Origin of the sequence: Paenibacillus physcomitrellae (assembly GCF_002240225.1) — a bacterium.
GTDB lineage: Bacteria > Bacillota > Bacilli > Paenibacillales > Paenibacillaceae > Fontibacillus > Fontibacillus physcomitrellae.
Genome location: NZ_CP022584.1, coordinates 1,960,828 through 2,076,170, shown reverse-complemented (window position 1 = coordinate 2,076,170; position 115,343 = coordinate 1,960,828). Strand labels below are relative to the sequence as shown.

The following is a 115,343-nucleotide window of genomic DNA, read 5'->3' as shown; positions in this document are numbered from 1 at the left end:
GCCGGCGGTGACAGTCTACTATTCGTGGATGGGGATATGCAGGTGCCGGCCGAAGAGCTCGCGGCTTTTCTCTATGAGCAGGAAAGCGGAACCGATGTGGTTCTGAATGATATTTCGGCATTCGTGCCTCCATTTGGCCGGCAGGATGAAGTAACCCGCTGCAAATTGTTCCTGAATCAGGCGCTGGGACGCCCGGATTTGGGGAGCAGCTCACTGACGGCAGTGCCTCATGTCTTGTCCCGCCGGGCTTTAGAGGTGGTCGGTACGGCAGCGCTGGCCGTTCCGCCCAAGGCGCAGACGATAGCCATTCTGGAAGGGCTGGCCGTTTCTGCCCCCTGCACGGCGGATGTTATCCAGCGCAACCGGCTTCGCCAGGGCAATCTGGGAACGGGCAATAAAGTGGCCCAGCTAATTGTCGGCGATCATGCCGAAGCGCTGCACGAAGCCGTAAAACGGCTCGGGCCGAGACTGCACTGGCAAAGTGTTTCCCGGCCGGAGCTGGCGAAAGCGAGGAACGGATGATGGGCAAGGAAGACTTAACCAGCATAATCATACCGACTTACAACGCTTTGGGTCTCGTATCCCGCTGCGTGGATTCCATCCGGAAATATACCCGGGTCCCTTATGAAATTATTATCGTCGATAACGGGTCCACGGACGGGACAGCGGAATACTGCGTCCAGCAAGCCTTGCGGTTTGTTTCGCTGCCGGCGAACAGCGGTTTTCCGGCGGCCTGCAACAAAGGGCTGGCCGTCTCGTCAGGGGAGCAGCTGATGCTGCTTAATAACGACTGTATGGCTGCCCCCGGCTGGCTGCCGCAAATGCTGTCGGCCCTGTACAGCAGTCCGGATATTGGCATCGTTGGCCCTGTGACGAACTATGCCAGCGGAAGACAAAGGATTGATGCCGGTCCGGGAGGTCCGGAGGAGCTTCTGGCTTATGCGGCTGGCCATAATCGTCCGGATGCGTCCAAATGGCGGGAGGTCAAGCGGCTGGTCGGATTTTGTTTCCTGTTCAAGCGTTCGCTGTATGAACGGATTGGCCCGCTTGACGAAGGGTTCTCTCCCGGGCATTACGAGGATGACGATTACTGCTACCGGGCCATTCGTAAAGGGTACCGGCTGCTGATCTGCGGGGATACCTTTGTGTATCACCAGGGAAGCGCCAGCTTTACTTCGCAGCATCCGGAAGGGTGGCAGGACCTCATTCAACGGAACCGCCAGCGGTTTATCGAGAAGTGGGGATGCGACCCACTGTCGTTTATGTGAGTCTTTTTTATAGAGAGCTTTATTCAGATCAAGAGGAGGAGTGGCCATGAAAGGCGTCATCTTGGCGGGAGGCACAGGAACAAGGCTGTACCCGTTAACCCGGCTGATCAACAAACACCTGCTTCCGGTCGGAGAATCGCCCATGATTTGTTACGGAATCGACAAGCTCAAGCAGGCGGGAATTACCGATATTCTGCTGATTATAGGCAAACAATCGGCCGGCCTGTATACCGATTTTCTCGGCAGCGGCCAGGAGATGGGGGTCAACCTTACCTACAAAATTCAGGAGCAGGCCGGAGGGATCGCCGAAGCGCTTGGTCTTGCCCGGGGATTTATTCCTGCCGGGGGCCGGTTTGTAGTGCTGCTGGGCGACAATCTGTTTATGGATGATCTGCAGCCTTTTGTTGAGAAATTCAAGCAGCAGTCTTACGGAAGCGCGCGTGTGCTGCTCAAACCGGTTAAGGATTCGCGCCGTTATGGCGTGCCTGTGTTTGATGAGAATAACCGCAGGCTGATTGCGCGGATTGAAGAGAAACCGGAGCACCCGAAATCAAATTACAGTGTAACCGGTATTTATATGTACGATGACCAGGTGTTTGAACGGATAGCATCTACGAGGCCTTCGGCGCGCGGTGAGCTGGAAATTACCGATGTGAACAATCTGTATGCCCGGGAAGGCAAGCTTGAATATGATGTACTGCGGAAATGGTGGACAGATGCCGGAACGTTTGAATCTTTACAGGAAGCGGCCCGGAAGATGGGGAAAGCAGGCCGGTAATCTGCCAATCAGGTTTAAGGGAGGGGGAGCGGACCATGAAAAGGAAACAACCGCCGTTACATGCTGCCGTGAACTTTCATTCCTCTGGAAGCAGATCAACCCTTCCCGGGGAAAAAAATACGCCTGCCGCTTCCGTCAGCGCCGCTGCTCACCAGCGGTCCCGCCGGCAGGGGGGCAAGCTGGGCGCTTTGAGCACGAAAGCCGGGAGAAGGCGGAGCCGGCGGCATCGCAGGTCCCGGCGGGGAACAACAGCGCTGCGGATTAAGCGGAGAAGGGGAGCCCGGAGAACGTCCTTAAGAATATATAAACGAATAGACAAACGGACGGGGGCTAAATCCCTCATCCAACAGCCGGATCTTTTGCAGCCGTTCGATGCTGAAGAGGCAGCAGCTGCACAGCAGACACCGCAGGACAAACCGGCTGCTGAGCAGCAAACGGAACAAATGGCCGGCGAAGCCGAATTGGAGGAACGGTACCAGGCAGGTTTGAGAGAAGGATATTTTGAAGGAGGGGAAGGTGAAGTTGCACGGCTCCTCCCTCCCAACACAATCCTGCAGGGTTATACGGCAAGGGATATCATAGCCGCGGGTCTTTCCCAGCTGCCCCGGGAGGCATTTATTCCGCTGCTTCCGGCAGAAGGAGTGACGGAGATGTTCCGGGAATCTTTGACCACCGGCCGTTCCTTATCTTTGGTGAGGCTTGGAGACGGGGAATTGCTGACGCTGGCGCATGATACGGTGCTGCCGGTGGAAGAAGCGCGGCGAAGGGGGCCTTTCCTGCCTTATGCAGGGGTAGAACTGCCGGACCCCGGCGTCCGGGAGAAGCTGGCACAAGCTCTCTTTAAGGCCGATATTATCGGGGTTCCTCAGTCGCGGCATCCTTCCTTTCAGGGCCTGCTGTTCCCCGTATTGTCCCATTATGGACTTGATCCTGCGAAGCTCCGGCTGACTTTGTCGACGGTTAACTACGCCATGGTGGAGCGAGGCCTGCTCCTTCCCTTGCTGCAGGGGCGGAAAGTGCTGGTTGTCGGCAATAAATCGCCCGGACTGGCAGAGGTGCTGGCGAGGTCTGGTGTTGAGATCGGAGGCATAATTCCATCTGTACAAGGAGCGCATGATGCCGAAAATGCTGTTGCGGCTGCCGCCGGCCATTCCTTTGACCTGGCTTTGGTTTCCGCCGGGATTGCAGCGGTCCTCATTTGCAGCGAGATAGCTTCCCGGCTTGGGAAGCCGGCAATTGATTTTGGCCATCTGGCCAACAAATTGGAAAGCGGCGAGATGACGCTCCGCTGAAGGGCGGAATGAAAGGAAGAGGGTGAAGATCACGAAACCGAAGCAAAGGCAGCAGCGGCAGATCGGTGCCAGGACAAAGAAAAACGGAAGAGCAGCCCTGGGAAGAGCGGTCAGGAGAATGAAGGGAAACGGGAAGAAACGAACGGTTTCCCGGCTGAATCCGGCGCCGGCGCCAAACCCCCTGATTTTTGAAGAAGGCTGGAAGGCGGGTTACGAGAGGGGACGGCAGGCCGGGTATGATGATTTTGAGCAGGTGTTTGAAGGCACAAGCATCATCATCCCTACGTTTAACCAGAAGGAGATGCTGCTGCAGTGTCTGGACCGTATTGAGGCATTCACTCCGCAGCCGTACGAGGTGATTGTAGTAGATGACGCTTCAGCGGACGGTACAGCCGAAGCGCTTCGGCCGTACCGGAAGGTGCGGGTGGCTGTCCATGACGGCAACAAAGGGTTTGCCGGCTCGATCAACACCGGATTAATGCTGGCCAAGGGACGTACGGTGCTACTGCTGAACAACGATGTGTTTGTTACGGAACGCTGGCTGGCCAATATGCTGGACTGTCTGGAGTCCTCGCCGGACATCGGAGCTGTGGGACCGGTCACCAACTATATCGGCGGAGAGCAGCAGATCGATGTTCCCTATCAGGACCTGCAGGATTTAGACCGGTTTGCCGAAGCACGTAATCAGACGGATCGCAGCAAGTGGAGGGAAACGGAACGGCTGGTCGGCTTCTGCCTGCTGATGAAACGGGAGACCGCCCATCAGACCGGTTATCTGGACGAAGGCTACCGGCTTGGCAATTATGAGGATGATGACTGGATCATCCGGCTCAGGCTGCAAGGACTTAAGCTGATGATTGCAGGTGATGCTTTTGTTCATCACTTCGGCAGCGTCACTATGAAAAGTCTGGATACCCGCGAATATCTGGAGACGAACGAGCAGAATCGGCAGCTGTTCAACCGGAAGTGGGGCAGCATTCATGAATATTTGGCACGCGATTCAAGCCGCCGGTCCCAGGCTGGTCTTCAAGGGTGCAGTTCCTATGAAGGAATTCCCGCCAAGGTGGTGGCGGAAAGCGGCACAGGACACCTGTATTGGCTTCAGGACGGCATGAAATTCCGGATCAGCGCTGGAGGTGCTTATGATGGTCTGGCTTATAGCGGTCCTAAGGTCAGAGTATCTCAGCGGGATTTACGAAATCTGCCTTATGCCGGGGAATGGACGCTGGAGCAGGCTGAAGCGGTCATGTCAGAGCTAGCCGTCCCGCCAGATCCTCAAGTCGATCAGGTCGCTCAAGCCGCGCCCCTGTCCTCGACGCCGGAGACAGCCGTTTCAATCCCATACAAAGAAGGAGCTGTCATCGAACTTCCCGAAGGCGGATTGTTCCAGATTGACCGGGGTACGGCCCGGCCGATCCTGACCCGGTATACGGTAGAGATTTGGGGACTTGAACGCAGAATCGTCCGCGGATCGGCCGAACAGCTGGCTGCTTATCCTGAAGGAGCCCTTGTTCTCCCGCCTGTAATTCTGCTGTCAGACGAGTTATAAAATTATCCCCTGGACGAAGAGTCATAGCGGAACGTACATTGTGGCCCCGGCATATGCTGAAATCAGTAGGACGCCGGGGCGTTTTGGTTTATAGCGCCGGGCGTCCGGGGCAAATGGAGGGGCTAACAACGTGGATCAAAAGATTACCGATATTCTGATGCACATGGCGCATTCACACCAACAGCTTGCCCGTATCATCGATGCCGAACGCCATATTACGGTCAGGATGGCACAGATCGTGCATGCGCTGCCGGACGAAGAGCCGGATTTTGAAGGTGTTGAGGGAATGCTGGAAAGTACGTCTTCCGTAAACAAAAGCATTATCGCTTATTTGAACTCCATTGCGGACCTGGAGGAAGCCATTGCCGAGAACCTTACGCAGGTAATGACAGAGCTTAAAGGTTCGGAAGAGGAGTAGAAGCCGGATCTCGGAGGTGAGAAAGTGAGCAGGGAGCACGCTTATATCAACATATTGGATGCCGCAGCCAAAATTCAATGGAACGTAGCCATGATGCTTGAGGCAAAAGCCCTTGAAGCGGAGAAGACGAGGAACTGGACGCTCAACCATTTGCATGCAGGCAGCTTCAGCGATCATGAGAGCCAGCTGGGTCAGCCGCTGGGCGTCCATGAGCAGATGGTGGAGCTCATCGAAGGATTAACCAAGCTTGAGAACGGATTGTGCAGCAACCTTCGGGCGGTGCTGGCCACTTCCGGCGGAGCTGGAGATTCGGGCGGATTCGGAGACATGCTTGGAGGTTTGGGAGGCCTGGGCGGATTAGGATTTGGAGATGAGGAAAAATGATGCTCTTGAACCGTCCGCCGACGGAACAAGAGGCCAAGCTTCAATTAATTATGTCTATTTCCAGAAGCCAAAATGCAGTGGCGCGTATTCTGGACAGCTTGGCCGACGTTTCGTCCTATTCCGAAGAAACCGCTGAGCTGCTTGCTCATGAGGTCCACCGGATGACCCGGTACCAGCAAGCGATGGCCGCATTGCTTACAGGGGTTAAGCTGAACCGGCAGTATACCGGTGTTCCGGCGAAGCCCTGGATTAACGCTGAGTCAGCTACGTCTATTGAACAGGGAATGAAGGAGGAAGATTAACCTATGGCTTTAAAGAAAACAAATAAACCGGTTAAACTGCGCAAAAGAAGAAGCAGCGGCAAAATACGCAAGCGCAGACTGACCAAACGGACTGGACGGAGTACGGTCTGGCTTCGCAAGAAGAAGCTGGGTAAAGGGAAGACGGTCCGCAGAAAGCTTCGCAGAAGAAGAGGAAGCCTGCACCGGGGAAGAAAGGCCGTTGTTCAGCCGCTGGTGCAGCAACCAGCAGAGCATTCCATCGATACGAATGCTTTATATCAGGAGGGCTACAACGAAACCTATCAGGAAGGCTTCAACACAGGTTTTGCCCAAGGATTCGAAGACGGCCATAAGCTGGCCTATCAGGAGCAGGAGAATAAAGCGTAGGAAACGCGGGACTTTCTTAGTTTCGCAGGAAAACCTATTCAGCGGCCTTGATTCCCTAAATATAGGGATCAAGGCCGCCAGATTTGGCTGGATTAGGTTCACGGCTTATACATACGTTTCGTACAAGCTCCGGACGGTCAGCTGCTCCTTGAAAGCCTCCAGGCTTAAGGCCTCCGACAAGCTGTCTTTAAAGACTGTAACCGACTTCGGCTTGGAAGCGGACAAGTCAAAAAGGTTGTCGCTCCACCGTGCGTCCGCCGCCCGCAGGTCCAGCGACACAAATTTGGCGAAGGCCCGGCTGCGCAGCACGATCACGAAACGATCGTTCGCTTCTGTTACTTCTGCTTGGAGCTGCGGATCCAAATAGTCGAAATGTTTGGATTTCACGAACAGCACAGTACCGCTGCTGACCGGATGTCCTGCTGCGGCAAATTCGAATTCCAGGTAGCTCTGCCGGAGCTTCTGCTTGCTGTCCAGCTCCTTGCTGAACTCAAGGCTGGCTGCCTCCTTGGAAGAAAGGGCTTCCACCAACACTTCCGTTTCGCCGCTGCGGATCACTTCGGACCGGTGGTTCATCAGGCGCCAGGACAAACGCCCGCTGACCGGGTGAAGCGTCTCGTTGGTCACGTGCAGCGAAGCGGTTGTTCCCTCTTCGCACGCCGAAGCGAGCACCGGAGCGAAAAACCGTTTGGCCGCATGATGGGTGGCTTTCCATCTGCCGAAGTAGTCCAGGCTGGACCAGGAGGCTCCCGGCCAGATGTCGTTCAGCTGCCAGTAGATAGCCCCCATGCACCGGCCGCGGTTGCGCCGCCAATGCTCGACTCCGACGCGCATGCCTTCCGCCTGGATCAGCTGCGAAACATACAGGAGCGAGTCAAAGTCTTTCGGATATTTAAAGTATTCGCTGATATAATAAAGGATTTTTTCATTGCCCGTGCCGTTCTTCTGGTGAGCCTCCATGACATAGGAGAAAATGTTCCGGTCTTCAGGCAGGGTGAACGTCTCTACCGTTTTCAGCGAAGGAAACGACTGCAGCCCGAATTCGGACATGAACCTCGGAAACAGCGTGCGGAATTCCGTAATCGGCTTCCGGCCATGCCACACGTCCCAATAGTGCATATCGCCTAGGCTTTCCTTGTTCGGGTCGTCCAGGCCGCCGGCCGAGGAAGGCGAAGAACGCCAGTAGAAGGTGTTCGGATCAAGCGATTGGTTCAGCTCGGGCATAAATTGCTCGAATTGAAGCAGATAATCGTCCCGCAGCTTCTCCCCGAACCGTTCCGTCCAGCCCCAATATGCCCACGCATATTCAAGCTCGTTGTTGCCGCTCCAGATGCCAAGGGAGGCGTGATGGCGGAGCCTTTTGACGTTGTCGATCGTCTCCTGCCGGATGTTCTCTTTAAAGGCTTCGTTAAAATCGTAAGCGCCGCAGGCATACAGATGATCCTGCCAGACGATCAGCCCGTATTCGTCGCACAAATCGTAGAAGCGGTCGTCCGGATAAAAGCCGCCGCCCCAGATGCGGATGCAGTTGTAGTTGGCTTCCACGCAGCTCTGCAGCAGGTTCTTAGACCGCCCGAAGCTTAGTCTTCCAAAAACGTTGTCCTCCGGAATGTAGTTGGCCCCCATGGCAAAGATGCTTTTGCCGTTGACTTCAAATTCGAACGATTCGCCCCATTGGTCTTCTTCCTGACGGATCGTCAGCGTCCGCAGGCCGATGCGGATCGTTTTGTCGTCGATGACCCGGTCTCCGTTCAGCACCTGTACGGTCAGTCCATACAGCGGCTGGCTGCCGTAATTGTGCGGCCACCACAGCTCAGGATGGTCAACGCCGATCGTCTGCAGGACGCTGTAACCGTCCAGGGTTGCTTCATGTTCCCATGTTTCGCCGTCCGGAGCCTTCAACACGATGCGTACCCGCAGGCCGGCTTCTCTCCACTGGCGGACGTCCGTCCGGATCTCCAGGCTGACATGATCATCAGTATGGTGCTGCGTAACGAGTACGTCCTCGATCCGCCCGAAGTCGTAGCCGCGCAGGTCGATGTCCCGCCAGATGCCCGAATCAGGCAGCTGCGGACCCCAGTCCCAGCCGAACATGCTGTGGGCCTTCCGTAAATGGGAGATGCCCGGTACCGCATCGGCGCAGCTGCACAGGTACATCTCCTTGTCCCGTTCCAGAACATAGCGGGTCGGCGAATTGAGCAGGACGTGGATGTGATTTTCCCCGGGCTTCAGGACCTGTTTAACATCCGGTTCATAAGTACGGTGCATGTTATCGGCCTCAAGAACGAGGTTGCCGTTGATCCTGATTTCGCAGAGCGTGTCCAGGCCTTCGCAGCGGAGCAGGACAACGTCGTGGTCAAGCGCCCCTTGTTCCACAAGAAAGGTTCTTTCGTATTCGTAATCAAATTTCGTCTGCTCCAGAATGTCGTATTCATTGTCGCGGAAGAAAGGGTCCTCCATTTTGCCTGCCTCAAGCAAATCCTGAAAAACAGATCCCGGTACGACGGCGCTGTTCCACTCCGTTTCGTCGGTCCGCTTCATTTTCCAAACCCCATTAAGTGTTAGCAAACGCATCTGATCTCCTCCTGATATCGGCTGTTCATTTTTGTACTGTATTTGTATCTCAGGCTTCGCAATGATTAATCCTAACCGCCAAGAACAGCTAGATCATAGCATTCCGGCTGCGGGTCGTCTTGTATTGCTTGCGTAAATTTTTGTTCTATATTATCATTTGCCTGACTTGAACTTGATCGGAAAGAGGAGGGGGGAAGATGCAGATTCCCGTTCTGCGCGCCGCCGCGCTGATCGACGCCCAGGTGCAGTCGAACTATCATATCGTCCATTCGATTCAGCATGCCTATCCGCTGCACAGCCATGATTTTTACGAGCTGTTCCTGGTTACCTCCGGCAGGTGCATCCACCGGATCAACGGGGAAGAGCAGCCTTTGGAGACGGGGGCGATGGCGTTCGTCCGGCCCGGCGATACCCACGGCTACGATTATTGGGGACACGAGGACTGCCGGTTTATGAACGTCAATTATTATCCGGAAATCGTGGAGAACGCGTTTGCTTATTTCGGCAACCCGGGTTTTGCCCAGAAGCTGAAAGAAGGGCGGAAATCGCCTGTAGTCCGGCTTGTGTCTTCCGATCTGGAGGCCATAAGCCGCAAAGGAAGACAGATGCACCTGTATACGACGACGGACAAACCCAAAGCGCGGATGGCGGCCCGCAGCCTGCTGACCGAGGCACTCGCGTACTTTTATTACGATTACCGGGATGAAAACGGCAGAACGCTGCCGGAGTGGCTCGACCTGCTGCTCATCGAAATGCAGAAGAAAGAAAACTTCACCGCAGGGCTGGAAAGGCTGAACGAGCTGGCGGACCGAAGCGTCAGCCATCTCAACCGCATTTTTAAACAATACCTGCAGACCACCCCCACGGCTTACATCAATCAGCTCCGGCTCAGTTATGCCAGAAATTTGCTGCTGACTACCCGGCTTTCTATCCTGGAAGTCTCGCTGGAGGCCGGTTTTGATAACCTAAGCCATTTCTACCATCTGTTCAAAAAATGCTTCGGCCTGTCGCCGGGAAAAATCCGCAGCGGATGACAAGCTAGTAGACGAGCCACTATGCCAGCCACTGGACAAGCTCCCAGGGCGAAGACCCAACCGTTACGAAAGAAATCCAATCATCGTTAAATAGTAAAACGCTTACATTTTAACTACACTGGAAAATGATTTCAAATCTTAAGCGGGAGGGATAGCCAGTATGAACAAAAGGATTCGCCGATTGCTGCTTGCCACGGTCGGAGCCGTGCTGCTGACCGGCGGTTTTATGCCAGGAGACAGGAGTGTATTAGCCGCCGAGCCGGTGCCGGTAACCGTCATCCAAACGGGGGACATCGTTACGGCCGATAACGGCCTGTTGACCGTGACGTACGATTTGTCCGACGGGAAAGGGGATCTGAAAGCCGGGGATACGACGATTATGTCGGATTTTTACTCGGATTACAGGCTGGCGGGCAGCACAAGCCGCATCAGTTCATTTGACGAGGGCACGCGAACAGCGGCCTGGACTTCGATCGGCAGCGATGGCTATGGATCCAACGGGAAAAAGCTGACGATTACGAACGCCCTTGCATCCGGTTCGACCCTCGTTTTAAACCTTTCACTCTATGAGAATTTGCCTTATATGCTCGCGGACATGAAGGTCGTAAGCGGCACAAGCCAGAGCCTCGACTTGATGGAGCCGGTTGCGGCGCTTAACCTCGATATCGGAGCAGGCGCGGACAAGCGGATTTACACGACGCCTTACACGAATAACTTCGATTTCGGCGTTGCTCCTGTAAACGACTTCGGCAGCAGCCAGAACGGTTACGAACGTCTGCCCGGCTCCTCGGAGGAATGGACCGCTTTTAACGGAACGAGTTATTGGGTCACTTCCGTCTTTGACAACTGGAGCAAACACGGCTTTGTAGCCGGGGCGGCAACCACGTTTAAATGGAAAAGCATGCAGCATTTAGGGCAGGCGGAAACGATGAACGGTCCGCTGACCGGCTTCTCCGTCTACAACTCGGGCGGAAAGCAGAGCGGGACGGAGGTGTCGTCCGATTCCTTTTTCCTCGGTTATTTTGACGATTACCGTACGGGCCTTGAGACCTTCGGGAAGGCCTATACCGTAGCGGAGCCGACGCTGGACTGGTCGGGGGATGTGCCGACGGGTTTCAACACCTGGTATGCCTACTACGACTATTCGTCGGCCGACTCCATGTATGCGATGACGGACTATTTTGCCGATCATTTGAAATCGCGTGGTTATGAATACATGAACCTGGACTGCTGCTATCGCGGGGTCCAAGGGCAGGACATTGACCCGAGCCTGAAGCAGTTCGTCGATTATGTGCACGGGAAAGGCATGAAAGCCGGGACCTATTCCGCGCCGTTTGCGATCTGGGACGACTTGAATTCGACTGTGCCGGGGACGTCTTATACCTTTAGGGACATTGCGCTCAAGGACGAAAGCGGCCAGCCGATCAAATCCTATATCAATACTTATATCGTTGATGCGACGCATCCCGGGGGCCAGGCTTACCTGCACTGGGTGATCCACAGATACCACGTAACGCCGGGTTTCGATTATGCCAAACTCGATTTTATTGATTTAGGCATGACTGACGGAGCGTTTTATGACTCGTCCAAAAACGGGATGCAGGCGTACCGGATTGGCATGGGCATTATCCGCGACGAGCTGGAGAGCGCTCCGCACCCGGTCTTTATCGACGAATCGATTGCCCCGCTGATGCCATCGGGCTACGCGCACGGCAGAAGATCCGGCGTTGATACGACGATCGGACTGGAATCTTACCCGGGAATCGAACGGCAGGCGCTGAATACCGCCGCTTCCTGGTGGACCAACGGAACGCTGTATGACTACAATGATCCGGATATGCTGTTCCCGCAAAATGTCATTAACGGGTTTGACAGCATGACCCTGAACGAAGCGAAACTTCTAGCGACGACGGTCGTAATGGGCGGTGGCCATCTGCTCCTTGGTGATAACGTTCCGTTCATTTCGGAGGACCGGATGAAGATGATCGTCCAGAATCCGGATCTTCTTGCGCTGGCCAAGAAAGGTCTGGCGGCGAAGCCGGTGCAGATGACGAACTTTTATCATCATCTGGAGCATGCTCCGGCCGTGATTTATTTGACGGATGCAAACGGCGACCGCTATGTCGGCCTGTCCAACTGGGATATGAACCATCCGGCTGAAGTCTCGTTCTCATCCGCGGATATCGGGCTTGATCCTGACGCGGCTTACACCATGACCGAGCTGTACAGCCATACGAAGCTTGGTACGCTCTCCGGCAGCTATTCGCACACGTTACAGCCCGGAGAATCGATGATCGTCAAGGTATCGGCAGAGGAATCGGCGCTGCCGCAGCCGCCTGTAAATTTGGCACTGGGCAAAGAAGCGGTCGCCTCTTCAACCTGGTCCGCAGAAGCCGGTTTTGACGCTTCGAAGGTAACGGACGGCGATGTCGCCACCCGCTGGAGCGCGGAAGGGGGCACAGCTGACAACCAATGGATCGAAGTCAACTTTGGCGAAAGCACGGAGTTGAACCGGGTCGTGGTCAGCGAATACGGTTCCGGCAGCCAAAGTTTCCAGATTGAAACCTATGCGCTGCAATATTGGGACGGCTCTGCCTACAAGGATCTAAAAAAGGAATATACGCTCGGCGACAACCGCGTGTTCGATTTCCCTGCGGTATCCACGTCGAAGCTGCGGCTGTATGTGGAGAAAGCCCGGTTTATCCCTTCGATTGCAGAGATCGCGGCTTATGACGTGCCGGACAATACTGGTTTTGTCATCGACCAGGACAACAGCGGCGCGCCTTCATGGACCTATTCGGACATCCGCGACGTCGTGCAGCGGATGCAGACCTTTACGCTGACGCAGCCGGAGCTGCCAAGGCTGGACGTTTACCTGTATGAAAGTTACGCGAGTAAAGTGCCGGAGGATACGCTTTATGTGGATGTTGTGGAACTCGATTCAAACGGAAATCCGGTGAAAAAGCTGTTCAGTTCTGCGCTGAATCCGAACAATATTCCGGGAGCGCCTGCGCCATATGCGGTATATCCGCGTTTGACGGGACTGGATACAAACAAACAGTATGGCTTCATTTTGCGCTCTCCCGGCACGCTGGAGGACGGTTCAACGACCAACAAGTACGGTTTTGCCTACAGCGATGACAATACGTACGCCGGAGGTTATGAGCGGCTGTCCACGGACGGCGGGCTCACCTGGTCCACGGAAAGCGGAGGAAACCGCGATCTGAGATTTACGGTGTACAAATAAATGATCAGCAGGAAATGTGAAGACGGCGGCCGGGTTTCCGGCCTTCCGTCTTCCCTATTTCCGGGCTGTCTTGTTATCCTGTCCGGTCTTTCCGCCAAAAGGACCGCGAGTGCCAACCATCGCGATAATAATCCAACCGTTGTTATATGGTAGCGGTTACAAGCCCGCCGTTATAATTAGGCCACGGAGGTGATTCCATGCTAGCAAAAGTGGTCAAATATCGGTGGCAGTATCTCATGATTGCGCCGGCCGTCGTCCTTCTTTTCTTATTCAGCTACATCCCGATGGCCGGCATACAAGTAGCGTTCAAAGATTTCCACATCGGACTTACGATTTGGAACAGCCCCTGGGTCGGGCTTGAAAATTTCTCCTTTCTGCAGGATGACCAGTTCTGGGTCGTGGTCAGAAACACGCTCTGGATCGCGCTGCTGAAATTCATTTTCGGCTTTCCGGCGCCGATTCTGCTGGCTCTGCTGATTAACGAAGTGCGGCACACCGGATTTAAACGGTTCGTTCAGTCCGTCAGTTATCTGCCGCATTTCTTCTCCTGGATCGTTGTAGCGTACATTTTGCAGTCGATGCTGACGCTGGACGGGGGACTTGTAAACCAGTTCATCACAAATCTTGGTGGACAGCCGATCTTTTTCCTCGGATCGACGGAATGGTTCCGGCCGATGATTGTGGTCAGCGGCTTGTGGAAGGAGATCGGGTGGAACACGATTCTGTATCTGGCGGCCATCACATCCATTGACCCGCAGCTTTACGAAGCGGCGCGGGTGGAAGGCGCCGGCCGGCTGGCGCAGATGCGGCATATTACGTTTCCGGGCATCCTGCCGACCGTTTCGATCGTACTCATCCTGAGCATGCCAAGCCTGATCGCCGTCGGGATGGACCAGATTTATCCGCTGATGAATCCGGCGAACCAGCCGGTTGCGGACGTGCTGGACACGTATATTTTGCGCAACGGCCTGCAGCAGGGCTACTTTGGAACGGCAACTGCGATCGGCCTGCTTTCTTCGGCAATCAGCCTGCTTCTCGTGTTGTTTACGAACCGCATTTCCAGAAAGCTGAACGGAGAGGGGCTCTGGTAAAAGATGAAACTATCAGCGAGTGAACGTACCGGCCAGATCCTAATCATTGTGCTCCTCAGTTTGCTGTGCGTCTCGGTTCTGTATCCCTTTCTCTATATGCTTGCGATCTCCCTGAACGTAGGAAGCGACGCCGCTAACGGCGGCGTGTACTTATGGCCGCGCAAGTTTACGTTGTACAACTTTCAGGTTGTGCTCGGCAATGCGGTGATCCGGCATGCTTATCTCATTACGATCCTGCGTACGATTATCGGCACAATTGCCGGGCTGCTCGTCACCCTGCTTGCCGCGTTTGGACTTTCGTACCGCGGACTGCCGCTGCGGGGAACGCTGCTGGGCTATGTGCTCATCACCATGCTGTTCAGCGGGGGACTTATTCCGTTCTACATTCAGTTATATAATTTGTCGCTGGTCAACTCATTTTGGGTGTACATCATTCCGAGCGCCTTTTCGGCCTGGAATATGTTCGTCATGCTGAAGTTTATCCAGGGCATTCCCGATGCGCTGATTGAATCGGCTGAACTGGATGGCGCCGGTCCGCTGCGGGTACTGGGTTCCATCGTGGTGCCGCTTTCCCAGCCGATGCTGGCCGCCTTGGGCCTGTTTGTCGCCGTCATGCATTGGAACGACTGGTTTGCCGGGGCTTTCTTCGTTTCGGACCAAAATCTCATTCCGGTTCAGACCTTCCTTCAGCATCTGTTGTCCGCTCAGGACGTCTCGACGGTGCTCGGCTCCAATAACAATATCGAGGCCTTGGCCAGAGGCAGCATGCTGGAGAACATCACTCTCATGTCGATCAAGATGGCGACGGTGATGATCAGCGCCATTCCGATTTTGTGCGTCTATCCTTTTCTGCAGAGATACTTCGTCAAAGGCGTGCTGATCGGTTCGGTGAAAGGGTAAGCCGTTTCATTCTACCTTCCGCTAGTTATCTGGCAACACGGAAACACCAAATAGATTAAGAGGAACAGAAAGGGGTTAACCGCGTATGAAATGGCTTGGCAAAAAATCCAGGATCGCCGGCGCGTTTTCGCTAGCCTTGCTTATCCTGGTCATGACAGCCTGTTCGGGCGGCCAGTCGGCCTCCAACACAGGCACAGAGGCAGGCAGCTCCGGTGACGGAGGCGACTCGAAAGCCTTCAAGCTGTGGCTGGGCTGGAACATTACGGTCAACAACGACAGCATGGTGCAGACGTATTGGCGGGAGCACGAGCCGGGCATTGACGTGAAGCTGGAAGCGACGCAGGGCGATGCCTTGACCGCGCTCAACCTGAAGCTGAACGCTGGCGGCTTTGATGACGCGGCCGTGTTCGGCCGCAGCGAAACGATCGATTCGGCTATGGTGCGTTCGGGCAGCGTGCTGCCGCTAGAGCAATATTTCGATATGCCCGATAAATATCCCGGACTCGCTTCCATTCCGAAAGTTTACCTGGATGCCATGAAAGATGCGGATGGACATATCTGGTCGATCCCGACCTGGTTTGATCAGAATCCGGATGATCCTTGGCCGGGCTGGGCTTCGCTTGGATGGTTCATCCGCAAGGATGTGCTGGATCAAACAGGAATGACCAAAGACGACCTCAAGACGATCGAAGGCGTGGAAAAATATCTGAAGGCGGCTTCCCAGCTGACCGACGCCTCGGGCAAAAAGCTCATCCCGCTCAGCTTCCTGTCGGACGCGGGCGACGAAAGCGTCATTTTGAGCACGTTCGGCGTATCCACGGCTACCGCCGGGGGCGTTATCCCGGTGGAGAAGCAGGGCGACGGCTACCAATTTATTTATGACGATCCGCAATATAAAGAAGCGTACAAATGGATGAACAAAATGTACCGCGAAGGACTCATCGACCATGAAGCGATTACGGACAAAAAGGAACGCTACAAGGAAAAAAACAAAACCGGCCGCACGGCCATGAACGCAGGCGGATTTTTTAACATGGACGCTTCCCTGTGGGAAGTCTTGGACGGACCTACGGAGCCGGCCTGGTATTATGAGACCATTCCTTATCCGAAGGTGGAGGGCGTGGACCAGATCGGCGCCAACCAGATCGTCAATCCTTACCCGGCGGATGATGTTTACATCAGCAAAAACACCAAAAATCTGAACGCGATCCTCACGTTCCTGGATTACATGCTGCAGCCGAAGCCGGAACAGCAGCAGGTGGCGGACAGCGGTCCTGCCGGCGTGTTCTGGGACTGGGTCGACAAGCCGCTTGGCACCTGGCAGTATACGGACGCCAAATTCCAGGAGCTTCATGATTCGGGCGACGCTGCGAAAAAGGCGAGCACGACACCTGAGCTTTATGCGCTCTCCTCTTACAGCAATGCCTGGTATCCTTGGTGGAATTACGCTGTCACCGAGCCGAAGGGCCGTCAGAAGACGATCGATTTCTCCGAGGAAATCGGCAAGATGGGCGGTATCCGGGTGGCCGAGCCGGCCGATATGGTCAAAGCCAAACCGGGCGGCTTGTGGGAAAAATATTTGCCCGAGCTTGAAAATGTTCGCGTAGAATACAAAGCAAAGCTGATGATGGCGGATAGCGACGAGAAGTTTGAGTCGGCATGGAAAGACTTTCAAGCCGCGCTTGAGAAACGTGCCCATTGGAGCGAGCTTAAGGCCGAATGGAACGAAACGTTCCAGGAGGAGAGCAAGTCCTAATTTATTTTCGGTAACAAGGTTCCGGGGGAGCTGCCTGTAATGGGCGGCTTCCCTTTGCGGCTGAATGCGGCCATGCGGCCTGAATGCCGCTTCCGGCATGAAACGAAACGGCGGGTAGACCCCAACTACTGTACCGGCGAGGGGAGATGGCGGCCTTGAGATTGTGGCTGGAGAAAATGATCATAAAACTGATGCACCGGATGAACCTGCAGAGCAAAATCCTGGCTATGTATGTCCTAATTCTGCTGCTGCCTACCCTGCTGCTCGGCGGCGTGGCCGTTTATCTCGTCATTCGCAGCTTCACACAGAATTATTTGGTGACGGCCGACGAAATGGTGCGGCAGACGGCGCAAATTGTTGATTTCAGCAAACAAAGCTACGATCTGCTGGCAGTAAGGACGGCGACGGACGGCGAATTGATCTCACGGCTTGGCCGTGAATATACGGACATGCCTGAAATTGTGGACACGGTGAATTATGTTGACCGGACGTTCCTCATTACGAGCAAATATTTGCCGGGCATTGCCGATTTCCGGATCTATCACAACAATGACACGCTGGTTCAGGACGGCCAGCTGCTGTGGCGTCCCGAAGACCGGACGCTTGCGGGCATGAACGAAAGCTCCTGGTACGAGGAGGGGACGAAGTCATCCGCTCCGATCCGCTGGAGCAATGCGCCCGGCAATCTGAAGCAGAACGTCATTACGCGAAAAATCATCGGACCCGGCGGCAATCTCCTCGGCCTGGTCTATATTCTGCTCAATTACGATGCCGTGTTCGGCGAACTGCTCGACAGGCCGTTTAAGGGAACCGGCAGCTTGTATATCGTGGATGATTCCGATCATATTTTGGCCGCGTCAGATCCGAAGAGCATCGGCCTCCGCATCCAATTGAAGGACTGGCCGAATCCCGGAGAAGAAGAGCAAGGGCGGCAAGGAGGGCAGGGCGGACAAGACGGGAAGATACTCGACCTGAGCCGCAGCAAGGATTTGCAGATCGTCAAACCGCTGTCCTCCGGCTGGCACGTCGTTGCTTTAATCCATATGAAATATATGGATGGGCAATCCAGGACCATTCTGCTGCTCATCGTAGGCATCACCGTCCTATTCCTGCTGCTGTCCATCTCCCTTATGATGACGATTGTAAATAATATCGTGCGGCGCATCCGCAAGCTCGGCACGCGGATGAGCGACGTTTCCCGCGGAGAATTTCAGGTGAAGATCCGCCATCAGGACAAAGATGAGCTCGGCGATCTCGAAAGCGTCTTCAACTCGATGTCCGAACGGCTTGGCAAGCTGGTAGAGGACATCCGGCAGGCGGGACTGGCCGAGAAGGAGCAGGCCTTCAGGGCGCTTCAGGCCCAGATCAATCCGCATTTTATCTACAATTCCCTCGGCCTGCTGCGCTGGCGTGCGCTGGATGTGAAAGACCACGAGCAGATCCGGATCATCGATGCTCTGACGACCTTCTACCGGCTTACCCTGAACAACCGGATCAGTGTGATCAGCATCCGAGATGAGCTGGAGCATGTCAAAGCGTATTTGGACATCTGCCAGTTCCGTTACCCGAACCGTGTGCGGATCGAATGGGAAATCGACGAATCCGCGCTGGACTGCTATACGGTGAAGACGGTGCTTCAGCCGATCGTTGAAAATTGCTACCAGCACGGAGCCATTATCCGGACACCTGATGCGCTCATCCTAATCTCCGTCATCAGGGAGGCGGACCGGATTCTCATGTCGGTTTACGACAACGGCCAGGGAATTCCGGAAGAGACGCTGCAGGCGCTGCGCCGCGGCGAGCGTGCCGGCCAGGGCAACGGCTTTGGAATAGGCAATATCCGGGAGAGACTGGCGCTTTATTTCGGCAGCGAAGCAACGTTAGCGATCGACAGCGAAGCGGGTAGCTGGACACAGTTCACGCTCATATTTCCGGTAGCGGTTTCTCCGCCGGCAAGCAGGGAGGTCATATGAATGCTCAAAGTGCTCATTGTTGATGACGAACCATTTAATCTGTATGGACTGGTCAGCAATATCGATTGGCAGGAACTCGGCTATGAGGCTCCCGTTACCAGTGAATCCGGGGAAGAGGCGATGGAACTGCTGAAAGAGACAGCCTTTGACGTGCTGATCTCCGACGTTTCCATGCCCGGGATGAACGGGATTGAGCTTGTGGCCGGAGCCAGGAAGCTGTATCCGCACCTTCAGGTTCTGATGATCAGCGGCTACAACGAATTCGAATTTGTCCAGGATGCCATTCATGTCGGCGCTCAGGCCTACGTACTGAAACCGCTGAAGCTGGAGGAGGTAACTGGCAGACTGAAAACTTTTCAATCCACGCTGGAGAAAATGCGGCGAGTCGTCGAACAGACAAACGAACTGGAGAAGAAAGTGTCCGGCAGCATGAGGCTGATTAAGGAACGTTTCGTGCTGGACCTGATCACGCAAGGCGCGCAGGAAACCGTATTTTCCTGGGAAGGCCTGCTGGACGTCCCTGAGCTCACTGAAGGGTTCCAATTGATCGTGTTTTCGCTGGATGCCTATTTATCCTCCGGCAAGACAGCCAAAGACCGGATGCTGATCGGGACCGGCTTCAAGCAAGCGGTGGAGATCAGCCTGAACGATGTGGAAGCCATTTACCTGGCCCATGTCACTCCGGACGAATATGTGGCCCTGCACCTGAATCCGGCCCCGCAGGACCGGGTATATGTGGAGAAGCAGTTGCCGTTCGTTCAGAGTCTGATGGAAGAGCAGTATGGCGCTTCTGTTACCGTGGGGTGCAGCCGCACGGGGAGCTCCTGGGAGGAAGTGGATTTATGCTACAGGGAGATCAAATTTGCGATGGCCGAAGCGCGCCTGATCGCGGACGGCCAGATCGTCCGGTACGAGGGCGGCAACCCGAAAGAATTCAAGGACTACCGGCTGCGCGAGGAATTAATGCCGAACCTGCTGAAGCTGATGGAGCAGGGAGAAACCTCCGCCGTCGCCGTCTATTTGAACCGGGTGCTGGATGTTCTGCTGCTTCGGGAAGCGGCGTCGTTTTCTTACGTGCAGGCTTTCGGCATGAGCTTTCTCAGCGAGCTGATCCGGAAGCTGAAGCGGCAGGAAGAGCCAGGCGGGGAGACCAATATGGTCATGTGGAGAAGGATGCTGGACTGCGGCAGTGCCGAGCAGATTATCGGCTTAATCACCGAATACGTGGATGGCTACATGCAGGTCGAGAAGAAGCGGCACCACCAGCAGCATCATCAGCAGCACAATCTCATTCGCCGGATTGCGGCCTTCATTGAAGAGCAGCTGCAGGAGAACTGGACGGTCAAGCAGCTTGCGGAGCAGTTCAGCCTGAATGCCAGCTATTTGAGCGTGTTGTTCAAACGCGAGATGGGCAAAACGATCTCCGAATTTATACAGGAAACCCGGATTCAGCGGGCTCGCAAATTATTGCAGGACCCGAATATTAAAGTGTACGAGGTTGCGGAACAGGTCGGCCTGCAGACGACAGCTTATTTTACGTACCTGTTCAAGAAAACGGTCGGCCGTACCCCTCAGGAATACCGGGACTATCATTATGATGCAAATGACGGCTGACAAACTGCTCTAGTTTTTTCATTGATTACGCAAATAGATTCATGTAGGGAATTTTGTTTGCCGGTTAAGCCAATCCGCTGCTGCGGGTTGGCTTATTTTGCGTGGAATAGCGAACGCGCAAGTATACCATTCGGGAAGAGCTGTGCGGCCGCGGAGGACGAGCAGGGCATCAGCCAATTTATAACTGCACAGGTTAGCCGTCCATGCCTGGAGTTTAGCCCTCCGCATATAGTTATAAGGACTTAATGAACACCCATAGATAAGGATGTGTGCCGTGAACAAATCTAATCAGCAAGCCCAAGAGAACGCGTTCCGGCAAGGCAGGATGGAGGGCTACAGGCTTGGAGGCTGCCGTGCAGTCATGGAGAGGACGACACCTTCAGGGCCGGCGGGAAGTCCCTTGCGCATTATGTATGTGCCTCAGGGGTTTGCGTCCATCGACCATGGATTAACGGAAGCCCTGAAGCAAAGCGCCGCAGAATTCATTGTGGCGGGACCGGCTGAAATGCTGGACACCGCACAAAGCTGGAGACCTGATCTGGTGCTGGTACTGAATGCTCTGCATGTCTTCCCCCCGGAGCATGCCGCCCACGTCGATCAGCTCCGGTCCTGGGGAATCCGAACGGCCGTGTGGTTCGTGGACGATCCTTATTTCACCGAATTCACCCTGGATCTTGCCCGGCACTTTGATTATGTCTTTACTCATGAAAAATCTTGTGTGCCCTATTATGAGGCCGGAGGCTGCAAAGAGGTGCATTATTTACCGCTGGCCGCGGATCTTGAGCTGTTCGCCCCGGTTGAAACTCCCCGTTCCTACCAGTCGGATGTTTGTTTTATAGGCAATGGCTTCTGGAACCGGGTGGCTTTAATGGATGAGCTAGCCCCTTATCTGTCTACCAAAAAGGTGGTTGTGGTCGGCTCCTTTTGGGACCGTTTGAGCCATTATGATCTGCTTCGGCCTTTCATCAGGGACGGCTGGGCAAATCCGACTGAAACCCGGTTCTATTATAACGGTGCCAAAGTAGTCATTAATCTCCATCGCCCTGCAGAGTACGGGATGGATAATCACAACACCGCGGGGCTTCCAGGGCATTCTATCAACCCCAGAACCTATGAAATTGCCGCCTGCGGAACCCTGCAGCTGACGGATATTCGCGAGGATCTGCATGAGTACTACCGTCCCGGTTATGACATCGAAACTTATGGCTCGGCCGGGGAGCTGCGTGACAAAATCGAATATTACCTGAGTCATGAGGCAGAGCGGGCACAAATCGCCTGGAGATCTCTTTGGACGACCAGACAACGTCATTCCTATAAGGATCGAATTGCTCTTCTGCTGTCTTACATTCAGTAACACACGCAAATTTCAAATAAGGAGTGGAACATATGGTGAAAGTTCAACGCTTGAAAAGCAGAGCAAGGAAAAAAAGTGTACCGGTTTACTCCTCCCACGCCGCTGAGACCGCCAAACACGAAGGAAGAAGCGCCGGTTTGCGGGCGGGGTTTGAGGAGGGATATCTGCGCGGGCGCATGGATGTTATTGCAAGCCAGCCCCAGACCGTATTTCCGCTGCGCAATATCCATGTGATGTATGTCAGCTCAGGCAAAGGGTTCCCGTATTCGCCGTTTGATGAAGGGATGGTCGAAACGCTGCGTTCACTGGCTGCCTCGGTTACCCCGGCGATGCCAAACCAGCCGGTAGCCCAGCTTGCGGCCGAACACCATCCTGATCTGGTTATGGTGTTCGACGGGCTGGAAATGCCTACCGACCAAATTGATGCGATCCGGGCCATGGGAATTCCTACAGCGGTATGGCTGACAGACGATCCTTATTATACCGATATGACGTCCCAGCTGACTTTGCATTATGACTATGTGTTTACCCTTGAGCTGAACTGTGTGGAATATTACCGGCAGCTGGGCTGTCCCAATGTTTATTATCTCCCGTTCGGGGTCTATCCGGGACATTTCCGTCCGCTGCGCGACCGGGCACCGGAACCCCGCACCGTCAGTTTTGTCGGCAGCGCCTATTGGAATCGGGTGCATTTCTTTCAACCTATCATCGATGATCTGATGAAACGGGGAATGCGGATCAATGGGATCTGGTGGGACCGTCTGGTAGAGGCTGGTTCTTACGCGGACCGGATTGAACAAGGAACCTGGCTTGGGCCTCAAGATACCGCAGTCGTATACAGCAGCAGCAAAATCTCGCTTAATATGCACCGTTCTTATGACGACGACAGCGTAAACAACAATACTTTGAAAATAACTGCTGTCTCCCCGAATCCCCGGACCTTTGAAATTGCGGCCAGCGGATCTCTGCAGCTTGTAGATGCCCGTAACGATCTGGCCCGCTTCTATACGCCGGGAGTGGAAATCGACACCTACGCCTCACAGGATGAACTTCTTTCCAAAATCGACTTTTATTTAACACACGAGGCAGAGCGCCGCGAAATGGTTCTGCGTGCGCTGGAACGCACCATGCGGGAGCATACGTACAGCCATCGTCTGAATGAGCTCTTAACGCATATCTTCGGCTAACAGATTTTATGCAGGAAGGAGGTGAATCGTTTCTTCCTTATTGTATGCGGAAGAACGAAACTTATGGCCAATCAAGCGAAGCTGCTGCTATTCTCACATGTCAGCAATACTGAAAGCATTACCGGGGCGGAGAAGATGCTGCTGCATCTGGCCCTGAAATTATCGGCCTATTTCCAGTGTGTGTTGGTTGCTCCGCAGGCGGGAGAATTGACACGTCGGGCTGCCCAATACGGTATCCGTACGATTCCATGCCGCTACCCGCTTGTTTATGAGATGTATATCCCTGGTCCAAATCTGCCGCAGGTAGTAGAGAACCTGACGGAAACGGCTGAATTTCAGCATTTGACAGCGCTCATCCAGGCTGAACAGGCCGATGTGATCCTGACCAATACCTGCGTGAATGTGCTTCCTGCCGTTGCTGCTTCCCGGCTTGGAATTCCGGTCGTCTGGAATATAACGGAAGCCATTGTTCACACCGCTTACTTCGGCCATGCGCTGCAGCTCATCGACAGCCTGAGTGATCGGGTGATGGCGATTTCCGGAACGGTCATGTCCCGGCTCCAGGGAGGGATTCCCGAAGAGAAGCTTGGTCTCATCTATCCTTCCTGGGAATGGTCCGACTATCATCCGGGCCGCTGGGGCCGTCTGCGGGCAGACAAACGGTCGGAGCTGGGAGTAGGTCCCGGACACCGGCTGATCGGCTTCATCTCCTCTTTTCTGACCGAAGAGAAGGGGTTTGGACATTTCATTGATACCGCGCTTGAACTGTGTAAGGAGCGCTCCGACCTGCGTTTCCTGGTCATCGGACAGCGGAACGACAGAAGCTTCTACAAAAGCTGTCTCGATAAGCTGAACGAAACCAAATATTTTGCCAGATTCAACTTTATCCCTTATGAAAAATCCGTCGAGGCCGCCTATTGCGCCATGGATATTCTCGTGATCCCGAGCCTCATGCCGGAAGGCTTTGGCCTAACGGCGCTTGAAGGCATGATCCACGGAAAGCTGACTGCCGCTTATGAAGCAGGGGGACTCGGGGAAGTGCTGGGCGCCTGCGGCTTTGGCTCCTATTTGTCAGAGATGGGGAACAGGGAGCAGCTGACCGTCCAAGTCAAAGCGCTGCTAGAGCTTCCGGAGGAAGCGGCGTCTTCGTTATCGGCCGCTGCGAGGGAGCAGGCCGAGATTCATTTTGGACCTGCCGCCTTCTCCGAACGGCTTCGTTCCGAGGTTCTGGCCTGGGCGGTACGGCGTCCGGACCGCCTGTATGTAAATGAAGCGGATGAGGGGCGTATCTGGTCTTCCATAGGCGGCCCGGGGACGATGGATACAGCCGCCGCTTACGCCGAAGAACCTGCTCCAGCCGCTTCATCGCCGATCCAGGGCCGCAAACGCCGCCGCTTACGCCGTTTGCGCTTCAAACATGGAAGCGCAAAGGCAAAGCGCAGAAGCCGAAATGGCGGCGGAAGCAAGAGAAGCGGCGCGGTAAGAAGGCGGCTATCCGGACGCGTTACCGCATCCCGCCGCAAGAAGCGCGGAGGGCCGAAGAGATCCGGTGCTGCCAGAAAGAAGCGCGGAGCCATCGGCGCAAGGCGCCGGACCAAGCGTTGAGGCGGCAGGCAACACCAACCCGAAGGAGTTGACATAATGAAAATCATGACGATCCTGGGGACACGTCCTGAAATTATCCGGCTCAGTTTAATTATCCCCCTTCTGGACCGCTTTGCAGATCAGCATATTCTTGTTCATACCGGCCAGAACTTTACGGCTTCACTAAGCGGCGTTTTCTTCTCCGAGCTGGGTCTGCGTGCTCCCGATTATGTGCTTCAGGACCGGCAGGCCTCGCTTGGAGAGCAGCTTGCGGCCATGTTCGCAGGGATGGAGGACATTCTGAATAACGAACGCCCCGACAAGGTCCTGCTGCTCGGGGATACCAATAGCGCACTTTGTGCGGTGTTGGCGGAACGGATGGGGATTCCGGTCATTCACATGGAAGCGGGGAACCGCTGCTTTGACCTTGACGTTCCCGAAGAGAAGAACCGCAAAGTCATCGACGCGATTTCCAGTATCAACATGCCCTATACCGAACAAAGCAAACAGCATTTAATCCGGGAAGGCGTGCCGGGGCCCCGGATTGTGCTCACAGGCAATCCGATTTATGAGGTCATGAAGCATTTTGAACCTCAAGTGGAGGCCAGCGATGTTCTGGGCCGGCTCGGTCTTGCGCCCGGAGAATATTTCCTGGTTACGACTCACCGCGCCGAGAATGTGGACCGTCCCGAGCATCTGCTGGAAATTATGAAAGGCCTGAACGCCGTAGCTGAAGAATATGGGCTTCCTTTAATTTGCAGCCTGCATCCGCGCACCAAATCGAAGATGGGGAAGGATTTCAACCTCGCCATGCATAAGCTTGTGCAATTTCATGAGCCCTTTGGCTTCTTTGACTTCGTGAAGCTGGAACGCCATGCCAAATGCGCATTGACGGACAGCGGGACGGTGCAGGAGGAATGCTGCATCATGCATGTTCCAACCGTAACCCTGCGCAAGACGACGGAGCGTCCGGAGACGGTGGACTGCGGAAGCAATATCGTTTCGGGGCTGGACGCCCAAGCCATCGCCAAGGCGGTACGGATCATGACGGCAAGCGATACGGACTGGGAAGTTCCCGGCGGCTATTTGACCGAGCATGTATCGCAGAAGGTAGTCAAATTTTTGCTTGGAGGGAAAATGCATGTTTAATAATCAGGTTATTTTGGTGACAGGCGGTACCGGATCCTGGGGGTATGAGCTGATCAAGCAGCTGCTGCCGCAAAATCCGAAGGAAATCATTATTTATTCCCGCAGCGAGTCGACGCAGGTGGCCATGAGCCGCGCGTTTGAGGATCACAGATTAACCTTTAGAATCGGCGATATCCGGGACAGGGAAGCTTTGACGGCTGCCTGCAAAAATGTCGATTATGTGTTTCACTTAGCTGCGCTGAAGCATGTGCCGGTTTGTGAAGACCAGCCTTATGAGGCGCTGAAAACCAACGTGGTTGGCACACAGAACGTAATTGAAGCTGCGGTTGAGAATCATGTCAAGAAGGTCATTTATATATCGACCGACAAAGCGGCGAATCCATCGAATTTCTACGGCATGACCAAAGCCATCGGCGAAAAGCTGATTGTATACGCTAATCTCTTGCCTTCAGATACACAGTTCGTCTGTGTACGCGGCGGAAATGTGCTGGGCACAAACGGCAGCGTGGTCCATCTGTTTATGAATCAAATCAAAAACAAAGGCCAGGTTCGCATTACGGATATGAATATGACACGTTTCTTCCTCACTCTTCCGGATGCGATCAAGCTGCTGTTTAAAGCTTCGGTGGAAAGCGTTGGCGGGGAAATCTTCGTCATGACTATGCCGACCTGCCGCATTGTGGATCTTGCGGAAGTGCTGATTGAAGCCTCCGGACGCGACAACGTGGAAATCATCGAAACAGGAACCCGCCCGGGCGAGAAAATCCACGAAATTCTGATGAGCGATTTCGAAAGTCTGTCAACGGTCGTTTATGATAACGAATATTTGGTCATTTTGCCTACCTTGGACATTCCAAACCTGAAAGACCGTTATAAATCCTACCCGCTTGTTTCCTTCAGCAGCTTCAGCTCGGATAAAAATCTGATGGATAAAAAGGAGATCAAGGAGATCCTCGTTCGAGGGGGGTTCCTTGAATGAAGCTTTTAATTTTTGGCGGGAACGGAATGGCCGGGCATATACTTGTGCAATATTTCCGGGAGTCCGCTTCCCATCACGTTTTCTATACGACACGTGATGCAGCCGATAACGGCGGGATTCTGCTGGATGTCCAGGACCCCGGGAAGGTGGAACAGGCGGTCGCGCTTGTTCGTCCCGATGTCATCATCAACGCGGTTGGCGTGCTGAACCAGTTTGCCGAACGCGATGTAATCGGAGCTTATGAAATCAACGGTTTGCTGCCGCATCGCCTTCAGCGGGCGGCGGACCGTTACGGGGCTAGATTGATTCATATCAGCACCGACTGTGTGTTTCTCGGCGACCGCGGTTCCTATACCGAACACGATCAGCCCGACGGGGTTTCGAAATATGCGCTGACCAAAGCGCTGGGCGAGGTTAAGGAAGGGCGGCATTTGACCATTCGTACTTCCATCATAGGACCTGAAATCCGGAGGGATGGAATCGGTCTGATGGAATGGTTTCTGGGGCAGACCGGGGAAGTTCACGGCTATCAAAAGGTGCTCTGGAACGGCGTTACGACGCTTCAGCTGGCGAAGGTGATCGAGGAGGTGCTCGATCAGCCGTTGTCCGGACTGATTCACCTGGCGCATCCGGAGAAGGTCAGCAAACATGACCTGCTGAAGCTGATGCAGAAGGTCTGGAACAAACAGGACGTGAACATTTTACCGGAGGATGCAACCGTACTTGATCGTACGCTTGTTTCTACCCGCAGTGACGTGGCTTTCGATCTGCCTGATTACGAGGCGATGTTGTCCGAATTGGCAGAGTGGATGAAGCAGCATGGCTAAAGAAACGATTCTGATTACCGGGGCGGCCGGCTTTACCGGCCGTCATGCCTGCCGGCATTTCGCCGGGCAGGGGTATGAGGTGGTTGGGGCGGTCCGGAGTCTGGAAGGGCTTGAGGCTGTACCCGGCGTCAAATATGTGGTCTGCGATCTGAAGGATTATGAATCCGTACGGAAGCTCGTTGATAAGGCGCAGGCGGATCATGTGCTGCATCTGGGCGGGAAGAACGCCGTCAAGCAGTCATGGGAGCAGCCTATCGACTATATGGAAACCAATGTGATGGGCGTATTCTATCTGCTGGAGGCGCTGCGCAAGAGCGGGAAACAAAGCCGAGTGGTCGTAGCCCATTCCCGTCTCCGGTTTCAACTGACCGATCATCCGGTTCCGAACCACCCTTATGGGCTGAGCAAGTCGCTTGGCGGCATGGCGGCTTTATGCTGGGGGCAGCTGTTCGGGCAGGAGGTCATTATCGGTGAACCGGCAAATCTGGTCGGCCCCGGCCCTTCAACGGGCATTTGCGCTCTGCTTGCCAAACACATTGCGGCTGAAGAGCAGACCTACACCGGCCGCCCGTTCCGCTTGTCCTCGGGCCTTGAACGCCGTGATTTTCTGGATATAAGGGACGCGGTTCTGGCCTATGAGCTTCTGCTCAAGGTTGGGCGAAGCCGCGTAATTTATCCGATTTGCTCAGGCAGGGAACGCACATTGCGGGAAACCGCGGACAGCTTCAGCCGCCTGGCCCGAGTTCCTGTAACGATAGAAGAAGGGGATGCCTCTCCGGTTCCTTCGTCAGAGGAGATGCAGGGGCCTGAGGAGCTCATCAAGCTGGGATTTAAGCCAACCGTATCCTGGGAGAAGTCGGTTCAAGATATTGTTGCTTACTGGCGCAGCGGGCTGCGTTAAGCCCAAAAGGCGAAAGGGGGAGGAAAGCTTGAACCTGTATAAGGAAGTTTACAACGCCAATTTCATTTCGCTGCTCCGGCAGCAGTTCCGTTATTGCGGATCCGTGCTGGATGTTGGCTGCGGATTGGGCCTCCTGTGGGACCATTATGACTGTAATATCATTGTGGCTATGGATATTCATCGTCCTTATCTGGAGAATCTGCGCAAAACCTCGGCTTTTGTGCTGCCGATTGTGGCGGATGCCCGTCAAATCGGTTCGCTGCTGATGCCGCGGTCCGTCGATGCTGTCGCGCTGATTGATTCGCTTGAGCATCTTTCCAAGGGGGATGCGCGGAAAGTGCTGAGTGCCGCCGAGAAAATTGCCCGGCAGCGGGTGGTTATTTTTACGCCGAGAGGATTCTTTCCACAGGAAAGTCTGGATAACTACGGGCTGAAGGGCGAGAAGTTCCAAACTCATCAAAGCGGCTGGGAGCCGGAAGAGTTCATGCAGCGCGGATACAGGGTGATCGTGCTTAAAGGTTTTCATAACGCCCAAAATGCTTCCTTCCGTGCGGCTTTCGGCGAGAATGCACCTCCGGTGGATGCGATTCTTGCGTACAAAATCATTAAAGATAAATGAGGATAGCGTTAACCGATCAGGAGGAGGGGGCTTAAGATGCGTTTTACTTTTCCCGTATTGACTTTATGCCAGGGAGGGGCGCAGCGGATGCTTGCCGAACTGACGAACTGGCTGTCGGCAAGAGGCCACGAGGTTACCCTCGTCATGCCGGCTCAGGGTGTGGTTGAATACGCCATATCGTCCAGGGTGCACCGGGTGGAGCAAAGTGTGCTGAAGGCTGAAGATTTTCCAAATGCGGATGTGATCGTATCCAATTTCTACACAACCGTATATCCGGCGGCCGAAGCCAGCACCCAGGGCAAAGGGGTTCATGTCCGGTTAGCCTTATGTTACGAGCCTGTTTTTCTAAGCGACAACTTTGCCTCTTTTCCTACCTATTCTATGACGGAGCATCTGCTCGTTTTGTCGCGCTGGGAGCAGCAGCTGATTCAAATCATTCATGGGATCGGCGGCATGATTGTGCCTGTGGGCGTCAGCAGCTTTTTCCATAATATGAATTTCCGGAATCAGCTTGCTCCGGGTCTTCGTATTACGGCTGTTGTCCGCAGTGTAACCCCAAGCTTCTCCTGGCACAGGGATCAGGAATATTTGCTGTATGAGCTGGCAAGAGTTAAACATCAGTACCCGGACGTGGATATTAACCTTATCTGCCCGCCGGCGGAATATGAAGGGTCACCGGAGCTGCAGCAGCTTGGAGCAAACGGTTTGTTCCGGATCGTTACGCCGGCGGATGATACGGAACTGAGATATCTGTACAACATGACGGATATCTTTGTCAGTTCAAGCGTTTATGATGCGGGCGGCCTGCCGGGGCTGGAAGCGATGCGCTGTGGTGCGTCTTTGGTCACCTTATATTCAGGCGGGAATGCCGATTATTGCCGTCCCGAGGTCAATTGCCTGATGTCTTACCGCTATGAGAATCGGCTCGGTGAAGACATTTCCCGCCTGATTGTAGATCCTGTGCTTCGTTCACAGCTTGCCGCTACAGGCCAAGCCGATTCATATCATTTCACCTGGGACAAAAGCGCCGCCGATTTTGAACATGCGGTACAGGTGCTGTTGACCCGAACAAGCTGAAGAAGAGGTGGTTCGGGTGGCGCGATTTCAGACGCTCATTATGAGTGAGATGGCTCCGTTTGCGAGACCGATTCATTTGATCGACGTAGCTGTAGCCAACAATGGAGTGGAGCCTTTTGACGCTTGTATATTGGGGTTAGTGAACGGGAATACCGTATTTCAGTTTGTGTCCCAAGTAGCTCCCTGCCACGAGCGGGGTTCCGTGATGCATATCCGGAATATGGGGATTTATGAGCCGATGCTGCTGGTCATCACGACAAGCATTCATCTGCAGCGCCACGCTTCGATCCGCATTGTATTCCGGGACGCTTCCGGAGAAATCATGGGCATGTGGAGCGAACTGAATGTCGAGTGGACGGCTTCTTGATGACGGCATTTTCATATAAAGAAGAAAAAGCATCCCGCTTAGCGGGGTGCTTTTTTGCTTAGCTTAGCGGGATGCTTTTATATAGTTTGCATAGAACAAAAAGGTATTCCTTTCCTTCCTTAACTCCCCAAAGCATAAAGCGTTTGGATCAAAGAAGTGGCATAGGCGTCCGGTGACAATTGGGTTTGCAGATGCCGGTATGCGGCTTCGGTCATCTGCTGGCGAAGCGCTGTATCCTCCATTAGACGAAGAGCTTTCCTGATGGCGGAAGCTATGTCTCCCAGCGGATAGAAGGTGCCGGTAACGTCCGGCACAATAAAAGCCCGCACCCCGTCGGAATCTGTACTCAGCACAGGACAGCGGCAGGCCATGGCCTCTCCGACCGCATAGCCGAAGCCTTCCATTTTGGAGGTGGAAATCACCATGCCGCCTGAGGCTCTGATCAACGAGTAATGATAAGGCATCTGATCATTTGGCACACTGTGCAAGGTATGGAGATTTCCGGTCAGGTTCAGCTGCTCAATCAGCCCGTAGAAGGCATTGCGCTCTTCAGGAGCGGCCAGCGTCTCATCCGTGTACATCCGGATCTGCAAGCCAGGTTTAACCTGCAGCAGTCCGTAGCAGATAAACATAAACTCCGACCAGTTTTTATTGGGTTCCAATCTGCCAATCCAGGCTACGATCGGATTCTTCGGAGCCGGTACATCCAGCTTGGGGAAACGGCTGAGATCAATCATATTCGGAATGACATATCTCGGCACATCCGGGCAGAGAAGATCAAACAACTCGGTCAGATGAGCGGTAGGCGGCATCAGAATGCCATTAGTGAAATGCTTGACGAAAGGCTCCGATTCCAGAACGGTCAAATAGGCATCCTTCCACATACCGAAGCCCTGGGCTTCAAACAGGATAGGTTTGGTAAACCCGGCTTGGCGTAGACGGTAAGCCATCGTGAAATCGGAGGTCACGATGGCGGCATCATACTGCTGCTGTTGGACGATGGCCCTTAGATCCGCATCCGAGTTCGTGATGAACACCGGAATGTCGGAAATATTTTGCAGACCCGTTCCGGCCTGATTATACAGCAGATGGGCTTCAACACCGTGCTGGCGCAGAACTCTGCTGCGCATCCGGTTCAGCGTTTCCACCCCGCCGCTTGGAATAAAGAACGTAAATAAAATTTTCAACGGCCCATTCACCTCTAACCTTGGAATTTGACGGTCAACAAGCTTCTATAAGGTACGTCAAGGCGTCTGCCAAGGTGTGGTCAAGTGCCGGGCAAATGCTAAATTCTTTCTGGATACTACATCTTTATAAAGGTCATTCTATAGCTGTCACTCATTATGCTTAATGGAAGGGGAATGACCATTTATGCGAGCTTCAAAAACTTTGGGTTTGTCTTTGTCAGCAGCTCTTGTAGTCGGTATGCTTGGCCTGACCGGCTGCGGTCAAAACAATAAGGTTGGTACGCAAGGAGTGAAAAATCAAACCGCTCATCGTTTGAATATCAATTCTAACGATCAGGGCCGGGATAACTTGCGGAACATGAAGTACAGCCAAGTGCTGAGTAAAAAGGTTATGGAGATTGGCAGTGTTCGTACTGCCCATGTCATGACTTCCGGCAATGAAGCCTTTGTTGCTGTTAACTTAAACGGCACCAATCCTTCTTTGGGCGGTACTCGTGCTTCCGGCAACGGAACAGGGTCAATGAATGACCTGAGTGTGCCTAACGGAACCCTCGGTACACGGGGACCGGGCGCTCTGGGCACCGGCAACGTCACGGGCCGTACCTCAACGCTTGGACGTTCGATGGGACAAGGAGTTAACCCAGGCGGAAGCGACTACCGTCCAAATGGCGTCGCGGGTGCTGCTCGCGGACTCGACTTCACCAGTAACTTAAGCGGCGGTACCAATCCGGCAGGCAGATATAATCCGAATCCCGGAACGATCTATGACGGTTCCAGACTGGGCGGGGGATTAGGGGCACAGGCTGATAACATGCCTCATGGCGCAGGTGCTGGAAGAGGGTACACTACTTATGGTACGAATAACGGCACGAATAATAACGCCAGCACAATTCCAGCCGACGTCCGCAGCCAAATTGAACGTACAATTAAACGTTCAGCCCCGCAGATCCAGCAGGTTTATATCTCGGACAATGCCGATTTCGTAAACCAGCTTGGCAGCTTCAACACGGGCGGTGGAACAACATTGGGCAACAATCCGTTAACGAACGGTGCCCGTAACGTAACCAACGATTTGGCAGGCATGATCGACAACCTGTTCCCTGAACGTTTAAGAAATATGGGACGTACGAATACAGGCAATACGGGTATCTTTAATACGAACCCAACGAATAACAACAACAACCGGTTTGATATGAATCCGAACCGTTAATCTTAGCATGACAAAAAAAGAGCATTCCATTCGCGCCAAGCGTAGGAATGCTCTTTTCTTGTTAAATCAGCCTTATCTAATGCAGGATTAAGCGATTAAGCTTCGTGTTGAAGACCTTTTACCCAAACGGTCTGCAGCTCTAATTGTTCATCGACAAGCAGCAGATCAGCCTGTTTGCCGGTTTCGATCGAGCCGGTCCGGTCAGCGATCCGGATCAGTTTAGCAGGATTGCCGCTGGCTGCTTCCGAAGCGCGTTCGATGCTTAGGCCTACTTCCTGAACCAGGAACCGGAATCCGCGGATCATGGTCAGCGTACTGCCAGCCAAGGTGCCCACGCTGTCCTTCAGCGTACATACGCCGTCTTTCATCACGACAGGAAGATCACCGATCATATAATCGCCGTTTCCAAGCCCGGCAGCCGACATGGCATCCGTGATCAGAACCAGATTATGGTTATTCTTGACGGTTGCCAATACGGAAATGACCGCCGGATGAACATGGATGCCATCGGCAATGATTTCGGCGCTCATTTGCGGCGAGCTTAGAAGAGCACCTGCTGTCCCCGGCTTGCGGTGATGCATTGGCGTCATGGCGTTAAAGGTATGCACGGCATGATGAAGCCCGGCATCCACTGCCGTCATGATTTCCTCATAGGTTGCATCGGTATGACCTGCGGCAGCAACAATGCCCTGCTTGCGGAGATAAGCAATCAGTTCCAAAGCTCCATTGCGCTCCGGAGCGAAGGTAACCTGCTTGATGAGCCCCGGATAACGGGTTTCCCATTCTTCGATCCAGGCCCGGTTCGGATTAACGATATGCTCCGGATTTTGCGCTCCTGGCCATTTCGGGCTGATGAACGGCCCTTCCAGATGCACGCCTTCCAATTGGGCATAAGGCATCTCACCCGATTTAAAGGTATGGACTTCCTCTAACACCTGATTCAGCACATCCCGCGGGGCGGTCATGGTCGTGGCCAGCATGGCCGTTGTTCCCTGAGAGCAGTGGAAACGGGTAATAGCCTCGATTCCCTGCTGGTCAGCTCCGGTAAAGTCATGATGGACTCCGCCGTGCACGTGAACATCAATAAAGCCCGGAAGCACATATTTGCCGTCCGCATCTATAATTTCTGGATAGGAAGCAAGCGTGTGTTTGACTGCAGATGCAGAGCCGACAAAAGTGATTACGCCGTTCTCAACGGCTACGGATCCGTCTTCAATAATCCCGGTTGGGGTAACAATCTTACCGTTAGTAATGACAAAGGAACGGTTCATCAAAGCAGACGCCCCGCTTCCTGATCGACCAGCACGATGACGTTGGGATGTGTCTGCAGCAGCGAAGCCGGACAATGTGTCGTAACAGGACCATTAAGAGCGCGGGAGATAACTTCGGCTTTCTCGGCGCCTCTGACGAGCAGTAAAATCTGCTTGGCGTGCAGAATCGAAGCGATGCCCATCGTAATGGCCTGGGTCGGAACCTCGTCGATAGAGGAGAAGAACCGGGCATTGGCTTGGCGCGTGCTTTCATCCAGCGTGACGACATGAGTGAAGCCATGCAGCTCACTGGCAGGTTCATTAAAGCCGATATGGCCGTTTAACCCTACGCCGAGAATTTGCAGATCCAGCCGTCCGGCCTGCTGCAGAAGCTCCGTATATTCAGCAGCCGCTTTCTCGGGATCAGGCGAAGAGCCCATAGGCACATGAGTATTTTCCGGAAGAATGTCTACGAGATTAAACAGCTTCTCATTCATGAACCGGCGGTAGCTTTCCGGATGATCGGACGGCAAACCCACGTATTCGTCCAGATTGTAGCTCTGGGCTTGGGCAAAGCTTACAGAACCTTCTTTATAGAGCTCAACAAGGCGACCGTACACGCCCACAGGCGAGCTGCCTGTAGCTAAACCAAGCAGGGCTTTGGGATTGCTTTGCAGAAGGCTGGCAACAATACCTGCCCCGATGTCGTTAAATTGCTCTTCGTTTTGCGCTTTGATAATGTTTGGCATCACTGAATTCCTCCAAAAATGATTTTAGCGGTAACTTCGGACATTATGATAAGAATGCTCCAGCTTGGGAACGTAATCCTCAAACCGGGAACTGACCATCCCCATAAACAGGATGTCTATAATATGAAGCTGGGCAATACGCGAAGCCATATCGCCGCGGCGCATGCCCTCCTCAAGGGAGGAAGAGAACAGCGGAATATCGGCCAGAGAGGCTAGAGAGCTGCTGCCATAATGAGTCAGGCAGATCGCTGTAGCCCCGCTGTCTTTGGCGCATTTGAGTGCCGCAATGGTTTCCGGCGTTTCTCCCGAATAGGAGACAGCTACAGCCACATCGCCTTTATTCAAAGTAGTAGCTGCTGTGATCTGCATGTGCGAGTCCGCAAAGGCTGTACAGTTCTTGCCGATCCTCACCAGCTTCTGATAGAAATCCTGGGCGACGATGGATGATGTAGCCACCCCGTAAAGGTCGATTCGTCCGGCTCCGCACAGAGCCTCAACGGCCTGCTGGATCTGCTGGATATCAAGCAGCCGGGTCGTATCGGCGATCGAGGCTAAATGGTTGGCCTCCATGGCTGAAGCGATGGTTCGCAGGTCATTGCCGGCAATCACATCCTGATAGGCGTTTTGTGCCGGTTTCTGAGCGAGCTCGCCGGCCAGCTTCATTTTGAAATCGGGATAACCTTTAAAATGAAAAGCTTTGCAGAAGCGGGTAACCGTCGAAGGACTAACGCCGCACTGATCGGCCAGCTCCGTGATACCCAAATGGACAACGGAGGCCGGTGAAGCCAGAATATATTCGCCAATCCGGCGCTCCTGCTGGGAAAGCTGCGGCAGATGCTCCTGCACCGCATGCAGGATAGGAGTAGAAACCGTCGAAATATCGTTCACCTTCCCGTTTTTACATTCAGAAAATAATTTTCTATTTAATTTAATATATGATGAAAATAATTTTCAAGATTATCTTAGTGCATTTTCATCAGCGATGCAACCCTTTGCTTGTAGTTTTGCCCGCCGAATAGGGGAGTTCATACAGGCCGATACTAACAGAAGCATTGAGATATCGCATTAGTTAGGTTAAATTTATAATATAGCTTGCTTTGGCTACAGGCAGTAGAGAGGGGGCAGACCGTGGAGGTAGAATTGGATCATTATATCGAACGGCTGCAAAAAGGCTGGACCAAAACGTTTAAGCAAATAGAAAATGATATTATGCGCCATAAAGAGCTTGGGCTTACCGGCCCGCAGTTCCACATGCTTATTTACATTTACCGTAAAGGGCCGTGCAAGGTCAGCGACCTGGCGGATGCTCTTGAGGTCAAGCCGAGTGCTATTACCGTAATGCTCGACCGGCTTGTCCAGAATGGATTTGTTGAGCGGCGTCATGACAAGGAAGACCGGAGAGCCGTATTGGTTTCCTTGACGGAATGCGGGAATCAGGCGATGGAAGAAGGGCGGAAGAAGTCGATCCGAATCGTCAAATGGTATTTGGAGAAACTGGAGTTATCCGAAGTGGAGAGCCTGGTTAACATCGTCGAGAAATTATCGGTAATGGACAAACCACCTTGGCTGAAAAAATAATCGTCCCCCCTCTTGTTCAGCGCCCGATAAGCCGGTAAACGGCTTTCGGTGCAGAGCGGAGGGGATTTTTTTCTCACAACAAAAAAAGGAAGGAGCGTATCTGCGCTCTCTTCCTTTTTTTTGTTGTTATTATTGCACGTTCTAAATGGCTGGAGCCTGATGTCCGCTGTCCGGCTTTTGTCCATGCGGCCGCCGTGTAAAGGAATAAACAATCCAGGCGACCAGCAGCACCTGTGGAATAATGGTCTCCCAGGTCGGGTAAACGCCCAGCCAGCCAACGGTCGGAAGTCCGCTTTCGCTGTGTGCGGGCAGCTTGCCGGCAATTTGCAGGGCGTGAAGGCTTTCGCCAAGAAAACGAACCACCAAATAATAGATCAATACGGTAGCCGTCAGGAAAAATGGCCGGATCGGCAGCCTGCTGCTGAACCGGATGATGCAGTAGCCCAATACGACCAGTGCGGCCAAAGCGCCGGCGATGCCCAGAACCAGCTCGGCCGGCGAGATGGAAGGAGCCATTCCGATATAAAATATCGTCGTCTCAGCTCCTTCGCGCAAGATCGCCAATCCGGAAAGCGTAAACAGCGACCACAAGCTGCCGCGGGCAATAGCCCCGCCAACCTGCTTGGAGATGTACGCATTCCATGCCTTCGTGCTGGATTTGCCGTGGAGCCAGGCGCCAATCGTCAGCATCATGACTACTGCGAACAGGCCTGTAAGGCCTTCCGTCAGCTCCCGTGTGCTTCCTGAGGCGGCTTGGGAGACGGCGAAGGTGAGCAGTACGGCCAGAAGACCGCTGAGCACGAGGCCGGTTACCGCTCCGGACCATATGAACTTGCGGGCCGGGCGGTTGTTCGCCCGCTTGGCGAAGGCCAGCAGGGCCGCTACAACCAGAATGGCCTCCAGTCCTTCGCGGAGCATAACAAGCGCAGCGTCCCAGGCGCTGTAAGAAGTCACCTTAGAGATCGGTTCAAGCTCGTCAAGCATTTGTCCGATCACCGTTTGGGCTTTATCCGTGGCCGGAGGATTAGAAGCCAGGTAACCGAGGGCTTCCGTCATCCGGTTTTCCGTATTCTGATAAGCCGAAGGAGAAGAGATCGAGACCGCGCCTTCCACGGAAGGCCACATTTCAACAAACTGTTCCAGTTTGTCTTGGGCACCGGCCGCATCAGCGTAATCAATCTGCGCCGAGGCGTTATGCAGCAAGGTGACGGCGTCTGCCAGAGAAGCGCTTCCGGCGGCCGGAGCTTCCTCTTGTACCCCGTCCAGCTTGCCGTCCAAATAATCCTGAAGCATGGCATTCATCTCGGCCAGCTCGGCGGCAGCCTGGTCCGTTTTGGCGGGTTCAGCCTGCAGCGCAACCCGGACCAGACTCATCTTTGTCTCCAGCTTGCTGTACAAGCTGAAATGAGCCTGGCGGATCGGGTTCTCAAGTTTGGTCCATCCATCGGTGACCGCTTTGTAATCCCGCTTGGCCGACTCCAGATCGGACTGTTCGAGATCGCTGGCGACTTTGCCGCTTAGAGTCAGCAGGTCTCCGGCAGATTGTTTGCCGGCATCCGCGGCCGAAGCCGCAGCTGCTTCTCCCTGGGCTGCTCCACTCCCGCTGGCCGTATCCAGATAAGCATTGACGTCCTTCGCGAGAACGGACAAGGCTTGGGAAGCGCCGTCTTTATCCCGGGAATTGACCGCTTTCTCCGCAGCTTCAGCCTCCGAGGTGATCCGGCTGTTGAAATCATCCGGTACGGACAGGGTCTGCCACGCGGAACGGAACTGGGAAAGCTCTTTGGAAGCTTCCGGCCATTCTTCGCTCCCCGCTGCAACAAGCGCACCGCCGACGAGCGGAAGCAGGGTATCCAGCACAGCCTGGTCGTTTGGATCTGAAGCATATGCAGGGATTTCGGCCCCTGTGAGCCAGAGCGGAGCAAGAAGCAACGCTGCTGCCAGCAGAAGGCCTATGAACGGCTTAAGAATCGATCTTTTAGATCTTTTATAGCTTTTACAGGTTACGTTATCTATTTGATGCTTAATAAAAGCCTGTCTCGATGGGTTGTACCGCACAGCTCTGCCAGGTTCCGAGCGATCCGCTGCACAGTCCTGTGTCTGTTCGTTCATATGAATCCTTCTTTCTGCCTGGAATTCGTTATCTAAAAGAGCTGGTCCCCGATATATCCGCCTTCGGTTGCACCCGGGAAGCAGGCAAAGCTGGCGCTGCCGATATGGGAGATATATTCGTTTAGCTTATCACTGGCTGCTAGTCTTTCCTGCATCGCGACAAACTGCTTTCTAATATCCCGTTGGAAGCAGATAAAGAATAAACCCGCATCCAGCTGGCCCGTTTTCAGATCCAAACCGCTGGAGTACGAATAGGCCCGGCGCAGCAGCTTGGTTTTGCCATCCATATGGGCAAGGCGGGAATGGGCATTCACGGGAATAGCCGGATTCCCCGATGCGTCTTTAGCGCTGAAATCGAGCGGATCAAATTCGTTATGAGCCCCAAGCGGAGCACCGCTGTCGCGGTAGCGCCCAAAGGTCTGCTGCTGGTCATCCAGGGTGGATCGATCCCAAACCTCAAGACGCATGCGGATGCGTCTCACAACCATGTAGCTTCCCTGGGCCATCCATGGAGCGCCGTCTTCCGGCTGAACCCAAACGACCTGCTTCATCTGCTCTTCGTCATTGACATCGGGATTCCCGGTTCCGTCTTTGAAACCCATCAGATTTCGTGGAGTGCCTGAAGACGGTTCAGCGGCCGTTGTCCGCTGGAAGCCTTCCTGCGTCCAGCGTAGCACGGCCGTACCTCTGGCAATTCGGGCCAGGTTGCGTACGGCATGGAAAGCGACCTGCAGATCATCGGCGCATACCTGAACGCCAACATCCCCGCCGCACCATTCAGACTGCAGGGCATCGCCCCGGAACTTTGGCAGATCCGGGAAGGCTGCCGGGCGTTTGCCGGCCAGACCAAACCGGCTGTCAAAGAAGGAAGGGCCTACGCCGAAGGTAATCGTTGTTTTGGAAGGAATCAACCCGGCCGCTTCCCCGGTGTCGGCTGGCGGCAAATTAGGATTGGTGTTGGCGGGCTCGTCGCCGAGCATCAGGCCTTGCGTCATGCTGGCTGCCGCCGTGGTCCATTTCTTGAACAAAGCCCTCACTTCGTCCAGTTGGGTTGAAGTCAGGTCAAAGGAAGCAAAACACATGAAGTTTTGCGAAGGGGTAATAATGCCTGCCTGATGTTTCCCGTAAAAGGGATAAACCGTCCGGTCGGACCTGCCGGCATTCAATACTTTTTTGCGGCGCGCAATGGCCTGCGTACTGGAAAACAAAGCTCCGGCCGCTCCGCCGCCCAGCAGGAGGCCAAGGCCGCCTACGCCAGCCATTTTCAAAATATCCCGGCGGCTTACAGGTTTATTCAGCAGAGAACCGGGCGTCTTGTCAGACGTCCCGGTTTCATTATGACTTATAGTGTTTTCAGATAACTTCTTCTTCATTAGATTACACTCCCAGTAAAGTACCCATTTGAGACAGCGGTTCTGCGAGCGCGTCCAGGTTCTGACTTAATTTGCGGACTTCGTCTTCCTTAAGCACGTCATAAGAGACATACCCGCCGTCTTTGGCATAGGCGTTTAATTCATCCTGCAATACTTTAAAGCTGTCAGCGATCTTCTGGTTCAGCTCGGCGTCTTTGTCGGCCAGGCTTGGTTTTAGCAGCTCATAAATTTTTTGAGCGCCTTCAACGTTTGCCGCGAAATCATACAGATCCGTACGCGAGTAGCGGTCCTCTTCGCCCGTCACCTTGGAGGTGGACACCTCATTCAGAAGTTCGACGGCTCCCGTAACGAGCAGGGAAGGATCAATCTCTACGGTTTCGACTTTAGCCCGAAGCAGTTTGGTGTCGCTTAGCAGACGGTCAGCAAACTCTTTGGTGCCATCCGTCGATTTGTCTTCCCACAGCGCTTTCTCCAGCCGGTGGAAGCCGCGCCATTCAGCAGGCTCTACATCTCCGTCCCGTGCGTCGATGTTTGGATCCAGATCTCCTAAAGCTTCGGCAATCGGTTCGATTCTCTCGTAATGCATTCTGGCTGGTGCATACAGCTGTTTGGCTTCTTCAAGTTTCCCACTGTTGATCGCGTCGACAAATGAGCCGGTATCTTTCACCAGGGCGTCCGTTTCCTGAATGACGTAAGCTCTGTAGCTGTCGATGGCTGCGGTCAAGTCGACGGCAGAGGCATCGGAAGGGGAAGTAGTTGCTGAGTTTGCGGCAGAAGTGTCTGCTGCCGAGTTAGCGGCATTAGTGGAATTAGCGGCAGCTGGCGTGCTGCCAGCTGCATTATTAGTGTTACTTGAGCAGCCTGCAGTCACCAGAACAGCTGCTAAAGCGGTAAAAGCTAAGGCATAACGTATGTTCATAATCGAGCTCCTTTATATGTAAGTTTATTTGATAATGATTATCAATTGCAATGTGATAAATCTATCATAGTCAGACCTCTTTATTCCGTCAATCCCTAACTTTAGTAAAACAAGGAAATCGAAATTCTTTTAGAAAGAAGGAGAATCGGTCTTTTTGTCAGAAGAGAGTCTGTGTTATTTTTCCATCCGGTGTATAATGGCTGCTGCCTCTCCGGATAATGTAAAAATGAGCAGTAGAAGAAAGGAGAAATTCACTTTGAGTAAACCATCTGAAAGTAATCCTTTGTATGGCAAGGAAATCATCGTTCCTGAAAATCCGGTGTCGCGTTTTCTGTTCTCCAGCACACGTTCCGCCTGGATTTGGCTGATTATCCGTTTATACGTCGGTTATGAATGGCTGTCGGCGGGCTGGGAGAAAGTGAATTCGGATGCCTGGGTCGGCTCCAAGGCCGGAACCGGGTTATCGGGTTTTCTGCAGGGGGCGCTCACCAAAGCAGAGGCCGGCGGGGAACATGCCGACGTAACCGGATGGTACGCTTCCTTTCTGAGGGAGTTTGTTCTGCCGAACGCCAAAGTTTTTTCCTATCTGGTTGCATTCGGTGAAGTGCTTGTCGGGATCGGATTGATTGTAGGTTTATTAACCGGGATTGCAGCATTTTTTGGAGGAGTAATGAATGTCAGCTATTTGTTCGCCGGTACGCTCAGCACCAATCCGATTTTGTTTGTGCTGGCGACCTGGCTCGTAATGGCCTGGAAGGTGGCGGGCTGGTACGGGCTTGACCGCTGGGCGCTGCCGAAGCTGGGAACACCTTGGCGCAGGAGGCTGACGGACCGGGATTAATAAGAGGCACCAGCCTTTATTTGTATAGGCTTTGAAGCCAAATTTCTTATGCCCCGCATTGCGGGGCTTTTTTTTGCTTCAAGGAGGTGCAGAAGCGAGAGGCGAAGCCGTTTGAGCCGGTGTGACTTTTTTTACAAATTCGCGGCTTTCTCTTACTATAACTATATAAAGGGTAAATCTCATCCAAGAGGACGGGGAGGAACGGATAATGGGGCAATATATCATGGCTCTGGATCAAGGCACGACCAGCTCGCGGGCTATTTTATTCGACAAGGAAGGACGGATGGTGCATTCGGCGCAGCACGAGTTCCCGCAATATTTTCCAAAGCCGGGTTGGGTGGAGCAAAATGCCAATGAAATCTGGGGTTCCATTCTGGCGGTGATTGCCTCCTGCTTGTCGGAGTCGGGCGTGAAGGCTGCGGACGTCAGCGGCATCGGGATCACCAACCAGCGGGAAACCGCTATCGTCTGGGATAAAAATACGGGCATCCCCGTTTACAACGCCATCGTCTGGCAGTCCCGGCAAACGTCGGAGATTTGCGAGGATTTGAAACGGCGGGGGCTGCAGGAGCTTTTTCATCAAAAAACAGGCCTGCTTATCGATCCTTATTTCTCCGGCACCAAAGTGAAATGGATTCTGGATCACGTAGACGGCGCAAGAGAGCGGGCGGAACGCGGGGAGCTGCTGTTCGGCACCGTCGATTCCTGGCTGATCTGGAAGCTGTCGGGCGGTCTTGCTCATGTGACCGACTACTCGAACGCTTCGCGCACGCTGATGTACAACATTCACGAGCTGGGCTGGGATGAGGAGCTGCTCGAAATTTTGAACATTCCGAAAGCGATGCTGCCGGAGGTCCGCTCGTCCTCCGAGATTTATGCCCACACGGTGGAATATCATTTCTTCGGCGCCAGGGTGCCGATCGCGGGGGCGGCGGGAGACCAGCAGGCGGCTTTGTTCGGGCAAACCTGCTTTGAAGAAGGTATGGTCAAAACGACCTACGGCACGGGCTGTTTTATGCTGATGAACACCGGCAGCAGGCCCGTGGACTCGGAACACGGCCTCATTACCTCTATTGCCTGGGGAATAAACGGCAAAGTGGAATATGCGCTGGAGGGCAGCATTTTTGTAGCGGGTTCTGCGGTGCAGTGGCTGCGCGACGGGCTGCGGATGATCAAATCGGCGAAGGACAGCGAAACGTATGCGCAGAGAGTTGCCTCTACGGAAGGCGTGTACGTGGTGCCGGCTTTTGTTGGACTGGGCAGCCCTTATTGGGACAGCGACGTCCGGGGCGCCGTGTTTGGTTTGACGCGCGGCACCAGCAAGGAGCATTTCATCCGTGCGACGCTGGAGTCGCTTGTGTACCAAACGAAAGACATCCTGCAAGCGATGGAGCAGGATTCAGGCATCGCGGTGCCGACGCTGCGCGCCGACGGCGGGGCGGTGGCCAACCGCTTCCTGATGGAGTTCCTCAGCGGGCTGCTGGATGTGCCGGTCGAAGTGCCGGAAATCAGCGAAACGACGGCGCTTGGCGCGGCGTATCTCGCCGGCCTGGCCGTCGGTTTCTGGAGCGGCCGCGAGGAAATCTGCAGCAAATCGAAGCTGGCGCAGCGATATGAACCGGCAATGCCGCAGGAGGAGTGGGAAGCGTTGTACAGCGGCTGGAAAAAAGCCGTTCAGGCGGCGATGGCGTTTAAATAAAGCTGAACTCCCCGGCATTGTATAAGTGCCGGGGGAGTAAGCCCATTTTTAACTCGCCATCGCACCAATAAGTGGACCCTCTCATAAAATGTGTTGACTGTATCCCTTAACCTTGTTAGACAACAAAACCCGGGCAAGGAGGGGTGACACATTTTGAAGGGCAGCGATCGCAACAGCAAATTTTTGCTTACTCATCGGGAGCGGGAAGTATTTGAACTGCTTGTGCAGGACAAAACGACTCGGGACATTGCAGAACAACTGTTTATAAGTGAAAAAACCGTCCGAAACCACATCTCGAATGTCATGCAAAAACTTAACGTCAAGGGCCGCGCGCAAGCGGTAGTCGAGCTGATCAAGCTTGGGGAACTTAAGATATAGTCGCTTCATTCAAAGTCCCCGAAAATGCAAATAGCCTTTCCGGCTTCCCTTATGGGAAGCGGGGAGGCTTTTTTGTTGGAAGGGGCAAAACCTCTCTCCATCCCGCTTTAGGGGAGGAAAGGTCCGCGTCTTGTTGACTATGGTTTGCTTTTCAGCCTATTCCATAAACTCTGGATTCTTCCGGATCAATCCTCGTTGGAAGCCAAAGGCAGTTTGTTTTTGACCATCGCCTCGAAGCCGGAATGGGCGAGGTGCGGATATTTCAGGCAATGTTTATGATAGCTGGCGACGATTTTGCGGTGAAGCGCATGCTCCTCAGGAAAACCCAGCTCGTCCTTCACCACCTGCTCGACGCCTTTCTGGCGGAGAAGAGCCTGCAGCTGTACCGCTTCCGGATCTTTGGAGGAATCAAACAACAGGGCGGCTGCTATGGCCGACACCAGATGCTCCGTTTTAAGCCCGGCCTCGTTCGCCCTTCGGGCGGGAGAAATGAGGCGGTCTTCAGGGGAAAGCTTGCGCAGCGGAGAACGGGCAACGCGGAGAATTTGATCGTTAAAATGCGGATTGGCGAAACGCTCCAGCATTTGCTCGATATAAAGCTCATGTTTGAAGGCATCAAAGCCGTGTTCGGCAACCAGCATCCGGCCGGTTTCCAGCATGGCTCCTTTAACCTTGGAACGGATACCCGGGTCGCGCATGGCATCATGAATGGTGCCGTACCCTTCCAAATAACCGTAATAAGCCGCGCAGCAGTGGCCGGTATTTACCGTAAACAGTTTGCGTTCTACATAGGGATGAAGCGAATCGGCAAATTTAGCGCCCTGAATAGGGGGGAGCTCGCCAATTAGCTGGCTGCGGTCGATCACCCATTCGCAGAAAGGCTCCACCATGACCCGCAGGGGATCCCTGTGCTTCTGAACCGGTACGATGCGGTCGACAACCGTGTTGGGAAAAGCGACCCGCGTCTCCGCCAGTTCGGCTTCGGACGGCCTTAAATGCTGCCCCACCCATTTCTTCAGGAGGCTGCTGGCTCCGATGCCGTTTTCACAGGCCATCACATGCAGCGGTCCGGCTTGGGGAAATTTCTTCAGTCTCAGACTGATGCCTTTGGCAATCGCCTCTGATATATCTTTTAAAGCACTCACACCCACGGCGGTCGTCACGATGTCGGCTTCTGCAATGGAGGCGGCAACGGCATGATCTTCGCCCAAGCTGAGCGCGGTCACATTATGAACGAGGAAGGAATCCCGGTCTTCGTTGGCGAGCACTACCGGATACTGCCGGCGTCTCTTTAGCTCCTCGACCTTCTTCATGTTCCTTGCGATAAAACAAACCTCATAACCGGATTGGGACAACACAGGGCCGATAAATCCTCTTCCGATGTTGCCAGCGCCAAAATGTACAGCTTTCATAGAGTTGTTCCTCCTTATTCAGTCAGGTTGTGCTGACGTGATCAGGACCAGGACAAGCGGAAGAAAGCGGTAGGGGCAAAATCAAAATAACAGGAAATCGTTCTCCCATGCCCTGGTTTCCGTTGACCACGTGGATAGCGGGTAACGCTTTGCGGCAGGGGGCGGCGACAGATCTACTAAACTTCAAAAATAATGGTCAGGCTTCAAGAAAAAGCTTGCGGGATACGACATGGTCAAAATCGAGGTCACTTAAACGACTGGTTTGGTGATGCGGAGTTTGAAATTCAAGAAACCGGGTGATTTCGTTGGGAATCACAACGCAGTGCAGCCCGGCGGCCGCGGCAGCCTTTGAGCCGTTAGGCGAATCCTCGATCGCAACGGTCTCTTCGGGTTTCAGGTTCAGGCATTGCAGCGCCTGGTGGTACAGCTCGGGGTCCGGTTTTACTTTCGCTACATCGTCCGAGGTTTTGATGCATTCAAAATAATCGGTGATGCCAAGCTGGTCCAAATGTTTCTCGACCCACTCCCGGGAGGAGCTGGAGGCTACGCCTAGCTTCAGTTTGGCTTCTTTGGCGGCGTCCAGGTATTGCTGAATGCCCGGCCGGATCGCTTCCAGCTCCATCAGCTCGCCGTGGCGGCGGTGAATGGACTGCCGGAATGCTTCTTTGTCGAGCGGCAGGTTTAAATCGGTCATCAGATATTCGTAAGGATTAAAGCCGTTCAGATCCGTTCCGATACAGGTGGAGTACTGCTCAAGCGTCAGCTCAACCCCATGTTCGGCATAAGCGTCTCTAAACGCATAATACCAGGCTGTTTCTGTGTCAATAATCGTGCCGTCAAAATCAAAGATGAATCCTTTGATCAAAACTCATCATCCCCTTTGTTAGTAGATTGGTGAGGTTTCATCCTGCAGCCGGTCCGAAATTTGCATGTTCCATTTGGAATAAAAAGTAATTTCCGGCTTCTTGTTAACTACCCTATCATGGGAAAAAGTGAAGCGTCAAGGTGATGGAACGCCATTCCCACAGATGTTTGCGCTTACAAGAAGCTCCGATTAACCGTTTACAAACCGAGTTGTTTTTACCCTATGAGGACGCTTTAATGACGGCTAATTATCCGGCCAGGAAGCCGCTCAACACCAGCAGTATCAATGGTTTGGCGCTATGGTCGATTTAAAGCTTGCCATGAAGGGCGGACATGCCCGCATTCGGGGAGGGAAAAAGCAAGAAATAAAAAAGACTGATAAAATTTTGCAATGGGCTAATTTAGAGGGGGGGGTGTGGGATATATATCCATTTATAGATCGTTTATCAAGCTGAAATCAAAGAACAACCGCCCTTCCTCTCTGGAGTTCAGAGAGAAACGGGCGGTTGTTGTCAGGAAATCTTACAGAGATCTCAGGTATTCGACAATGGTCAGGAGACCTTTATCGAAGTTCTCCAGATTAAAATGCTCATTAGGCGCATGCAGGTTTTCGTCAGGCAGACCGAAGCCCATCAGCACGGCCGGAGCTGTCAGCACGCGGGACAAGGTTTCGACGATCGGAATCGAGCCGCCGTCTTTCGTGAAGAGGGCGCGGGTTCCGTACACTTTTTCATAAGCGTCAGCGGCTTTCTGCAGCATCGGCTGCGAAGGGTCGATGTTGAAAGCAAAAGCCTTCTCGCCCGGATAGAACGTCAGCACGGCGCCGGTAGGCACGTTAGCCTTCAGATGGCGTTCGATTTTCTCCAAAATGTCATGCGGATTCTGGTTGGCTACCAGGCGGCAGGTGATTTTGGCATGCGCTTCTTTAGGGATAACCGTCTTGGAGCCTTCGCCCTGGAAGCCGCCGTACAGGCCGTTAATCTCCAGGGTAGGACGAGCGCCAACGCGCTCTACAAACGTATAACCCGGTTCGCCGAACAGGGAAGTCAGGCCGAGATCTTGTCTCAGCTTCTCCTCATTAAACTGCTGTTTCTCGAACTCGGCATGCATTTCAGGAGACAATGGGGCAACATCGTCATAGAAACCTTCAACGGCCACACGTCCGTCTGCGTCATGAAGCGAGTTCAGCAGGGTCACGATGGAATGCAGAGCATTTGGCACGCCGCCGCCAAAGGAGCCGGAATGAAGATCAGTGTTCGCCGTGTTGATCGTCAGCTCCAGAGAGCACAAACCGCGCAGGCCTGTGGAGATGGCCGGTTTGCCTTTTTCGATCAGGGAAGTGTCGGAGATCAGCACCGCGTCAGCTGCAAGCTTGTCCTTGTTCTGCTCCAGGTAAATCGGCAGATTCGGGCTGGACACCTCTTCTTCGCCTTCAATGCAGAATTTGATATTGACCGGAAGCTCTTTCTCTTCGGCAAGAATGGCTTCAACGGCTTTAATATGTAGAAATACTTGGCCTTTGTCGTCCGTTGCGCCGCGCGCGTAAAGCTTTCCGTCCCGGACATCCGGCTCGAACGGAGGCGTCTGCCACAGGTTCAGCGGATCGACAGGCTGCACGTCATAGTGGCCGTACACAAGAATCGTCGGTTTGCCCGGCGCGTGCAGATGGTCGGCGTACACGATCGGATGGCCTTTCGTTTCGTTGATGGAGACATTTTCAAGACCGGCGCGTTTCAAGGTATCGGCGAGCCACTGGGCCGCACGGTTCACGTCGGGTTTATGCTGCGAAATAGCGGAGATACTCGGAATGGAGAGCCATTCCTTGAGTTCATTTAAATGTTGTTCTCTGCGGTTTTCAAAATAAGTTTGGTAGCTCATTTGATTATTTAATCCTCCCTGACATCAATCTATGGTCTATTGTACTACGTTTTGGTTGACAGCGGAAATGGAGTCCGCGCACGTTTGTCCATTGGATAAACATGGATGAATCTTGTTTTTTTGGCTAACCTTAATATAACCTTAAAAAGATGAAGAATAATTTTTAGTAAACGTTAAGGTTTTTACATCAAATTTCTGGTATCTTAATAAAAGCTTAGAAATTCAGAAGGGAGTCACGTATTAATGACTGAAGAGAAAAAAGATTTGCAGGGAGTAGACCCTAACGCTTCCGAGCCTGTAAAAGAAGAGCAGGTGCACGAGGCTGAAGCTGAACATAAAGAAGCAGCGGACGCGGTCGGACAAGCTCCTGAAGAAGTTCAAGAGCAAGAAGTACGCGCTGAAGACAAAAGTGGCGAAGAAGGCCCGCTGGTGACCGGTCTTGACGCGAACAGTGAGGCTTTGGCCGTTATGCAAGCCGAAGACGCTTCCGAAGCAGCTCCTGCGAATGAAGAACCGCCGGTGAAACGCGGAAACAGCGGCTTGTGGATGGGAATTTCGCTCATTCTGGCCGTTCTGCTTGTCATTTCTTTGTTCACAAGTCCGTTTGCTCAGAAGGATTCCGAGAAAGCCGTGGCTACTGTCAACGACGCCAAGATTACAAAAGGCCAATTGTACGATGCTTTGGTTAAAGCCGGCGGTGAACAAACACTCAGCGGAATGATCGACGACGAGCTGATCCGTCAGGAAGCCGTTAAAGCTAACGTTGAGGTTACTGACGCCGACATTAAGAAAGAAAGAGATTTCTACATCACGCAGTTCGGTTCCGAAGATGCACTGAACCAGCTGCTTGCCCAATATGGCATGACCGCTGATGATTTCCAGAATCAGCTTAAGAAAGAAGCTCAAATCCGCAAGCTGCTTGAACCTAAAGTAACGGTAACGGATGATCAGATTAAGTCTTACTTTGATCAGAACAAAGCCCAATTCGATACGCCTGCTCAGGTACAAGCCTCCCAAATCGTAGTGGCGACTGAAAAAGAAGCCAACGATATTATTTCCCAGCTGAAAGGCGGCTCTGACTTTGCCGCTTTGGCTAAAGAGAAATCTACGGATACAGCTACCAAAGACAACGGCGGCGACCTTGGTTTCTTTGCGAAGGATTCGGGAACGGTAGATCCGGCGATTGAAACAGCTGCTTTCTCCCTCAAGAAAGGGGACATCAGCAGCGCGGTTAAAACGTCCGACGGCCAATTTGCAGTAGTTAAAGCTACGGATACTAAGGCTGCACACAGCGCTACCCTGGACGAGAAGAAAGGCGAGATCAAAGACCTGCTGGTTACCCAACAGGTGTCCACGATGTCGACTTCTTGGCTGGATGATTTGAGATCCAAATCTACGATTAATAATTCGCTGGACAGCAGCGCGGCTTCCGCTGAAACAGCTGGCGAAGACGGAGCGACAACAAACGAATAATCTCTTTGCAAGAGCTAAAGCTAACAAGCAGCAGATCCGGGGGTAGTCCCGGCTGCTGCTTGTTTGCATGTTAGGCAGGAAGATTCCTGTTTAAGTTAATAGGGTATATGAAATGGAAGCAAAGGGTTATAAAATAAAGGGAACCGGAGAACAAGAAGGAGTCGGTATGATGGCGGAATGGTACGAGCACAGCTTTGGCGAAGATTACTTGCTTGTTTATAAACACCGGGATGAGCAGGGGGCGAGGCAGGAAGTCCGGCAGATGATCGAGTGGCTGGGCCTTGAACCTGGAGCAAAAATGCTGGATTTATGCTGCGGAACCGGAAGGCACTCGCTGGCGCTTCAGCAGTCCGGTTATCACATGACCGGGGTTGATTTGTCGGAGATGCTGCTGCGTGAGGCGATCAAACAGGATCCGGACGGTCTCATTACCTGGCTGAAAGCCGATATGCGAAGTCTCCCGCTTGCCGACGGGCAGTTTGATGCGGTAATCAATCTGTTCACCTCCTTTGGCTATTTTATTCAGGATTCAGAGCACCTTAAAGTGCTGGAGGAAATACGGAGAGTATTGAAACCGTCTGGACGGTTTGTAATCGACTTCCTGAATGCCGAATATACGATACGCCATTTGGTCCCGCAGTCCGAGCGGATTGATGATGGACAACTAATTAAAGAAACCCGCTGGATGGAGAACGGCTTTGTGAAGAAGAAGATCGAAATCATCAATGCCGAAGGCGACCCGGGCGAGACAAGACAATATGAGGAACGTATAAAGCTTTATTCTCGGGACCAGTTCGAGTGGATGCTGGGAGAGGCTGGTCTGAAGATTGAGGCGGTTCACGGGAGTTACAGCGATAAAGATCCGTATGATCAATATAAATCCAAACGTATGATTATGGTGGGGAGAAGGATGTAAGATGGCTGAGAAGCTTGAGATGACAGGAAATCCGGAAGGGCCCGGGAGCAAAGAATGGCTGGACGGAAGATTGGTTCAGCTTCCGATCTCGATGGCGCCCCCGCTGAGGTTCGTTAACAGCTATCTGCTGCGTGAGCCGAAATCCGGCGGGGTGACGATTATTGACCCGGGTCCGCGCTCGGACATAACGAAGCAAGAATGGAAGAGGATACGGGAGAGATTCGGGATTGGCCCGCAGCAGGTCAAACAAATTATCGTTACCCATCATCATCCTGATCATTTCGGTATGGCTGGCTGGCTTCAGCAGCAATTTGGTGCACCCGTGCTGATGTCAGAGGAAGCTCACCGTGAAGCACTCCGGATGTGGCAGCCGGACAGGTCCATGAACCGAGCCCTGCCGGAGCTGTTCCGGCAGCATGGTTTTCCAGAGCCGCTTGTCCGGCAGCTGCCGGAGCATTTGGAGAGCTTCTACCAGCAGGTTGAGCCGATGCCGGAAGTGACCTATATCGATGAAAGCCGGCAGCTTGAAATGGGAGGCTGGCTCTGGCAGCCTGTTTTGACCGGCGGGCATGCAACCGGCCATTTATCCTTTTATCAGGCCGAAGAACGTATGATGCTCTGCGGGGATGCCGTACTGCCGCAAATCTCGCCTAATATCAGCTTCTATCCTGGGGGAGATGAGCAGCCGCTTCAGACCTTCATGGACGGCTTGCGGAAGCTGGGACAATTTGAGGTAAATACCGCTTTTCCGGGGCATCGTCATCCGTTTGATTCCTTTCATTCAAGAGTGCAGCAGCTGCTTGATCATCATGAGGAACGTTTGGCCAAGGTGGCCGGTCTGCTGAAGCAGGAAGGAACCCAAACCGGCTTCAAGATCTGCGAAGCCCTCTTCGGGATGAGGCCCGGCATTCATCAGATGCGTTTCGCCATGTCGGAAACGTTGGCGCATCTGGCTCTTCTGGTGCACAGAAATGAGGCGGAAATGGAACTGGGGGAACGTGGACTTTATCAGTTCAGCAGCCGTAAGGCAGCCCGAATTTATTGAATTCTAAGCTAAAAAGAAGCTGTCCAAGACAAGATCGGAAGATCCGTCCTGGACAGCTTTATCTTTTTACAGAGAGGTTCCTTTCTCAGCCAGTGTATCCACAGAATCCTCACCGCTGGCTTGTTCGCGTTCAGCCTGCTTGCGATGAGCAATCCGGCTGCTTGCTGCGGCCGCTACGGCTCCTACGATGTCATCCAGGTAAGTGTTGACCGGCCCGAGGCTTTTGTCGTTGAGACGCTCCAGCACACCGGGTTTGAGTTTGTCCACATAACCATAGTTTGTGAATCCAATGCTTCCATACACGTTGACAATCGAAAAGGCAAGAATTTCATCTACCCCGTATAAGCTTTCATCGTATTTGATCATATCCTGCAATTCGGGAATGAGCAGGTCCTGCTCGCATAGAATATCCAGTTGAATCCCGGTAAGCACCGCGTTCTGCACTTCCCGTTTGGACAAGACCCGTTCCACGTTATGCAGGCACTCTTCCATAGTGAGGTTCGGGTAATATTTCTTCTGCAGCAGCAAGACCAGCTCAGCGATTTCCTCGAGCTTCACGCCGCGTTTCTCCAGCCAGTATTTCGTGGCCTCTGCGACCTTCTTACTATTCAGGGCATAAGGAATTTTGGGTTCTTCCATTTCTAGTTCACCTCATTCTCAGCATCTTTAATAAGTTGTCCAAATCTGCAAAAAATATAGTTATTTTTCAAAAGAAGGCTCGTATACATAGTAGTACAAACCAGCCCAATAAACGTAGGGAGGACCCCATTCATGAAACGTATGAAACACTGGAAAAAGACTGCCGCCGCCGGCGCGGTTGCGCTGCCGCTTATTTTATCAGGCTGCTCCTTGATCGGAGCCGGCCCTTCCGGCACGATCGACGCGCCTCCAGCCAATGTAGAAGCTCAAATGCTGAGCGGCGAAACGCCGACTGCAGCAGAAGTGCAGCATGATCCGGCAGCTTTGACAACGGTCTATCTGGACAATGGACAAGGGCTGCTAGCCCCGGTGTCACTGCCAATTGACGGAGACGGAGGCACTGCAGACAGCGTGCAAAATACGGATGGTACAGCTTCAACAGGTGCAGCTTCAACCCATTCAGAGGCTCAGCAAACCTCTGCGGCCGATCCGCTTGAAGAGGAAAGCGCTGCGGACAATACCGCCAACCCTTCAAGCTTGTCTGAAGCGGACGAGCAGGACCTGGCAGCCGCTGCCGATGATTCGGCAAACGCGGAAGATTCAGCAGATGAAGGCGGACAGCAAGCCCATAACACTTCGGCGGAAGTCCAGGATTCGTCGAAGGCCGCAGACGAACAGGGACAGGCGGCCAGCGGAGAAGTCACTAACGACAAACTGGTCAAGAGCCTTGAAACCCTGGTGAAGAACGGCCCTTATCAAAGCGAGCTCCCATTAGGATTTAACGGCATTCTGCCGGAAGGCACCGAAGTCAAAAGTGTAACGGTCAAAGCCGATCAGAAGCTGGCCGTCGTTGAGTTTTCCAAAAACTTCGAAGGCTACGACAAAGCGGATGAACGAAAAGTTATGGAGGCCGTGACCTGGACGCTTACCGAGCAGCCCGGCATAGACTCCGTCGAGGTATGGGTGGACGGGCAGCGTTTAAACGAAATGCCGGTTGACCATACGCCAATTCCATACCCGTTAAGCCGCGCCGTAGGCATCAATTTGGAATTAAACGGGGGAGCAAGCGTTTCTCAAACGACACCTGTGACGGTTTATTTCACCGCTACCTCGGAAGACGGGTCCTCTTATTTTGTACCCGTAACCCGCTTTGTTCCAAACAGCGATGATCCGCTGAAGGCAGCGCTTGGCCAATTGATTGACGGTCCGCAGCAAGGGGACGGGCTTGAGCAGGTGCTCACCGAAACGGCTTCCCTGAAGTCGGTGGATACTTCCAAGGACGATGTGGTGAACGTCGCACTGAATGATGACATGTTCGAAAGCGGCGAGCGGATTCCGTCGCAAATGCTGGAGGCGGTTGTACTCACCGTTACAGAGAACGCCAAAGGAAGCAAGGTCAATATTACGTTTAACGACAGCAAAAATGTGGTGGACACCGAAAATAAAACCTACAGCAGCCCGGTTACCCGGCCGGAAAAAATCAACGATTTGTCCGTATAAACAGGGATGTTCCCGGACAAAAACGGATAAACTGACTTAGGCTGGAAACTCCTGTACCGGATCTCAAGCACACATCCGGGATGGACCAAAACATCAGAGACCAGGCGGTCTCTTTTTTTTGCCTATGGCTTTTGCGGGGCAAGGACTGCGAAGGCAGGGTGCTTTTGCCGGGTGACTTTGGTAGAATAAGGGGAGCAAGGCCCCCGCATAATGGGGAATTTAAGGAGGACAACAGGAACATGAGACTGGATGGCCGTGCTCAGGATGAGCGTAGAGCAATGACACTTACGGTAAATACGAATAAATATGCGGAAGGATCCGTCTTCATTGAAGTAGGCGATACAAAGGTGATTTGTACAGCAACGGTGGAAGAACGGGTTCCTCCTTTTATGAAGGGACAAGGCAAAGGCTGGGTAACAGCCGAATATTCGATGCTGCCCCGCGCGACCCATACCCGCAATCAGCGCGAAGCCAGCCGAGGCAAATTGACGGGCCGTACAATGGAAATCCAGCGCCTGATCGGCCGGGCGCTTCGTTCGGTTGTTAATCTGGAGGCACTTGGCGAACGTTCCGTGCTGATCGATTGTGACGTTATTCAAGCCGACGGCGGTACGCGGACAAGCTCGATTACGGGTGCTTTCGTGGCGATGACGATGGCGATTCACAAGCTGGCGGTGAAACATAATCTGCCTGTATTTCCGGTAACGGATTATCTGGCTTCCGTCAGCGTTGGTGTGATCGGGGAACAGCTGCTGCTGGATTTGAATTATGAAGAGGATTCCAAAGCGAAAGTCGATATGAACGTTGTTATGACAGGGCAGGGCAAATTTGTAGAGGTCCAGGGAACAGGCGAAGAGAATCCATTCTCCCGGGACGAATTAAATGGCTTGCTCGCTTTGGCGGAGAAAGGCATCAGCGAAATGATTACTCAGCAGCGTGAGGCGCTGGGGGCCATAGCTGACAAAATTGGAGGCGGAGCGCAGGCATGACGGAGCAGAATGCGATCATCGTATCCACGCGCAACAAAGGGAAAGTCCGTGAGTTCGCTCACGCGCTGGCTTTTCTGGGAAAGCCGGTTCAAAGCATGTATGACTTTCCGGACGTGCCGGAGGTCGTGGAAGATGGCCAGACCTTTGCGGAAAATGCACGCAAGAAAGCCAAAGAGGTCGGTGACCGGCTGGGCCTGCCGGTTCTAGCTGACGACTCCGGCTTGTGCGTAGACCGACTAGACGGCAGACCCGGCGTGTATTCCGCCCGTTTTGCCGGTGAAGGCGCGACTGACGAAATGAACAACGAAAAATTACTGGCCGAGCTTGCCGAACTGAGCTTGGGCGAAGATACGGAGCAGCCGCTGCTCAGCCCGGCCCGATTCGTCTGCAGCCTGGCTTATTATGATCCGGCAACAGGAAGTTTTGTGGAGGCGGACGGCGAGGTGGAGGGCTGGATTACGTCCGAGCCGTCCGGCAGCGGTGGATTCGGTTATGATCCGCTGTTCTATCTGCCTGAATACGAGAAGACAATGGCTGAGCTCAGCCTGGAAGAGAAGCAGGCGATCAGCCACCGGGGCCGTGCGCTGCACAAGCTTACGGAGCTGCTGGAGAAGCAGTCGAAACCGCTGTAACGGAGGGCTTTTTTCCCCGTCTCTATCCGCTGGCCGGGAATCAGGATTCACCAGTGTTGGCCTTACTATATAGGTCGTTCCATTAGGCAGGATTTAATTTATAGAACAAAGCAAAGGCATCCCTGGGCGGGATGCCTTTTTTGCATGCTGGTTTGTTAGTATTTGATTACTTCAGCCGGGTTCGATTAGTAGTTCGATTATCGGTTCGATTATCGAATAGATACGTTATAATCCTTCAGCCAGCGGTTTACCTGGGTGATATAGGCAAACAGCTGCGGACCGGACATCAATTGGCTGAACCAAGGCAGATGTGAGGTTGGATCGGTTGTTGCCGCGATTTCGCGCAGCTTCTTGCTGTCGATCAGCGGGAGAATCGGGGATGAAGGATCATCCAGCACCGTGAGCATCTGATTGCGGACGGCGTCCAAATAAGCCGGATTATGTGTTTTTGGATACGGGCTTTTCTTGCGGTACAACACGTCGTCCGGCAGCAGCCCTTCAAGGGCTTTGCGCAGGATACCTTTTTCCCGGTCGCCGGTCATTTTGATGTGCCAGGGGATGTTGAACACATATTCGACCAGCCGGTGATCGCAATACGGCACGCGTACTTCGAGTCCCGCCCCCATGCTCATGCGGTCTTTGCGGTCCAGCAGGGTAGGCATGAAACGGGTGATGTTCAGGTAGGAGAGTACACGCATTTTGGCGTCGTTGTCGTCTTCGCCTTCCAGTGCGGGAACCTCGGCCAGCGCTTCCTGATAACGTCTTTCGACATAATCCAGCGGCTGAATGTGTTCTCTCAGCTCCGGCGACAGCAGCCCGGCACGGAAGGCGCTGGATACGGACCATGGGAAGGTGCCGGAATCGCGTAATTCTGGACGGTGGAACCAAGGGTAGCCGCCGAAGATTTCATCCGCCGCTTCGCCGGACAGGGCGACGGTGGCTTCTTTTTTAATTTCATGACAGAACAGCAGCAGGGAAGAATCCACATCGACCATCCCCGGCATATCCCGGGTTCTTGTAGCATCATCCAAGGCTTCCACCAGAGAATCCGTGTCGATCAGTATATAGTGATGTTCGGTTTGCAGCTCGTCGACCATCCGTTTAATCCACGGGCCATCGGCTCCCGGCTGGAAAACATGCTCTTTAAAATGTTTGTCGTTGCCCACATAGTCTACGGAGAAGGTGTGGACCTGACCTTGGCCGGTTTGTTTGTAGTAGTTGACGGCCAGCGCGGTAAGGGCGCTGGAATCCAGTCCGCCGGACAGCAGCGTGCACAGGGGCACATCGGAGATCAATTGACGCTCAACCGTATCCGTCAGCAGGGCGCGGAGTTTCTCGGCCGTCTGCTCGACATTGTCCCCATGAGCCACGCTTTGGAGCTGCCAATAAGGATAAATCCGCAGCCCGGACTGGCTGTAAATCATCGCATGCCCCGGGCGCAGCTCTTTCAGCTCTTTGTAGACGCCATGGCCAGGTGTACGAGCCGGTCCAATCGCAAAAATTTCGGCCAGCCCTTCCGCGTCCACAGACGCTTCGACTCCCGGGTGTTTAAGAATCGCCTTCGGCTCCGAGCCGAAGACCAGCAGTCCGTCCTGTTCACTGTAGAACAAGGGTTTAACCCCTAGACGGTCTCTTGCGAAAAAAACATGCTGCTTCACGCTGTCCCACACCGCAAACGCAAAAATGCCGTTGAGCCGGTCCACACAGCCCGGACCCCATTCGGCATAGGAGTGAAGGAGAACTTCCGTGTCGCACGTCGTACGGAAATGATGGCCTCTTTGCTGGAGCTCGCTTTTTAATTCGAGTGCGTTATAGATTTCTCCGTTGTATACGATAGTGAACACAGTGTCTTCATCCACAAAAGTCATCGGCTGGGCGCCGTTCTCGGGATCCATGACGCTCAGGCGGCGATGTCCGAAGGCGCAGGGATTGGAAATCCAAGTTCCGTGACCGTCCGGCCCCCGTCTGGACAGGGTTTCAGTCATATTCACCAGAAGCTCGGAATCCTGCGTCAGGTCCCGGCCCCATTCAATAAATCCTGTAATTCCACACATGGTTAATGTTCATCCTCTCTTTCAGCCACTCCCTGGTGCGTAGTGATGTCGCCCAAAGTAATAACACATTATGCCGAACAAGGGCATAAAATGTCTGTCCTTTATGGAAACTACATGAGGATGCGTTTGCAATTGAAACCAGGAAAGGGGAAGACAGCATGTACAAAATCACCAACGCGGAGTTCCGCCGGATGACCGATTATAACGGCCAGCGCTGTGCGGAAATTGAGGTCAGCTCCGGCAAAGCGGGCGAGCATGACCTGCTCGTTTATGTAGCCAAGACACCTCAGGGGGCTTACGACATCGTCCACATGTACAGTACCGACATCGATCCGGAAATCGACTGGTACAACAACAATCTGCATAACTCGTACGAAGAAATTTCCGAAGAGGAATTCGGCGGCCATCTGTCATCGATAACACAAACAACCGAACTTCATCGTATGCAGTTTAAGAATACGTTGTTCGGAATGAAGCGAATCGCGGCCAAACTGCAAGAGAACCTGTAAGGAAGGAGAGCCTGTAAATGAAGGAGTACCTCTAAAAATTTATCGTAGCTGTACTCTGAACGAAGCCTGCCGCAGAAATATGACTTCTGGAGATTGTCACCGTTCCCGTGCGCAGCACCGCGTTTGGCGGCTGCTGCCTCACGGGTCTATCATCAAAAACACTTGAAATAAATCCAGATTCCCGTATAATAATATACGTTGTCCTTACATATGTCCCAGTAGCTCAGCTGGATAGAGCAACGGCCTTCTAAGCCGTCGGTCAGGGGTTCGAATCCCTTCTGGGACGTCTTCAAAAGCTCTCCTTCGGGAGAGCTTTTTTGCGTCTTGGGATGAGAACCCCTGGGGGTTCGTCGAAGCGAGGGCCCCGTGAGGGGGGCCAAATTTCCATTTGAAAAGAGGTTGCCGCCCTGCTGACGGAGCAGTAAAATAAGTCAGTAATGTTCAGGGGCCTTTGGCTGCCCGATCCTGTCTGGGAAGGTTCTGATTGTAAATGATTAAATGGGCATCACTTCGTCTCAAAGAGCAGCAGCGCTGGCTGCCGCTGGCTCTAATGCTTGTTTTTCCGCTGCTGGGGTATTTGTATCATTTTGTGGATCATCCCACAAAACATGTGTATTCTCTGGTTACTGATTTTGACCGTGCGACACCGTTTATCAAGTATTTTTCGGTACCCTACGGGGTCTGGATTTTTTACATTTACGCTTGTCTGGTCTATTTCTTTTTCAGGGACAGAAAGGCCTATTACCAGTCTATCGTGCTTTATACGGTTTGCGCGCTGACCTGCTACGCGATCTACAGCGTGTTCCAGACGACGGTCCCCCGCCCGCTTGTGAGCGGGAGCGACGTTTTTTCCCGCCTGGTCACTTTTATTTACGACCGGGATCAGCCGTTTAACTGTTTTCCGAGTATTCATTGTTTTTCAAGTTATATGGTTCTGCGGATGATGTTTACCAGTCCTGCGCGCGGCCTGATGAACAGGCTCCTGATCGGGGGAATGTCGGTCACCATTATTTGTTCGACCCTGTTTATGAAGCAGCATGTTATATTAGATGCTCTTTCGGCTTTTGCTCTGGTTGAGCTTTATCGTTTGATTCTCTTCAAGGTTCCGGCCCGTCATGCCGAGCAGGCGGCCTTACGCCGCCGGCAGATGGAGGCATGAGGCAAAATTGTCGTCCGGAAACAGCCAAAAACCGAACTAAATAGAGGTGCCAAGGCACCACAAGGCATCACCAGACGAAGCAGAGGCCTGCTCCGTCTTTTTTTATGCGCCTCTACATCTCCCGAAAGTTAAACATTCAGCAAACCTTCAGTTTCATTTCAGGAACCATTAATTTCGGCTTTGTAGAATAAAGGAACACAATACATACATTTCTGTATAGGGAGAGATGAGGGGCGCCGATGAAAAAAAAGGGATGGATTTGGACAGGGGTTGCGGTTGTGGTGCTGGCATGCGCCGTTTTTGTGTTTCTGCAGTTTTATCCGGGGAAACAAGTTCAGGTACAAGCCGCACCGCAGAGCACGACCACCGTTAAGAAAGGGGACATTACGGTCAGCGTTTCGGGCTCAGGTTCCGTCATAGCCACGGGGCAGGAAAGCGTGCGTCCGAAAGACGAAGGCAAGGTGGACAAGGTGCTGGTCAAGGTCGGCGACGTAGTCAAAAAAGGCCAGCAGCTGTTGACCTACGAGGCAGACGATATTTCCGACCAGGTCAAGCAGGCCGAATCCAACATCAAGCTGCAGCAATCGGATTTGGAGGATCTGCAGGAACAGTTTAAAGAAAAAGTCCAATCCGGGGCGACCGACGACGAATTAAATGAAGTGAAAAAGTCGATCGAAAAGCAGGAGCTGGATATCAGCAGCGCCCAGGATGACCTGGCGAAAATGCAGGAGGACGCGGCTGCTCCGGAGCCGCTGCTCGCGCCGATCGACGGGACCATCACGACGGTGAGCATTACCGACGGTGAGCAGGCCAAAGACGGCACGGAGCTTTTTGTCATTACGGACTATCAGAAGCTCAGCGTCAAGGTCAGTGTGGACGAACTGGACATTCCGCAGGTTAAAACAGGGATGGCCGCCAAAATCACGCTGGACGCACTGCCGGATCAGACGTTCGACGGTGAAGTGAGCGAGATTGCGAATGAAGGCTCATCCTCTAACGGGGTTTCTTTATTCGATGTTACGATCGCTTTGAAAAAAGCGGACGGAGCCCGCGTAGGCATGTCGGCGGAAGCCTCGATCATCATCCAGGAGAAAAAAGATGTCCTTACGCTTCCTATCGAAGCGGTACAGCAAAGAGGGGACAGATACATGGTTATTCTACCTTCAGGTTCGGCGGAAGCCTCTGCAGGCGGCGAAAGCGGCTCCGGCAGAGAAGGTGCAGGATTCTCTGCCGGAGCGTCAGGACAAGGTGAAGGCGCTTCGGCCGGCGGCACCCGTTCATTCCGGAATGGACAAACGTCCGGTGAACAAGCTTCCGGCGGGCAAACCTCCGGCGGACAAACGGCAGCAGGGGGGAACGGCACAGGAACGGTTACAGATACAGGCACGGCAGGTGCTGGAACAACAAGCGCGGGTACCTCATCCAGCGGCATTGCTTCCGGAACGGAAGGCCGTACCAGAGGTTTCGGAAACGGCGCAGCCGGCGGCGGCAGTACGGCCAACGGAAACAGCACGACAAGCGGAAACAGCAGCTCGGCTAACGCCAGCACCAACGGCGCAGCCGGTGGCACCGGGGCTTCGAACCGGACCGGAGAGGCAAGCGGGGTCCAAATGAAAGAGATCCAGGTTGGCATTCACGATGAAAACACTATTGAAATCGTCAGCGGCTTAAACGAAGGCGATAAAGTAGTGGTTCCTACGGTTAGAGCGTCCACGACTTCCTCGGCAAACGCGCAGGCTCAAGGGAATTTTACAGGCGGCTTTGGCGGAGCAGGAGGTTTAGGCGGTTTAGGGGGCGGAGGCTTCACCGGAGGAGGCGGCTTCAGCAGAGGCAGCGGCACCCGCTCCGGAGGAGGCGGCGTTAGCGGCGGAGGTGGCCGTTAATGAATCAGACAGCCGCTCAAGATAAGGAACACCCGCTGATTGAAGTGGTCGGCTTGGGTCACAGCTATGTGATGGCCGATCAAAAGATGACCGTTCTTGACGATATTAACTTCAAGATCGAATACGGCGAATTCGTTGCCATTATCGGGCCGTCGGGCTCAGGCAAGTCAACCCTTATGAACATGCTCGGATGTCTGGATATCGCTAAAGAGGGCACTTATCTGCTGGACGGACAGGATGTCAAGAAGCTGTCCGACAACCGGCTGGCCAAAATCCGCAATGAAAAAATCGGATTTATCTTTCAGCAGTTCAACCTGCTGCCGAAGCTTTCGGCGCTGGAAAACGTCGAGCTCCCGCTGGTCTACCGGGGCATGCCGCATAAGGAGCGGCGCAGAAATGCCGAGGAATCGCTCGCCAAGGTCGGACTTGGCGAGCGGATGCACCACCGTCCATCCGAGCTGTCCGGCGGCCAGCAGCAGCGGGTGGCGATCGCCAGGGCGATTGCCGGCAACCCGCCCGTGCTGCTCGCGGATGAACCAACCGGCGCCCTGGACAGCAAGACGGGCGTCGAGGTTATGGACAAAATGAAAGAGCTGAACGCGCTGGGACATACGATCATTCTGATCACGCATGACTTGTCCATTGCCGAGCAGGCGAAACGGGTCATCCGTATTCAGGACGGCAAAATCGTCGAAGATCGGGGGAATCCGGCATGATGTTTTTTCAAAGCTTCAAGATGGCCTGGAAAGGCATATCCGGCAGTAAAATCCGGTCGTTCCTGACGATGCTGGGCATCATCATCGGGGTATCCTCCGTTATCGCGCTTGTATCGGTCGGCAAAGGCACAACCTCCCAGATTACCTCGCAGCTCGAAGGTCTGGGGACGGACCTGCTGACGGTGAGCATCACGGGCCGGGGCAACACGACTTACCTGACCTACGATGAAGCCGAAGCCTTGGGCGATCTGAACGGAGTAAAAAATGTCTCCCCGGTCATCAACGGCTCCATGACGGCCAAACACGGCACCGAAAACACGTCGGTTTCCGTGGAAGGCATCACGCCGGCCTATGAAGACGTTCAGGATTTTCACGTCCAGTCCGGACGGTACATCCTTGACATCGACAACGGTTACCGGATGAAGGTGGCGTTGATCGGGACGGACACGGCCAGCGAATTGTACGGGACGGAGGACCCTCTCGGACAAACTATCCTGCTGAACGGTTCGCCTTTTAAAATCGTGGGTCTGCTGGAGTCCAAAGGCACAAGCCTGACGTCCTCCAACAATGACAAAATCCTGATTCCGATCAAAACGGCGGAACGGGTGATGCAAAGCAAAGGGGTGCGCTCCATCACGGTTCAGGCACAAAGCGCCGAGCAGGTCGCAAACGTTAAATCGCGGATTGAAGCCGTGCTCGATAAAAAGTTTGAAAATGCGACCAATTCCTATACCGTCTTCAATTCGCAGGATGCGATCGACACGTTGAATTCCACGACGCAAACGCTCTCGATCGCCTTGGGCGGCATCGCCGGAATCTCCCTGTTCGTCGGGGGCATCGGCATCATGAACATCATGCTGGTCTCCGTCAGTGAAAGAACCCGGGAAATCGGCATCCGGAAAGCGATCGGAGCGAAGAAACGGAATATTTTGCTCCAGTTCATGATCGAATCAACGATGTTAAGCGGCATGGGTGGAATCATCGGGGTCGGACTGGGCTATGGGGCAAGCGCGCTGGTCGGCCACTACACATCTATGAACACGTCCGTATCCTTGGACATTGTAATTCTCTCTTTCGGTTTTTCCTTGTTTATCGGGGTGGTATTCGGCGTTATCCCGGCCAATAAAGCAGCCAAATTGCGGCCGATCTATGCGCTGCGAACCGATTGATGTATTTATGCAGAAGCAGACGGAAAACAACAGAATGAACGACGACAAGCGCCGGGGATTCCCCGGTGCTTTTTCTTATGACAATCAATCCGAAAATTCCCGGGATCATGACAAAAATTTTATCCCTTATATGGATATTATTGGTATAGTTGAAAGGGATATTGCTGCTGAAACTATGTAATCGACTTCGGGGGGGACGAAGATGAATCGATCGTGGAATGATAGAAAGAGCTTATGGCATAACGGGAATTTCCGGTGGCTTTGGCTGGGGCAAACGATCTCGACAATGGGCTCACAAGTCACTTTCGTGGCCGTGCCTTTAATTGCGGTAACGCTCCTTCATGCAGATCCGATACAGATGGGACTGCTGACAGCGGCTTCTACCGCGCCCTATTTTCTCATTGGTTTATTTGCGGGAGTTTGGGTGGACCGGGTTAACCGTCTTCCGATTCTGAAGCATGCCAACCTCATCAGCGGGCTCTTGCTTTGCTTGATTCCTCTTCTTCATGCCCTGGACTGGCTTACGATCGAATCCCTTTATATCCTTGCTTTCTTGACGGCGGCCTGTTCGATGGTTTTTCAATTTGCTTACCAGGCCTTTCTGCCTTCGATTGTAAGCAAAGAAGAACTGACGGAGGGCAACAGCAAGCTGGAGGCCACCCGGGCAGCGGCACAATTTGCCGGTCCCAGCGCGGCAGGAGGTCTGATCCAGGCTTTAACCGCCCCGTTTGCCATCTGGGTTGATGTGGCGACTTATTTCTTGTCGATCTGGATGTTCGGCCGGATAAAAACGGTAGAGACCATGCCGGCCGCTCCCCGTAAAAGTATCTTCCTTCAAATCAAAAGCGGATTTTCTTTGATTGTTTCGAACTCTTTTCTCAGAACTATTGCTTATTCAACGGCGCTGCTTAATTTCTCACGCTGCTCGTTTGATGCGGTGTACATGCTGTTTCTTGTACATAAGCTGTCCTTAAATGCCAGCCATATCGGCCTGATCTACGGGATTGGAAGTCTGGGCGCTTTGTTTGGAGCCATGGCAGCAAGCCGGATGGCCGCAAAAGTGGGAATCGGTTTAGCCATTATCGGTTCTTCGGTACTCATAGGAGTCGGCTATTTGCTTGTATCGGCGGCTTCCGGTAATCTGCTGCTGATTCTCCCCCTGCTTATCCTGGCCCAAATGTGCTCCTCCATGGGAAATACCGTATATTATATTACCCAAGTGAGTCTGAGACAGGCGGTAACACCAAATGATAAGATGGGCAGAGTAAATTCTGCCCAAACCTTTATCAGCAGAGGCGCTGTCCCGCTTGGCGCTTTGCTCGGCGGGCTGCTTGGCACCTGGGCCGGATTGCGGGGCACTCTGGTGCTGGCCGGATGTATGTCTTTGATGACCTTGTTCCTGCTAATATTCTCCCCCGTACGGAAGGTCCGGCAAATAACCAATCTGGAAGAGCCGGAGGCAAGCCGGATTGCTTAAGACAAAGTAGAAGAGGCCGTCCCTGCCGGGCGGCCTCTTTGCTGTTACCTTTATCAGAGATAGAAATCGAAGAAATGGGCCAGTTTTCAGTCCGAGCCGGAGACCTGGACGTTAGCGGCAGCATGGGATTCCAACGTCTCCTTACGTCCGCGGCGAAGAATAAAGCCAAGCACAGCTCCGCCGATCGCCACAAAAGCCATTAGCTTAAATGTATCGTCAAAACCAAACGTCATAGCGCCGGCTGCAGCCTGCTTAACCGCTTCCGGGGACGCCGCTGCGTTTGCCGAGGCTCCGGCTTGCTCTGCTGCGGCCTTCAGCTCGTTGACATGTTTTGTTGTGTTGGAGGTCAGAATCGTGACCAGCGCTGCAACGGCCATGGAATTGACTACCTGCTGCATGGCGTTGGTTAGTGAAGTGACCCGTCCGACCAGCTTTTGCGGCGCTTTATTCAGCAAATGGGTGTTCATCGGCATCGACATCATGCCGACGCCGGCGCCGCACATAATCAGCGGCAGGATCAGATCTTTGCCTTCAGTGGTCAAATCGACCTGCGAATACTGGAACAAAGCCCCCGAGACGAGACTCAGCCCGATTACAACCAGCCAGCGCACGCCGATTCGGTCGAACAGGAAGCCGGCAATCGGCATCATTAAACCGGAAGCAATCGCCTGCGGCAGCAGGATTAAGCCGGTATCAAACGCCTCAAAGCCGCGGGCCTGCTGCAGAAACTGCGGAAGCAGGAACAAGGCTCCATAAAGCGCGAACTGGGCGACCCACTGCACAACAATGCCTACGCTGAAATCGACCGACCGGAAGATGCGCAGCTCCATCAGCGGGGATTTCGCGCGCAGTTCGTTAATAACAAACGCGATTAATGCAAGAGCGCCAACGGTCAGGCCGATCACGGTTTTGTTTGAAGTCCAGCTGTCTGCTCCCTGATTGATTCCGTAAGAGAGGGAAGCGAAAGCCAGCGGCCCTAATACTATGCCAAGTTTATCAAATCCGGGGACATTGCTGCGATCCACCCAGGGCAGCTTCTTGATGCCGACCAGCAGACAAATAATGCCTACCGGGATATTGATCAGGAAAATCCAGCGCCACGAATGGTATTCCACCAGCCAGCCGGAAAGCACGGGACCGATCGCCGGCGCAAACAGAACCGGAATTCCCATAATGCCCATAACAATGCCGACCTTCTCGCGGGGGGCGAGCCGGTATACGTAAGCCATGGCTACCGGCAGTACGCAGCCGCCTCCAAGACCCTGAATAACCCGAAAAACAATCAGTAGTTCCGCATTTTGCGGAGTGGCGCATAAAATAGATCCCACGGTAAACAGGATGACAGCCGTCATAAACACTGTTTTGGCGCCAAAACGGTCGGACAGCCAGCCTGACAGCGGGATCACGGAAGCCTGAGCCAGCATATATCCGGTTACGACCCACTGCAGGGTGGGAAGCGTGGCATCAAAGTCCTTAACCAGAGTCGACAAAGCTACGTTCATGGCTGTGCCGTCAAGGACGACCATAAATACGCCGGCAATAATGGCAATCAGGGGGACCAGAATGCTTCTGAGCCTGAAATCTGCGGCCGGGTTTACAGATTGCTCCATATTCTCCTACTCCTTTGTTCCGGATCTGGATAGGTTCATCGACGAGTCCGTCCGGTTCTTTTTGTGATAATTTATCCTTCGCTAAATGCGGCCTATCTTCGTTGAGTGTACGAGGGCCGACGTTTGGCTTATAATAAGTTTACGGACAAATGTCCGAAACTGCATTTTATAGTTTACGGACATTTGTCCGTAATGTCAAACTCCATTTGCCAAGGGAGCGTAATGAATGAGAGGGCTTAATGCCGGTAACAAGAACAAGAAGAAAATGTCCAAAGGTCCTGAAGCCTTATCTTCCAAAGGAGTCGCCCAGGTTGAAGATGAATACAAGAAACGGATTCTGGGTGTTGTTAAAGACATGCTGCATAAAGGAACCTTCGAGGAAGCGACCATGTCGCAAATCGCCAAACTGGCGGATATCGGACAAGGCTCTTTATACCGGCGATATGCCAACAAAGGAGAGATCAGCTCGGAGCTGCTCCGCAGAAGCAGCGAAGCGCTGCTGGCCCGGCTGGAGGAGGGGCCGTCCAAGGAGGAGCTGGCCAGGTCTAAGGGCGGACAGGTCCCCGTGGATTCCGTGGATTCGGCTGGTCTGCTTGCCGATTATCCCAGCGTTTATCGTTTGAAATGGACGCTGGAGAACATCGTCAATTTCATTGATGAGCAGACGGAGCTTTTGTACGTCATCAAAGCGGAATTTATGGGCAAACATCAATTGACCCAGTTTGAACATCCTTTTTTCGAACGGCTGAATGTCTTGATTACGGCTTTATTAACGGAGGCTGCCCGGCGCGGGGAGATGAAGGCTGTAAGTCCTTCCTTAGCGGCCAATGCAATCATTGCGGTTGTCAGTCCGGATGTCTATATGTATCAGCGCAAACATTATGCCACAACGAAAGAGGAGTTCTGTGAAGGCGTGTTCCGCCTATTTAAATCCGGGTTGATTGAATAGCAAGCGCCCAAAAGCGAACCAGAGGAAGCCACTTCATCCGAGATGGAGTGGTTTTTTGTCTTGTTTTTGAGTGCTGCTTCATCACCAAATAACTCATCAACAAATTGGGTAAAGTATACATGACAACAGGATTGAACATGAAGGGAGACGGATTTTTTTGAAAAAGTGGAATCTGGTTGCAGCCATCCTTGTTATCGTACTGATGATTGCCGGCTGCGGAAACAACAACAATAATGCCGAACCTTCCCCAAGTCCGGGGAATGCGCAGGGAACTGCGCCGGAGGTCTCTCCCGGCACGGGGAACGGCGGGGCAGGAGCCTTAGGTGCAGTCCAAAAGCGGGGTTCGCTCCTGATCGGGACAGAGGGGACTTATGCGCCTTTTTCCTTTCACGATGCCAGCGGCGCACTGACCGGGTTTGATGTGGATATCGCCAGGGAGATCGCCAAACGAATCGGCGTGAAAGCGGAGTTTGTTGAAACCCAATGGGACGGCATGATTGCCGGTCTGGACGCGAAGAGGTTCGATGCGGTGTTTAACGAGGTGTCCATCAACGATGAGCGTAAGGCGAAATATGACTTTTCAAGCCCTTACATTGCCTCCAAAGCCGTGTTGATCGTCCGCAAAGACAATACGGATATTAAGAGTTTTGCCGATCTCAAGGGGAAAAAGGCCGGTCAGACGTTGACCAGCAATCTCGGGAAGATTGCCAAAGAGAATGGCGCCGAGATCGTAGATATCGACGGCTTCAATCAGGCCATTGATCTGCTCAATTCCAAGCGGATTGACGCCACGATCAATGACAACCTGTCTTATCTGGATCTCAAGAAGCAGAAACCCGACATTCCGCTAAAAGTCGTGGATGAAGAGGCAAATGCCTCGCAAAGCGCCGGCCTCTTCCGCAAAGGAGAAACGGATCTGGTCGACGCCGTCAATCAAGCCCTTGCTGATATGCAGAAGGACGGGACTTACCTCAGCATCTCCAAAAAATATTTTGGCGAGGATGTTTCGAAATAAGGCCAAAGCCCAAAGGATGGTTTGACCTATGGATGACCGTAAAATTCAGATCTTCATCGATTCGCTGCTGCCCCTGCTGAAAGCAGGGGTAGCTTTCACAATTCCGCTGACCTTGATTTCGTTTGCGCTTGGACTTATTTTGGCGATTCTGACGGCTTTGGCGAGACTTTCTACGATTGGTGTGCTCAGGAAGCTCGCCCGTTTTTATGTATGGATTATTCGGGGTACACCGCTGCTGCTGCAGCTGTTTATTATTTTCTATGGCCTGCCGTCTGTAGGCATAACGCTCGATCCTTTTCCCGCGGCAGTGATCGGCTTCACCCTTAGTGTCGGCGCATATGGATCGGAGATCGTCCGGGCCGCCATTCTGTCGATTCCGAAAGGCCAGTGGGAGGCCGCGGATTCGCTTGGCATGACCAGAGCCCAGGCTTTGCGCCGGATTATTTTGCCTCAGGCTGCCAGAGTTTCAGTACCGCCGCTGGCAAACTCTTTTATCAGTCTGGTCAAGGATACTTCACTGGCTGGAACCATTACTTACGTAGAACTGTTCAAGAAGTCCCAGCAGATTACGGCTACCACTTATGAGCCTTTGCTGATCTATGCCGAAGCCGGACTAATCTATCTTCTCTTCTGTACGGTGCTGTCGGTGCTGCAAAATAATCTGGAGAGACGGCTTGCCCGTTATTCGGCGCGATAGGAGGGAATCCGGATGATCCAAATTCAAAATTTGCATAAATCGTTTGGCGACCTCGAGGTGCTGAAAGGTATTGATCTTACGCTGAACCAAGGCAAGGTGCTGGTCATCATCGGACCGTCAGGCTCGGGAAAAACAACCCTTCTGCGCTGCCTGAATCTGCTCGAAATGCCGGATGAGGGACGTCTTGCCGTAGGCGACATTACGCTTGATTTCCGGGCCGGTGCCAGACCGAAGTCCAAAGAGGTGCTGGCGCTGCGGAAGCGGACCGGAATGGTATTTCAGTCGTATAATTTGTTTCCGCATATGACGGCGCTGGAGAATGTGATGGAGGCCCAAGTGACGGTGCAGAGAAGAAGCAGGGAGGAAGCCAGAAGGCGGGCACTTGAGCTGCTGGGCAAGGTGGGACTCGCCGAGAAGGCGGATAACTATCCGCATCAGCTTTCCGGAGGCCAGCAGCAGCGCGTCGGAATTGCCAGGGCGATGGCTGTGGATCCCGAAGTGCTGCTGTTCGACGAGCCTACTTCGGCACTGGACCCCGAGCTGGTAGGCGAGGTGCTTAAAGTGATGAAGCAGCTTGCGGCCGAAGGCATGACGATGGCTGTGGTGACTCATGAGATGAAGTTTGCGGCCGATGTCGCGGATCAGGTTATTTTGATCGACCAAGGCAAAATCATCGAGCAAGGTTCCCCGGCCGAAGTGCTGCAGAACCCGTCGAGTCCTCGGGCGGCCGCTTTCCTGAATGTACTTACTCAAAGGGATATTTAGAGGCATGTTCGCCTGGAAACAAAAAAAAGGCTGTTGGATGGTTGACTGGAATCAACCGGCTCCAACGGCCTTTTTCTTAGCCCATGCCGTTTAAAATCAGCTTGATGACCTCATCCGTGGCAGCCTGCTCATCCCAGGGACGATCAGGGAAGAGCAGGAATTTCTCCGCGAACAGGCCCATAATAGTCGAAGCCATAAAACGCAAGGCTGTTTCAGGCGCGATTTCTTTGCTGAGCTGGCCTTTGTCCTGATAATAAACTATGATTTCGCGGATTCGTGAGCCGACAGGACCTCCAACCTGCTCCAGAAAAGCCTTCTTCAAATCCGGTTGAAACGGAATCTCCTGAATGAGAATTTTAATGACTTTCATATGCTTACGAGCAAAGCTGAGCCGGTTCTCGATCACGGCCCTGAGAAAGTCTTCGAAGGTTTCGTGTTGCATGTTAAGCACGGATTGAAAGTTACGGATAATGAAAGGAGCGACAAGGCGGCTCATGAGCGGAGAAACGATTGAGAGCAGCAGATCCTTTTTGGTTTTGTAGTGTCTGAAAATCGTGCCTTCGGCAACGCCTGCCCGCTGGGCGATTTCGCTTGTCGAAGCGGCGGCGTACCCTTTTTCGGAAAATATGTCTACGGCTGATTGAACGATTTGCAGCTGTTTGGCGGTCATTTTACGCTCGTCATCTATCGCTGACAACTCTTCCAGCCACTGTTCAATCTCCCGGTCCTGCTGACGGTCCATTTGAAAGTCTCCTTTCTGTACACACACCCCTTCATTTTAGCATATAGACTCAGATTTTGCGGTGTTTGCGAAGCGCCGCTATATTGAGCAGCGTAAAGAGTACACAAAAGCCGATGAGGACGCAGAGGTCCATGGCAATCCCGTTCCAGCCCTGTCCACGAATCATGACGTTGGTCATGGCTTGCGAGCCGTAATACAAAGGCATGATGAAACGTAAAGCAGCCAGCCAGTCGGGCAGCGTATCCAGATTAAACAATCCTGAAAGGAACAGCTGCGGCACGATAATTAACGGAATGAATTGAATCATCTGCAGTTCGTTGCTGGCGTAAGCGGACAGCAGAATACCCAAGGAAAGGGCGGTCATGGACAGCAGCAGGGTGATCAGCAGCACGAGGCCGAACGATCCTGCCATTTCAATGCCCAGCACCTTGATGCTGTACCAGGTGATGAGCAGTGCCTGGACCAGCGTAAACAAGCCAAAGCCGCCCAGGTAACCCACCACGATTTCCGAGCGCCGGATCGGAGAGGCAAGCAGCCTTTCCAGCGTGCCGGAGGTCCGTTCCCGCAGGAAAGCTACTCCAGCAATCAGGAACACAAAGAAAAAGATAAAAAAACCGATCAGCACAGGACCAATATGGTCGATCGTGCTCATATCCTCAGAGCCGTTCAGATAAGAAATTTCGGGCGAGAAAGGAAGATCCCCGGTCACATTAGAGGAAGGAGGCTGTGCAGGCAACTGTGCGGCTGTCACCTTTTGAATAACGGTCATGACTGCCCGGCTTTCGGTCGGGTCACTGCCTTCAAGCCGGACGACCGGTCTGTTGGTTTGAAAAGAAATCCAGGCGTCGATTTTGTGGTCTTCCAGCGCCTGCTCTGCCAAATCGTTTGAAGGATATTGAACGACTTCGGCATTTTGATTTTCGAGCTGGGCAGCCAAATCTGCTGCAGCTGCGGAGCTAGAGCTGGTTATGCCGATGCGCGGCACGTAAGCTGAACCGTTAAATACGAGATTCATCAAAGTGAGCACGAGAAGAGGAGCGATAAACATCAGAGCTACCGTTCGCTTATCCCGTCTAAACTGCCTCAGCGTGCGGAGGATGACGGCTCGGATTCTCATGAGTTGCCACCTCCCAATTGGATGAATGCGTCTTCGATTTGATCTGATCCTGTCTGCTCGAGCAGCGCTTCAGGAGAACCTTCGGCTAAAATGTGTCCGTCCCGGATCATGGCGAGACGATCACATTTATCGGCTTCATCCATGACATGAGTCGTCAGGACAACCGTAGTTCCCTTACCGGTCAAAGTCTTCAGCTCCGCCCAGATCGAGCGGCGAAGCACGGGATCAATTCCGACCGTAGGTTCATCCAGCAGCAGCACCGGCGGTTCGTGCAGCAGGGCAATTGCGAGGGATAATCTCCGTTTCATGCCTCCGGAATACTGCCAGGCTTTTTTGCTTAAATGCTCGCTTAGTCCAACCAGCTCTGCCGTTTCTGCGATCCGGTCGCGGCCTCGTCTGCCTTTGAGTCCGTACAGCGCAGCGAAGAACTCCATGTTCTCGCGGGCGGTCAGCTCGTTATACAGAGCATCGGATTGAGCCATATAGCCGATCTGCTGGAGCATGGAGCGATTGGGAAGAAGCGTGCCAAGCAGCCTGATTTCCCCGGTTGTCGGGACGTCAATGCCGGCTAATAGTTTGACGAGTGTTGTTTTTCCGGAGCCTGAAGGACCCAGCAATCCAAAAATCTCAGCCGGCTTAATAGCAAGGCGAATATCGTTTAAAATCGTTTTGTCTGCAAAACTTTTGCTTACCTGATGGGCGGAGAGGACGGGGGCGGTGGAGCTTTCCAAAAGAATCACATCCTGTCTCAAAGTGAGTGATTACTCACTTTTGTTATTTGCGTTTATTGTAATCCTTGGAGACTGGAATGTAAATCCTCTTTTTGGACTTGCGCGGCGCTTTTTTAGATGTTCCCGAACAACAACAAAAAAGACCGGCGCATCCGCACCGGTCTCTGAATCACATTACTTTTATTTTACGTTCCGCGGCAAGTCCCCGCAGCTGAATGTTGATTTGTTCTTTCTCGTTATCCGTGAGCAGGAGATGAACCCCATAATCATATTCCGTATCATCCATAATTCGCTGCCAGCGAACATGACCGGGAAAGATAAAATTTTCTTCGTTCAAGCGAAGGTGAATTCGGCATTCAATGAAATGCTCGGAGGCTTTTAAATCCAGGAAAGAACGGATTCTGCAGCCGTTTTTGCTGATGTCGATCAGTTTGGCGGGAACCAGCTTCCCTGAGAACGACATCCGGTTGACGGTAGTCAACTCCAGTTGGCATTCTACCGGCTCTTTCATCGAATAACGAAAGGGTTCTTTTCTACGTGTAATCATCAAGCAAACCTCCGGCAAAAGACATTTGCTCAATTATACCTAGAATCTGGCGATGAGAAAACAAAATATTACAAATATCGATCTTTTACTGCCCGGAGGCCTGCTTCGCATGCCGGTACAGTTCTTCATAATAACCACGCTGAGTCAGCAGTTGGTCGTGGGTGCCTTGTTCGACAGCCCGGCCGTTCTTCATTACAATGATCCGGTCGGCATGCATGACGGTAGACAGGCGGTGAGCAATCACGATAGTAGTTCGCCCTTTGGACACACTCTGCAGAGCATCCTGAACGAGCTGTTCGGTTTGGGAATCCAGATTGGCGGTTGCTTCATCCAGAATCAGAATTTTGGGCTTGAATACCACGATGCGGGCAAAAGAAATCAGCTGCCGTTCTCCGGCTGACAGTCCGCTTCCCCTTTCGGTCAGCGGTGTTTCATAACCGCCGGGCATCCGCATAATCATGTCGTGAGCGCCGACGAACTGACAGGCCTCGACGACTTTTTCCCGGGAAATATCCTCTTGAAACAGCCGTACATTGTCGAGAATGCTGCCTGAGAACAGATAGGGCTCCTGCTGAATCAAACCAACAATCCGGTGAACCTGGCTTTGCGGCAGCCGGCGAATATCTACACCGTCAATTTCGATGCTACCGGCGTTGACGTCGTAGAAACGGTTGAGCAGGCTGATGAGCGTGCTTTTGCCTGCGCCGGTGGTTCCCACAACCCCGATCATTTCTCCGGCTCTAATATGCAAATCCAGATCTGGAATGACCGGCTGGGCGCTGGTGTAACCAAAGGAAATATGATTGAAATCAATTCTGCCCTTGACCTGCTCGACCGGAAGCCTGATCGCTTTATCCGGGGCAGGCTCTTTTACGGCAGGCCGCGTACTGAAGATGCTCCAGATCCGGTCCATGGATACCATGGTGGATTGGAAGGTGTTCCACTGCATCGTAATCTGGTTGATCGGCGCAAAGAACTGGCGGATGTAGCTGGTGAACGCATACAGGACGCCGACCTCAATCTGCTTGTGAAAAACAGCCATGCCGCCCAGCCAAACGACCAGAACCAGCGCGGCATTCCCGAGAAAATCAAACGTTCTGTTGAACAGCACGTTGGCACGGACCTCACGCATATTGCCTTCCCAATAGCTTTGATTATGTTCGGTAAACCGCCGCGTCTGTTCTTCTTCCTGGCGAAACGCCTGAATAAGTCCCATACCGGACAGGTTTTCGGCAATAAAGCCGATCAGCCGGGACAGCCGGCTGCGGGTCGTCTGGTAAGCTTCACGAAGATAACGCCGGAACAGGAAGGCGACCAGTCCGATTACCGGCAAAGCAATCAGGCAATACCAGGCTAAAGTAACGTCAAGCTGGAACATGAACACGATGATCAGGATGAGCGTCATCCCGTCACGAATCAGGCTGAGCAGTACCTGCGTGAAGAATTGGCTGATCGTCTCCGTATCGCTGGATACGTTCGTAACGAGACTGCCGCGGTGCACTTTATCGAAATAGGACATGGACAGCTTGGAAATATGTCCGAACAAATCGTTGCGGATTTTAGCGACGATGCTTTGTCCGGCGTACTGCAGCAAATTGTTTTGCAGATAAGTGAAGATAAAGCTGATGATAGAAATGCCGAGATAAACAGCGGCAATGATGGCAATCAGGCCGAAATCTTTTTTGCCTATGGCCAGATGATCATCGATTACAATTTTAACGAGATAAGGCTGAAGCAAATCAGCCGAAATACCGAGCAGGGCACATACAAACACTCCGACAAATGCCAGCTTATGAGGTTTGGCATAGGCGAACACGGCCTTGAAGGCTTCCAAGGAACCTTTCTTCTCCGGTTTTGGTTTGCTTTGATCTCCCTTTAAAGCAGAAGCGGCCGAATTAGGCATGCTGTAATCCCTCCTGTTGGATCCGGTATAAAGAAGCGTACAATCCGTTCGGATCATGCAGAAGCTGTTCATGGGTACCCCGCTGGGCAATTCTGCCCTGATCCAGAACGATAATTTCATCGGCATGCTGCACGCTGCTGATCCGGTGAGCGATAATTAATGTCGTTTTACCGGTGCGTTCACGAACAAGATTATCCAGGATCCCCGATTCGGTCACAGCATCAACCGCGCTCATGCTGTCATCGAGAATCAGCAGCTCGGGTTTCTTCATCAGACCGCGTGCCAGACTGGCCCTCTGCCGCTGACCGCCGGATAAAGTTACGCCGCGTTCGCCAAGACGGGTCTGAAAGCCTTCAGGGAAAGAATTAACGCTTTCAAGCAGCAAAGCCTGACTCGCTGCGATCTGCACCTGATCCATACCGGCGGAGCGGTCGCTGAAGGCAATGTTATCGGCTATATCGGTGCTGAACAGGAAGCCGTCCTGCGGCACATAACCGATCTTTCGGCGTAAGGACTCAAGCGTCACATCCGTGATGTCCTGATGATTCACCCGAATGGTGCCGGCAGGCGGTTCGTAGATACGGAGCAGCAGCTTGGCAAGCGTCGTTTTGCCGCTGCCTGTCCGCCCAATCAAACCTACGGTGTGGCCTTGTGGAATTTTGAAGCTGATATCTTTCAGGGAATATTCTTCGGATCCCGGATAAGAGAACGTCAGATGATCGAACTCTATGCTGCCTACATGGCGGAGAGGCCGGGCATTCTCATGATCCCTGACGCTCGGAACTTCGGCCAGCAGCCGGTTTACCCGGTCCAGCGACGCCCCGGAGCGCTGCATCATATTAATGACATTCCCGATGGTCTGCAGAGGCCCGGTGAGCATCCGCAGATAGAAAGTCAGCGCAACAAAGCTGCCCAGCGTCATCTTCTCATGCAGCGTCATATATCCTCCGAGCAGCAGGGAGACAACCAGTGAAAGCGCGCCCAGAAAAGGAAGCACGGCTTGGAATAGCGAGGAAAGACGGACCAGGTAAAGCTGGGCCGCTTTGACCTGTTCAACCGAAGTTCCAAACCGGTCCTGCGCAGTAGGCTCAATCGCGAAGGTTTTGGTTACACGAATGCCGCCGATCTGTTCATCCGCCGATTCGGTCATGGAGGCAAGATTCTCCTGAACCGACATCGATCTCTGCCGGATTCGGGGGCCGAAATATGTAACCAGAAATGGAATGGCTACCAGCGGGCAGACACTGATCAGCATCAGGGTCAATGGGATTCCCGAGAACAGCATCATAACAATACAGGAAATCACCATAAATACAGCGTTGGTTGTTTGGGTGACGCCGAAAGAGATGGCTTCACGAACAGAGGTGACATCATTCATTACATAGCTGAGCAGTTTACCGGTTCCTTGCTTTGAGAAGAAATCTTCTGCCAGGCGGGAGAACTGAGCAAAAATCCGTCCGCGAGTCAGAAACTCAAAACGGCGTCCCAGCTTCATAATCGTAAATTGACCCAGGCCAAAGCAAAGGCCGTAGCTTACCGCAATGGCCAGCAGAACCAGGCTGTACCGGACAATTCCGTTTTGGCCAAGTTCCCCGGCTTTCAGTCCGTCTGTAACTTCTCCAAGCACCTTTGGCAGCAAAGCCAAAATTCCGTTCGAGACAATGATCAAAACGACGGCTAACAAATACAGTTTCTTGTTGGTGCGCAAATAATCCGTGAGCAATCGAAAACTTTTCAACTGGGCAGGTCCTCCTTCTGACTGTTTCTTGTTGATTCCTAACATAAAACCAAAACGATAAATATCAAAACGATAAACACTAAACACATCTATATAAAATATAACATAATTAAAAAATTTAGTTCTCACAAAAGCCTAAAGTTGTTAAAATATCGGATTCAGATTATTTTGAGAATTAGATCACCTCGAATGATAAATTGGCTCACATAGGTATTGTCAAAAAGGTTTGGATGAGGTAATGTTTTGAATTAACCACCTATCTTTTTCCACTTGATTATATTTAATCCTCAAATAGTTTATATTCCCACTTCTCAAGTCAGTCCATCCCATTTCAGTCTTACAGCAAAACCATTCCTAACATTCAGTCTACGCATTCAGCCTTCTATTTTGACTATGCCTTTTTCTTTCTTTGGTTTCCTAATTCTTGCCTGAAATGATGTCGATCAATCCGGCACAACCGATTAATTCGAGAGAAGGGGACCCCGATGAATGAACCGGTGCTAGAAATTAAGGAATTGCGAACTCATTTTTTGACCTCTAAGGGAGAAGTGCCTGCGGTCGACGGAGTAAGCCTGGTTGTGCGCAGAGGCGAAGTGCTCGGCGTTGTGGGCGAATCCGGCTGCGGCAAAAGCGTCACCTCGTTATCCGTGCTTAAACTGATTCCCAAACCGCCCGGCAAAATTGTGAATGGCTCGATTCTCTTCCAAGGCAAAGATTTGGTGCCTTTGTCCGAACGGGAAATGCGGAAAATACGCGGAGACCGGATCTCCATGATTTTTCAGGAGCCCATGTCTTCTCTAAATCCGCTATTTACCATCGGTCAACAGCTTGTGGAGTCCGTCAAAATCCATTTGGGCTTAAGCCGCAAGGAAGCCCGCCGGCATGCTACAGGCATGTTGGCCAAAGTCGGCATCCCACGACCCGAGTCGGTGATTGATGAATATCCGCACCAGTTATCCGGCGGAATGCGGCAGCGTGTAATGATCGCAATGGCGATCTCCTGCAATCCGGAGCTGCTGATTGCAGATGAGCCGACGACAGCGCTCGATGTTACAATTCAAGCCCAGATTCTGGATCTGCTCAGGCAGCTGAATGAAGAGAACGGGACAGCGATGATGATGATCACCCATGATCTTGGCGTCGTAGCTGAAATTTGTACCCGGGTTGTTGTCATGTACGCAGGGAAAATCGTGGAGGAGGCAGACACGGAGCAGTTGTTTGAGAACCCGCTGCATCCTTACACGCAGGGGCTTATTCAATCTATGCCTTTAATGAATGAGGATAAAGAACGGCTGTATTCCATTCCCGGACAAGTTCCTGCCCTGAGCCTTAATATGAAGGGCTGCCGGTTTGCTGACCGCTGCAGCCAGGTGATGCCGATCTGTCGGGAGCGGCTCCCCGAGCTTGAAGACAAGGGTTCGGGACAGCACTGCCGCTGCTGGCTGTATCCGGCCGTAAAGGAGGACGCTGTATGAATCGACCAAACCCGGAAGATATGCTGCTCGAAGTGAACGGTCTCAAGAAATATTATCCTGTCGCAAAGGGTTTCTTTCATCGCTCTAATTCTTATGTTAAAGCCGTAGACGACGTCAGCTTTGCCATTAGGCGGGGCGAGACGTTCGGGCTGGTAGGGGAAAGCGGCTGCGGTAAATCAACGACGGGCAGAAGCCTGCTGAGATTGATTGAGCCTACCGGCGGAAAAATCGTCTTCGACGGGCTGGAGCTTACCTCGCTTGCCCCCGGGCAAATGCGGAAAAGCCGGAAAGACATGCAGATGGTCTTTCAGGACCCTTTCTCGTCTCTGGATCCCCGCCAGAATATCAAACGCATCCTGGAAGAGCCGCTTAAGGTTCATGGGATCGGCAGCAGCGGCGAACGAAAGGAGCGGGTGGAGAAGCTGATGAATATCGTCGGTATGCCGACCGGGCATCTTCAGCGGTATCCCCATCAATTCTCCGGGGGGCAGCGTCAGCGAATAGGCATTGCCCGGGCGCTGGCCGTGCAGCCAAAGCTGATCGTTGCCGATGAGCCGGTTTCGGCGCTTGACGTATCCATCCAGTCCCAGGTCATTAATCTGCTTCAGGATTTGCAGCAGGAGTTTGGATTGACCTATTTGTTTATTGCCCATGACTTGAGCGTGGTGAAGCATATCTGTGACAGAGTGGCGGTGATGTACCTGGGCCGAATCGTGGAGATTGCGGACAAACGGGAGCTTTATAACGATCCCCGGCATCCGTACACCCAGGCACTGTTGTCTTCTGTCCCCCAACCGGACCCCAAAGCCAAGCGGCAGCGGATCATCCTGAAGGGTGAGGTGCCGAGTCCGGCCAATGCTCCGCAGGGCTGCGCTTTTCATACTCGTTGTCCTCATGCCATGGAAATCTGCCGTCAGCAGCGGCCTTTGCTTGCAGATACCGGCGGAGGGCACCAAACCGCCTGTTTCCTGTACAGCGATTCGGCAACCAGTGTGGGCTAACGTCTCGTTAAGGAAAACTTTTCATCGACATCATGGAGAAGCAGACGCGGCACTGAATACGTTTAAGGCGGGCATAAGCCTGTTTTAATAATTTAACCATGGGAAGAGAAAGGGGTTTTTGAATGAGCAAAGGTACAGGTAAACTGCTTTCTTTAGTGCTGGGGATGACCTTGCTGCTGAGTGCTTGTGGAGGGGGCAATTCCAACAACGCAAGTGGAGGATCCAACGGTTCCGGAGCAAGTGATCAGCCGTCTTCATCGGAGGCTGCGCCTTCCGCATCTGCTCAGGATACGCTGATAGTGGGCCGCGGCGGTGACTCGGTTTCGCTTGACGGGTCGATCGTGACGGACGGTGAATCGCTCAAAATCGTGCATCAGGTGTTTGATTCCCTGCTTGAGTATAAAGAAGGAACGACGGAAGTCGAACCGGCCCTGGCAGAGAAATGGGAGATTTCCGTTGACGGGCTTACGTATACATTTACGCTGCGGCAAGGGGTGAAATTCCATGACGGTACGGACTTCAACGCTGACGCCGTTGTGTTCAACTTCAAACGCTGGAGCGACCCGAACAGCGAATACAAGTTTGAAGGGGATTCATTCGATTATTACGATTCCATGTTTGGTCCGGACGGCTCCCGCGTCATCAAGGACGTGACCGCCAAAGACGACCATACCGTCGTGTTTACGCTGAACCAGCCGCAGGCCCCATTCCTGCAAAATCTGGCGATGACCTGCTTTGGCATTGCCAGCCCGGCGGCCATCAAAGAGAAAAAGGAAAACTTCAAAAACGAACCCGTGGGCACAGGCCCGTTTGTCTTCAAGGAATGGAAACGCAACGATTCCATTACGCTGGAGAAGAACCCGAACTACTGGAAAGAAGGACTTCCCAAGCTGAATAAAGTCATTGTTCGTTCCATCCCGGATAACTCCGCACGTTTCAACGCTCTGCAGAACGGCGAAATCGACCTGATGGAAGACGTGAATCCGGACGACCTGACGCTGCTTGAAGCCAACACCTCCCTGCAAAAAATCGAACGACCGCCATTTAACGTGGCTTACATCGGTTTCAACACCAAGAAAAAACCGTTTGACGATCCTAAAGTGCGCGTCGCTTTGAACTATGCGGTGAACAAGCAGGGCTTGATTGATGCGTTTTTTGCCGGCCAGGCTGAACCGGCGGTCAATCCGATGCCGCCGACTTTATGGGGCTACAATGACCAAATTCAGGATTATACGTACGACCTTGATAAAGCAAAACAGCTGCTTGCTGATGCCGGTTATCCGGACGGTCTGCCTGGAGAATACACCTTTTACGCGATGCCGGTATCCAGACCTTACATGCCCGACGGTAAAAAAGTAGCGGAAGCGATTCAGGCCGATTTCGCCAAAATTGGCGTTAAGGTGAACATCGAATCTCCAGAATGGGCGACTTACCTGGACGATACGAAAGCAGGGGAAAAAGACGATTTGTATATGCTTGGCTGGACGGGCGACAACGGTGATCCGGACAACTTTATCTACACCTTGCTCGATAAAGACGCCATTCCGGGCAACAACCGTGGTTTCTATGTAAATGAAGACCTGCACAAAATTCTGATTGAAGCGCAGAAGGAGACGGATCAGAACAAACGCTCCGACCTGTACAAACAGGCGCAAGCGATGATTCATGACGATGCGCCGTGGATTCCGCTTGTCTACACTACGCCAATTCTGGCTGCCAAGGCCAATCTGAAGGGATTTGTGCCGAATCCGACAGGAACCGAATACTACAGCAGTGTTTATTTCGAATAGTCAGGCCGAAGTAGGCAGACGGATAACTTCTTGCATTCCTGCGGCCCGTTAACCCGGGCCGTTCTACTCTCTGATCCGGCAGGTGAAAAGCATGAACTCGTATGTGGTCAAACGTCTGCTAGTGCTGATCCCCGTTTTGGTAGGGATGACTCTTATTGTATTCTCGATTATTCATGCCATCCCCGGTGATCCGGCGGAGACCATTCTGGGGCAGAAGGCAACCGAACAATCCAAAGAGGCCCTCAGGGAACAGCTGGGTTTGGACAAGCCCTGGCTCCAGCAATACTTCATGTATCTTGGGGATTTGCTGAAAGGAGATCTCGGGGAGTCCATCCGTACCAAGGTTCCCATCGCCAAAGAGATTACGCCGTATCTTGCCGCTACGCTGGAACTGACTTTTACAGCTATGCTGTTTGCTTTAATTATCGGGGTCAATGCGGGCATCCTCAGCGCCTGGAAGCAAAATTCCTGGTTCGATTATGCGGCTATGCTGCTTGCGCTGATCGGGATATCGATGCCGATTTTTTGGCTGGGACTGATGGAGCAGTGGTTGTTTTCCATTAAGCTGCACTGGCTTCCGTCCATCGGGCGAATGGATCAGCGTAATCCTTTGGAGACCAAGACAGGCCTTTATGTGCTGGATGCGATTATTCAAGGCAAGTGGAACCAGCTCTGGATCGTCATCAAGCATTTGATGCTGCCGAGCATTGCGCTTGGAACGATTCCGATGGCGGTGATTGCCCGAATGACGCGTTCCAGCATGCTGGAGATCATGAAGTCGGATTATATCCGGACGGCGAGATCCAAAGGTCTTCCGCAGTTTTTTGTCGTGTATAAGCATGCATTAAAAAATGCTCTCATCCCTGTACTGACCGTTGTTGGCCTGCAGACCGGTTCGCTCCTCGGCGGTGCCGTGCTGACGGAAACGATCTTCGCCTGGCCCGGCGTAGGCCGTTACCTTTATGATGCGATCAGTTATCGGGATTACCCGGTCATTCAATCCGGCATCCTGATTATTGCCTTTCTGTTTGTTCTGATTAATCTTATTGTTGATCTTCTGTATGCGGCGATTGACCGCCGGATCAAATATCGTTAAGGAGGGATGAGCATGGCAGATGCAGCAGTGAAGGCAACCGGAGGAACACCGCCGGCCATTCCCTCCAGGACAGAAGGACCCGTTAAGGAGATCTGGCAGTCTTTTCGAAGGAACAAGCTGGCGATGTTAGGTCTTTCGATAATTGTTTTGTTTATTTTGATAGCTATCTGTGCACCGTTAATCGCACCCTATGATTTCAAGGAACAGCAGCTGATGGACCGGCTTAAAGCCCCGTCATCCCGGCATTGGTTTGGAACGGATGATTTGGGAAGGGATTTATTCAGCCGGGTGATTTACGGGGCACGAATTTCGCTTTGGGTCGGATTCTCCTCCGTGATCGGTTCGATTATTTTGGGGACTCTGCTTGGGACCCTGGCCGGCTTCTATGGGAAGTGGATGGACATGCTGATCTCACGTCTGTTCGATATTTTGCTGGCGTTCCCGAGCATGCTGCTGGCCATTGCGATTGTGGCCGTGCTTGGACCCTCCCTACAGAATGCGCTGGTGGCGATCGCGATCGTCAACATTCCGGTTTACGGCCGGTTGGTCAGGGCTAAAGTGCTTAGTCTGAAAAATGAAGAATATATAACCGCCGCCAGATCGATCGGCATGAAAAACGGAGGTATTCTGTGGCATCATATCCTTCCTAACAGCCTGACCCCGATCATCGTGCAGGGGACTTTGGGGATCGCAACGGCCATTATTGAAGCAGCAGCTTTGGGTTTTCTTGGATTGGGGGCCCAGCCTCCGGCACCGGAGTGGGGGAAGATGTTGTCGGATTCCCGCCAGTTCATTCAAATTGCGCCGTGGACGGTGATTTTTCCCGGGGTATCCATCATGCTTACCGTATTGGGCTTTAACCTGATGGGAGACGGGCTGCGCGATGCCATGGATCCGAAAATGAAGAATTAACCAAAACAAAATCCGCGTCTGCAGCAAATAAGCAGAACGCGGATTTTTTGTTTGAACCGTTTTGTTTGAACCTTACAGTTCGATATGAGGGAGGAGACTATTCGCCAAGCAGCTCAGGCAAATCGGCTTCAATCGCCGCAGGTTCGGTTCTGGAGCTGTAACGTTTAACGACCTGCCCGGTACGGTCAACCAGAAACTTGGCAAAATTCCATTCAATATCACCGGTCGGCTCTTCTTTAGGGGCATTTTCTTTAAGATATTTGTACAGCGGATGGGTATTGTCGCCGTTCACTTCAACTTTGGCGAACATCGGGAAGCTGACCTGATAATTCAGCTCGCAAAATTGTTTGATTTCGGCTTCGGTTCCAGGCTCTTGTCCGGCAAACTGGTTGCAGGGGAAGCCAAGCACCATAAAACCTTTATCTTTATAAGTTTCATACAGCGACTGCAGACCTTTATATTGTGGCGTTAATCCGCAGGCGCTGGCTGTATTGACGATCAGCAGAACTTGTCCTGCGAAAGGCTGAAGAGTGGTGGCTTCACCTTCAATGGATTTTACTTGAATATCGTAAAGATCGGACATGTTAATTCCTCCTTATTTTATATATGAACAAACTATACCAGATCGCAGGCTTCCGCCGGCATCCAATGCGCATCCTGGCCGTTCCATTTCACGTTACAGCCAATCGGGTTGGTTAAGGGAACGCTGATGGCTTGTCCGGCTACAATCTCTGAGAGCGCCCGCTCAAGATCGTTGACGGTCATTTTCTCCGGATTTCGCGGATTGTCGATGCCGCGCCCTGTATAAACGAGCTTGCGATCCTCATCCAGCACAAAGAAATGAGGCGTCCGCAAAGCGCCGTAGGCTTTAGCTGTTTCCTGCGTTTCATCGCGCAGATAGATCCAGGGGAAGCGATTGTCTTCCATTCTGGCCACCATATAGTCGAAGGAATCCTTCGGGTTGGTTTGCTCGCTGTTGGCGTTGATTCCAATAAAAGTTACCCCGTCCTTCGTGAATTTATCCGCGGTCTGACGAGTAATTTCATCAGAGCCCAAGACAAAAGGGCAGTGGTTGCAGGTGAAGAAAACAACCAGAAAACGGGATGCTTCAAAACTTCCTAGCGAATAGTGATTTCCGTCCGTTCCTTTGAGATAGAAATCCGGGGCGGATTCGCCGATCTGTAGAGTAAAGCTCATGGGTGACCTTGCCTCCTCAGGCAGCGGGAAGGCTGCTATATTTTTTGAAGACTATTTATAGAAGAAATTCTTTCTCTTATTCTACATGCTTCCATCCTGCTTTGCCATCCATCCAAGCAGATAGGACTCCGTCTACATTTCCCGGAAGGTGTTCACGATGTAGAGATAATTTTGTTTTTTATCGGCAAACATATCGGCCCGGGTCCACATCAATACCTGAGTAAAATGGTCCTCTGAGGCTATCAGCGTCACCAGATAACTGATTTTGACTTTGTCAACCTCGCCGGTGATTACATACTGAAGTGCATTTAAACCGCCGATCGTTATCCGCTCGGCTGGCTCTTGTTTGGCGTTTTGAATCGCCTGCTTCATATTATCGCTCACCAGCTTGGAATAATCGTTGATCGTTGTATTCTGGGAGAAATCGGAACGGTCCTCCCTGAGCACCACAATATAATCTTCGGTCGATGGGTGAGAGGCTTGAATATCGGCGCCCGAAGCCAGCCCGGCATCCTGGGCCCAGCCTTCAGGAATCGTAATGCTGGCATGCTTGTCAGGACTGATTACAAGGGATATATCGGAGGCCGCCGATCCCAGGACGGGCAGGGCAGTTGTTTTGACGTTTGGCTTGACGACCCGAAAGGACTGGATAACCTTCTCGAATTCATCTTTATAATCGGCAAACAAATCGGAAGTAGACCAGGTAATGATCTGGTAGAAGGTCCCGTCTTTCTCATATACCGCCGCCAGATACCGCACATTGACATTGCGGGCTGTCCCGTAGAACTCTACCATTTTGGCCGGGAGCCCGCCGATTAAAGTGTCGCCGTTTTCTACCAGGTGATAGTTCTGGAGCGCTACCTTGGTATCGGCTAGGAGCTTTCTCCTCATGCTGTCCAAAGTAGCATCTTTAATAAGATTGGAAGGCATCCGGACGATCAGGCAGTATTTCTCCTTGGAGCGGTCCGAAACACCGAGTACGGCTGATTTGTTGAGATTATCGTCCCGAACCCAGCCCTGAGGGAAGGTTAGGCCAAGACTTCCGTCAGCATCTTCAATTCTATTAACTGCTTGTACAGAAGAAGAAATCTTGGAAAGCGTGAGCGATGCCGTACGGGACTGGATTTCGCTTTGGAGTTGATCCGCCGCCGGTCGTTTGAAGACACAGCCTGTCAGCAGCAGCCCCCCGGCTACGGCCGCGAGCGCCAGTTTGGTGAAACGAATTCCGATAGTTCTCAATTTATAACTCCTCCTTGCATTTGGAATAGGAAGGCATGTCCGGCTATAAGGGCTGGCAGCAGATACCGAGCATCCCAAGGCACAGCCTATTATTTGAAATATATGAGAGGCCTATGATCGTTATGCTATAAATAGAGAGTTAAATGAGAGAAGCGAACATCCATGTACGCAAAAAAAGCCCTCCACAAGGAAGGCTAGCAGCATCTTCTCTATATAAAAAAACGTCCCAGTCGGGGTACGCTCGCAGCGCTCGCGACTGCGCTCCGGCACCCTCTCCGGTGCCTTTGCTCCGACGAACCCCCAGGAGTTCTCATCCCAAGGGACGCAAAAAAAGCTCTCCCGAAGGAGAGCTTACTTTAACGTCCCAGAAGGGATTCGAACCCCTGACCGACGGCTTAGAAGGCCGTTGCTCTATCCAGCTGAGCTACTGGGACAAATAATAAAAGCGTGCAAAAGAGAATATATCACACATTTGGCGGGTTAGCAAGGATTTTTTGTGGGGTTAACTTTTTAATTTAGGAAGGCTTATGTTATAATCTACAAATCATTGAAGAAGCGGTGAAAGGATGTGAACCTTTATTAACGAGAATCAACAGAGCGGGCGAGATAATCTAGTTCTATTCCCCAAGACGCTCGATTATTACCAGGTCGAACTTACCCGGATGCTGGAAACGGAACGTTATGCGGAAGCAGCGGATCTGCTTCGCTTTTTATTGCAGTGCCAGGTACAGGACGACCGCCACTATGAAGAGTGGGAAGCGCTCCTGAAGTGGCTGCAGGAAGCTTTCCCGGCAGCCGCGGCGGGAACGGGCCAAGGCGTACCGGTCATGGATGTGACGGAGGACGCCGAGGAATCTGATTTCGCGCGCAAGCACGCGGAGATGAAATTTGCGGAGGACCGCGGTTATGCGCTTAAGCTTCTGCAGACCGTGACGGAGAAACCTTTGTCCGAACATACCTTTTTGGCGCTTGAGCAGCTTTCCTTTATCCAGTCCCCTGAAATAGATGAAGCCTTGGTCAAGTGGCTGGAACGGGAGGAGCGTCATCCGATGCTGCAGTTCCGCGTGCTCCAGACGCTGCGGCGGCGTGAGACGGGCGGCGTGGTCCGGATATGGCGAGGCGGTGAGCTGTCGACGATCGAGATCGACGCTGTACCGTTGACACCAGAGGATTTCCCTCCGGCGGTACAAGATGTACTGGATCGAGTCGGCCGGGAAGCGCAGGTTCATGATCCGGCGATGTTTTATTTTGCCCAGGAGTTCTGGTATCAGTTTATTATGGGCGTTTATGGAACGGCAGATTATGCTTCTGTGGTCCGGGAGGAAGAGGCCTCGCTGGACATTTGGGCGGCTGCGCTGCATCAGACCGTAACGGAAAGCCTTCAGGGCGGAGACGGCAAAGCGGTTGAAGAGCTGAGAGCGGCGTATGGGATCACGGACTCGATGCGTTTAAGATTTGAACAAGCCCATCGGGCAATGAAGCAATTTGCATCGACCGGCGCTATTTTTTAGGTGTGCGAAGCGGTGTGAAGGAAGGTTTATCAACCTTGGAAAAGATTTACAGTTTCCGTCATGATTTCGCCTACTTGTAAAATCAACTATTCTTGATTATAATATAGTGGTTATTCTAAACGTGAAATTCGATAGGACAAGACTGAAAACGGATAACATCACTTCGTTTTTCATTGTCAATATGTGAACAATTTTTGGAGGGGAAAGCATAAAATGAAAGCAACTTGGGAAAAAATAGAGAAGAACCTCGGCGTTCTTGAGGTTGAAGTCGAAGCGGAACGCGTAGCGTCGGCGCTGGATAAAGCTTTTAACAAAGTAGTAAAACAAGCAAACGTGCCTGGTTTCCGTAAAGGTAAAGTGCCTCGGCCGATTTTCGAAGCACGCTACGGTGTGGAGAGCCTCTACCAAGACGCCATCGACATTTTGCTCCCTGAAGTATATGGAGAAGCGGTTGAACAAACGGACATTTTCCCTGTGGATCGTCCTGAAGTAGACGTTGAGCAATTTGGAAAAGGACAACCTTTTATTTTCAAAGCTAAAGTAACGGTTAAACCGGAAGTTAAGCTTGGCGAATACAAAGGTATCGAAGCTCCTGCAGCTTCTGCAGAAGTAACTGAAGAAGAATTGAATGCTGAACTTGAGCGTCTGCAGCAGCGTCATGCTGAACTGATCGTTGTTGACGAAGAATCTGCGCAAAACGGTGACACTGTTGTAATCGACTTTGACGGTTCTGTAAACGACGTTCCTTTCGAAGGCGGCAAAGCTGAACGTTATTCCCTGGAACTCGGCAGCGGATCCTTTATCCCAGGTTTTGAAGAGCAAGTAGTTGGAATGGCTACAGGCGACTTCAAAGACGTTGTGGTTACGTTCCCTGAAACTTACCATGCGGAAGAGCTTGCCGGCAAAGAAGCTGTATTCAAAGTGAAACTGCATGAAATCAAACGCAAGCAGCTGCCTGCTTTGGATGACGAATTTGCGAAGGATGTTTCCGAATTCGACACGCTTGAAGAATATAAAGAAGATTTGAAGAAAGAACTCGCTTCCCGCAAGGAAAAAGAAAACGAAGCGGCTCGTGAATCCGCAATCGTTGATAAAGTTTCTGAAAATGCGGAAGTTGACATTCCAAGAGCAATGGTTCTTGGCGAAGTTCAAAACATGGTTCGCGATTTCGACAACCGTCTGCGCACACAAGGCATGAACCTTGACATGTTCCTGAGCTTCTCTGGACAAACGCTTTCCGATCTGCAGGAACAAATGGAAGGCGACGCTGAGAAGCGCGTTCGCAACAACCTGGTTCTGGAGCAAATCGCAAAAGAAGAGAACATCACGGTTTCTGAAGAGGACATCGAGCAAGAGCTGGCGAACATGGCTGACATGTACAAGCGCTCCAAAGATGAAATCAAGAACATTCTGGCTTCCAACGGTTCTTTGGGAAGTCTTCGTGAAGAAGTTCAACTTCGCAAGACGATCGAATTCCTCGTTGCGAACAGCAAAGAAACAGCAGCAGCTGCTGAGTAATTGAACGGTAAGTTGAACGCTGATTAACCAATCAGTTTCATATGAAATAAAGGGGAAGGCACGTAGATTTTTTGCGTGCCTTCGTTTTTCAAATGATAACAATTCTGTCCCCGGATTTGAGTGGTTTGGATAAGTACACCTTGGTTCTAATCCCTCCTGGGCAGATTGACAAAGCAAGAGCAAAGCATATAAATTAGCTGTTGCTGATACAATGTATCACCAAAGCTTCATCTTTGGAAAAATGACATGGACTATGGAACATGTTAGAATACAGGTGTAGCTGGTGAGATGATATGGAGAAGGGGTCGGTGGCATGAGCTTAGTACCAATGGTTGTTGAACAGACTAGTCGTGGAGAACGGTCGTACGATATTTACTCAAGACTGCTTAAGGACCGGATCATCTTTCTCAGCGGCGCAATCGACGATGAAGTGGCTAATCTAGTTGTAGCTCAGCTGCTGTTTCTGGAAGCGGAAGAACCGGGAAAAGATATTCATTTGTACATAAATTCCCCTGGTGGTTCTATAACGGCCGGTATGGGTATTTATGATACAATGCAGTATATTAAATCAGACGTATCAACGATTTGCGTAGGAATGGCCGCCAGTATGGGCTCCTTGCTCCTTACGGCTGGCGCTCCGGGAAAACGTTATGCTCTTCCGCATAGTGAAGTGATGATTCACCAGCCTTTGGGTGGTGTTCAAGGTCAGGCAACGGATATTGGAATTCATGCCGAATGGATTTTGAAGACGAAAGAAAAGGTCAATCAGATCTATGTGGAACGCACCGGGCAGCCCCTTGAGAAGATACAGCGCGATACAGACCGCGATTATTTCCTGAGCGCCGATGAGGCTAAGGCTTATGGGATTATTGATAAAGTCATTGATAAGCCTAATATTTGAATAAAGGGGTGTTGTCATGTTTAAGTTCAACGAAGAAAAAGGCCAGCTGAAATGTTCCTTTTGCGGTAAATCGCAGGATCAGGTCCGCAAGCTAGTTGCCGGACCAGGCGTTTATATATGTGATGAGTGCATCGAGTTGTGCACAGAGATTGTGGAAGAGGAACTCGGTCATGACGAAGAGTTCGACATGAAGGAAATTCCAAAACCGCGTGAAATTCGCGAGATTTTGGACCAATATGTAATCGGCCAGGAAGCAGCAAAGAAATCGCTGTCCGTAGCGGTGTATAACCACTACAAACGTGTCAATTCTGGCAGCAAGATTGAAGACGTAGAACTGCAGAAGAGTAACATTCTGCTGCTTGGACCTACAGGTTCCGGTAAAACGCTGTTAGCCCAAACAATGGCTAAAATTCTGAATGTTCCGTTTGCGATTGCAGACGCAACTTCCTTGACCGAAGCCGGTTATGTAGGGGAAGACGTTGAGAACATCCTGCTGAAGCTGATCCAGGCTGCGGATTATGATGTTGAGAAAGCGGAACGCGGTATTATCTATATTGACGAAATTGATAAAGTTGCCCGCAAGTCGGAGAATCCGTCCATTACCCGTGACGTATCCGGCGAAGGTGTGCAGCAGGCTTTGCTGAAAATTCTTGAAGGTACGGTAGCTTCCGTTCCGCCGCAAGGAGGACGTAAACACCCTCATCAAGAATTTATCCAAATCGATACGACCAACATTTTGTTCATCTGCGGCGGTGCTTTTGACGGCATCGAGCAAATGATCAAACGCCGTGTCGGCAAGAAGGTCATCGGCTTTAACGCAGCTTCCGATGGTCAGAAAGAGCTTAAACCAGGTGAATACCTGCAGCTTGTTCTGCCTGAAGATCTGCTCAAGTTTGGTCTGATTCCGGAGTTTGTCGGCCGTCTTCCAGTCATCTCTTCTTTGGAGCCGCTGGATGAGAAGACGCTTGTCCGCATCTTGGCGGAGCCTAAGAACGCTCTTGTGAAGCAGTATCAAAAGTTGCTTGAGCTGGATAACGTGCAGCTGGAATTCGAACCGAAAGCGCTCGAGGCGATCGCCCGTGAAGCGATTAAACGCAACACCGGTGCCCGCGGCCTGCGTGCCATCATCGAAAGCATTATGCTTGAAGTGATGTACGAGGTTCCGTCCCGCGACGATATCACAAGCTGTGTCATTACGGAGAAAGTCGTCGAAGAGAAAATCATTCCGGAGCTTAAATCTGGAAACGACAAGAAACAAGAAGAAAGCGCGTAAGGCTGCATTCGCAAGCCAAGCGGCTTTCCAACAATAAGCGCCCATCCTCCACCTCTGACGGTTTAGCTACGCTAAGCCGAATAGGGGTGGAGATTTGGCGTTATGGGGAGAGAGACCTATGTACCTAAGACATCAAACACGCCCGGTGAAAGTCGGTAATTTGACCATCGGCGGCAACAATGAAGTCCTTATTCAAAGTATGTGTACGACGAAGACGGCGGACGTTGAAGCAACGGTGGCAGAAATTTTACGTCTTGAGGAAGCGGGATGCCAACTGGTCCGGGTAACGGTCAACAACGATGAAGCGGCGGATGCCATCAAGGAAATCAAGAAGCAGATCCATATCCCGCTTGTAGCGGATATTCACTTCAACTATAAACTTGCGCTGAAAGCGATCGAGAATGGCATCGATAAAGTCCGTATCAATCCGGGCAATATCGGCCGCCGTGAGAAAGTTGAAGCGGTCGTGAAAGCTTGCAAAGAAAAAGGGATTCCGATCCGGATTGGCGTCAATGCCGGTTCCTTGGAGAACCATCTGCTGGAGAAATACGGTTATCCGACGGCGGATGCGATGGTGGAAAGCGCTCTGTACCATATCGGTATTCTTGAAGAGCTTGATTTCCATGACATTATCGTCTCGCTGAAGGCTTCCGATGTGCCGATGGCTATCGAGGCTTACCGCAAAGCGGCAGAGGTTATTCCTTATCCGCTCCATTTGGGGATTACCGAATCCGGAACCTTGTTTGCCGGTACGGTCAAAAGTTCGGCCGGGATCGGTGCGCTGCTGTCCATGGGCATCGGTTCGACCGTGCGGATCTCACTCAGCGCGGATCCTGTGGAAGAAGTCAAGGTGGCGCGTGAGCTGCTTAAAACGTTTGGTTTGATCTCGAATGCCGCAACCTTGATTTCCTGTCCGACCTGCGGACGTCTGGATATCGACTTGTTCTCCATTGCCAACGAAGTGGAAGAATACATCTCCAAAATCAAGGTGCCGATTAAAGTATCTGTTCTCGGCTGTGCGGTCAACGGACCGGGGGAAGCCCGTGAAGCTGACATCGGCATTGCCGGAGCCCGGGGCGAAGGCCTGCTGTTCCGTTACGGGGAGATGATCCGTAAAGTGCCGGAGGCGGAGCTGCTGTCCGAGCTCAAGAAAGAAATTGACATCATCGTGAAAGCCTACGAGGAAACGGGAGAAATTCCGGGACGCAAGCAGCATGGCGCTGCTTCGATTTCTTAAGCACTAGCTGCCTGCAACTGCAGGCGGCTTTTTTTTGTATTCCCCAAGTTCATCATTTATCCGCGTAAAAATGCTCACTTCACGTTTAGCCGTTTTTGAAAAGGCTATACTACCAAGTATTAGTCAATTAACGTACAGCCAGGAGAAAACGGGAGGTTAGTCTAACATGAATCTGAGCGTTATAGTAATGGTCGTCAACTTGTTTTTCGGCGTGATTATCGGCATGTATTTCTGGAATCTGCTGCGTAGCCAGAAAGGCAGCCGGACCGCGGTGGACCGTGAATCACGCAAGGAAATGGAGAAGCTGCGCAAGCTGCGGTCTGTTTCGTTGACGCAGCCGCTGGCCGAACGTACACGTCCGGCATCTATGAAAGATATTGTGGGTCAAAAAGACGGGCTGCGCGCTCTTAAAGCCGCGCTTTGCAGCGCGAATCCGCAGCACGTCATTATATACGGGCCGCCGGGGGTAGGGAAAACGGCTGCCGCAAGGGTGGTCATGGAAGAAGCGAAAAAAAATCCCGCTTCTCCCTTCCGGGCCGATGCCAAATTCACGGAAATAGACGCGACTACGGCGCGTTTTGACGAAAGAGGCATCGCCGATCCATTGATCGGATCGGTGCATGATCCGATCTATCAGGGCGCCGGCGCGATGGGCGTTGCCGGCATTCCGCAGCCGAAGGCCGGTGCGGTGACGAAAGCTCACGGCGGGATTCTTTTTATCGATGAAATCGGCGAGCTGCATCCTGTACAGATGAACAAACTGCTGAAGGTGCTGGAGGACCGCAAGGTCATTCTGGAGAGTGCCTATTACAACTCCGAGGACTCCAATACGCCGGCATTTATCCATGACATCTTCCAAAACGGCTTTCCGGCCGATTTCCGGTTAGTAGGGGCGACGACTAGATCACCGCAGGAGATTCCGCCGGCAATCCGTTCGCGGTGCATGGAGATCTTTTTCCGTCCGCTGCTGCCGGAAGAAATTGCGCAAATCGCCGAAGATGCGGTCAAACGCCTCGGCTTTCAGCCTTGCCCCGAAGCGGTGGACGTGGTGAAGAAATACGCGACCAACGGCCGGGAAGCGGTGAATATGGTGCAGCTGGCGGCAGGGCTGGCGCTCACCGAGAAGCGGAATACGCTCGCCGCAGCCGATCTGGAATGGGTAGCCACAAGCAGCCAGCTTGCTCCCCGTCCGGACAAGAAGGTTGCGGAATTTCCGCAGATCGGCGTCGTCAACGGCTTGGCCGTCTATGGCCCGAATATGGGCACGCTGCTAGAGATTGAAGCTACCGCCGTCCCTGCTCCTGAAGGGCGCCAAGGGGTCTGCAACATTACAGGGGTTGTGGACGAAGAGGAGATCGGCGGAGGCGGAAGCCGTACGCTTCGACGTAAAAGCATGGCCAAAGGTTCGGTCGAGAACGTGCTTACCGTGCTGAAGAACATCGGCGTGGAGCCGGAGAAATACGATCTGCATATCAATTTCCCTGGCGGAACGCCGATTGACGGCCCTTCAGCCGGATTGGCCATTGCCGCTGCGGTAGTTTCGGCGATCCGCAAGACGCCGATTGATCCGAAGATCGCCATGACCGGAGAACTCGGCATTCACGGCAAAGTGAAGCCGATCGGCGGTGTGGTGGCCAAAGCCGAAGCGGCTTTCCAAAGCGGTGCTACGACCGTTTTAATTCCGAAAGAGAATTGGAACTCCATGTTTGAAGGGCTTGAAGCGGTTCAGGTTATTCCGGTCGAAACGATCCAGGAGGCGTTTGGCTGGATCTTTGGTCCCGAGCAGCCGGAGGAGACGGAGGAGCAGTCGGCCAAGGGTGTTGCCGATCTGTTTATGCCTCCTGCTCCGCAGCCGCCGTTCCTCCATGCCAAGCCGTCGCAGACAAGCAAAATGTAGAATGATCAAGCAGCTGAATGGGACAAACTGTCCTTAGGCTGCTTTTTTTTGAGAAAAAAGATCACAAGAGGATCACAGGAGTTCAAGAGAAGGGCTTACAAAGCCCTCGATGCGGGATGTTCGGGTTAGAGTCCCTGCTTGCAAGGTAATTTTATTCTTAAGGGATGGATAGAATAGCAGAGAAAAAAAGTCTGCTAATTGGTGTTTTAAAAGAACATTTGCTAAAATAGGAATGATATTGCAAGGCCCGTCAAAATGATACGGCAGACAGGCAAGCAATTGTACGAGGGAGCCAATGGAGGTGCGAAGCAATGGGACATCATAAATCCAAGGGCCGCCGGTTTCCGCTGCTGCCTTTGCGCGGTATTCTCGTCTACCCCAGCATGGTTCTCCATCTGGATGTAGGCCGTGAGAAGTCCGTCAAGGCGCTGGACAAAGCGATGGTTGACGACAACCTGATTCTCCTCTGTTCTCAGTCTGAAGTGAACATTGAAGAGCCCACACAAGAAGATATTTTCCGTATCGGCACCGTTGCTAAGGTAAGGCAAATGCTGAAGCTTCCCAACGGCACGATCCGCGTTCTGGTTGAAGGATTGGAACGGGCTGAAATTATTGAATACCTTGATAACGAGGAATTTTACGAAGTTGTGGCGGAAGAACGTCCGGAGATGGAGTCCTCCGATTCGGAAGTAGATGCGCTGATGCGCACGCTGCTGACCCAATTCGAACACTATATCAATCTCTCGAAAAAGGTGACCCCGGAAACGCTCGCTGCGGTTTCGGATATCGAGGAGCCAGGACGTCTGGCTGATGTAATCACCAGCCACTTGTCTTTGAAGATCAAAGAGAAGCAGGAAATTCTGGAAACGATTGATGTCCGTGCGCGGCTGGAGAAGCTGCTGGACATTTTAAATAACGAGCGTGAAGTGCTGGAGCTGGAACGGAAGATCAATCAGCGCGTCAAGAAGCAGATGGAGAAGACGCAGAAGGAATATTATCTCCGTGAACAGATGAAGGCAATCCAGAAGGAGCTTGGCGATAAAGAGGGCCGGGCCGGAGAAGCGGATGAGCTGCGTGCGCAAATGGAAGAGAAGAACCTGCCGGAGAAAGTGCAGGAGAAGGTTGCGAAAGAGATAGACCGGCTCGAGAAAATGCCGGCAAGCTCCGCCGAGGGCGGCGTCATCCGCAACTACGTGGATTGGCTGCTCGGCCTGCCTTGGAGCGAGAGAACCGAAGACGATCTGGATCTGGACAAAGCGGAAGCGATCCTCAATGCCGACCATTACGGCCTCGACAAACCAAAGGAACGTGTTCTGGAGTATCTGGCCGTTCAGAAGCTGGTCAAGAAATTGAAGGGGCCCATCCTTTGTCTTGTTGGTCCTCCAGGGGTCGGCAAAACCTCCTTGGCTCGCTCTATCGCCAGATCGCTGGGGCGTGAATTTGTGCGTATCTCGCTCGGCGGCGTAAGAGATGAAGCCGAAATTCGCGGACATCGCCGGACTTATGTCGGGGCTATGCCGGGCCGCATCATTCAGGGAATGAAGACGGCAGGTTCCATGAATCCGGTGTTCCTGCTGGATGAAATCGATAAGATGGCATCCGACTTCCGGGGAGACCCATCAGCGGCGCTTCTCGAGGTGCTGGATCCGGAGCAGAACAGTACGTTCAGCGATCATTTTATCGAGCTCCCGTTTGATCTGTCGAACGTCATGTTTGTGACCACAGCGAACGCTATTCACAATATTCCGAGACCGCTTCTCGACCGTATGGAAGTGCTCAACATTCCAGGCTACACGGAGCTTGAGAAGCTGGAGATCGCGGAACGGTATTTGCTGCCTAAACAGAAGAAAGACCACGGTCTCGGCGAAGAGCAGCTTGTGATCAGCAACGATGCCATTTTGAAGGCAATCAGAGAGTACACCCGGGAATCGGGCGTGCGTAATCTGGAGCAGCAGATCGCTGCGCTTTGCCGGAAAGCGGCCAAACAGATCGTTGCGAATCCTGAGCAGGCCATTGTCATCGGGCCCGATCAAATCAAAGATTACCTCGGTGTGCCGCGTTTCCGCTATGGCGTTGCCGAGCTTGAAGATCAGATCGGCACCGTGACTGGCCTCGCCTGGACAGAAGTGGGCGGCGAAACGCTGGTCATCGAGGTTACGGTAGTGCCTGGCTCCGGTAAGCTCACGCTGACAGGTAAGCTGGGGGACGTAATGAAAGAGTCGGCTCAGGCCGCTTTCAGCTATACCCGCTCTAAAGCTAATGAGCTGGGCATCCCGACTGATTTTCACGAGAAAAATGATGTCCATATTCATATTCCCGAAGGCGCGATTCCGAAAGACGGACCATCCGCCGGCATTACCATTGCAACGGCATTGATCTCTGCCCTGACCAATCGTTATGTGTCCAAGGACATTGCGATGACGGGCGAGATTACGCTGCGCGGCCGGGTGCTTCCGATCGGCGGGCTCAAGGAGAAATCGCTTGCGGCTCACCGGGCAGGGTATAAGAAGATTCTGCTGCCGAAGGACAACGAACGGGATTTGAAGGATATTCCGGACAGCGTCAAGCATGACGTGGAATTTGTGCCGGTGTCCCATATGGATCAGGTTTTGGAACATGCGCTTGTCCAGCACAGTGAAGTGCATTAAATCGAGACAGCGTATTAGAAAGGAATTGTAGATAACGATGAAAGTAAACAAGGCCGAATTTATTATTAGTGCGGTCCGGCCTGATCAGTATCCTGAAGACGCCTTGCCGGAAATCGCTCTGGCAGGGCGTTCGAATGTAGGCAAGTCTTCACTGATCAACCGGATGATCTCCCGCAAGAACCTGGCTCGTACAAGCTCGACGCCCGGTAAAACCCAGCATTTGAACTATTACCGGATTAATGACGATCTCTATTTCGTTGACGTGCCGGGGTACGGTTATGCCAAGGTCTCCAAGACGCTGCGGGCGGTCTGGGGCAAAATGATCGAGGACTACCTGCTGAGCCGGGGGCCGCTGAAGCTGGTTATCCAGGTCATCGACCTTCGACATCCTCCTTCCAAAGACGATATTCTGATGTATGACTGGCTGAAGGCGAATGGGCTGCCGGTCTGCGTCGTGGCAACGAAAGCGGACAAAATCCCTAAAAGCCGCTGGCAGAAGCATATCAAAATCGTCAGGCAGGACCTGCTCATGCGCGGAGACGATCCTTTTATCATGTTTTCTGCGGAAGAAGGGATCGGCAAAGACGAGCTGTGGGAAGTCATCAGCAGGTATGCCGGCGAACAGGATGAGCTTGAAGAGGAAGAAGAGAACTAAAAGCAAGAAACGTAAAATAACCGTGGATTTTTCTGAATCCAGGGTTATTTTTTTCATATACGGGCAACGATATTAACTGCTGCCGGGGCATGAGCCAGGCCGGTGGCTGCCTCTGAGTGTTCACTGACTTTTCATAAACATTTCATATTCGAATCGGGAAGCTTCCGACTTTGTGTGATATAATTAACATTGTTTGAGACACGGATTTTTACGTACTTTAAATTTAGGCAGGTGAAACTTACAATGCACGTTATGGCAGTTGGATTAAACTATCGCACTGCGCCGGTAGAGGTAAGGGAGAAATTTACTTTTGCAGATACGGATCTGCCCAAAGCGCTTGCGGAGTTAAAACAAATCAAAGGTGTATTGGAAGCTGTTCTTCTTGCCACCTGTAACCGTACTGAGTTTTATGTGGTTGTGGACAGGCTGCCGATGTGCGCCCATTTTATCCGCAGCTTTATGGAGCAGTGGTTTGGCGTTCAGCGGACCGAGTTCACGCAGCATTTATATATCTATGAAGAAGACCAGGCGATCGAGCATCTGTTCCGGGTAGCGGCGGGGCTTGATTCGATGGTTCTTGGTGAAACGCAGATTCTCGGCCAGGTCAAAAGCGCCTTTTTGATGGCGCAGCAGGAGAAAGCGACAGGAACCTTTTTTAATATGCTGTTTAAACAGGTCATTACATTGGGCAAGAGAGCCCATTCGGAAACATCGATCGGCGAAAGCGCGGTTTCGGTCAGCTATGCGGCTGTTGAACTGGGCAAGCGGATCTTTGGATCCTTTTCCGGTAAGAAAGTATTGATTCTCGGCGCCGGGAAAATGAGCGAGCTGACGGTTAAACATCTTTACGCGAATGGCGCAGACGAGGTGATCGTCGCGAACCGGACGATAGCGCGGGCGGAGGAGCTGGCTTCGAAGTTTAAAGGAACGCCATGTACGCTGGAGCAGGCGGCCGGCCGGCTTGCGGATGTTGATATCGTAATCAGCTCTACTGGCTCGGACAGTTATGTGCTGGAGTCGCCGCAGGTGTCAGCGGTTATGAAGAAACGGCCTTCGCGTCCTCTGTTCATGATTGACATTGCCGTGCCGCGCGATTTGGATCCGCAGATTTCGGATGTGTCTAATGTCTTCCTTTACGATATTGATGATTTGGAAGGGATTGTAGAAAGCAATCTGGAAATGCGGCGCACTGAAGCGGCCAAGATCGAAGTGATGATCGGACAGGAAATGGATGCTTTTGCCTTGTGGCTGCAGACTTTGGGGGTTAAACCCGTCATTCGCGCCCTGCAGCAGAAAGCGACGACGATTCACGAGGATACGCTGCAAAGCTTGTTTAACAAGCTGCCAGAGCTTGACGAACATCAGCGGACCGTGATCCGGCGTTTGACCCGAAGCATTGTCAATCAAATGATGTCTGACCCGATTAACCGAATTAAAGAAATGGCTGCCGAGAAGAACGGCAGTGACGCTTTGGATATGTTCAGCCAAATTTTTGCGCTGGAAGACCAGCTGCTTGAAGACGGCAAGAAGCCGTCCGAAGCAAAGGGAGCGGGAGAAGAACGCAGCGGACGAACCTCTTCGGCTCCGGGCAAGGTTACCTATCCTGTGGCACAGATGTCCGTATAAGGCGGTGAGCAGCCTTGATGCAGCTTGCGATCATTGATGATGCTGTAGTTTATATCTATGCCCTGAGCCTTCTGTTTTACGTCTCGAATTGCTTTTACCGCAATCCGGGAGCGAAACGGATGGGCGCAGGGCTTCTTGCATGTTCGTTGCTTTTGATGCTGGTTATTTTCGGGATCCGAATCATGGATGAAGGCCTGTCCGCGTTATTTTCAACCTACGATTATTTGCAGCTGGTGTCGCTTTGTTTGATGCTGGCCTCTATTATCCTTACTTTCCTGCCCCTGACGGAGCTGGCCGTGATGCTTGTCAGCCTCATTGGATTCGTTCTGCTTATAGCGAGCCGGCTGGGTTCCCCGGAAGGACAGCAGGCTTATGTTTCAGGATATACGCTTCACAGCCTGCTGACGCTTCACATTGTCTTGGCTGGAGTCAGCTTTGCGGCGTTGACGCTGGCAACAGTGCTGGCGGTATTGTATCTGTTTCTGCATCACCGGCTCAAAGAGAAGAAATGGGGCGATATTTTGCGACGCCTGCCTAGCCTTGAATCTCTGGACAGCTATATACCGGCCGCCGTATTGTGGGGTGTTTCCCTGCTGGCGGTCTCCCTGCTGATCGCGGGAGCTATCATGGTCCGGGAAGAGGATTGGGCAGGTTTCCTTGATTTCAAACTGGTGCTGACCTTTGCCGGCTTCGTTATTTATCTGCTTTATTTTGCTATTCGCAGACATAAGCGGGCAACGGGGGTATCGATGGCAAAATGGGTGCTGCTGGGTTATGCTGTACTTATTATGAATTTTCTGAGTAATTCGATCTCGGCATTGCATAGTTGGAACTGGAGGTAGCGGACGATGGCACACTATATTCCGATCATGCTGGATTGCGAAGGGCTGAAGGGCGTGATTATTGGCGGGGGACGGATTGCCGCGAGGAAAGCTGCCCCGCTGCTTGAAGGAGGAGCCGAGCTTACGGTAATCAGTCCGGCGCTTGGCTCCGAGCTTGAGCAGAAGCGGCAGGCAGGGCCAGGGCAAATAACCTGGATTAACCGGCTGTATGAGGCTGGTGATTTGAAAGGATCGGGGGCCGCGATCGTCTACGCTTGTACGCCCGATCCCATCGTTAACCGGAACGTTGCTGAAGAAGCAAGGGAATTGCATATTCCCGTCAATGTGGCGACGCGTTCCTCGGATGGCAGTTTTATTACGCCGACGGTGATCCGCCGCGGGGATCTCGTTCTATCGGTATCCGCGTCCGGAGCAAGTCCGGTGCTGGTTCGCAGCATTACCAATGAGCTGAACGAGCGTTTTGGAGAAGAATACGCATTGTACCTGGAGTTCTGGCGAACGGTCAGGGAGCGGGTGAAACGGCAGGTAGCAGATCCTGCAAGAAGGGTTTATCTGCTCAACAAATTAGGCGAACTGGATATATGGGAACAAATTAGGGCAGGAGAGTTTCGGGTCTGGTCTGAGGGACAAATAGATGAATGGATTGTGAAAGGATGAACAGCATGCGGACGATTGTAGTAGGAACCAGACAAAGCCAGCTGGCTTTAACCCAAACGGGACAGGTAATCGACGATTTGACCCGGATTTGCGAGAAGCACAATCTGCCTTTTCAGTTTGAAATCCGCAAAATCGTAACGAGAGGCGACCAGATTCTGGATGTGACTTTATCGAAAGTAGGCGGCAAGGGCCTGTTCGTCAAAGAAATTGAACAAGCCATGCTGGATAAGGAAATTGACATGGCTGTACACAGTATGAAGGATATGCCGGCCTGGCTTCCTGACGGATTAGTTAATGGAGCAGTTCCCCGCCGTGCGGACGTGCGGGATGCGCTGATCACCAAGCAGGAGGGCCTTACTTCTCTGATGGACTTGCCCAAGAACGCCAAAGTAGGCACCAGCAGCCTGCGCCGGGCAAGTCAGCTCAAGGCGGTCAGACCTGACTTCCAGATTGAATCGCTGCGCGGCAATATCGACTCCAGGCTCCGCAAGCTGGAGACGGAAGGATTCGATGCGATTATTTTGGCTGCTGCGGGACTTCAGCGGATGGGCTGGAGCGACCGGATCAGCTACTATTTGCCGGCGGATATCTGTATCCCGGCGGTAGGCCAAGGGGCGCTTGGCATTGAATGCCGGGAAGAGGATGAAGAGGTCCGCCGCCTGCTGTCGCTCTACAATGATCCGGCAACAGCGCTTACGGTTCAAGCTGAACGGCGTTTCCTGGCGGAGCTTAACGGAGGCTGCCAGATTCCGATCGGGGCTTTCGCCGAGCTGTCGGACTTTTCCGAAGATCCGGCTGCGCCGCTTCTGACTTTAACGGGCATGGTGGGTTCACCGGATGGAGGCCAGGTACTGAAAGAGATTAGCAGCGGAACCGATCCGGAGAAGCTTGGCAAGGAGGTAGCGGACAAATTAATCGCTCAAGGGGCAGGAGATATTCTGGCTGAAATTAGGAGATGATATCGGATGGCGGGGAAAGTATTTCTGGTAGGCGCGGGTCCGGGTGACGCGCGGCTGATTACCGTCAAGGGTTTGCAGTGCATCGAACAAGCTGATGTTGTGGTTTACGACCGGTTGGCCAACCCTTCGCTTCTGAACCGGATGAGACAAGGAGCGGACAAGATTTATGTCGGCAAGCTTCCCGACCGCCATACGCTCAAACAGGACGAGATCAACAGACTGTTGGTGGAGCTGGCTTCTCAGGGGAAAACGGTTGTTCGGTTAAAAGGCGGAGACCCTACGATTTTTGGCCGTGTAGGAGAAGAAGCCGGATTGCTTCGGCAGCACGGCATTCCGTTTGAAATCGTGCCAGGCGTTACCGCAGCTATTGCCGTTCCCGCGTATGCGGGTATCCCTGTTACACATCGGGAGCTGGCCTCCTCCTTATCGATTATTACCGGTCACGAAAGTCCTGATAAGCTGGATCATTCTATCAAATGGGACAAGGTTACGCAGGCTACCGGCACTTTGATCTTCATGATGGGCGTTGCCAAAATCGGCTATATCAGCAGGCAGCTTATCGAGCATGGACGTCCTCCTGAAACGCCTGTGGCGCTGATCCGCTGGGGCACAAGGGCGGAGCAGGAGACACTGATAGGAACCTTGGCGGATATTGAGCAAAAAGTTTCCGAAGCCGATTTCCAGCCGCCGGCTGTCATCGTCGTCGGGGAAGCGGTGCTGCAGCGTGAGGCGCTGAGCTGGGCGGAGCAGCTGCCGCTCTTCGGCAGGCGCGTGCTCGTGACGCGCTCCAGATCGCAAGCGAGCCAATTGGTGCGAAGAATCGAGGAGCTGGGCGGAGAGCCCTACGAATACCCGGTCATCGAAACCGTGATGCCGAAGGATGAGGAGACGCTTCAGCGTAACCGTCAGGCACTGGCAAAGCTTGATGACTTTGACTGGGTCTTTTTTACCAGTGCTAACGGCGTAGATTTCTTCTTCCGCCATCTGATCGAGGCCGGAGCCGATATCCGCTCTCTGCATAAGGCCCGGATTGCGGCCGTAGGGCCGGCGACCCGCGAAGCGTTAAAGGCCAAAGGCCTGATAGCCGAGGATCTGCCGGAGCGCTTCCAGGCCGAAGGTTTGGCTGAGCTGCTCGGCTCGGAATGGAAGCCGGGGCAGAAAGCGCTGCTGCCCCGCGGCAATCTGGCCCGCTCCTGGCTGCCCGAAACGCTGCTTGAGCGGGGCTTGGAAATAACCGAAATGAAGGTTTATGAAACGGTGCTGCCGGAAGCCAATGATGATGAACTGATTGCCCTCCTGGAGGAGGGAGGCATTCATATGATTCCTTTTACAAGCTCTTCTACCGTAACGAATTTGATCGCGATGCTTCGCCGGATGGGGCTTTCTGATCCTACAGCTGTTTTAAATAAGTCGGTTATCGCCTGCATCGGGCCCGTGACGGCCCAAACGGCGGAAGCGGCAGGCCTCAGGGTCACCGCTATGGCCAAAGAATCTACCCTTGATAGTCTAACTGAGCTATTGTGCGAGTTAAACCACCTACACAGAGATTAAACGAAGGAGTGTTACAGCATGTCTTTTCCAATTGTACGTCACCGGCGCTTGCGCCAATCCGCAAATATACGCAGTCTGGTTCGGGAAACGGTACTGACGGTGGATGATTTTATCCAGCCGATCTTTGTCGCTTACGGAACGGGAGTCAAGAAGGAAATTCCGTCCATGCCGGGCGTGTACCATTTCTCTTTGGATACGCTGGAGCAGGAAGTTAAGGAAATTGTGGAGCTTGGCATCAAAGCCGTGCTGTTATTCGGCATTCCCGAAACGAAGGACGCGATCGGCAGTTCCGGTTTCGCTGAAGACGGTATTGTTCAGGAAGCTACTCGGGTCATCAAAAAGCTTTATCCGGACCTGCTTGTCGTGGCCGATACCTGTCTTTGCGAGTTCACCGATCACGGACACTGCGGCATGGTTCATACCTATGAACGTGACGGACATGTATGCGGCGACGTTATGAACGACGAGTCCCTGGAGCTGTTGGCCCGGACAGCCGTATCTCAAGCTCGTGCCGGCGCAGACATCATCGCGCCTTCCAATATGATGGACGGTTTTGTGCAGGCTATTCGGGCAGCGCTTGATGAAAATGGTTTCTCCCATATTCCGATTATGTCTTATTCCGTGAAATATGCTTCGGCTTTCTACGGTCCTTTCCGCGATGCCGCGGATTCAGCGCCGCAGTTCGGCGACCGCAAAACCTACCAAATGGATCCGGCCAATGTACGCGAAGCGCTGCGTGAAGCGGAATCCGATGTGCTGGAGGGTGCCGATATGCTGATGGTCAAACCGGCGCTGGCTTTTATGGATGTCATTCGCCTTGTTCGAGATCAGTTTGATCTGCCTCTTGTTGCTTACAATGTGAGCGGGGAATATTCCATGGTGAAAGCGGCCGCTCAACAGGGCTGGATCAATGAACAGGCTATTGTGACAGAGATGCTGCTGGGCATGAAACGCGCCGGCGCGGATATGATCATCACTTATTTCTCCAAAGATATGGCCCGCTGGCTGCGTGAGGCTTAAGCTGAGTTCTGGCAGCTGGACAACCTGCCTGTAAGAATTCTGCAATAAGGGTAAAGATAAATAGGATAAGCAAGAAGGCAGAAGCCCTGAAGAACAGGACCGCTCTCTGCCTTCCTTACATATAACAAGGAGTGAATATCATGACTACAAACCAACCCAAACGGCGCGACGATAAATCCAGAGCAGCCTTTGAAGAAGCCAAACAGTATATTCCCGGCGGGGTGAACAGCCCGGTTCGCGCCTTTAAATCGGTGGGACTTACGCCGATTTACGCCGATCATGGCCAAGGCTCGAGAATCTATGATATCGACGGCAATTCCTTTATCGATTATGTAGGCTCCTGGGGTCCGCTGATCATGGGACATGCCCATCCGGAAGTCGTTAACGCGCTGCAGGAGACGGCAGCCAAAGGCACCAGCTTCGGCATGCCTACCTTGCTGGAAACCGAGATGGCCAAGCTGGTAGCCGAACGTGTGCCTTCCATTGATATTGTGCGTATGGTCAACTCGGGAACAGAAGCGACGATGAGCGCGATTCGTCTGGCCCGCGGTTACACAGGCCGCAGCAAAATCCTCAAGTTTGAAGGCTCTTATCACGGCCATGCGGACAGCCTGCTGATCAAAGCGGGCTCGGGTGTTGCGACCTTGGGACTGCCGGACAGCCCTGGCGTTCCGGAAGGGGTGGCGGCCAATACGATTACTGTGCCTTATAACGATATTGAAACGGTTAAGCTGGCATTCGAGAAATTTGGTGAAGAAATTGCCGGCGTGATCGTTGAGCCTGTAGCCGGCAATATGGGGGTCGTGCCTCCGCTGCCTGGTTTCCTGGAGGGCTTGCGCAGCGTGACCGAGCAGTATGGCAGCGTGCTGATTTTTGACGAGGTTATGACCGGCTTCCGCGTGGGGCTGAACTGTGCTCAGGGACGATTTGGGATTACGCCCGATTTGACCTGCCTTGGCAAGGTGATTGGCGGAGGGCTTCCGGTAGGCGCTTACGGCGGCAAACGGGAAATTATGGAGAAAATGGCGCCTACGGGCCCGATCTATCAGGCCGGAACGTTAAGTGGGAACCCGCTGGCCATGACGGCCGGCTTCACGACCTTGTCGCTGCTGACGCCTGAGGTTTATGAGCGGCTTGAAACCCTTTCGGCACGCCTTCAGGCAGGTTTTGAGCAAAATGCGCAGGAGCGCGGCATTCCGTGCACGATCAACCGTGTAGGCTCAATGGTTTGCCCATTTTTTACAAACGAAAAGGTCATCAACTTCGACACAGCCAGAACCAGCGATTTTGATTTGTTCCGCCGTTATTTCGCCGCTATGGTGGATGAAGGCGTCAGCGTAGCGCCTTCGCAATTCGAAGGCATGTTCGTTTCGGGCGTGCATACGGAAGCCGATATCGACGACACGATTGAAGCCCAACGCCGTGCGCTGCAGCGGTTGTGATGAAGCTTGGAGTCGGTATACGCCGTGGAGAGTGGCTTGAGCTGACTCCCGGCAAGGCGCTGAAAGGCGCCGAAGATAAAAGAGCTGCGGCGGCCGAATGGCTGGCGAACGAAGCCGGCATGCCGGAGAAGCTGCTAAGGCGCCTGATCGCGGAAGGAGAAATCAAACCGGCGGGGGACCGCCTGAGGGTGAGAGTGTTTCCCGAGCGGGATTATGGCTTTGAGCCGATAGGAGAACCACCGGTGATTCTGTACGAGGACGATTATTGCCTGGTGGCCCATAAACCGGCCGGGATGAAGGTGCATCCGGATGGCGGCGAGCGGCAGGCGACCTTGGCGAATGCGATAGCGGCATATTACGAAGCAGCCGACGAACAAACGGCGGTCCGTCATATTCACCGGCTGGATGAATATACTTCTGGTCCGGTTCTCTATGCGAAAAATGACTGGGCCCAATTAAAGCTGGACGAAGCGATGTCGCTGAAGCAAATCGGGCGCACTTATTTGGCTTGGGTAGAGGGAGCGGTTGATCCTTCGCTGACCAGAATTGATGCTCCCATCGGCCGGGACCGTCATAACAGCCGCAGACAACGAGTAACGCCCGGCGGGAAATCCGCCGTAACGCATGTGGAGCTGCTGGAGACCTTCGAGGGTTCAGCCGGTTTTGGAACTGGATCAGTAACCGCCGGAACCAGAGCTGCAACTGGAACCGGATCGGCAACCGGAAATGGATTGGTAACCAGAACTGGAGCAACGGCTTCTCTGGTCCGCTTGAAGCTGGAAACCGGCAGGACCCATCAAATCCGGGTTCATATGGCTTACGCCGGTCACCCGCTGATCGGAGACAAGCTTTATGGTGCCAAAGAGAATCTGCTGGATTACCAGGCGCTGCACGGAGAAAAGCTCGAGTTCGCTCATCCGTTCACCGGCGAATGTATGGAGATTGCTGATCCCTGGCCGGAGGAGCTAGTCCGGCTGGACCGGAGACTGCACGGTGGAACCCGGAGTTAACTTTCAGGCCGGGACAAAAAGAATGGCATGCTCTCCTTTTTACGGCATATAGATAAAAACGAGCGATGATTGAACTTCGGTTGTAGGTTACAAGCGAAGAATCCCGTTTTGGCAAGCGTAAAAAGGAGGTATGTACCCTTGGCTGATCAGTCTTACGGTTTGAGGTTTGATATTTATGAACGTGTTCATTTATCGGCGGAAGAGGTCGGCATCGACGAATTGGAAGAAATCGAGCTTTACCCTAGGATCCAGGTCGTGTCCGGCGATGATTATGCGACCCTGCGGGGGCATTTGCTGCTGACAGGCCTCTACCGCGGGGAAGGCGAAAGCCGGGAGCTGTCCCACCTGATCCCGGTTGAAATTACGGTTCCGCTGAACCGGGTGAACCGCCTGGAGGACATCTCGGTTGAAATTGAAAATTTCGACGTGGACCTGTTGAATGAACGGAGCCTGAACGTGACCGGCGTGTTGTCCCTGCAAGGGATTGAAACAGCTGCCTTTGCTCCGGCTGCTCAGGACTGGAGCAGCCGGGAGTATACGGCATCCTACGTACAAGAGGATTTTAATCCCGGCAATGATCCGTGGATTCAGGCGGACGCCGCTTTCCTGCAACAGGAGCAGTCGTTTGAAGCTGAGCAGATTCAGGGGCGGGAGCAGCTACAGGAACAGGTACAGAAGGTACAACAGCAGGCCGAATTCCTGTCCGATTACGAGGCTCAGGTTGAACAGGAAGTAGCCAATGTATCTGGAGAAGCAGGAGCGAATGCAGAGGAGCAGCTAGGGGAGCAGGTGACAGGCGGAGCTTCCAATGAATCTTGGTTTGCGGCCGGCAGTCAGGAATCTGAGCGTTTCGGACAAGATGATACGGCCAATCAGTTTGCTCAAACCGATCATGAGAATCTGAACCCAGGTTTCGGAGTTGTTTCGTCCATCCCGGCCAGAGAGGAAGAGGCCGGCCTGCCAGGCAACAGCTTTGCTTCGTTAGCTACTCCTGAGCTGCAGCGGACAGAAGAGCAGCAGACTGCCTCTGACACATGGTTTAGTTTTGAAGACGGTCAAGCATCGGAGACCCAGGCTCCGGCTTTCTCGTCCGCGGATGAAGCTGTGCCGCGTGAACAAGCGGAGGTTCAGGTTTGGAACATCAGCAGCCAGCAGGCAGAGACGGCTGTACAATCGGCTTTCTCCAACATAGCCGACTCGGAGCCGGTACAGGCTGAAGAAACCCGGCATGAGGAACAGGCACCGGCTGCCTCAGAGGAATCCGAGAAGCAACCAGCTCCCGACAATCAGGTTCCTGCCGAAGAGAATTCGGCGATTGAGAATGCTCCGGGACCGGAGAATAGCCAGCTGCCGGAATCAGAGATTGATCAATTGGAGGAGAAACCTCAGGAGCTGAAGATTGCACTCGGCACCAAGAACAAGACTATTCCGGAGAAGGAGGGCCATTTCGGCTTCAGCCAGCTGCTGAATTCCTCCAAGGCACCAACCGTTTCGGAAGAAACGGAGATCCTTGTACCCGAGGAGCCTTCACCGGAATCGCTGCAGGCTGAACGGGAGGAACGGCAGTGGAAACAGGCCTTTATCTCTAATCTGAACGAGGAGACTCCTTTCAGGAAGGTACGGATGGTCATTGTTCAGCGAGAAGAGACCATCGACGAAATTGCCGATCGTTACAGTATGAGCGCTCGGGAGCTGCTGCTTCACAACCGGCTGTCGGAACAAACGATTGAGGAAGGCCAAGTGTTATATCTGCCTTGATATCCGCAAATCTTGTCAGGTTTCCGCGTCTCGGCATTGACTATAGGGAACAAGAAAGTTATGATGGACTATAGTCAAAGACGATGACCGGGAATAGTAGACGGTATGCCTTTCAGAGAGCGGAATTGTTTGCTGTGAGATTCCGCAGGACACAGCTGGCCGAAGTCGCCCGTTAGTTGCCTGTTTGAAGTCCTGACCACGTCAGGGTTAGATCAGGCCGGCTCGCATCCGTTAACCTGCGCTGAAGTGTCGTTTGAATCTGCCGGATTCTGCTTTGTCTTAACCTCGGTTGAAACTTAAAGCATGGCCGTTTGCCTATTCAATCGAAACAAAGGTGGTACCGCGAGAGATCAAGCCTTTCGTCCTTTGAGACGAAAGGCTTTTTTGTATTTCTACAACATTATCTTCGAAACATTCTAGGAGGGTAATCCAAACATGACTGAGGAACAAAAAACACCAGCCTCGGCGGAAATGCCGACAACTTATGAGCCGAAAGCGGCGGAGCAGAAATGGTACCGCTACTGGATGGACAATGAATTTTTTAAAGCAGGTCAGCGTATGGACGCTGAGCCGTACACGATCGTTATTCCCCCGCCAAACGTGACGGGTATGCTGCATATCGGCCATGCGCTGGATTTTACACTGCAGGATATTCTGGTTCGCACCAAACGCATGCAGGGTTATGATGCTTTGTGGCTTCCGGGCTCCGACCATGCAGGTATTGCAACTCAAACCAAAGTAGAGCAGAAGCTGCGTGAACAGGGCGTATCCCGCTATGATCTGGGACGCGAGAAATTCCTGGAGAAAGTATGGGAATGGAAAGACCAATACGCTGAAACCATTCATGAGCAGTGGGCTAAAATGGGCTTCTCCCTGGACTATTCACGCGAGCGTTTCACGCTGGATGAAGGCTTGTCGGCTGCGGTACGCGAAGTATTCGTTAAGCTGTATGAGAAGGGCCTGATTTACCGCGGCAAAAAGATCATCAACTGGGACCCGGCGGCGCGTACGGCGTTGTCCGATATTGAGGTTGAATATAAAGAAGTAACCGGTGCCTTGTACCACCTGCAATATCCGCTTAAAGACGGCAGCGGCTCTATTACTGTAGCTACTACCCGACCGGAGACGATGCTGGGTGATACAGCCGTAGCTGTACATCCGGAAGACGAACGCTACAAGGACATGATTGGCAAAACGCTGGTTTTGCCGATCATTGGCCGCGAAATTCCGATTATTGCTGACGAATACGTAGAGAAAGACTTCGGCAGCGGAGCGGTAAAAATTACGCCTGCGCACGATCCGAACGACTTTGAAGTCGGCCTGCGCCACAATCTGCCGCAAATCATCGTCATGGACGAATCCGGCACGATGAACGAAGAAGCCGGCAGATACCAAGGGCTGGACCGTGCTGTTGCGCGCAAGCAAATCGTCAATGACCTGAAGGAACAAGGCGTTCTGATCCGCATTGAGGAGCATGTGCACCAGGTCGGCCACAGCGAACGCTCCGGCGCCGTTGTTGAGCCTTATTTGTCCACGCAATGGTTCGTGGCGATGCAGCCGCTGGCTGAAGCCGCCATCAACGCCCAGAAAGCCGGCGAAGGCGTCAACTTTGTGCCTGAACGGTTTGAAAGAACTTATCTGAACTGGATTGAAAATGTCCGCGACTGGTGTATTTCCCGCCAGCTGTGGTGGGGACATCGTATCCCGGCGTGGTATTCTAACGAAACCGGCGAATTTGTAGTGGCTAAGGACGAAGCGGAAGCTCGCGCCAAACTGGGCACCGACGACATCCGTCAGGACGAAGACGTGCTGGATACGTGGTTCAGTTCTGCGCTTTGGCCGTTCTCCACGCTTGGCTGGCCGGATGAGGATAACGAAGATTTCAAACGTTATTATCCGACGAACGTGCTTGTTACCGGCTACGACATCATTTATTTCTGGGTAGCCCGGATGATCTTCCAAGGCATCGAATTCACTGGAAAAATGCCGTTTAAAGACGTTCTGATGCACGGTCTCGTTCGCGACAGCGAAGGACGCAAAATGTCCAAATCGCTCGGCAACGGCGTAGATCCGCTTGAAGTCATCGAGAAATACGGCACGGACGCCATGCGTTATATGATCTCTACAAGCAGTACGCCTGGCCAGGATCTGCGTTTCCGCTGGGAGCGCGTAGAGCAGGCCCGCAACTTCGCCAACAAGATCTGGAACGCATCCCGCTTCGCGCTGATGAACCTGGAAGGCGTGACCGCCGAGCAAATCGATATTACCGGCGAACTCAGCACGGCTGACCGCTGGATTCTGCACCGCTTTAACGAGACTGCCAGAGACATTACCCGCCTGATCGACAGCTACGAGTTCGGGGAAACGGGCCGCTTGCTCTACAACTTTATCTGGGATGATCTGTGCGACTGGTACATCGAGTTCTCGAAATTGTCGCTGTACGGGGAAGATGCTGCAGCCAAAGCGAAAACACAGTCGGTGCTTGCTTATGTGCTTGACCGCACGCTGCGCATGATGCATCCGTTCATGCCGTTTATTACGGAGGAAATTTGGCAGCATCTGCCGCATGTCGGCGAAACGATCACACTGGCCGAATGGCCGAAATACGATGAGGTGCTTGCCGCTCCAGATGCAGTTCAGGAGATGAACCTGCTGATCGATATCATCCGCTCCGTACGGAATATCCGTGCCGAAGTGAACGTGCCGATGAGCAAAAAAGTCGAACTGCTGATCAAGCCGGCTTCCGCCGAGCTGCAAAGCATTATCGACAGCAATGCGCATTACATCCGCCGCTTCTGCAACACGTCTGAATTTGCTTCTTCCACGGCAGCTGAAGCTCCGGACAAAGCCATGACGGCCGTAGTAACCGGCGCCGAGCTTTATTTGCCGCTCGCGGGTCTGCTGGACATCAGCCAGGAAATCGCCCGTCTGGAGAAGGAACTTGATCACTTGAACAAAGAGGTTGAGCGTGTGGAGAAGAAGCTCAGCAATCAAGGATTTGTTTCCAAAGCCCCGGCTGCGGTTATTGAAGAAGAACGCGCCAAACAGAAGGATTATGCGGACAAACGCGATAAGGTGCTTGCCCGGATCGAAGAGCTGAAAGGGTAAGGTGAACTGCGATGAACGAGCGCGATGGGGAACAGCAAACGCCGCTGCGGACATACAGTGAAGCGGTGGATTGGATTAACGGCCTGATTCCATTTGGAATCCGGCCTGGTCTTGACCGGATTTATGCCCTGATGGAGCGGTTCGGCAATCCGCAGCGCCGCCTGAAGTTTATTCATGTGGCCGGAACGAATGGCAAGGGATCATCCTGCGCTTTCTTGACAAGCGTGCTTGTGGAGAGCGGCTACAGTGTGGGGACATACACGTCCCCTTATATCACAAAATTTACGAATCGTTTTCAGTATAACGGTGAAGATATACCAGAGAACGTTTTGCTGGAACTTTCCAACCGTCTTTATCCGGTAGTTCAGGAGCTGGCCGCGACGGAGATGGGCTCTCCGACTATGTTTGAGGTTTCTACAGCCTTGGCCATTCTTTATTATGCCGAAGTGTGTTACCCGGATGTGATCGTTTGGGAGACCGGACTCGGCGGACGGATGGATGTCACCAACATCGTAACGCCTATCGTTTCTCTTATTACGAACGTTGGTTACGATCATATGGACATTTTGGGAGATACGCTTGAGAAAATTGCAGGCGAGAAAGCCGGAATTATCAAACCGGGAGTTCCTGTCGTAAGCTGTGCCGAACAGCCGGAGGTGGTGCAGGTCATTAAAGCCGAAGCCGCCCGGAAAAATTCGACGTTATATCTGCTCGGCGAGCAGTTTAATTATAATCGCGGGGAATTAGGGGACGGGAAACAAACGATTACGTTCAAAGGTCCTTTCCGTGATATCACAGCTGAGATCGGGCTTCTCGGCGAACATCAATGCAAAAATGCGTCCGGCGTTCTGATGGTCCTTGAGGTTTTGCGCCAGTATATGGCCTTTATCCTCGATGACGAAGACGTGAACCGCGGGCTGCGGCAAACGGCCTGGGCCGGACGGCTGGAACTGGTAAGCAAGGAACCGCGGATCGTCCTGGACGGTGCGCATAATCCGGAGGGTGCGGAGTCGCTTGCCCGGTCTCTTCCAGAGATTTTCCAGTATGACAAACTTATTTTAATGATGGGCATGCTGTCCAACAAGCATCATCAGGGATACTTTAAGCATATATTACCGATAGTGGATACACTTATCCTTACCGAGCCGGATTTTCGCAGGAAGATGGACGCGGAGGCGTTGTTAAGCCTTGTTGAGGAATTGAAGGAAACGGCAGCGAAGCCGGATTTGGAAATCATCGTGGAACCCGATTGGAGAGCGGCTCTCGAGAAGCTGAAGTCGCAGACAAAGGCTGAGGATCTGGGAGTCGTATCCGGTACGCTGTATTTAATTTCTGATGTTCGGGCAGCGCTGCTGCATCAAACCGATTCTGAAAAAGGCTGGTGAATTCAATGTCAAACACGGTAACAGAACACGTTCATTTCATCGGGATCGGTGGCTATGGCATGAGTGCAATTGCACGGGTCATGCTGGAGATGGGCTATACCGTCACCGGCTCGGATGTCGCTTCCCAGGAGCTTACCGAGAAGCTTGCGGCCAAAGGGGCTAAAATTTATATCGGGCATACGGCCGAACAGGTTCATGGTGCCGATATGGTTGTATATTCAACGGCACTGCCGAAAGATAACGTAGAGCGGGTAGAAGCTCAGGAACAGGGGATTCCGATCCTGCACCGTTCCCAGATGCTGGCCCGTCTGCTGAATGAGCGCAGAGGCGTAGCCGTTGCCGGCGCGCACGGCAAAACGACCACTTCGTCGATGATCGCTTTGGTCATGGAAGAGTGCGGAACCGACCCGACTTATATTATTGGCGGAGAAATCATGAATATTGGGACAAACGCGAAAGCGGGCAAAGGCGAATATGTCGTGGCAGAGGCCGATGAAAGCGACGGCTCGTTCCTCCATTACTATCCTGCGCTTTCCGTTGTAACCAATATTGAAGCGGATCATTTAGAGAACTACGGCGGAGACTTCGGTCAGCTGAAGCAGGCCTACGTCCAGTTTCTGAATCAGACCAAATCCGATGGCAAAGCAGTAGTCTGCGGGGATGATGAGACGGTGCTGGAGCTGCTTCCGCAGGTTAAAGCCCATATTGTCACGTACGGCATCCACCGCGAATGCGATTATATGGCCAGCGACATTCAGTTGGGTGACCGCAAGGTCTCCTTTACGGTTAGCCATCATCAGCAGAAGCTGGGCACGGTTGAGCTGTCAGTGCCGGGTATCCATAATGTTTACAACGCTCTTGCAACGGTGATCGTCTGTCTGGAGGCAGGCATCAAGTTTGAAGCTATTGCGGGTGCCATCCATCATTTTAACGGAGCGAAACGCCGGTTTCAGGTGCTGGGCGAAGCCAGGGACATTTTAGTCATTGACGACTATGCCCACCATCCGACGGAGATCCAGGCTACAATCAGTGCTGCTAAAGCGACAGGCAAACGGATCGTAGCTGTCTTCCAGCCGCAGCGTTATACGCGGACGTTCTTCCTGCTGGACGCGTTCAGCAAGGCGTTTGCCGATGCGGATGAGGTAATCATTACCGACATCTATTCACCTGCCGGTGAGAAGCAGATTGAAGGGGTAAGCTCCTCCAAGCTGGTTGAGCTGATCAAGCAGAACAGCAATGCCGGTGCTCGTTATATTCCGAGCAAAGAGGAAGTGCTCGCCGATTTGGCGGGACGAGTACAGCCGGGTGACCTGGTGATTACAATGGGTGCAGGCGATATCTGGAAAGTCAGCTATGCTCTGGCCAAACAGGTTCGCGAAGCAGAATAACGATAAGCGGAATAAAGTTAAACGGACAACACCCCATCTACGGCAGCAGCCGCTAGCTGGGGTGTTTTGGTATTTTAACGGCTTTCGGGCAACCTTCCCCCGTCATCCTCCGTGTGCAGAAGGTTTTGGCTTGGTTGGCTATTCGTAAGGGAACGGGCCTGCGGCCGATGCAGACGGTTATTTTTTTAGAAGGTATAACTTACTGTTCTTGTTCATACGCTGGTGATATAGAAGATGGACAAGGAGAGTGTGACGGTGAATAAAGCCAGAATGACGTTCCGCTTTGATGGTCAGGAGCCCGTCCGGACAAGCCAAAGCGAGCCGTTATGGGATCCTGCTAACGGACAACCTATGGAACCGGGGGATAAGGAAAGCCAAGCTTCCCCATTAACTCCAATGGACGGTAAGAAGAGTAAGGAACCTGAGTTTACCTGGAATTTTGATCCGAACCGGATTATTGATCTCAATCAGGCGCCGGATCGCAAACGAACCTCTGACCGGGGAAAGAAGCCGAAACAGCAGGTAGAACGGCGCCGTTATGCAGATATGAATGCAGCCATCAGCAATTGGCCTGAAGAGGATATCGGCAATCCGTTCCGGCCTCATGCCGGTTTGGATGTGTATGGATTCCCGGAGCCGGAGAACGGGAACCATGCTGGGGGCGGGCCGGTTGATGAGCAAGAAGATCGGCAGGCTGGCCGTTTTTATGAGGATGCAGGCCAATTTGACCGTGAAAGTGTTAACCTTAATGCCGGAGCTGTGAGAGGACAAGGGCCTGTTTGGAGCGATGATCCGGTCCGGCATCGCCCGCCATCCCGCAGTTCGAGCTGGAAAGTCATCGGCTCGGTCACCGGGGCTGTCGTAACGGGCGCTTTGTTCGGCATGGTTGTTTTGTCCTTGTTTAATAAAGAGGTGGATTTCCCGATTCCGGGTCTCGCAGCTATTAGTGAGTCTGCCCAGAAGGCGGCAGATTCCCTGCCTGCCGTAGGGGACTTCAAGCAGGAAGAGGTCAGCGGCGCGTCCGTTCAGATTAACCTTCCGGCCCAGGATTATTTTTTCCTGCAGTATGGAGTGTTCAGTTCCCCGGACGGGGTAACCCGCGCCCAGCAGGAGCTTCAGGACGCAGGATATGCCGCTGCGCAGGACACGCTCGATAATAAACGTGTTTATGCGGCCATTTCATCTGACCGGGAGCAGGCCAAGCTGCTGAGCAGCGAGATGAAGGCTGAAGGCGTTGATCTGATTCTGCATGAAGCCGCGATTCCTTCCGCTGCTTCTGTGCACTACAGCTTAGCGACGGGAACGCTTGAGCAATATGCGCAGCAAAGCGCCGAGCTGGTCAAGCTGCTTAGTGAAACCTCTGCTTCCCTTCTGCTTGAGCAGGCGCCTGACCTGAGCGATGACCTGATTGCGGATCTGAAGGAGAAACATGTCCAGTTTACCCAGAATGCCGCAGCAGTGCGAGACGGCTTTGGCGGCAGCGATAAACAGCTGATTCAGAATATGGAGACCGAGATGAACAGTGCGGTGGAAGCCTTGCTTCAATTTGATAAAACGAAGGTCAAGTCCCATCTTTGGGAAGTGCAGAATTCAATGATGCGGTATGTGCTTGACGAACAGCAGATTTTTCAGCAAAATTAAAGCTGTTTATTGGGGTTCGGAAGGGAAAGGAAATACTTTCCCCTTCCGGATTTTTGTTTGTGTTAAGGAACAAATAACCTTATAATAAGTAGTGTCAAAAAATGGCGAGGCTTGACAGGGTTAACCTCTTGTCACTACTTATGCCATTTTGTTTTTTTGAGATGGAATAATAAATGGCACGATCACTTTTACTGAAATAGACGTGAAATGAAGGAGAACTTTACGTTTGACTATGAAACCCTCCAAATCCATTATTTTGGCTTCAACATCCCCCCGCAGACAAGAGTTGATTGCTGTTCTGGGCATTCCTTTTTCCGTAATTCCCAGCTATGCCGATGAAACCCTTGAACCGGAATGGTCTCCTGAGCAGGCCGTATCCGAACTTGCCCTTCGCAAAGCACAGCAGGTTTATGACTCTCTAAATGGCCGGCCTCAAGCGATTATCGTAGGGAGTGACACGGTTGTGGTTCGCGATGAACAGATTTTGGGTAAACCGGAAGATGAAGGGCATGCTGCGCAAATGATTGCCTCCCTTCAGGGACGGTCTCACGAGGTTTATACCGGCGTTGCTTGTCTGGATGCGGAAAGCGG

General features: G+C 52.8%; 99 protein-coding genes, 2 tRNA genes and 1 other annotated feature (2 of these 102 only partly in view). Of the genes, 77 read left to right on the top strand and 24 right to left on the bottom strand.

The genetic code is table 11. From position 1 onward, the window contains the following. From CBE73_RS09405 to CBE73_RS09365, 9 genes are all read left to right on the top strand, one after another. Positions 1 to 522: the 3' portion of a glycosyltransferase family 2 protein gene (locus tag CBE73_RS09405; protein ID WP_157739476.1), read on the top strand. 636 nt of this gene lie to the left of the window's left edge; 522 of the gene's 1,158 nt are visible here — the last part of the coding sequence; the start codon falls outside the window, past its left edge; it ends in the stop codon at positions 520 to 522. Beyond that, positions 519 to 1,268: a glycosyltransferase family 2 protein gene (locus tag CBE73_RS09400; RefSeq protein ID WP_094094013.1), complete on the top strand. Its 750-nt coding sequence runs from the start codon at positions 519 to 521 to the stop codon at positions 1,266 to 1,268. Before CBE73_RS09405 ends, CBE73_RS09400 begins: the two co-directional genes overlap by 4 nt. Positions 1,269 to 1,314: 46 nt before the next feature. Further along, on the top strand, positions 1,315 to 2,046 hold the full coding sequence (locus CBE73_RS09395) for a sugar phosphate nucleotidyltransferase (protein WP_094094012.1): 732 nt from the start codon (positions 1,315 to 1,317) through the stop codon (positions 2,044 to 2,046). Positions 2,047 to 2,081: 35 nt separating this feature from the next. Next, entirely contained in the window at positions 2,082 to 3,338 is a 1,257-nt protein-coding gene (locus CBE73_RS09390; RefSeq protein WP_229752623.1) for a GT-D fold domain-containing protein, read from the top strand. A 118-nt stretch (positions 3,339 to 3,456) separates the two neighbouring features. After that, positions 3,457 to 4,887, top strand: a complete 1,431-nt coding sequence (locus tag CBE73_RS09385; protein ID WP_157739474.1) for a glycosyltransferase family 2 protein — start codon at positions 3,457 to 3,459, stop codon at positions 4,885 to 4,887. A 130-nt stretch (positions 4,888 to 5,017) separates the two neighbouring features. Continuing rightward, positions 5,018 to 5,305, top strand: coding sequence for a nucleoside-diphosphate sugar epimerase (locus tag CBE73_RS09380; RefSeq protein ID WP_094094010.1), 288 nt, complete (start codon positions 5,018 to 5,020; stop codon positions 5,303 to 5,305). Between the two features lie 24 nt (positions 5,306 to 5,329). Beyond that, complete coding sequence (locus tag CBE73_RS09375) at positions 5,330 to 5,689, top strand: alpha-helical endospore appendage domain-containing protein (RefSeq protein ID WP_094094009.1); 360 nt, start codon at positions 5,330 to 5,332, stop codon at positions 5,687 to 5,689. Further along, complete coding sequence (locus CBE73_RS09370; protein WP_229752624.1) at positions 5,686 to 5,991, top strand: hypothetical protein; 306 nt, start codon at positions 5,686 to 5,688, stop codon at positions 5,989 to 5,991. Before CBE73_RS09375 ends, CBE73_RS09370 begins: the two co-directional genes overlap by 4 nt. A 3-nt stretch (positions 5,992 to 5,994) precedes the next feature. Continuing rightward, positions 5,995 to 6,357: a hypothetical protein gene (locus CBE73_RS09365; RefSeq protein ID WP_094094008.1), complete on the top strand. Its 363-nt coding sequence runs from the start codon at positions 5,995 to 5,997 to the stop codon at positions 6,355 to 6,357. A gap of 105 nt (positions 6,358 to 6,462) precedes the next feature. Here CBE73_RS09365 and CBE73_RS09360 read toward each other — a convergent pair whose 3' ends face one another. Continuing rightward, positions 6,463 to 8,931: a beta-mannosidase gene (locus CBE73_RS09360; RefSeq protein WP_094094007.1), complete on the bottom strand. Its 2,469-nt coding sequence runs from the start codon at positions 8,929 to 8,931 to the stop codon at positions 6,463 to 6,465. A gap of 197 nt (positions 8,932 to 9,128) precedes the next feature. Here CBE73_RS09360 and CBE73_RS09355 point away from each other — a divergent pair, with 197 nt between their 5' ends. The 17 genes from CBE73_RS09355 to CBE73_RS09275 all read left to right on the top strand — a co-directional run bounded on the left by CBE73_RS09355 (position 9,129) and on the right by CBE73_RS09275 (position 30,590). Then, positions 9,129 to 9,965 (top strand): AraC family transcriptional regulator, encoded by an 837-nt coding sequence (locus tag CBE73_RS09355; protein ID WP_094094006.1) that lies wholly within the window; start codon positions 9,129 to 9,131, stop codon positions 9,963 to 9,965. A gap of 160 nt (positions 9,966 to 10,125) precedes the next feature. Next, positions 10,126 to 13,212, top strand: coding sequence for a discoidin domain-containing protein (locus tag CBE73_RS09350; protein ID WP_094094005.1), 3,087 nt, complete (start codon positions 10,126 to 10,128; stop codon positions 13,210 to 13,212). A 197-nt stretch (positions 13,213 to 13,409) separates the two neighbouring features. Continuing rightward, positions 13,410 to 14,303 carry an ABC transporter permease gene (locus tag CBE73_RS09345; RefSeq protein ID WP_094094004.1) on the top strand — a complete coding sequence of 298 codons (894 nt, stop codon included), beginning with the start codon at positions 13,410 to 13,412 and terminating at the stop codon, positions 14,301 to 14,303. 3 nt (positions 14,304 to 14,306) lie between these two features. Then, entirely contained in the window at positions 14,307 to 15,203 is an 897-nt protein-coding gene (locus tag CBE73_RS09340) for a carbohydrate ABC transporter permease (RefSeq protein WP_094094003.1), read from the top strand. Positions 15,204 to 15,288: 85 nt separating this feature from the next. Continuing rightward, complete coding sequence (locus tag CBE73_RS09335; RefSeq protein ID WP_094094002.1) at positions 15,289 to 16,959, top strand: type 2 periplasmic-binding domain-containing protein; 1,671 nt, start codon at positions 15,289 to 15,291, stop codon at positions 16,957 to 16,959. A 176-nt stretch (positions 16,960 to 17,135) separates the two neighbouring features. Beyond that, complete coding sequence (locus CBE73_RS09330) at positions 17,136 to 18,932, top strand: sensor histidine kinase (protein WP_244905538.1); 1,797 nt, start codon at positions 17,136 to 17,138, stop codon at positions 18,930 to 18,932. Then, the gene (locus tag CBE73_RS09325; protein ID WP_094094000.1) at positions 18,933 to 20,546 is read left to right on the top strand and encodes a response regulator transcription factor; all 1,614 of its coding nucleotides are present in this window, start codon (positions 18,933 to 18,935) and stop codon (positions 20,544 to 20,546) included. Between the two features lie 265 nt (positions 20,547 to 20,811). After that, positions 20,812 to 21,900, top strand: a complete 1,089-nt coding sequence (locus tag CBE73_RS09320; protein ID WP_094093999.1) for a CgeB family protein — start codon at positions 20,812 to 20,814, stop codon at positions 21,898 to 21,900. 32 nt (positions 21,901 to 21,932) lie between these two features. Next, positions 21,933 to 23,087: a CgeB family protein gene (locus tag CBE73_RS09315; protein WP_094093998.1), complete on the top strand. Its 1,155-nt coding sequence runs from the start codon at positions 21,933 to 21,935 to the stop codon at positions 23,085 to 23,087. A 63-nt stretch (positions 23,088 to 23,150) separates the two neighbouring features. After that, complete coding sequence (locus CBE73_RS09310) at positions 23,151 to 24,692, top strand: glycosyltransferase (RefSeq protein ID WP_094093997.1); 1,542 nt, start codon at positions 23,151 to 23,153, stop codon at positions 24,690 to 24,692. A gap of 36 nt (positions 24,693 to 24,728) precedes the next feature. Then, positions 24,729 to 25,820: a non-hydrolyzing UDP-N-acetylglucosamine 2-epimerase gene (gene wecB / locus CBE73_RS09305; RefSeq protein WP_094093996.1), complete on the top strand. Its 1,092-nt coding sequence runs from the start codon at positions 24,729 to 24,731 to the stop codon at positions 25,818 to 25,820. Then, the gene (locus CBE73_RS09300; protein ID WP_094093995.1) at positions 25,813 to 26,799 is read left to right on the top strand and encodes a polysaccharide biosynthesis protein; all 987 of its coding nucleotides are present in this window, start codon (positions 25,813 to 25,815) and stop codon (positions 26,797 to 26,799) included. Before wecB ends, CBE73_RS09300 begins: the two co-directional genes overlap by 8 nt. Continuing rightward, a complete protein-coding gene (locus CBE73_RS09295; RefSeq protein WP_094093994.1) occupies positions 26,796 to 27,626 on the top strand; it encodes a dTDP-4-dehydrorhamnose reductase family protein in 831 nt (276 codons plus the stop codon). Before CBE73_RS09300 ends, CBE73_RS09295 begins: the two co-directional genes overlap by 4 nt. Continuing rightward, the gene (locus CBE73_RS09290; RefSeq protein WP_094093993.1) at positions 27,619 to 28,527 is read left to right on the top strand and encodes an NAD-dependent epimerase/dehydratase family protein; all 909 of its coding nucleotides are present in this window, start codon (positions 27,619 to 27,621) and stop codon (positions 28,525 to 28,527) included. The genes CBE73_RS09295 and CBE73_RS09290 overlap by 8 nt, the downstream gene beginning before the upstream one ends. Positions 28,528 to 28,555: 28 nt before the next feature. Next, entirely contained in the window at positions 28,556 to 29,146 is a 591-nt protein-coding gene (locus CBE73_RS09285) for a class I SAM-dependent methyltransferase (RefSeq protein WP_174704621.1), read from the top strand. A gap of 36 nt (positions 29,147 to 29,182) precedes the next feature. Next, positions 29,183 to 30,223, top strand: a complete 1,041-nt coding sequence (locus CBE73_RS09280) for a glycosyltransferase family 4 protein (protein ID WP_094093992.1) — start codon at positions 29,183 to 29,185, stop codon at positions 30,221 to 30,223. Positions 30,224 to 30,263: 40 nt separating this feature from the next. After that, entirely contained in the window at positions 30,264 to 30,590 is a 327-nt protein-coding gene (locus CBE73_RS09275; protein ID WP_174704690.1) for a hypothetical protein, read from the top strand. A 119-nt stretch (positions 30,591 to 30,709) separates the two neighbouring features. Here CBE73_RS09275 and CBE73_RS09270 read toward each other — a convergent pair whose 3' ends face one another. Further along, positions 30,710 to 31,777 (bottom strand): glycosyltransferase family 4 protein, encoded by a 1,068-nt coding sequence (locus CBE73_RS09270; protein WP_094093990.1) that lies wholly within the window; start codon positions 31,775 to 31,777, stop codon positions 30,710 to 30,712. Positions 31,778 to 31,961: 184 nt separating this feature from the next. Between CBE73_RS09270 and CBE73_RS09265 the strand changes: the two genes are divergently transcribed. After that, positions 31,962 to 32,987 carry a YhcN/YlaJ family sporulation lipoprotein gene (locus CBE73_RS09265; protein ID WP_094093989.1) on the top strand — a complete coding sequence of 342 codons (1,026 nt, stop codon included), beginning with the start codon at positions 31,962 to 31,964 and terminating at the stop codon, positions 32,985 to 32,987. A 95-nt stretch (positions 32,988 to 33,082) separates the two neighbouring features. On the opposite strand, the gene nagA is transcribed toward CBE73_RS09265, so the two are convergent. From nagA to CBE73_RS09250, 3 genes are read right to left on the bottom strand one after another with little or no spacing between them, the layout of a single operon-like run. Next, on the bottom strand, positions 33,083 to 34,258 hold the full coding sequence (gene nagA / locus CBE73_RS09260; protein ID WP_094093988.1) for an N-acetylglucosamine-6-phosphate deacetylase: 1,176 nt from the start codon (positions 34,256 to 34,258) through the stop codon (positions 33,083 to 33,085). Continuing rightward, the gene (gene nagB, locus CBE73_RS09255; protein WP_094093987.1) at positions 34,258 to 34,986 is read right to left on the bottom strand and encodes a glucosamine-6-phosphate deaminase; all 729 of its coding nucleotides are present in this window, start codon (positions 34,984 to 34,986) and stop codon (positions 34,258 to 34,260) included. The genes nagA and nagB overlap by 1 nt, the downstream gene beginning before the upstream one ends. A gap of 24 nt (positions 34,987 to 35,010) precedes the next feature. Beyond that, the gene (locus CBE73_RS09250; protein WP_373286360.1) at positions 35,011 to 35,874 is read right to left on the bottom strand and encodes a MurR/RpiR family transcriptional regulator; all 864 of its coding nucleotides are present in this window, start codon (positions 35,872 to 35,874) and stop codon (positions 35,011 to 35,013) included. A gap of 240 nt (positions 35,875 to 36,114) precedes the next feature. Between CBE73_RS09250 and CBE73_RS09245 the strand changes: the two genes are divergently transcribed. After that, complete coding sequence (locus CBE73_RS09245) at positions 36,115 to 36,564, top strand: MarR family winged helix-turn-helix transcriptional regulator (protein ID WP_229752626.1); 450 nt, start codon at positions 36,115 to 36,117, stop codon at positions 36,562 to 36,564. A gap of 141 nt (positions 36,565 to 36,705) precedes the next feature. Here CBE73_RS09245 and CBE73_RS09240 read toward each other — a convergent pair whose 3' ends face one another. From CBE73_RS09240 to efeO, 3 genes are read right to left on the bottom strand one after another with little or no spacing between them, the layout of a single operon-like run. Beyond that, a complete protein-coding gene (locus CBE73_RS09240; RefSeq protein WP_094093986.1) occupies positions 36,706 to 38,676 on the bottom strand; it encodes an FTR1 family iron permease in 1,971 nt (656 codons plus the stop codon). A 32-nt stretch (positions 38,677 to 38,708) separates the two neighbouring features. Continuing rightward, positions 38,709 to 40,049: an iron uptake transporter deferrochelatase/peroxidase subunit gene (gene efeB, locus CBE73_RS09235; RefSeq protein ID WP_094093985.1), complete on the bottom strand. Its 1,341-nt coding sequence runs from the start codon at positions 40,047 to 40,049 to the stop codon at positions 38,709 to 38,711. A gap of 4 nt (positions 40,050 to 40,053) precedes the next feature. Continuing rightward, complete coding sequence (gene efeO / locus CBE73_RS09230; RefSeq protein WP_094093984.1) at positions 40,054 to 40,968, bottom strand: iron uptake system protein EfeO; 915 nt, start codon at positions 40,966 to 40,968, stop codon at positions 40,054 to 40,056. 256 nt (positions 40,969 to 41,224) lie between these two features. On the opposite strand from efeO, the gene CBE73_RS09225 reads away from it, so the two are divergent. The 3 genes from CBE73_RS09225 to CBE73_RS09215 all read left to right on the top strand — a co-directional run bounded on the left by CBE73_RS09225 (position 41,225) and on the right by CBE73_RS09215 (position 43,886). After that, on the top strand, positions 41,225 to 41,809 hold the full coding sequence (locus CBE73_RS09225) for a DoxX family protein (RefSeq protein WP_229752627.1): 585 nt from the start codon (positions 41,225 to 41,227) through the stop codon (positions 41,807 to 41,809). Between the two features lie 208 nt (positions 41,810 to 42,017). Beyond that, positions 42,018 to 43,508 carry a glycerol kinase GlpK gene (glpK, locus tag CBE73_RS09220; protein ID WP_094093983.1) on the top strand — a complete coding sequence of 497 codons (1,491 nt, stop codon included), beginning with the start codon at positions 42,018 to 42,020 and terminating at the stop codon, positions 43,506 to 43,508. Positions 43,509 to 43,661: 153 nt separating this feature from the next. Then, on the top strand, positions 43,662 to 43,886 hold the full coding sequence (locus tag CBE73_RS09215; RefSeq protein ID WP_094093982.1) for a helix-turn-helix domain-containing protein: 225 nt from the start codon (positions 43,662 to 43,664) through the stop codon (positions 43,884 to 43,886). 185 nt (positions 43,887 to 44,071) lie between these two features. Here CBE73_RS09215 and CBE73_RS09210 read toward each other — a convergent pair whose 3' ends face one another. Together CBE73_RS09210 and CBE73_RS09205 are read right to left on the bottom strand one after the other, a co-directional pair. After that, positions 44,072 to 45,298 carry a mannitol-1-phosphate 5-dehydrogenase gene (locus tag CBE73_RS09210; RefSeq protein WP_094093981.1) on the bottom strand — a complete coding sequence of 409 codons (1,227 nt, stop codon included), beginning with the start codon at positions 45,296 to 45,298 and terminating at the stop codon, positions 44,072 to 44,074. 196 nt (positions 45,299 to 45,494) lie between these two features. After that, positions 45,495 to 46,163, bottom strand: coding sequence for an HAD family hydrolase (locus CBE73_RS09205; RefSeq protein WP_094093980.1), 669 nt, complete (start codon positions 46,161 to 46,163; stop codon positions 45,495 to 45,497). A 298-nt stretch (positions 46,164 to 46,461) separates the two neighbouring features. Here CBE73_RS09205 and CBE73_RS22130 point away from each other — a divergent pair, with 298 nt between their 5' ends. Continuing rightward, a complete protein-coding gene (locus CBE73_RS22130; RefSeq protein ID WP_174704689.1) occupies positions 46,462 to 46,617 on the top strand; it encodes a hypothetical protein in 156 nt (51 codons plus the stop codon). A gap of 67 nt (positions 46,618 to 46,684) precedes the next feature. Here the strand turns inward: CBE73_RS22130 and CBE73_RS09200 are convergent, their stop codons facing one another. Continuing rightward, positions 46,685 to 48,040 (bottom strand): dipeptidase, encoded by a 1,356-nt coding sequence (locus tag CBE73_RS09200; RefSeq protein ID WP_094093979.1) that lies wholly within the window; start codon positions 48,038 to 48,040, stop codon positions 46,685 to 46,687. 243 nt (positions 48,041 to 48,283) lie between these two features. Between CBE73_RS09200 and CBE73_RS09195 the strand changes: the two genes are divergently transcribed. The 3 genes from CBE73_RS09195 to CBE73_RS09185 all read left to right on the top strand — a co-directional run bounded on the left by CBE73_RS09195 (position 48,284) and on the right by CBE73_RS09185 (position 51,474). Further along, positions 48,284 to 49,513: a peptidyl-prolyl cis-trans isomerase gene (locus CBE73_RS09195; RefSeq protein ID WP_094093978.1), complete on the top strand. Its 1,230-nt coding sequence runs from the start codon at positions 48,284 to 48,286 to the stop codon at positions 49,511 to 49,513. Between the two features lie 169 nt (positions 49,514 to 49,682). Next, the gene (locus CBE73_RS09190) at positions 49,683 to 50,429 is read left to right on the top strand and encodes a class I SAM-dependent methyltransferase (protein WP_094096216.1); all 747 of its coding nucleotides are present in this window, start codon (positions 49,683 to 49,685) and stop codon (positions 50,427 to 50,429) included. Between the two features lies 1 nt (position 50,430). Further along, positions 50,431 to 51,474, top strand: a complete 1,044-nt coding sequence (locus tag CBE73_RS09185) for an MBL fold metallo-hydrolase (RefSeq protein ID WP_229752628.1) — start codon at positions 50,431 to 50,433, stop codon at positions 51,472 to 51,474. Between the two features lie 66 nt (positions 51,475 to 51,540). Here the strand turns inward: CBE73_RS09185 and CBE73_RS09180 are convergent, their stop codons facing one another. Further along, a complete protein-coding gene (locus CBE73_RS09180; RefSeq protein WP_094093977.1) occupies positions 51,541 to 52,113 on the bottom strand; it encodes a phosphatidylglycerophosphatase A family protein in 573 nt (190 codons plus the stop codon). A gap of 132 nt (positions 52,114 to 52,245) precedes the next feature. Between CBE73_RS09180 and CBE73_RS09175 the strand changes: the two genes are divergently transcribed. The 3 genes from CBE73_RS09175 (at position 52,246) to CBE73_RS09165 (ending at position 55,234) form a co-directional block, all read left to right on the top strand. Next, the gene (locus CBE73_RS09175) at positions 52,246 to 53,613 is read left to right on the top strand and encodes a GerMN domain-containing protein (protein WP_094093976.1); all 1,368 of its coding nucleotides are present in this window, start codon (positions 52,246 to 52,248) and stop codon (positions 53,611 to 53,613) included. A gap of 239 nt (positions 53,614 to 53,852) precedes the next feature. Then, positions 53,853 to 54,602: a ribonuclease PH gene (gene rph, locus CBE73_RS09170; protein ID WP_094093975.1), complete on the top strand. Its 750-nt coding sequence runs from the start codon at positions 53,853 to 53,855 to the stop codon at positions 54,600 to 54,602. Then, positions 54,599 to 55,234: an XTP/dITP diphosphatase gene (locus tag CBE73_RS09165; protein WP_094093974.1), complete on the top strand. Its 636-nt coding sequence runs from the start codon at positions 54,599 to 54,601 to the stop codon at positions 55,232 to 55,234. The genes rph and CBE73_RS09165 overlap by 4 nt, the downstream gene beginning before the upstream one ends. A 209-nt stretch (positions 55,235 to 55,443) precedes the next feature. Here the strand turns inward: CBE73_RS09165 and asnB are convergent, their stop codons facing one another. After that, on the bottom strand, positions 55,444 to 57,288 hold the full coding sequence (gene asnB, locus CBE73_RS09160) for an asparagine synthase (glutamine-hydrolyzing) (protein ID WP_094093973.1): 1,845 nt from the start codon (positions 57,286 to 57,288) through the stop codon (positions 55,444 to 55,446). A 158-nt stretch (positions 57,289 to 57,446) separates the two neighbouring features. Between asnB and CBE73_RS09155 the strand changes: the two genes are divergently transcribed. The 8 genes from CBE73_RS09155 (at position 57,447) to CBE73_RS09120 (ending at position 64,201) form a co-directional block, all read left to right on the top strand. Beyond that, complete coding sequence (locus tag CBE73_RS09155) at positions 57,447 to 57,797, top strand: hypothetical protein (protein WP_094093972.1); 351 nt, start codon at positions 57,447 to 57,449, stop codon at positions 57,795 to 57,797. A 212-nt stretch (positions 57,798 to 58,009) separates the two neighbouring features. Further along, positions 58,010 to 58,083 (top strand) — tRNA-Arg (locus tag CBE73_RS09150). Between the two features lie 204 nt (positions 58,084 to 58,287). After that, the gene (locus tag CBE73_RS09145; RefSeq protein ID WP_094093971.1) at positions 58,288 to 58,956 is read left to right on the top strand and encodes a phosphatase PAP2 family protein; all 669 of its coding nucleotides are present in this window, start codon (positions 58,288 to 58,290) and stop codon (positions 58,954 to 58,956) included. Positions 58,957 to 59,195: 239 nt separating this feature from the next. Then, positions 59,196 to 60,839, top strand: a complete 1,644-nt coding sequence (locus tag CBE73_RS09140; RefSeq protein WP_094093970.1) for an efflux RND transporter periplasmic adaptor subunit — start codon at positions 59,196 to 59,198, stop codon at positions 60,837 to 60,839. Continuing rightward, positions 60,839 to 61,555 (top strand): ABC transporter ATP-binding protein, encoded by a 717-nt coding sequence (locus CBE73_RS09135; RefSeq protein WP_174704688.1) that lies wholly within the window; start codon positions 60,839 to 60,841, stop codon positions 61,553 to 61,555. The genes CBE73_RS09140 and CBE73_RS09135 overlap by 1 nt, the downstream gene beginning before the upstream one ends. Next, a complete protein-coding gene (locus tag CBE73_RS09130; protein WP_094093969.1) occupies positions 61,552 to 62,724 on the top strand; it encodes an ABC transporter permease in 1,173 nt (390 codons plus the stop codon). The genes CBE73_RS09135 and CBE73_RS09130 overlap by 4 nt, the downstream gene beginning before the upstream one ends. A gap of 7 nt (positions 62,725 to 62,731) precedes the next feature. Continuing rightward, on the top strand, positions 62,732 to 62,905 hold the full coding sequence (locus tag CBE73_RS09125) for a hypothetical protein (protein WP_174704687.1): 174 nt from the start codon (positions 62,732 to 62,734) through the stop codon (positions 62,903 to 62,905). Positions 62,906 to 62,926: 21 nt separating this feature from the next. Continuing rightward, positions 62,927 to 64,201 carry an MFS transporter gene (locus CBE73_RS09120; RefSeq protein WP_094093967.1) on the top strand — a complete coding sequence of 425 codons (1,275 nt, stop codon included), beginning with the start codon at positions 62,927 to 62,929 and terminating at the stop codon, positions 64,199 to 64,201. Positions 64,202 to 64,287: 86 nt separating this feature from the next. Here the strand turns inward: CBE73_RS09120 and CBE73_RS09115 are convergent, their stop codons facing one another. Next, on the bottom strand, positions 64,288 to 65,811 hold the full coding sequence (locus CBE73_RS09115) for a DHA2 family efflux MFS transporter permease subunit (RefSeq protein WP_094093966.1): 1,524 nt from the start codon (positions 65,809 to 65,811) through the stop codon (positions 64,288 to 64,290). A 226-nt stretch (positions 65,812 to 66,037) separates the two neighbouring features. On the opposite strand from CBE73_RS09115, the gene CBE73_RS09110 reads away from it, so the two are divergent. From CBE73_RS09110 to CBE73_RS09095, 4 genes are all read left to right on the top strand, one after another. After that, on the top strand, positions 66,038 to 66,760 hold the full coding sequence (locus CBE73_RS09110) for a TetR/AcrR family transcriptional regulator (protein WP_094093965.1): 723 nt from the start codon (positions 66,038 to 66,040) through the stop codon (positions 66,758 to 66,760). A gap of 202 nt (positions 66,761 to 66,962) precedes the next feature. After that, positions 66,963 to 67,775 carry an amino acid ABC transporter substrate-binding protein gene (locus tag CBE73_RS09105; protein WP_094096213.1) on the top strand — a complete coding sequence of 271 codons (813 nt, stop codon included), beginning with the start codon at positions 66,963 to 66,965 and terminating at the stop codon, positions 67,773 to 67,775. Between the two features lie 28 nt (positions 67,776 to 67,803). Next, a complete protein-coding gene (locus CBE73_RS09100; RefSeq protein WP_094093964.1) occupies positions 67,804 to 68,472 on the top strand; it encodes an amino acid ABC transporter permease in 669 nt (222 codons plus the stop codon). 12 nt (positions 68,473 to 68,484) lie between these two features. Then, positions 68,485 to 69,237 carry an amino acid ABC transporter ATP-binding protein gene (locus CBE73_RS09095; RefSeq protein ID WP_094093963.1) on the top strand — a complete coding sequence of 251 codons (753 nt, stop codon included), beginning with the start codon at positions 68,485 to 68,487 and terminating at the stop codon, positions 69,235 to 69,237. Positions 69,238 to 69,313: 76 nt separating this feature from the next. Here CBE73_RS09095 and CBE73_RS09090 read toward each other — a convergent pair whose 3' ends face one another. The 6 genes from CBE73_RS09090 to CBE73_RS09065 all read right to left on the bottom strand — a co-directional run bounded on the left by CBE73_RS09090 (position 69,314) and on the right by CBE73_RS09065 (position 76,015). After that, the gene (locus tag CBE73_RS09090) at positions 69,314 to 69,979 is read right to left on the bottom strand and encodes a TetR/AcrR family transcriptional regulator (RefSeq protein WP_094093962.1); all 666 of its coding nucleotides are present in this window, start codon (positions 69,977 to 69,979) and stop codon (positions 69,314 to 69,316) included. Between the two features lie 49 nt (positions 69,980 to 70,028). Beyond that, positions 70,029 to 71,096 (bottom strand): ABC transporter permease, encoded by a 1,068-nt coding sequence (locus tag CBE73_RS09085; RefSeq protein ID WP_094093961.1) that lies wholly within the window; start codon positions 71,094 to 71,096, stop codon positions 70,029 to 70,031. Next, the gene (locus tag CBE73_RS09080) at positions 71,093 to 71,827 is read right to left on the bottom strand and encodes an ABC transporter ATP-binding protein (RefSeq protein ID WP_229752629.1); all 735 of its coding nucleotides are present in this window, start codon (positions 71,825 to 71,827) and stop codon (positions 71,093 to 71,095) included. Before CBE73_RS09080 ends, CBE73_RS09085 begins: the two co-directional genes overlap by 4 nt. A 169-nt stretch (positions 71,828 to 71,996) precedes the next feature. After that, positions 71,997 to 72,374, bottom strand: a complete 378-nt coding sequence (locus CBE73_RS09075; protein WP_094093959.1) for a PilZ domain-containing protein — start codon at positions 72,372 to 72,374, stop codon at positions 71,997 to 71,999. Positions 72,375 to 72,459: 85 nt separating this feature from the next. Further along, positions 72,460 to 74,277, bottom strand: coding sequence for an ABC transporter ATP-binding protein (locus CBE73_RS09070; protein ID WP_094093958.1), 1,818 nt, complete (start codon positions 74,275 to 74,277; stop codon positions 72,460 to 72,462). Then, positions 74,270 to 76,015: an ABC transporter ATP-binding protein gene (locus tag CBE73_RS09065; protein WP_094093957.1), complete on the bottom strand. Its 1,746-nt coding sequence runs from the start codon at positions 76,013 to 76,015 to the stop codon at positions 74,270 to 74,272. The genes CBE73_RS09070 and CBE73_RS09065 overlap by 8 nt, the downstream gene beginning before the upstream one ends. A gap of 485 nt (positions 76,016 to 76,500) precedes the next feature. Between CBE73_RS09065 and CBE73_RS09060 the strand changes: the two genes are divergently transcribed. The 5 genes from CBE73_RS09060 to CBE73_RS09040 all read left to right on the top strand — a co-directional run bounded on the left by CBE73_RS09060 (position 76,501) and on the right by CBE73_RS09040 (position 82,289). Next, the gene (locus CBE73_RS09060) at positions 76,501 to 77,490 is read left to right on the top strand and encodes an ABC transporter ATP-binding protein (protein WP_094093956.1); all 990 of its coding nucleotides are present in this window, start codon (positions 76,501 to 76,503) and stop codon (positions 77,488 to 77,490) included. Next, a complete protein-coding gene (locus tag CBE73_RS09055) occupies positions 77,487 to 78,491 on the top strand; it encodes an ABC transporter ATP-binding protein (protein WP_094093955.1) in 1,005 nt (334 codons plus the stop codon). Before CBE73_RS09060 ends, CBE73_RS09055 begins: the two co-directional genes overlap by 4 nt. 122 nt (positions 78,492 to 78,613) lie before the next feature. Next, entirely contained in the window at positions 78,614 to 80,281 is a 1,668-nt protein-coding gene (locus CBE73_RS09050; RefSeq protein WP_094093954.1) for an ABC transporter substrate-binding protein, read from the top strand. A 91-nt stretch (positions 80,282 to 80,372) separates the two neighbouring features. Further along, a complete protein-coding gene (locus CBE73_RS09045; RefSeq protein ID WP_094093953.1) occupies positions 80,373 to 81,377 on the top strand; it encodes an ABC transporter permease in 1,005 nt (334 codons plus the stop codon). 12 nt (positions 81,378 to 81,389) lie between these two features. After that, positions 81,390 to 82,289 carry an ABC transporter permease gene (locus CBE73_RS09040; protein ID WP_094093952.1) on the top strand — a complete coding sequence of 300 codons (900 nt, stop codon included), beginning with the start codon at positions 81,390 to 81,392 and terminating at the stop codon, positions 82,287 to 82,289. Positions 82,290 to 82,386: 97 nt separating this feature from the next. Here CBE73_RS09040 and CBE73_RS09035 read toward each other — a convergent pair whose 3' ends face one another. The 4 genes from CBE73_RS09035 to CBE73_RS09020 all read right to left on the bottom strand — a co-directional run bounded on the left by CBE73_RS09035 (position 82,387) and on the right by CBE73_RS09020 (position 85,159). Continuing rightward, a complete protein-coding gene (locus CBE73_RS09035) occupies positions 82,387 to 82,872 on the bottom strand; it encodes a glutathione peroxidase (RefSeq protein WP_094093951.1) in 486 nt (161 codons plus the stop codon). A 32-nt stretch (positions 82,873 to 82,904) separates the two neighbouring features. After that, positions 82,905 to 83,486 carry a thioredoxin family protein gene (locus tag CBE73_RS09030; protein WP_094093950.1) on the bottom strand — a complete coding sequence of 194 codons (582 nt, stop codon included), beginning with the start codon at positions 83,484 to 83,486 and terminating at the stop codon, positions 82,905 to 82,907. A gap of 132 nt (positions 83,487 to 83,618) precedes the next feature. After that, on the bottom strand, positions 83,619 to 84,725 hold the full coding sequence (locus CBE73_RS09025; protein ID WP_094093949.1) for a hypothetical protein: 1,107 nt from the start codon (positions 84,723 to 84,725) through the stop codon (positions 83,619 to 83,621). Between the two features lie 360 nt (positions 84,726 to 85,085). After that, a tRNA-Arg gene (locus tag CBE73_RS09020) sits at positions 85,086 to 85,159 on the bottom strand. 228 nt (positions 85,160 to 85,387) lie between these two features. Between CBE73_RS09020 and CBE73_RS09015 the strand changes: the two genes are divergently transcribed. From CBE73_RS09015 to CBE73_RS08905, 22 genes are all read left to right on the top strand, one after another. Then, the gene (locus CBE73_RS09015; protein WP_229752630.1) at positions 85,388 to 86,236 is read left to right on the top strand and encodes a hypothetical protein; all 849 of its coding nucleotides are present in this window, start codon (positions 85,388 to 85,390) and stop codon (positions 86,234 to 86,236) included. 213 nt (positions 86,237 to 86,449) lie between these two features. Beyond that, positions 86,450 to 87,754, top strand: a complete 1,305-nt coding sequence (tig, locus tag CBE73_RS09010; RefSeq protein ID WP_094093947.1) for a trigger factor — start codon at positions 86,450 to 86,452, stop codon at positions 87,752 to 87,754. A 313-nt stretch (positions 87,755 to 88,067) separates the two neighbouring features. Beyond that, positions 88,068 to 88,655, top strand: coding sequence for an ATP-dependent Clp endopeptidase proteolytic subunit ClpP (gene clpP, locus CBE73_RS09005; protein WP_094093946.1), 588 nt, complete (start codon positions 88,068 to 88,070; stop codon positions 88,653 to 88,655). A gap of 16 nt (positions 88,656 to 88,671) precedes the next feature. Continuing rightward, the gene (gene clpX, locus CBE73_RS09000; protein ID WP_094093945.1) at positions 88,672 to 89,928 is read left to right on the top strand and encodes an ATP-dependent protease ATP-binding subunit ClpX; all 1,257 of its coding nucleotides are present in this window, start codon (positions 88,672 to 88,674) and stop codon (positions 89,926 to 89,928) included. A 118-nt stretch (positions 89,929 to 90,046) separates the two neighbouring features. Next, positions 90,047 to 91,165 carry a flavodoxin-dependent (E)-4-hydroxy-3-methylbut-2-enyl-diphosphate synthase gene (gene ispG, locus CBE73_RS08995; RefSeq protein WP_094093944.1) on the top strand — a complete coding sequence of 373 codons (1,119 nt, stop codon included), beginning with the start codon at positions 90,047 to 90,049 and terminating at the stop codon, positions 91,163 to 91,165. A 166-nt stretch (positions 91,166 to 91,331) separates the two neighbouring features. Continuing rightward, positions 91,332 to 93,062: an ATP-dependent protease LonB gene (lonB, locus tag CBE73_RS08990; protein WP_094093943.1), complete on the top strand. Its 1,731-nt coding sequence runs from the start codon at positions 91,332 to 91,334 to the stop codon at positions 93,060 to 93,062. Between the two features lie 311 nt (positions 93,063 to 93,373). After that, positions 93,374 to 95,710 (top strand): endopeptidase La, encoded by a 2,337-nt coding sequence (gene lon / locus CBE73_RS08985; protein ID WP_094093942.1) that lies wholly within the window; start codon positions 93,374 to 93,376, stop codon positions 95,708 to 95,710. Between the two features lie 37 nt (positions 95,711 to 95,747). Continuing rightward, complete coding sequence (gene yihA, locus CBE73_RS08980) at positions 95,748 to 96,365, top strand: ribosome biogenesis GTP-binding protein YihA/YsxC (protein WP_094093941.1); 618 nt, start codon at positions 95,748 to 95,750, stop codon at positions 96,363 to 96,365. Positions 96,366 to 96,608: 243 nt separating this feature from the next. Next, on the top strand, positions 96,609 to 97,991 hold the full coding sequence (hemA, locus tag CBE73_RS08975; protein WP_094093940.1) for a glutamyl-tRNA reductase: 1,383 nt from the start codon (positions 96,609 to 96,611) through the stop codon (positions 97,989 to 97,991). A 17-nt stretch (positions 97,992 to 98,008) separates the two neighbouring features. Continuing rightward, positions 98,009 to 98,833 (top strand): cytochrome c biogenesis protein CcsA, encoded by an 825-nt coding sequence (gene ccsA, locus CBE73_RS08970; RefSeq protein WP_094093939.1) that lies wholly within the window; start codon positions 98,009 to 98,011, stop codon positions 98,831 to 98,833. Between the two features lie 6 nt (positions 98,834 to 98,839). Next, positions 98,840 to 99,490 carry a precorrin-2 dehydrogenase/sirohydrochlorin ferrochelatase family protein gene (locus CBE73_RS08965; protein ID WP_094093938.1) on the top strand — a complete coding sequence of 217 codons (651 nt, stop codon included), beginning with the start codon at positions 98,840 to 98,842 and terminating at the stop codon, positions 99,488 to 99,490. Between the two features lie 5 nt (positions 99,491 to 99,495). After that, on the top strand, positions 99,496 to 100,449 hold the full coding sequence (gene hemC, locus CBE73_RS08960; RefSeq protein ID WP_094093937.1) for a hydroxymethylbilane synthase: 954 nt from the start codon (positions 99,496 to 99,498) through the stop codon (positions 100,447 to 100,449). A 6-nt stretch (positions 100,450 to 100,455) separates the two neighbouring features. Then, the gene (cobA, locus tag CBE73_RS08955; RefSeq protein ID WP_094093936.1) at positions 100,456 to 102,000 is read left to right on the top strand and encodes a uroporphyrinogen-III C-methyltransferase; all 1,545 of its coding nucleotides are present in this window, start codon (positions 100,456 to 100,458) and stop codon (positions 101,998 to 102,000) included. A gap of 18 nt (positions 102,001 to 102,018) precedes the next feature. Then, positions 102,019 to 103,020, top strand: coding sequence for a porphobilinogen synthase (gene hemB / locus CBE73_RS08950; RefSeq protein ID WP_094093935.1), 1,002 nt, complete (start codon positions 102,019 to 102,021; stop codon positions 103,018 to 103,020). 140 nt (positions 103,021 to 103,160) lie between these two features. Next, on the top strand, positions 103,161 to 104,462 hold the full coding sequence (gene hemL / locus CBE73_RS08945; protein ID WP_094093934.1) for a glutamate-1-semialdehyde 2,1-aminomutase: 1,302 nt from the start codon (positions 103,161 to 103,163) through the stop codon (positions 104,460 to 104,462). Further along, the gene (locus CBE73_RS08940; protein WP_094093933.1) at positions 104,462 to 105,472 is read left to right on the top strand and encodes an RluA family pseudouridine synthase; all 1,011 of its coding nucleotides are present in this window, start codon (positions 104,462 to 104,464) and stop codon (positions 105,470 to 105,472) included. The genes hemL and CBE73_RS08940 overlap by 1 nt, the downstream gene beginning before the upstream one ends. A 138-nt stretch (positions 105,473 to 105,610) precedes the next feature. Continuing rightward, positions 105,611 to 107,230, top strand: coding sequence for a LysM peptidoglycan-binding domain-containing protein (locus CBE73_RS21905; RefSeq protein WP_229752631.1), 1,620 nt, complete (start codon positions 105,611 to 105,613; stop codon positions 107,228 to 107,230). Between the two features lie 74 nt (positions 107,231 to 107,304). Beyond that, positions 107,305 to 107,600 (top strand) — a binding site (T-box leader). A gap of 65 nt (positions 107,601 to 107,665) precedes the next feature. After that, on the top strand, positions 107,666 to 110,338 hold the full coding sequence (locus CBE73_RS08925) for a valine--tRNA ligase (RefSeq protein WP_094093932.1): 2,673 nt from the start codon (positions 107,666 to 107,668) through the stop codon (positions 110,336 to 110,338). A gap of 11 nt (positions 110,339 to 110,349) precedes the next feature. After that, positions 110,350 to 111,723: a bifunctional folylpolyglutamate synthase/dihydrofolate synthase gene (locus tag CBE73_RS08920; protein WP_094093931.1), complete on the top strand. Its 1,374-nt coding sequence runs from the start codon at positions 110,350 to 110,352 to the stop codon at positions 111,721 to 111,723. Positions 111,724 to 111,728: 5 nt separating this feature from the next. Then, positions 111,729 to 113,111: a UDP-N-acetylmuramate--L-alanine ligase gene (murC, locus tag CBE73_RS08915; protein ID WP_094093930.1), complete on the top strand. Its 1,383-nt coding sequence runs from the start codon at positions 111,729 to 111,731 to the stop codon at positions 113,109 to 113,111. A gap of 255 nt (positions 113,112 to 113,366) precedes the next feature. Continuing rightward, positions 113,367 to 114,752, top strand: a complete 1,386-nt coding sequence (locus CBE73_RS08910; protein WP_094093929.1) for an SPOR domain-containing protein — start codon at positions 113,367 to 113,369, stop codon at positions 114,750 to 114,752. A 232-nt stretch (positions 114,753 to 114,984) separates the two neighbouring features. Beyond that, a protein-coding gene (locus CBE73_RS08905) for a Maf family protein (RefSeq protein WP_174704806.1) crosses the window boundary here: on the top strand, positions 114,985 to 115,343 show its 5' portion. The gene runs 250 nt beyond the window's last position; the window shows 359 of its 609 coding nt (coding positions 1-359); the start codon lies at positions 114,985 to 114,987; its stop codon lies off the right edge, out of view.

Bases quoted from the DNA above. Each gene is read 5' to 3' on its own strand.
- CBE73_RS09400 (WP_094094013.1), top strand. From the start codon at position 519: ATGATGGGCAAGGAAGACTTAACCAGCATAATCATACCGACTTACAAC.
- CBE73_RS09395 (WP_094094012.1), top strand. From the start codon at position 1,315: ATGAAAGGCGTCATCTTGGCGGGAGGCACAGGAACAAGGCTGTACCCG.
- CBE73_RS09390 (WP_229752623.1), top strand. From the start codon at position 2,082: ATGAAAAGGAAACAACCGCCGTTACATGCTGCCGTGAACTTTCATTCC.
- CBE73_RS09385 (WP_157739474.1), top strand. From the start codon at position 3,457: ATGAAGGGAAACGGGAAGAAACGAACGGTTTCCCGGCTGAATCCGGCG.
- CBE73_RS09370 (WP_229752624.1), top strand. From the start codon at position 5,686: ATGATGCTCTTGAACCGTCCGCCGACGGAACAAGAGGCCAAGCTTCAA.
- CBE73_RS09365 (WP_094094008.1), top strand. From the start codon at position 5,995: ATGGCTTTAAAGAAAACAAATAAACCGGTTAAACTGCGCAAAAGAAGA.
- CBE73_RS09360 (WP_094094007.1), bottom strand. From the start codon at position 8,931: ATGCGTTTGCTAACACTTAATGGGGTTTGGAAAATGAAGCGGACCGAC.
- CBE73_RS09355 (WP_094094006.1), top strand. From the start codon at position 9,129: ATGCAGATTCCCGTTCTGCGCGCCGCCGCGCTGATCGACGCCCAGGTG.
- CBE73_RS09350 (WP_094094005.1), top strand. From the start codon at position 10,126: ATGAACAAAAGGATTCGCCGATTGCTGCTTGCCACGGTCGGAGCCGTG.
- CBE73_RS09345 (WP_094094004.1), top strand. From the start codon at position 13,410: ATGCTAGCAAAAGTGGTCAAATATCGGTGGCAGTATCTCATGATTGCG.
- CBE73_RS09340 (WP_094094003.1), top strand. From the start codon at position 14,307: ATGAAACTATCAGCGAGTGAACGTACCGGCCAGATCCTAATCATTGTG.
- CBE73_RS09335 (WP_094094002.1), top strand. From the start codon at position 15,289: ATGAAATGGCTTGGCAAAAAATCCAGGATCGCCGGCGCGTTTTCGCTA.
- CBE73_RS09330 (WP_244905538.1), top strand. From the start codon at position 17,136: ATGATCATAAAACTGATGCACCGGATGAACCTGCAGAGCAAAATCCTG.
- CBE73_RS09325 (WP_094094000.1), top strand. From the start codon at position 18,933: ATGCTCAAAGTGCTCATTGTTGATGACGAACCATTTAATCTGTATGGA.
- CBE73_RS09320 (WP_094093999.1), top strand. From the start codon at position 20,812: ATGTGTGCCGTGAACAAATCTAATCAGCAAGCCCAAGAGAACGCGTTC.
- CBE73_RS09315 (WP_094093998.1), top strand. From the start codon at position 21,933: ATGGTGAAAGTTCAACGCTTGAAAAGCAGAGCAAGGAAAAAAAGTGTA.
- CBE73_RS09310 (WP_094093997.1), top strand. From the start codon at position 23,151: ATGGCCAATCAAGCGAAGCTGCTGCTATTCTCACATGTCAGCAATACT.
- wecB (WP_094093996.1), top strand. From the start codon at position 24,729: ATGAAAATCATGACGATCCTGGGGACACGTCCTGAAATTATCCGGCTC.
- CBE73_RS09300 (WP_094093995.1), top strand. From the start codon at position 25,813: ATGTTTAATAATCAGGTTATTTTGGTGACAGGCGGTACCGGATCCTGG.
- CBE73_RS09295 (WP_094093994.1), top strand. From the start codon at position 26,796: ATGAAGCTTTTAATTTTTGGCGGGAACGGAATGGCCGGGCATATACTT.
- CBE73_RS09290 (WP_094093993.1), top strand. From the start codon at position 27,619: ATGGCTAAAGAAACGATTCTGATTACCGGGGCGGCCGGCTTTACCGGC.
- CBE73_RS09280 (WP_094093992.1), top strand. From the start codon at position 29,183: ATGCGTTTTACTTTTCCCGTATTGACTTTATGCCAGGGAGGGGCGCAG.
- CBE73_RS09275 (WP_174704690.1), top strand. From the start codon at position 30,264: ATGAGTGAGATGGCTCCGTTTGCGAGACCGATTCATTTGATCGACGTA.
- CBE73_RS09265 (WP_094093989.1), top strand. From the start codon at position 31,962: ATGCGAGCTTCAAAAACTTTGGGTTTGTCTTTGTCAGCAGCTCTTGTA.
- nagA (WP_094093988.1), bottom strand. From the start codon at position 34,258: ATGAACCGTTCCTTTGTCATTACTAACGGTAAGATTGTTACCCCAACC.
- nagB (WP_094093987.1), bottom strand. From the start codon at position 34,986: ATGCCAAACATTATCAAAGCGCAAAACGAAGAGCAATTTAACGACATC.
- CBE73_RS09240 (WP_094093986.1), bottom strand. From the start codon at position 38,676: ATGAACGAACAGACACAGGACTGTGCAGCGGATCGCTCGGAACCTGGC.
- efeB (WP_094093985.1), bottom strand. From the start codon at position 40,049: ATGAAGAAGAAGTTATCTGAAAACACTATAAGTCATAATGAAACCGGG.
- efeO (WP_094093984.1), bottom strand. From the start codon at position 40,968: ATGAACATACGTTATGCCTTAGCTTTTACCGCTTTAGCAGCTGTTCTG.
- glpK (WP_094093983.1), top strand. From the start codon at position 42,018: ATGGGGCAATATATCATGGCTCTGGATCAAGGCACGACCAGCTCGCGG.
- CBE73_RS09210 (WP_094093981.1), bottom strand. From the start codon at position 45,298: ATGAAAGCTGTACATTTTGGCGCTGGCAACATCGGAAGAGGATTTATC.
- CBE73_RS22130 (WP_174704689.1), top strand. From the start codon at position 46,462: ATGGTCGATTTAAAGCTTGCCATGAAGGGCGGACATGCCCGCATTCGG.
- CBE73_RS09200 (WP_094093979.1), bottom strand. From the start codon at position 48,040: ATGAGCTACCAAACTTATTTTGAAAACCGCAGAGAACAACATTTAAAT.
- CBE73_RS09195 (WP_094093978.1), top strand. From the start codon at position 48,284: ATGACTGAAGAGAAAAAAGATTTGCAGGGAGTAGACCCTAACGCTTCC.
- CBE73_RS09190 (WP_094096216.1), top strand. From the start codon at position 49,683: ATGGCGGAATGGTACGAGCACAGCTTTGGCGAAGATTACTTGCTTGTT.
- CBE73_RS09185 (WP_229752628.1), top strand. From the start codon at position 50,431: ATGGCTGAGAAGCTTGAGATGACAGGAAATCCGGAAGGGCCCGGGAGC.
- CBE73_RS09180 (WP_094093977.1), bottom strand. From the start codon at position 52,113: ATGGAAGAACCCAAAATTCCTTATGCCCTGAATAGTAAGAAGGTCGCA.
- CBE73_RS09175 (WP_094093976.1), top strand. From the start codon at position 52,246: ATGAAACGTATGAAACACTGGAAAAAGACTGCCGCCGCCGGCGCGGTT.
- rph (WP_094093975.1), top strand. From the start codon at position 53,853: ATGAGACTGGATGGCCGTGCTCAGGATGAGCGTAGAGCAATGACACTT.
- CBE73_RS09165 (WP_094093974.1), top strand. From the start codon at position 54,599: ATGACGGAGCAGAATGCGATCATCGTATCCACGCGCAACAAAGGGAAA.
- asnB (WP_094093973.1), bottom strand. From the start codon at position 57,288: ATGTGTGGAATTACAGGATTTATTGAATGGGGCCGGGACCTGACGCAG.
- CBE73_RS09155 (WP_094093972.1), top strand. From the start codon at position 57,447: ATGTACAAAATCACCAACGCGGAGTTCCGCCGGATGACCGATTATAAC.
- CBE73_RS09145 (WP_094093971.1), top strand. From the start codon at position 58,288: ATGATTAAATGGGCATCACTTCGTCTCAAAGAGCAGCAGCGCTGGCTG.
- CBE73_RS09140 (WP_094093970.1), top strand. From the start codon at position 59,196: ATGAAAAAAAAGGGATGGATTTGGACAGGGGTTGCGGTTGTGGTGCTG.
- CBE73_RS09135 (WP_174704688.1), top strand. From the start codon at position 60,839: ATGAATCAGACAGCCGCTCAAGATAAGGAACACCCGCTGATTGAAGTG.
- CBE73_RS09130 (WP_094093969.1), top strand. From the start codon at position 61,552: ATGATGTTTTTTCAAAGCTTCAAGATGGCCTGGAAAGGCATATCCGGC.
- CBE73_RS09125 (WP_174704687.1), top strand. From the start codon at position 62,732: ATGCAGAAGCAGACGGAAAACAACAGAATGAACGACGACAAGCGCCGG.
- CBE73_RS09120 (WP_094093967.1), top strand. From the start codon at position 62,927: ATGAATCGATCGTGGAATGATAGAAAGAGCTTATGGCATAACGGGAAT.
- CBE73_RS09115 (WP_094093966.1), bottom strand. From the start codon at position 65,811: ATGGAGCAATCTGTAAACCCGGCCGCAGATTTCAGGCTCAGAAGCATT.
- CBE73_RS09110 (WP_094093965.1), top strand. From the start codon at position 66,038: ATGAGAGGGCTTAATGCCGGTAACAAGAACAAGAAGAAAATGTCCAAA.
- CBE73_RS09105 (WP_094096213.1), top strand. From the start codon at position 66,963: ATGATTGCCGGCTGCGGAAACAACAACAATAATGCCGAACCTTCCCCA.
- CBE73_RS09100 (WP_094093964.1), top strand. From the start codon at position 67,804: ATGGATGACCGTAAAATTCAGATCTTCATCGATTCGCTGCTGCCCCTG.
- CBE73_RS09095 (WP_094093963.1), top strand. From the start codon at position 68,485: ATGATCCAAATTCAAAATTTGCATAAATCGTTTGGCGACCTCGAGGTG.
- CBE73_RS09090 (WP_094093962.1), bottom strand. From the start codon at position 69,979: ATGGACCGTCAGCAGGACCGGGAGATTGAACAGTGGCTGGAAGAGTTG.
- CBE73_RS09085 (WP_094093961.1), bottom strand. From the start codon at position 71,096: ATGAGAATCCGAGCCGTCATCCTCCGCACGCTGAGGCAGTTTAGACGG.
- CBE73_RS09075 (WP_094093959.1), bottom strand. From the start codon at position 72,374: ATGATTACACGTAGAAAAGAACCCTTTCGTTATTCGATGAAAGAGCCG.
- CBE73_RS09070 (WP_094093958.1), bottom strand. From the start codon at position 74,277: ATGCCTAATTCGGCCGCTTCTGCTTTAAAGGGAGATCAAAGCAAACCA.
- CBE73_RS09060 (WP_094093956.1), top strand. From the start codon at position 76,501: ATGAATGAACCGGTGCTAGAAATTAAGGAATTGCGAACTCATTTTTTG.
- CBE73_RS09055 (WP_094093955.1), top strand. From the start codon at position 77,487: ATGAATCGACCAAACCCGGAAGATATGCTGCTCGAAGTGAACGGTCTC.
- CBE73_RS09050 (WP_094093954.1), top strand. From the start codon at position 78,614: ATGAGCAAAGGTACAGGTAAACTGCTTTCTTTAGTGCTGGGGATGACC.
- CBE73_RS09045 (WP_094093953.1), top strand. From the start codon at position 80,373: ATGAACTCGTATGTGGTCAAACGTCTGCTAGTGCTGATCCCCGTTTTG.
- CBE73_RS09040 (WP_094093952.1), top strand. From the start codon at position 81,390: ATGGCAGATGCAGCAGTGAAGGCAACCGGAGGAACACCGCCGGCCATT.
- CBE73_RS09035 (WP_094093951.1), bottom strand. From the start codon at position 82,872: ATGTCCGATCTTTACGATATTCAAGTAAAATCCATTGAAGGTGAAGCC.
- CBE73_RS09030 (WP_094093950.1), bottom strand. From the start codon at position 83,486: ATGAGCTTTACTCTACAGATCGGCGAATCCGCCCCGGATTTCTATCTC.
- CBE73_RS09015 (WP_229752630.1), top strand. From the start codon at position 85,388: ATGCTGGAAACGGAACGTTATGCGGAAGCAGCGGATCTGCTTCGCTTT.
- tig (WP_094093947.1), top strand. From the start codon at position 86,450: ATGAAAGCAACTTGGGAAAAAATAGAGAAGAACCTCGGCGTTCTTGAG.
- clpP (WP_094093946.1), top strand. From the start codon at position 88,068: ATGAGCTTAGTACCAATGGTTGTTGAACAGACTAGTCGTGGAGAACGG.
- clpX (WP_094093945.1), top strand. From the start codon at position 88,672: ATGTTTAAGTTCAACGAAGAAAAAGGCCAGCTGAAATGTTCCTTTTGC.
- ispG (WP_094093944.1), top strand. From the start codon at position 90,047: ATGTACCTAAGACATCAAACACGCCCGGTGAAAGTCGGTAATTTGACC.
- lonB (WP_094093943.1), top strand. From the start codon at position 91,332: ATGAATCTGAGCGTTATAGTAATGGTCGTCAACTTGTTTTTCGGCGTG.
- lon (WP_094093942.1), top strand. From the start codon at position 93,374: ATGGGACATCATAAATCCAAGGGCCGCCGGTTTCCGCTGCTGCCTTTG.
- yihA (WP_094093941.1), top strand. From the start codon at position 95,748: ATGAAAGTAAACAAGGCCGAATTTATTATTAGTGCGGTCCGGCCTGAT.
- hemA (WP_094093940.1), top strand. From the start codon at position 96,609: ATGCACGTTATGGCAGTTGGATTAAACTATCGCACTGCGCCGGTAGAG.
- ccsA (WP_094093939.1), top strand. From the start codon at position 98,009: ATGCAGCTTGCGATCATTGATGATGCTGTAGTTTATATCTATGCCCTG.
- CBE73_RS08965 (WP_094093938.1), top strand. From the start codon at position 98,840: ATGGCACACTATATTCCGATCATGCTGGATTGCGAAGGGCTGAAGGGC.
- hemC (WP_094093937.1), top strand. From the start codon at position 99,496: ATGCGGACGATTGTAGTAGGAACCAGACAAAGCCAGCTGGCTTTAACC.
- cobA (WP_094093936.1), top strand. From the start codon at position 100,456: ATGGCGGGGAAAGTATTTCTGGTAGGCGCGGGTCCGGGTGACGCGCGG.
- hemB (WP_094093935.1), top strand. From the start codon at position 102,019: ATGTCTTTTCCAATTGTACGTCACCGGCGCTTGCGCCAATCCGCAAAT.
- hemL (WP_094093934.1), top strand. From the start codon at position 103,161: ATGACTACAAACCAACCCAAACGGCGCGACGATAAATCCAGAGCAGCC.
- CBE73_RS08940 (WP_094093933.1), top strand. From the start codon at position 104,462: ATGAAGCTTGGAGTCGGTATACGCCGTGGAGAGTGGCTTGAGCTGACT.
- CBE73_RS08925 (WP_094093932.1), top strand. From the start codon at position 107,666: ATGACTGAGGAACAAAAAACACCAGCCTCGGCGGAAATGCCGACAACT.
- CBE73_RS08920 (WP_094093931.1), top strand. From the start codon at position 110,350: ATGAACGAGCGCGATGGGGAACAGCAAACGCCGCTGCGGACATACAGT.
- murC (WP_094093930.1), top strand. From the start codon at position 111,729: ATGTCAAACACGGTAACAGAACACGTTCATTTCATCGGGATCGGTGGC.